Source organism: Caulobacter sp. CCH9-E1, assembly GCF_001556515.1.
Lineage (GTDB): Bacteria > Pseudomonadota > Alphaproteobacteria > Caulobacterales > Caulobacteraceae > Caulobacter.
In genome coordinates, this window is record NZ_LSJA01000073.1 from 1 (window position 1) to 85,582 (window position 85,582).

An 85,582-nucleotide genomic window follows, 5' to 3' on the forward strand; every position below is an offset into this window, starting at 1 on the left:
AGATGGAACGCAGAGCGGCTTAACCCCGTCCACTTTTTCGGGGGAAGATCAGCTCACTCCTGCCCTGAGAGGAGCGTTTCACAGGTCGCGCAAGCGCTTCGAGACGGCTCTCGGGGCGGCGGTTCCTGATGGATGGCCCGCATTTCCGGAAGGTATGGCGCCAACCTCAAGCAAGCCCCCCGAAGAAGCCGAAGCCTGGCCTTCATATCTGTTTGTGCTAACCGAACCGCGACGGCTGGTGGGCAATGGGGGGTTCGTCGCGCGCCCTGACACGAACGGCGAGGTCGAGATCGGATACGAGATCGCGCCAGCCTTCCGATGTCGCGGCTTGGCGACAGCCGCCGCCCGCGCCCTGCTCGCTCACGCGTTCGCCGACGGGGAGGTCACCGCAGTCGTCGCGCACACCCTGGCGGAGCCAGGTCCCTCCGACGCTGTGCTACGAAAGATTGGTATGAGCAAGGTTGGCGAGAGCATCGATACGGAAGTCGGGGTGATTTGGCGCTGGGCGATACCTCGCTTGGCCTGGACAGAGCGCGAAGTCCATCCCGCAGCCTAGCGCCGCGCCGAACCCGTGGACGCGTCGGTCGGCGCCGCATGGAAGAGTGATCGCCAGGAGATCCAAGTATGGCCGAATGTTCACAGCCTCCCCGGCCCCGGCGTCCTTTCCCCATCCTGCTCGGGCTTCTGGCCCTTGGCGGCTGCGCCCACCTGCCTCCGTCCTGCCCTACGCCCAGCCAAGCGGCGGTGCTCGTCCAGCTTTTCTTTGGCCTTGATATGAGGCAGCAGGGCTCTGTGTCGAACGCTGACTTCGACCGCTTTCTCGACGAGGCCGTCGCGCCACGCTTTCCCCATGGGTTCACGGTGCTCGACGCGGAGGGCCGATGGCGCCCGGCCACCGGCGCGAGCGTCAGGGAAAGGAGCAAGGTGCTAATCCTGGCGGTAAGCGACAAGGCGCAGCTAGCCGGGATCGACGCTATCCGATCGGACTATCGCGCCGCGTTCCGCCAGGAGTCGGTCATGAAGCTTACCCAGCCAACGTGCGTAACGTTCTAGCGGCGGTCCAGAATCTAGATAAGCGTCGGCGCCCCGCCGACCGTCGACCTCCAGCAGGTTGACGGCGATTAGGCCAAGTCGGGCAAGCGCAAGCGCCCCTCCTCCGCGCGCATTTGGAAGTTCAACCAGGTGATGACGAAGTCGAGGACCAGCGGGGTGTTGCCGACATGGCAGTGGGCGTGAGCGTGGTCCGCGCGCGTGAAGAGCTGCGCCGTCAAAGACTTCACGTTCCGCAGCATGCCGATCTGGTCGTACCATTGCGAGATCGGGACGATGTGATCCTCCTGGGCGCCCAGCAGCAGGACGTCCTGAGTGATCCGCTCGGAAAATGGAGCGGTGCATAGGTTCCGCAGCCACGTGAGAAATCCGTAGCCGTCTTCAGCGCCGCAGATCTCGATGCCGTGGGCGATGGCCCAGCCCGCGGTTTCAGACTGCTCCGACATGGCCTTCAGAGCAGCGTTGACGGCGTCAATCTGGCCCTGGCGGACCATGGCGTCGATCCGCGCGCCGGCTTCAGGCCCCGCCTTGGCCAAGAAGGCGGCATAGAAGTCGGCCAGGACGTCATTGACGATCACGCGTTTGATGCGCGGCTCGAAGGCGGCGGCGCGCGGCGCGAGGTAGCCGCCGAGGGAAAAGCCCATCAGCGCGCAGGACTCGATCCCCATGTGGTCAAGCACCGCAGCGACCGGCCTTTCCCACGCCGGCTCCATGGTTAGACGCCAGCGGCGGATTGCTTGGCCCTGCCCTGGCCCATCGAAGACCACCACGTCAAAGCCCTGCGCCGCGTAATCTGGGGCTGCGAGGAAATACTCCTCCTTGTAGGAGTCGAACCCGCCGTGGATGACAAGTGTTTCGCGTCGAGGCCCTTTGGCCCGCATCGCAAGCACGGGCAAAAACCCGTCTTTGTAAGGGACCTGATAGCGTTCGATCGGCCAGTCGGCGACCGCGGCGTTGAACAATCTCAGCCAGGCGGCGTTGAGTTCGCCGCGCTTTGGGTCCTGGCCGATCATGTAGAACTCCGCCGCTCGGTAATAGGCGGACGCGTGGAGCGCCCGCCCCTCGCTTTCGGCCGCTTTGCCCAGCGCGATCATCTCGCGCGTCCAATCACTTATGCTGTGAATGCGGCCGACTACCGTGCTCACTTCAGCCTCGTCCATGGAGGGCAGCCATCGGTTCAGTTCGAAGTCGAAGAAGGGCTCGCCATGGAGCTGGCGATGGCCGGCCTGAAAGTGAGCGCTGTCGTAGACTCTGAGCATCGAGCTTTCCTGGAGTAGCGGCGAGGCGCTGCAACGGCGTCTGCGCCATGAGTCCGTTGAACTTCGCCGTAAGGCGGCAGACGCCAGCGGCGAAGCGCCATCTGCGATGGAACAGACAAGCGCCGCCGGCCGACTGGTCATCGGTCCCGGAGGGCCGGCGGGCCACAGACTTCGGTGGGGAAAATCTGCAGCCGCTACTTGCTGTCCTGACTCGCCCGGCCGCCCATCCTGGTAAGTCTCACAGGTCGCGCCTGTCGCACTTCGCGCGTTTTGGGCCGCAGGCCCAACGCAAGGTTAAGCCCTCCTTAAGATACAGCAATAAAGACCCTTAAAGCTTAACGCGTATGCCGCGGGCGGCTTGCTTGGCGAAAAAAGTTCTTTCAGTTCTTTGGCTTACAGATCTTCGCCCGATTAACGTCAACCTGAGCGACCTCGTAGATCTATCAGGACGCACCCCTGGGTTGAGCTTGTTAGCGTCTTTCCTTGAAGCCGCATCATGGCGGCGCGGTGGAAAGGAATTTCGCTATGGCGACGATAATCGTTTCGCTCACGGGGACGGCCAACGGGCCCGGCTCAGTGGAGTCCCCCGTGCGGACCCTTCAGCAAGCCCTCGACCTTGCCAAGGCCGGCGACACCATCATGCTCCGGAGCGGGGAATACGCTGGCGGCGTGACCGTCCGGGAAGCCAACATCACGATTAAGAACTTCCCCGGCGAAAAGGCGATCGTCTCGACCGGATCCGGACCCGATGACCCTGAGTGGGTCATCCGCTTTGGCGAGGACGCTCACGGCGGGGCGATCGACGGCCTGGAGATCAAGGGCGGATCGTACTACGGCGTGAAGCTTGAGAGCACCTACGACTGGGGCGGCGACATCCCTGAGCACGGGGTGCGCAACATCACGATCCAAAACTCAATCCTTCACGACTCGGGCCGCGACGTCATCAAGGCCGCGCCGGGCGCCGACGGCCTGCAGATCCTGCACAACGAGATCTACAACTCGGGCATGCGCGACGGCTCCAACGCCGAAGGCATCGACATCGTCAACGCCGACGACGTCGTGATCCGCGGCAACTACATCCACGATACCGCTACAAGTGGCGCGTACATCAAGGGCGGCGCCGCCAACGGCCTGATCGAAGGTAATTTCATCCGCAACACCGGCGCCGGCGGCGCCCAGGGTGTCGATCCGCAGGACCCGCCAAACTCCGGCGCCGGCCTGATGCTGGGCTACCAAACCGATCTGGAATGGTTCGGCAAAGACAATCCAGAGCTCTACCAAACCATGAATGGGATCGTCCGCAACAACATCATCCAGGACACCGCCGACGGCGGCATCATGGTGTGGGGCAGCAAGGACCCGCAGGTCTACAACAACACCTTGGTGAACGTTTCGACGCGCCCCTGGTACTTTGGCGGCGGCGTCATGGTTTCGGGGATCACCACCTGGACCGAAAGCGGCGATGTCTACACCAAGACCGTCAATCCGCTGGTGATGAACAACATCGTCTCGGTCGCTGAAGCCTACAACGGATCGCCCGGCTACGTGACCACCGCGGCGATCGCGATTTTGCAGAACGGCGTGACCGGCCCCATCCGTAGCGACAACAACCAAGTCTTCGGCCAGGGCTCCCAGGGAGAGAAGCTCTTCGATCTCGGCGATGGCGAGATCACCCAGGCGCAATGGCTCGCAAGGATCGGCGCGGACGGCCATTCACGGGTGGCCGCCCCGCAGCTCGACGCCAATCTTCACCTCCAGGCTGGAGCGGGCGCGATCGACGGAGGCGGCGCCTTGGCGCTAGGCGCCGACTTTGACGGCCAGCCGCTGAGCGGCGGACCGCTCGATATCGGGGCCGATCAGGCCGACAACGGCGCGCCCCTCGCGCTTCCGACGCGCGGCGGGATTGGCGCGGCGCCTCCAAAGGGCGCGACGCAGCCGGGCGAAGGCGGCGACGGTCGCCCTGGCGGCGATGGCGAACCTGGGGGCGGAGCCGGCGGGGGCGCGGGCGATGGCGGCGCGCTGGACCCGACCGAGCCTGACCTGCCCTTCGTCCAGTTGGCCAAGGCGGTCGATGGCGTTGTCGGCGTCTATTCGGGTCCGGACGCGCACGCGGTGGCGCTTGACGGTCACCTGGCGATCAAGCTGGCCGCCACGGGTTTCTCCGAATACACGAGCGGCCTTCTGCAGATCGTCGAGCAAGCGACCGGCAAGGCTGTGGGCGAGATCGACTTCGTCGGCGGCGACAAGTATGACGGTCGCCAGGTCCTCGACATCGACCTCACGCCTTTCAACCTGAAGACGGGCACGACCTACAGCGTCGTGACCACTCAGGACTTCATTCGTGTGAACGCCGAGCCCTGGCAAGCCGGAGCCATCACGCGCGGTGAATGGCAGTTCACCACTGCGGGGGACGCGCCGACGCCGGGGCCGGCCGACACGCCGCCGCCAACGACGACGCCATCAGCCGCGACCAAAGGTCTGCCGACGGATGCGGTGTTCAAGCCCCTGGCCAAGGCCGTCGCCGGCGTCATCGGCGTCTATTCAGGCCCTGACGCGGCCCATGTCGACACCGACGGACATATCGGCCTGAAGCTGGTGACCGAGGCGTTCGCTGAATACACGTCTGGAAAACTCAAGATCGTGGAGATGGGCGCTGGAGTGGTGGCCGGCGTCATCGATTTCGAGAAGGGCGACGCTTATGACGGCAAGCAGGTGGTCGACATCGATCTCACGCCGTTCCACCTAAAGTTCGGCACGACCTACAGCGTGGTGACCACCAAGGACTTCCTGCGCGTCAACGCCGCGCCTTGGCAGGCCGGCCCCATCACTCTGGGCCAATGGGTGTTCACGACGGAAGATGCGCCCGGAGCGAAGACAGCCTTCGCCGCTCCGCACATCGATACGCCCACGGTTGTGACGAGCATCGCGCCCAGCTCGTCGTTGTTCGAAGGCCATTTCGGCTAAACCTTCGGGCGCGTCGTGACGAAGGCGGCGCGCCCAGACCTTCGAGCATCATTCAGCGCCCGCAACGAACATTCCCCGCTGGCGCGCGATGCCTTCGAACCCGGCCGCCTCTAGACTGCCATCGTGCGGCGCCGACGGCGGGCGCCCCTCCGGGGTTCGAGAGACATCTTCAAGCATGCGTCTGAACCAAGACCCGACTTCAACGGCTTGTAGCGCGATCCTGAGTCCGCGCCAGCGTGAGTGTCTTTACTGGGCGGCGCAGGGAAAAAGCTCCTCGGATATCGGCGCGATCCTGCGCATTTCGGCGAGGACCGTCGACTTTCATATCCTGGAATGCTGTGGCCGACTGGGCGTGAGGACGCGGGTGCAGGCGGTCGCCGAGGCCGTGCGTCGTAGCCTGCTAGACGGCCCCTCCTGACCTTGTCGCGTGTCAGACGCAAGCATCCGCCGGGGGCGGGCCCGAGCCCGCCCCCGGCGAAGCTCTCAAGGAAGACGCCAGGTGACACGCACCCCGCCCATTCGAGGCGGGCCGACGACGAAGGTCGGCAATCCCAGGATGTCCCCGGTGTTGCCCGCGTCGATGATGTAGCGTTCGTTGGTCAGGTTGGTCGCGAAGAGCTCCAAAGCCAGCGAGCGGCCAGTCGGCGTGTAGGTCAAGGTCAGGTTCAGGAGCCCATAGGCGTTCTGGAACTCGTCGACCGCAGCGTCGGCCACCAGAGCGGCAGGCGGCTGCTGGAGGTCGGGCCGATCGTTGTTGTCGTCGAAGAACATCTTCGATTGCCAGGTGAAGGTCGGGCGCAACTCCAACACGCCACCGGGCGCGGGCCATCGAACCGCGGCGCCCAGTGAGGCCGAATGGTCGGGCGACTGGCGCAGGTGGTTGCCATCGAACGCGCCGTTGGTGAACCGGGCGTGGTTGAAGCTGTAGGTGGCGAAGATGTCGACGTAGGACGTGGGTGACCACTCCCCCTCAAGTTCAACGCCGTAGGCGCGCGCGCTGCCGCGGTTCGTTGTGATCAACCGCACCCCATCGCGATCGACAGTCTCGAAGTTCTTGTAGCCGTAGCCGTAGACGGCCGCGCTGCCGCGAAGGCCCCGTTCAGGGCGGCGAAACTTGGCGCCGAGTTCGATGCTGTCGACCGTCTCGGCGGATTGCGCGCCGAATTGCGGCGGCCCGAACGGCGCGCTTGGCCCTCGGGCCGCCAGAGTTCGAGGCCGCCGCCCCCGGGCGTAGGTCGCGTAAAGGTTTGTCCGATCGTCGAGCGCATAGCGCGCGGCGAGGCGCCAGGTCAGGCCGTCATCGTCGAGGCTGTCGCTGGAGAAGGCCCCATTGCCGGCCGTCGGCTGGAAGCTGAAGCCGAACAGCGGCAGGATGCTGACCGGGACCTGCTGCGCCGCCGGACTCTGAAGCGCCGCGAGCAGGGCCTTGGCCTGGGCCACGGCCGTCGGCGAACCAGAACTGGCCAGTTGAGCCGCCCCGATCGCGCCGCCGGCGACGCTGCGCCCGCCAGTGACGAAGGCGCTGTAGCCGCTCTTTCGTTTGTCCCGCGTGTAGCGCAGTCCGGCCGAGACCTCGAACCTTGGGGTCAGCGCCAGCGTCCCATCAGCGAAGAGGTCGAAGGAAGACAGAATACTGGTGTCGACTGACGTCTCACGATGATCTGACCGGAGGTTACTGGCGATAGCCAGAGCCTGGGCGGGGGTCAGGACGATGGCTGGGTCGAACACCGCCGTCGTACGATTGTCGGACGCTCCAGCGACCAAGCCCTGCATTAGCGCGGCGACAAAACCCTTGTTCTCGAATAGGGCGGACGGGGCCGTTCGCGTCGCCGGAAGGCCCGCGCCAACGGCCGCGCCGTTGAGTTGTCGCGTCAGCGCCGCGACCGCAAGACGCTCATCGATCTGAAGCGGCGTCTGGTGATGACCCTCGTAGCCGAAGGCGCTCGCCCCGGCGAACGCACTCAAGCGTCCGCCAGGATCGAAGTTGATGCGCAGCTCCTGGCTCCATTGTTTGGCCTTACCCTCGTTCATCGCCGTCAGAAGCGGCAGGGAAAGGCCGTCGGGATCGTTCGATTCCGAGGATTGGAAATGACGGAAGGCGCTGATCGACGACAGGGTGATGCTGTTGGCGAGCGGCCAGCGGGCGAGCAGGGTCGCGCCCCAGACGGTGCGGTCGATGTTGAGATCCTGCCCGTCTTGGAAAGACTGGCCCGCCCCCTGGGCGATCCCATCTGGGTCGCGCCGGTCGGCGAGAAAAGCCCCGCTGACCGGATCGGTCTGGTCGATGACCAGAGACTTGAACGCCGTCCCAGTCGGCCTGTCTCGCTGGTAGTTGACGATCAGATCAAGCCGTCGCGGCCCTTTCCCGGCGAAGGCCAGCGCCCCGCGCAGCGCGGTGGTGTCAACCGACTGGTAGTCCTCGCGTCCCCGCAGGTTGCTGACATAGCCATCGCGCTGGCGGCGGACGGCGGCCAGGCGCACAGCCAGGGTTTCGCCGACAGGCGCGTTGATCATGGCCTCGGCCCGACGAGCGCTGTAATCGCCAGCCTCCACGACGAGCTTGGCGTCCGCCGCGCCCGGCCTAGCCTTGTTCTGGATAATGTTCAGGGCGCCGACGAGCGCGCCCCGCCCGAACAGGGTCGACTGAGGTCCCTTGGCGACCTCGACCCGTTCGACATCGAACAGTTCGACATAACTGCCTTCGCCCTTCGAGATCGAAACTCCGTCCTGAAAGATCGACACGCGCGGCTCGAACGCTGACTCCAGCGCGCTGGAGGTGACGCCGCGCATCACGAAGCCTGGATTGTTGGGTGACTGCTGCTGGACCTCGAAACCCGGCGTAAAGAGCGCAAGCTGGTCGAGGGTCTGCACGCCTCGGCGCTCAAGGCCGCGCGCATCATAAGCGGTCAGGGCGATCGGCACGTCGATGAGAGCCTGTTCGCGCTTTTGCGCGGTGACGACGACTTCGCCGATCAGCGTCTCTTGCTGGGCGTAGGCGGCGAGAGGCGCGACCAGCGCCGCCGTGGCCAGAAAGGCGTAACGGTAATGGGGCAATGGAGAGTTCCACGGATAGCGCGCAACGCCGTGCGCCCGCGCCAGGGCGGCGCGGGGACGACGCCGCGCCGCTTGGGGAAGACGGCGCGGGCGCGGGTTTTCAGAAACGCTCGTCTCAGGATTGGACAGAGCGACCGAAGGCTAGCGCGCAGCCCCCGCGCCGGCGATGCATCGAAAACGTTGAACGTTCCCCGGCGCCGATCTCCTGGACGATCGCCGCGTTTGCGCAATAGCTGCCGTTCAAGCGGGTCCAGGAACGGAGCATTCAGATTGCAGCCCTCGTCGCCGCGGCGACGGGGTTGCTCAGGCGACCACCACCTCGGCGTGGGAGAAGGCGTCCTGGAACGCCGGCGTCAAGGGCGCGTCGGTGACGAGGATGTCCACGTCCTTGAGGGCGGCGGTGTGGACCAGACCGATCCGGCCGAACTTGCCCTGGTCGACGGCCAGCAGCACGCGGCTGGCCGTGGAATAGGCGATGCGGCTCATGATCGCCTCGCTGGGCGAATGGTCCATCAGGCCATGCTCGAGGCTGACGGCGCCGACGGTCAGGATCGACAGACTGGGCCGGAAGCCGGCCAGGAAGTCCTGGGCGTGACGGTCCGAGAAGGCCTGATAGGCCGTGTTCAGCTCGCCGCCAGCCAGGAACAGGGTATGCCCTCTGTCCTTGCGAACCGCCTGGGCCACGGCCAGCGAATTGGTGATGATCTTCAGCTGGCGGTGCTCGCCCAGCGCCTTGGCCACGAAGCAGGAGGTCGAGCCGCTGTCGAGGAACAGGGTGTCGCCGTCGGCGATGAACTTGACCACCGCCTCGGCGATGCGGGTCTTGCCCGCCACGTTCTTCTGCATGCGCAGGTCGAACGGGCCCTCGATCTCCTGCGGCGGCAGTCGGACCGCGCCGTGCAGCCGCACGATCGACCCGGCCTCCTCCATCACCCGCAGCTCGCGCCGGATCGTCTCCTCCGAGACCGACAGCGCCTTGGCGATATCGGCGATGGCGCGCGTCTGGTTGGGCGCCAGGAGGTTCAGGATGTCGCGCTGACGATCGTGGCGTTTGAGCATTCTTTGTCCGTGTCCGTCGGCGGCGACTCGCCGACCAAGTTTCCGGAATACTATCGCTTGCGTTCCGGGGCATGAAGAGCGCCCCCGGCCGGCGGGGATGGGAGGACCGGCCGGGGACGAAGCGGTCGCTAGAAGGCGACGCGCAGCTGGATCCGCGCGTAGCGCGGAGTCTGGTGCTCGACGGGCTTACGGTAGTTGGTGTCCGCCACCCCGCTGCCGCCGACGTCGCCGAACTCGTGATAGGCGGTCACCGCGTGCGAATTGAACAGGTTGAAGACGTCCAGTCGCAGCGAGGCGTCGAACCGGTCGCCTGGCGTCGGGATGGTCACCACCGCCGAAGCGTTAAACTGGGTCACCCAGTCGCCCTCGAAGGCCGATCCGCGGTCGACGACCTTGCCCTGGCAGTAGAAGCCATAGCCCTGATAGCCGTAGGCGGTCGGGTCGACGTCCTTGGGCACGATGCCGATGCAGCTGTACTTGCGCGGCGACTGCACCAGGCCGTTGCCGCCCAAGGTCAGCCAGTCGTTGACCTGATAGCTGCCATAGGCCTTGAAGGTGTGGCGGCGGTGATTGGGCAGATAGCCGTCGGCGCCGTTCAGGAAACCCGGCGAGTCGAAGTCGGCCGTGGTGTTGATCGCCAGCTGACCATTCTCGGACCTCACGCCGCCCTCGTAGTTCCCCTTCAGGCTGGCCCAGGTGTACGAGCCCGACACCGACCACTTGCCGTCGAAGGCGCGGTCGAAGGTGGCCGTCAGGGCGTTGTAGTCGCGCTTGGGCTTGGGATAGGTCAGGTCCGCGGCCGACAAGGTGACGACCGGCTTGGAGCCGTCCGGCAGGCTGTTGAGGCGGATCTTCACGTCCTCGCCGGGATTGACGATCACCCACTGGCGCCCGCCGCCGAAGCTGGACTGGCACTGGGCGGCGGTGAAGCCGGCCTTCACGCAATAGGCGCGCGCCCCGGTGTCGATCGCCACGTCCTCGACGATGCTGTTCAGCTCGCGGTGGGTGAAATAGGCGCCGACCTTGATCAGGTCGCCGAAGCGCCGCTCGTAGCCTACCACGAACTCGTCGGCCGATTGCGGCTTTAGGTTATGGGCGATCGACTCGGCGGTGTCGGCCACCAGCCCGGAGGCCGACACCAGGCAGTTCGAGACCTTGGTGTCCGGACAGGTCGTGACCCCGTTGGCGGTGGTGATCGCCGCGCCAATGACCGGATCGCCGTTGGCGCCGACCCCGTCCAGGCGGTTGTAGCGGGTGTAGGTGACCAGCGAGCCGGCGAACTTCAACGACAGGTCGCTGGGCAGCGGCAGGTAATAGCGGCCGAAGAAGCCGTAGAGCTTGGACTTGCCGTCGCCGAAGGGGTCGCCCGAGACCGACAGGCGCGGCGCCCACTGATTACCCGGATCGTAGAAGGTCGAGCCGTCGGCGTTGCGGTTGTCGAAGCGGTCGTTGCGCACGCCGGCCTCGACCTGCAGACGATCGCCGAACAGCGACCACTGGTCCTGCGCGTAGAAGGCCTGGTTGACGGTGCTGAAGCTGCCGCTGTTTCGGTAAACGCGGGTGGTCACGTACTCGACGCCGGCCGGCAGGTTGCTTTGGTCCGACCCTGTCGAGCGATACAGCTTGAAGGCGCCGCGGCCGATCGTCTCGAAGAACTGGATCGCGGTGTTCTCCTCGTGATCGTACCCGATCCTCAGGTGGTGGGCGCCGAGCAGGTCGAAGTTGAAGTCGGCGTCGGCGCGGTAGAAGGTCCGCTTGTCGTCATTGAACGACTGGGCGTCGGTGACCTTGTTCAGGCCGATGTTCACGCCGGCGGTATTGCTCCGGTAGTCGACGACCTGCTCGTGGGTGGTGTCCAGCGGCAGCTGGCCGTCGCGGAACTTGTTGACGCCATAGGCGGCCGACAGGGTGAACCAGGGCGTGAAGACGCCGGTGTAGCGGCCGATATAGTTCTCGCCGCCGGAGCGCTGGTTGGTCCCGCCCGTCTCCGCCCCGACCGTCTTGGTCGCCGGATCATAGTTCAGGCTGCGGTTCCGGACGTCCTTGGTGGTGTCGAAATAGGTGAACTCCAAGTGCTGCCTGGAGGTCAGCCAGCCGTCCAGCTTGCCGCCCCAGAAGGGCGCATCGTCGGTGACGCGAGTGGCGTTGGCGCCGGTGGCTTGGGGCGTGAAGGTCTTCAGCTTGCGCTGGTTGTAGAGGCCGTAGAAGAACAGGCGATCCTTGAGGATCGGCCCGCCCAGCTCGGCCACCCACTCCTCGCGCTCGGCCGTGGCGTCCTCATAGTTGTTGCGGAACGTGTTGGGCGCGCTGTCGCGCAGGTCGCCCGGCTCCCAGGTCGCGGTGATCCCGCCGTGGAACGTGTTCGTGCCCGACTTGGTGATGGCGTTGACGAAGCCCCCGGTCGAGCGGCCGAACTCGGCCGGATAGCCGCCGGTCTTCACTTCCACCGACTTGTAGAAGTCGAACGGCACCTCCACGGGCAGCAGACCCATGCGGAAGTTGGTGATGTTCAGACCGTTCACGAAGAAGGCGTTCTCGATGAAGCTGGCGCCCGAGATCGAGATCTGGTTGGCGAACGTCCCATTGGCCGAGGACGACCCCTGCACGACGCCCGGCGACATCAGAGCGATGTCCCGAAGCGAGCGGCCGACCGGCACGCGCTCGGCCAGTTCGCCGATGTCGATGGCCGCGCCGGTGGTGGTGATCTCGAAGTCCGGCGTGCGCATGCGGCCGGCCTTGACGACCACCGCCTCGACGGAACCGACCGGGGCCAGGGTGAACAGGTTCGAGGCGCCCGAGCGGGTGATCAGCACGCCGGCCTCTGCATAGGCGTCGTAGCCGTCGGCGGTCACCGATACGGCGTAGGCGCCCGGCGCCAGTTGCGACACGACATAGGCGCCGCTGGCGTTGGTGACGGCCGAGCGCTTGACGCCCAGCGCTTCCGAGGTGAGCTGCACCACGGCCCCGGCGATCGGCTTGCCGTCGGCCGACTGCACGCGGCCCGAGGCCTGGACGTTGGTGTAGTCCTCGGCGAAGGCCGGCGCCGCCGTCAGCGCGACCGCCGGAATGCTCACGCTGACCAAGGCCAGCGCCCGCAGCGCCAGGACGCCGCCCAGGCGTCGCCCGGCTCGAGTTTGATGCCTCACGACCGACTCTCCCAAAGAGAAATTTGTGCCCGACGAGCGTCGCGAACCGTCCCTCACGGCCGCCGCCCCCTCGCCGCGGTCTTCCTTAGGCGCGTTTTGTGGATGTGATGTGACATTTGTTGATTTCATGTTCATGTCACGAGAGATTAGCTTGCACTTCGGGAGGGTTTTGACCAGAAATCCCGCGAAACCCACACAGAAGTCCAATTCACGGGCTTCATCAGGGTGTGTCAGACGTCCGCCAAAGAGGGGGCCGTCTTCAGCCGAGGGATCCGAGGTGACCAAGACTTCCCTGCTGATCGCCCTGTCGTGGGCGACAATCGTCTGCGGCGGCGCCGGCGGCGCCCTGGCCGCGCCGACCGATCCGTACTTCGCAAACATCGACGTGCGCCGGGAGGCGCGCGCGGACGAGACGTCCATCGCCGGCGTGGTGTTCGACGACGCCAACCACAACGGTCGTCTGGATTCAGGCGAGCATGGCGTGGCGGGCGTGAAGGTATCCAATAGCCGCGAGGTGGTGCTGACCGACAAGGCCGGCCGCTACATCCTCCCGGCCCGTCCGGACATGGCGGTGTTCGTGATCCAGCCCAGCGGCTGGCGCGTGCCGACCGACGACCGTTGGGTCCCGCGCTTCGCCTACCAGCACAAGCCGGCCGGCTCGCCCAAGGCGCTGCGGTACGGCGGCCTGCCGCCGACCGGTCCCCTGCCCTCGGCCATCAACTTTCCGATCATTCCCACGCGCGTTCCCACAAAAACCGGTCAGAGCTTCAACTGCGCGGTGCTGGGCGACGTGCAGCCCGGGTCGAACATCGAGGTCGGCTACGTCCGCGACTCCCTGGTGCGCGAGATGCTCAACGCGCCGCGGAAGCCGGACTGTCTGCTAGCCCTGGGCGACATCGTCAGCGACGACCTGCATTTGATCCCGCGCACGGCCGAGGTGATGGGCGCGATCGGCGTCCCGCAGTGGTGGGTGCAGGGCAATCACGACTACGACCACGACGCCGACCACGACATCGACAGTTCCGACACCTGGCGGCGGCTATACGGCCCCAATAACTACGCCTTCGAGATCGGCCAGGCGGTGTTCATCGTCCTGGACAACGTCTCGTTCCCCTGCGGCGAGGACCCGCGCGAGGCCCGCGAGCGACCGTTCTGCAAGCAGTACTGGAAAACCTACAACGGCCGCCTGCTGCCCGATCAGATGACCTTCATCGCGAACGTGCTGAAGGCGACCGATCCCAGCAAGCTGGTGGTGTTCGCCGCCCACATCCCGTTCGTGGGCTTCGACAACGCCGAGTCCCAGCCGCACCAGACCGATAATCTGGGCGAGCTCTACGCCCTGGTGAAGGGGCGCCCGGCGCTCTCGCTGACCGGCCACAGCCACACGCTGGAGAACATGGCTCCGGGCGATTCAATGGGAGGCTGGAAGGAGACGGTCGGGGTCTCGACGATTCCGTTCCGCCATCTGGTGGCCGGCGCCGTGGCCGGCGACTGGTGGGGCGGCGACTACGACATCGATGGTGCGCCGATGAGCATCCAGGGCGACGGCTCGCCGCGCGGCTATGTCGATTTCGCCGTGAAGGGGACCGACTACACGCTCGACTACCGCGCCAGCGGCCTTCCGCGCGATCGGGCCATGTGGCTATCAGTCAACACGCCGCGCTTCCGCGCCTGGGCCGAGACGATCTTCGCTTGGCGCGACACCTCGGAAGACAGGCGCGACGCCGTCCCGCCGCTCAGCGTCCAGGACCTGCCGGACGTGAAGCTGCTGACGCCTTCGGACCTTCAGGCGGGGAGCTGGCTGACCGCCGACGTTTGGATGGGCGACTCGACGACCAGGGTCATGGTCGCCATCGACGGCGGCGCGGCGGCGCCCATGACCCGCACCCAGGAGTTACGCGGCGAAGGCGTCCGGTCGGGCTCGGCCTATTCCGATCCCTTCGCCCTGCAGCGGCAACTGACCATGGCCCGCACGGCGATCCAGAGCCGCTCCGGCGATCCGGAGGCGCAAGGCTATGTCCAGGGTCGCCAGAAGCGCCTGCCGCCCATGCCGCCTCAGCCGCGCGGCTCCCGCGCCGACCACTCACCACACATCTGGCGCTACGACCTGCCCCAGGGTCTGGCTGAAGGGACGCACACGGCGGTCGTCACCGTCACCCGCGACCAGGGCGAGGCCTCGCGCGATACGCTTGTCTTCGAGGTCCGCGCAACCCGCCCGAAGCCGACCTTCGATTTCGAGTATTGGGACAGGTTCAAGAACCAGTAGGCGTGTTTGGCCGCCATTGGACTAGGGCGCGCGAGCGCCCGCGGTCGTCAGATAGATCGGGTTGCCGATCATCAACAGGCGGCCGGCCCGGTCCCGGACGTTGACCCGCACCCAGCTATCTTGCGCCCCCATCCGGACCTCGAACGCGCCCGTCGGCGAGATTCTCGGGACGATCCTGGCGCCATCCTGGATCACCTCCAGCCCAGCCGGATCGGCGCCGGCGATCACGGCGGTGAAGGCGATGGTCTCGCCGGGTCTGGCCGCCAGCGTCCCGCCCATGACCGCGCCGCGGCCGCCGACGGTGGCGGAGAGATCCAGCATCCGATCGCCTGTACCGTCGAGATCGATGAACACCCTGCCCGCCCGCAGGCCCGCGAAAAGCGCCTCGCTGGACAGTCCCTCGGCGTGGATCACCGTGGCCGGACGCCCGACGGCCGAGGGCTTGTCATGGGGGATGCCGGCGTCGTGGTTGTCGCTGCCGCCGATGGCGGTGATCCGGCGCCCCGCGTTGAGCTGGGCTTCCCAGAAGGGAACGCCCGACAGGACGCCCTCGAACCCTCCCAGCGCCTTTTCGTTTCCGCCATTGGCGACCTCGATCGCCTGTACGGCGTCGAAGTCGGTGTCCTTGGCGGTCCAGCCGCAACCCATGCACTGCTCCCCCGACGGCGCGGCCGGGTGGTTGATCGAGAAAATCCCGCCAGCGGCCGTCACGGCCCGTTGCAGGTCGCGGATGGTCGGGACGCTCTTCGAGCCCAGACGGAAGTCGATGAAGGCGGTCGGTCCGAAGACGTTGGCGTGGCCCTGGAACGTCGTGACCTCGCGCCCGGTCATCAGCAACAGGTTGGGGAACGAGGGCTGCAGCTCGGCCAGAGCCTCGGCCTGGCTCGTGGTGTTATGATCAGTCACGGCGATGAAATCGAGCCCTGCGGCCTGGGCCGCCAGCACCGTGCGATAGACCGGACAAGCGGCGCGCGGGGCGTCCCCGGTTACGCAGCTCCCATCGCTATGGGCGGTGTGCATATGCAGGTCGCCGCGATACCACCCGGGCGTCGTCGCCTTTGCGAGCGTGACGGGCGGGGACGCGGGGGCGCGCTGGAACCAGACCTTCGCCTCGTAAGTCGCCTTGGACCCCGGCCGGGCGTTGGGCACGCCCAGCAGCAGGGTCCATTCGCCGGATGGCAGCGGCCCCGGGAGGTAGCTGGCCGTCGCGGCCTCGGTCGAGACGAAGAAGGTCTTCTTGTTGCCGCCGCTCCAACCCCGGAACCGGTCGGGGTCCAGCAGGCCCAGATCGACCACCGTCCGGTTCTCGCGGCCCGTATAGTCGAAGGCGATCTCAAGGCGGGTGACCCCGGGCGGCACGTCGAAGGTCACGGGCTTATAGGTCTGGTGATCCGCGCCCGTGATCTCGCCGGTCAGGACGAGATCCGGCTCTAAGATCTGGGCGTGGGCAGGCCAGGCGATCAGCAGGGCGATGAGGGCGAGCCAGCGGCGCATGGACGGTTTCCAAAAAGAAGGGCGGCCGAGGTTGCGGCCGCCCAAGGTCAGGGGAAGAAGGTCAGGCGGCGCCTCAGAACCGGTAGAGCAGCGCCGCCTTGAAGGCGCGTCCGAACTCCGGCCGGCCAACGCCATAGAGGGCGCCGGCCTCGCCGCTGATGATCTGGCCGGCCCGCGGATTGCCCTCGGTCAGGCCCAGCTCGTTGGTCAGGTTCGTGCCGTAGGCGTAGATCGACAGCGCCTCGCTGACATTGAACCGCACCGTGGCGTTGACCAGCGTATAGGCCGGCAGGCGCGAGGTGTTGGCCGCGTCGGAGAAGCGGTCGCCATAGCGCTCGATGCTGCTCTCGATCCGCAGACGGCGATCCATCAGGTTGACGCCCGGGGTCAGGCGGAACGCGGTCTTGGGCACGCGCACCAGGCGGTTGCCGGTGAAGTCGCGCGTGCGGCTGGCGGTTCCCGCCGGCGGCTTGACCTGGCAGGTCGGGTCCGAGGCCGAGACCGTGCAACTCTCCTCGAACTTGTAGTCGCCGAACTCGGGGTTCTGGATCGTGGCGCTGAAGCCGAGGTCGAACCATGCGGTCGGACGGATCGTCCCTTCCAGCTCAAGGCCCAGCGTCTTGGTGTCGGTGACGCTGGTCTGGTTCACATAGGCCCCGGTGGTCGGATTGAAGACCAGGCTGCCGAAGGTCAGGGCGTCATAGGCGGTGTGGAACACCGTGGCGTAGAGGTCCAGCTTGCCGGTGGTCAGCTTGTAGCCGGCTTCCGTCAGGTCCATCGTCTGAACGATCGGCGCGGTGTTGGTCGCGTTGGTGATGTAGTCGCCCAGCGACGGCAGACGGAAGGCCGAGGTGTAGCGGGCGAAGAGGCCCATGTGCGGGGTGAGGCGATAGTCCGCGCCGACGGTCCAACCGGTGTGGTCGAACTTGCGGGTGAAGCGGTCATAGACGCCCGAGCCCGCCAGGACCGTGTCGTCGGCGGGAGTCGGCGACTGGCCTAGATTGATCGTCGCGGTCCGTTCACTACGGCCGGTGAACTCCACCTTCTCCCAGCGCACGCCGGCGTCGATGCGCAGCGCCGGCGTCACCTGCCACTCGTCGGTCAGATAGAGCGCCGTGGTGTTGGACTTGCCGTCGCCGTTGGCGAACTCGGCGCCATAGCGGCTGATGCCGTTCTCGGTCAGGCTGGACAGGACCTTGCCGCTCGCGTCAACGGCCACCAGGTCGAGGCGTCGGGCGTTGTCGCGCACGTCCAGCAAGGCGTTGGCCGAGTAGCGGTTGAAGGCCTCCTCGACGTGGGCGTGATAGAAGCCCGCCGCCACGTCGTGGGTCTGGCCGCCGATCTCGAACTTGTGCAGCAGGCGCGTGTCGTTGATCAGCTCATCCAGCGGCACGGAGACGTAGCGGAGCGACCCATCCAGCACCAGGCCATTGCCGTTCTGGCCCGCGCCGGTCGTGCTGAACACCTCGCTGGGACTGGTGGCGTAGCGCAGCTGCACGTCGGTCGCGCCGGGCGTCGCCGCCAGCAGGGCGGCGCGATACTGCGCGATGCGGGCCGAACCCAGCACCGGGGTATTGGGGAACAGGCCGATGCGCTTGGACTCCGAAGTCCGATAGCGCAGGGTTTCCTGCAGGCGCCAGCCGTCGGCGATCTCGTACTTCAGGACGGCGGTGGCCTGGGTCAGCTTGACCTCGGTGCCGCGGGAGAGGTCCCAGTTGAAGGGCCCCTTGGGACCGCGCAGGGTCAGCTTCTCGGTCTCCGGCCCCGCCAGGGTGCCGGTCAGCGGGTCGAAGCCCGGGGCGGCGCTGGGCTCGCCCGCCGCGTTGAACTTCAGCGGCACGCCGGCGAACAGGATGACGTTGTCGTCCAGGTGCTTGATGTTGAAGTCGAAGCTGCCGCGCTGGAAGTCGCGGCCGATCGAGGCGCGGACCTGATAGCCCTTGTTGGCGGCGAAGCCCGGATCGCGAATGCCGTCGTCGTCGCGCCAGAAGCCGCCAAGACTGGCGCGCCACTCGCCGATCGGTCCGCCGACATAGGCGTCGACGCGCTTGAGGCCGTAGTCGCTGGCCTGGACCTTGATGATCCCCTCGCGGGTCTCGCCCTTGCGAGTGATGAAGTTGACCGTGCCGCCCGGGGCGTAGGACGCGAAGATCGACGAGGGACCGCCGCGCACCACCTCGATGCGCTCGATGGTCTCGTCCAGGCGGAACGACTGGTCGGCGTTCAGATAGCCCAGGCCGCCGTCGTGCTGCACCGGCGCGCCATCCTCCTGCAGGGCGATGGCCGAAAAGCCCTCCTGCGGGATGCCGCGCGCGCGGATGTTGGCGCTGGCCTCGCCGCCGGACGCCTCGACCCAGAAGCCCGGCACCGACTTCAGCGCGTCGGCCACGCCCATGGGCGAGCGCAGGCGCAGGGTCTCTTCGTTCATCGTCGTGACGGCGTAGCTGGTCGACAGGCGTGTGCGGGCGTCCGAACCCGCGCGGGCGGTGACGATCAGCTCCTCCACCGTCGAGACCTCAGGGGCGGCCCCGCCGGCGGCCAAAGGGCCGGCGCCTCGCTGGCGCAGGGTGATGACCTCGGCCGTGGCGGAGGCGATCTCCAGATCGCTACCCTCGATCAGACGGCGCACGGCTTCCTCGCGGCCATAGGCGCCTTGCAAGCCCGCCGTGCGGTGCTTGGCCGCCACGTCGTACGGGAAGAGGATCTGCACGCCGGCCTGACGCGAGAAGGCGTTCAGCGCCTGAGCCGTATCGCCGGCCGGGACCTTGAACTCCACCCGCGCGGCCGCTTGCGCATGAGCCGCGACCGGCGCGACGGCGACCAACGCCGAGGTGGCCAGAAGCAGGCATGCGCCCACGCGCGGCGCTCCATGGCGCGTCAAAGACTTGATCATCGTAGTTCGCCCCATCTAGGTCGCCGAAAACCGGCGTCTCGCTCAGCAAGATGGAAGGGGCGCGGAAAACCTCTATCGAGATTTGAGAAGAATTCGTGACGATCCGTCGTCAATGATCCGTAGACCGAACGTTGTGCGCAAGGCCTCCAGGAAGCTTTCGGGGTTTCCGGTCATGAAACGGCCGCCCAGGCGCATGGCACCGACCTTGGGGTCTTCTATGACCATCTTGCGAACGAGGTAACGATTGTATTCCTCGACCGCGTCGGACAGGCGCTGTCCTTCGAAAACGATTTCACCACGACGCCATGCCTGGACGTTCTGGACCTCGACCTCAGGCGCTGCCGCGACGGCGACGCCCGCAGCGGTGACCGCCAGCGCCTGCCGAGGATCGGCGGCGTTGACGACTGAAGCTTCTGTCTCCCCGGCGGCGGTGCGGATCGCCGCGCGGCCGGCGAGCACGATCAGGTCCAGTCCCGAGGGCCGCAGGCGCGCATTGAACTGGCCCGGCGCGAGATTGGCCAAGCCCGACGGCGTGAAGAGCTCGAACGGCCGCATGGCGTCATGAGCGATCGTCAGCGCGATCTCCCCTCGCCTCAGCCACAGCCGCCGGCGGTCGCGGCCGAAGCGCCAGAGCACTTCGGTGTCGGTGTTCAGCTCGACCGAGCTGCCGTCGGGCAGCGACAGGCTGCGACGTTCGCCCACGCCGGTCACGGTGCGGTCGCGCAGCCATTGGTCCCGGCCAAGATAGGCGGCGCCCGAAATCCCGGCCGCCAGGGCCAGGCCGCCGCCCAGCCAGGCGCGCCGGGTCGCCGCGGGACGAGCGCGCGGCGGAGCGTCGCGCAGGGCGTCCAGCCGGCTCCAGGCGGCGGCGACCTCGGCGAAGGCGGCGGCGCGGCGGGGGTCGGCGTCACGCCAGGCTTCGAATTCCGCGGAATCCGCACGGCCGGCGTCCAGACGCGCCAGCCACTCCGAAGCCTGGGCGATCAGCGCGTCTCTGTCTTGATCGCCCGCTTGCGCCATGTACTCGCCTTAACTCCGATCCTTCGACGCTCGTCCGCCGCCAACGCCTTGGTCAGCAGGGCCAAGCCCTTGGCCAGATGTTTCTCAACCGTAGAGATGGACAAGTTCAACCGAACCGCTATCTGGCTCGGTGAAAGCCCTTCCATTTTCCGTAGCGTGACCACCCGGCGACATTGTTCCGGCAACCGATCGACCGCCTCGATCACGCGCAGCAACTCTTCCCGAGCGCTGGCGACGGCGTAGGCGTCCGGCGCCGGATCCGGCAGAGCTTCCATCTCCAGCACCCCGATCTGGCGAATGCCGACGACCTTGGCCCGCCGCACGCGTTCGAAGGCCAGGTTTCGAATGATGGTGAGGACGAAGCGCTCCGGGCGCTCCAGCCGGCGCCAGTCGGGGACGCCCAGCACCTTGGCGTAGGCCTCCTGCACGAGGTCCTCCGCCTCGGCGGCGTCGCGCGTCAGCTTGCGGGCATAGGCGCGATAGTTCGCCGCGAACGGCAGAACCGCTTCGGCGAACCATTTATCGATGTCGCGTAGCCAAGCCATCACGCGAGTCCCGCCCCGGCGAAGACAGCCGGCTCTCGAACGCTGCACTAGCGATCGAGGATGTCAGTTTGGCGACGGTGCGCAGTCATTCGGTCAGGCCGCTCGCTGGCCTGCCAGTATCTTCTGCGATGACCGTCACCGCTTGATGCTAACCTGGCGGCTGCCTAAAGCTTGACCAAAGACCGGCTGACTAGATCTCGCGCGACCGAGGAGGCTCACTTGGTGGAAGTGCACGGGCTCACGCCATATTTCGAAGTGTTCGATATGAGCGCCTCGCTCGCCTTCTACCGCGACCAACTCGGCTTTGAGGTGCTGTTCGCCAGTCCTGAGGTCCAGACCGCGGAAGGTCGCTTCTCTCACTTCGTCCGTCTGGCCCGCGGTGGGGCTGAGTTGATGCTGAACACCGCATACGATTCAAACGAACGACCTGCGCGACGAAGCGAGCCGCGTTGGGAAGGCTGTCGGCACACAGCCATCTATATCGACTGCGACGACGTGGTCGGCATACATGCCGAGATCACTGCGAGAGGCCTCAACACCCAAGCTCCCGCGACCACGGGATACGGCTTCTTGGCCTTCTCGGTCTCGGATCCGGACGGATTCGGCGTGATCTTCCAACAGCCCCCTTCAGCTCCCCCGGCGTAGATTGGCCGTCGCCTTTCCCCCTTGCAGTCGATCGCAACGTCATCTGCGGCGGCTTCGCGCCCGTTGCTGACATCGGCCCCCTTGCGAACACAAGGCGTTCACGGGCTCAACCTCCAGGCCCGCAGCGCCTAGTCGCCACCGGCCGCTTGGAACAGCGCCGGCAGCAGCGCCAGGGCGACCCCAATTCCGGCCAACGCGGCCCAGCGCCATTGACCCATGCCGCGCCAGGCGCTGGCGCAGGCGGCCGACATCCCGTCGTCGCGCGACAGCCTCAGGGCGTAGACCGCCACGCCAGACACCGCCAGGGACGTCAGGGCTAGGCCGAACACGAACCAGACCAGCTTGGTCCAAACCCCGCCGAACGTGCCGAAATGCAGCGGATCGGCCATTTCGGAGAGACGCTGGTGCGCCGTCAGATCTCGCCCGTCGGTCGTAAGCACGACCTTGCCGGTCGACGCATCGGTCCAGGCAACGTTGGCGCGCTCACGGACGAGCACCGCCCGGTGCTGGCCTTGAAATTGGAACGCGCCGATCTTGCCCGACGGAAAGACGATGCGCTGGATACGCAGATCCGGATAGGCGGCGCGAGCCGCGGCGAGGTTGCGCTCCAGTCGATCCGCCACGCCGCGAGCATCGAGTTTGACCGCGGCCACCTTGGCGCGCGGAGCCGGCGGTGCCTTGGCCACCGTGCTTTCCGCCAGATACCAAAGACCTGTTGCGCCGATCAAGGCGACGAACCAAAGGCTCCAAAGTCCCGCTAGACGGTGCAGATCGCCCATGGCCGTGCGGGCGTCGCGCCATCGCACTGGCCTCAGAAAGCCTCGCCACCACTTCTTGTAGACGACGAAGGACGTCGCCAGGCTGATCAGCAAAAGGACCGACAGGGCCGAGACGATGGGCACGCCCACCGCCGTGGGCAGGTTCAAGTGCCGGTGCATGTTGCGCAGAATGCGCTGAGCCCCGACCCATGCCCCCTCGCCCTGCACCGCGCCGGTCGTGGGGTGCAGATAGACGAAGCTGCGCCGTCCGTCCGGCGTCTGGATCGTCGCGGTCATGGCGAAGCCGCGATCGATCGGCGCGTCCAGCAGGAGGATCTTGGCCTTCGGCTGAAGGGCGGCGACTTGGCGCGCCGCCTCCGACCAGGCCAGAGGACCTTCCACCGTCGCCGGCTCGACCCGCAAGGCCGGTCGCAGCAGCCAGTCGATCTCATGACTGAACACGGCGACCGTCCCGGTCAGGAAGACGAAGCCGAGCAGGATCGACAGCTTCAGTCCAACCCACTGGTGAACACGCCACCACAGGCGCGAGCCCTTGGCCTTGGCGACGCGCCTTGGCGGAAGGGCATTTGCTCCATCCCGCTCCGCTACGGACGCGCGCTCAAGGCTCACCATTCGCGGGAAACCTCCAGGAACAGCGAGCGGGGCTCGCCGGGGAAGTGGCCGGTGCGATCAATGAAGCCGGAGGCGGCGTAGGTTTTGTCGAACAGGTTGTCGACCCGCAGGAGCGTCGACCAGGGGCCGACCTTGTAGATCACCGAGGCGTCGAACACCGTATAGGGACGCACCTTCTGGCCGCTGAGCGAGGTGCGAACGTCGACATAGTCTCCGCCCAGAGCCAGAGCCAGGCCCAGCTTGGGAAACTGATAGCGTGTCCAGAAGCCGGCCTTATGCTTGGGCGCATTGGCGAACCGATCGCCGACGCTGTTGGTGATCACCGTCTTGCTGTTGGTCTTGGTGATGCGGGTGTCGTTGTACGCGTAGGAGCCGGTCAGCACCCAGTTCTTGGTCAGGTCGGCGGCCAGGTCGAACTCGACACCCTTGCTGGTCACCTCGCCGAACGCGATCATGTCGTTGACGCCGTCGCCGCCCACGTCGCCGCGCGGGTCGCTCTGCAGGATGTTGCTGCGGACGATCTGGTAGGCGGCGAACGTGGTCTGCAGCCGGCCGCCCATCAGTTCGGTCTTTACGCCGCCCTCGACGATTTCGCCCTCTGTCGGCGCGAAGGGACCGCCCGCCAGCGGATCCTGGCTGGAAACGCTCTGCGGCTCGTAGCTCTGGGCCCACTGGCCATATACCGAGACGTCAGGACGCGCGCGCCAGACCAGGCCTGCCCGCCATGTCGCCTTTTGGTCCTTGAAGACGCTGGCGTCCGACGTGTCCTCGTAACGGTCGAAGCGTACGCCGGCGGTGGCGATGAAGGGGCCGACGGTGGCCTCCTCCAAAAGATAGGCGCCGGACCGTTCCTGCACGGCGGAGGTGCGCACCCGCGCCCTCAGCTTGTAGGTCTTGGGATCGGTTACCCCGTAGAGCGGGTGGATCAGGCTGAGCGGCCCGGGCAGGCCCGCGACGGCCGTAAAGCCTCCCAGCAGCGAGGGACGGTTGTTGTTGACCAGCTCGCTGCGGTAAGCGTCAACGCCCAACAGCACCCGATTGCGCAGCGCGCCCAGATCGCGCGACCAAACGGCGTTAGCGCCGAAGCTCAGCTGCTCGAGATCCCGCTCCTGGTCGCGGAACTCACGGCGCGACAGGTCCAGCACGCCGTCTCGATCACTGTCGGTCAGGCCACGGGGTTCGTGATACTGCTGGCGCTCCAGGCTCTTTGAATAGCGCAGGCTGGCGTCGACCTTCAGGCTGTCCGACACGGGCCATTCGAGCCGAGCCTGCAGCACATTGGCGGTCAGATCGAGGAAGTCGCTCTTCTCATTGTGGTTCCAGCGCCGGTCAGCGAGGAAATGGCCCAGATTGTCGGTCGGCACGCCGCGCAGGCGGTTGCCTTGCAGGTTCTGCTGATAGCGGGTGGCCTGCAGAGTCAGTGCGGCCGGGCCAAGGTCGCTGCGAATCCCACCGTCGAGGATCAGGACCTCGCTGCCGGAGTTGCGCCGCGGCGTATTGCGGCTTTCGTAGAAGGCGCCAAGCCGAGTGGCGGGCGCTTCGACGCCGGGCAGGAAGCCCTCGATCTCGACCGAGCCGCCACGGCGCGCCTCGGTTCCAGCGACGGCCGTGGCCCGCGCCGAGAACTCGCTCTTGGGGGTCTTGGTGATGTAGTTGAACAAACCGCCCGGCGCCCCGGGGCCATAGAGCATCCCCGCCGGCCCCTTGAGGAACTCCAGTCGCTCGACGTTGAATAGCTGCGGCACCGAGAAGGCGACGTAGGGATCGCCGCGCAGGCCGTCGAAGAAAATCTCCTCCTGACGGAAGCCGCGGGCGGTGACGCCAGCGTAGGAGAACAGGCTGACGCCGGCGATGTTACGATAGAGATCCTGAGCGTCGCGAGCCCCCTGGTCGCGGATCAGCTCCGCGTTCAGGACCTGGATATTGAGGCTGGAGGCCAGCGGCGGGGTTTCCAGCTTGCCGCTGGTGGTTTCCTGCGCGCGATAAAGCTGACGCGCCCGGGCGGTGATGATGATCGTCAGGTCGGGCTCGTCTGTGGGGGTCGTCACCCCGGCCTCGCTGGTCTCGAACGCAGCGGCGGAATGCGCGCCGACCAAGCCGGCGGCCAGGGCCAACGCCGCCACCGAAGGCCTCAAACGTCCATGAAACTTCACCACGCCCACTCCTTACCCAAAGAATGGCGCGCCAGTTAGCGCGAATAATAGTTATTCGCAACAATCAGGACGACGGAGCGCCTTGCCGCCGGATTTCGTCGGCCATGCGGTCAGCCACGTCCTGACCGATGTCGTTGACCACCACGGCGGCGCCCTGGCTGGCAAGATAGAGCGCATGGACGCGGCCCAGGCCGCCGCCCGAGCCGGTGACGATGGCGACACGACCAGTCTGGGCGTTGGCAGGTTCAGTCATCCAGCTTCCTCAGGGGCACGCGGGCGTCGGCCTGGCAAGGACTGGCGAGACCAGGCCCACGTTCCAGTTCCAGGGCTGGTCGCCCGCGGCCTTGCGGCGACAGACCGCGCGCTCGTGGAGGGCGAACATGCCTGGCATCAGGTTGGTGTCGGCCATCGGCCTGTCGCGGAAGGCCATGTAGGCGCCGGCGGGCTTATAGGCCTCCCAGGTCGCCTCGCCGCCGGCCTGCGGCCGACCAGTTCGGGCGAAACTGGTCCAGTAGCCGACCATGGCGTCCGACAACGCCCTTTCCTCCGCCGCATCCGGCGCCTTGGGCCAGCGCGGCGGAACGCGGTCCAGCGACCCGAACATGTAGGGGATTTCGCTGGCGTGGAAGGCGTGCAGCCCTGCCTGATCCATGGCCGGATAGCCGTGGTCGAACAGATAGAGGAACGAAGGCTGACCGGCCTTGGTCTGCGATCGCGCCAGACGCTCGGCGGTCCAGCCGTACATGGCGTCGCGAGTGGTCGCCAGAACGCTCTCCTCCAAGGCCGAGGCCGGATAGAGCTTTAGGAAGTCGTCCGCCAGGTCGCCGTAGCGCGCCCTGATCCCCGTCTCATATTCGGCGGCGGTCTTGGGGGCCGGCGGCGCCAGGAAGCGCAGAGAGCGGATCTCGCCGCTATTGAAGCCGACGAGGATCGGAACCCGCGCCTGCTCGCCGCGATCGAACGAGTCGATCAACTGGCGCGTGAGAACGGCGCCGTCCACCGCGCCGAACGGCAGGAAGCCGGCGCGAGCGGCCTTGTCGGTCAGGATCTGCGGGTCCATCGCCCGCATCGCCGCGAGGCTGGGAGCCGTCACCGCCCCCTGCACATAGACGCCGGCCGCCTCGCCCGACGGCGCGCCGTGACGGGCCGCTTTCAGCTCGGGGGTGGAGATCATGTAGGCGCTCTGGGCGATCGCCTTCGCGAACAGCCCTCGCGCCGGGGGCGAGACCATCAGGTACATGACGCTGAGCGCCCCGGCGGACTCTCCGGCGATCGTGACATTGTCGGGGTCGCCGCCAAATGCGGAGATGTTCGCGCGCACCCACTTCAGCGCCGCGATCTGGTCGAGCAGGCCGTAGTTGCCGGAAAGGCCGCCCGGGTTCTCGTTGCCCAGGTCTGGATGCGCCATGTAGCCCAACACGCCCAGACGGTAATTGATCGTCACCAGCACCGCGCCGGTCGCCGCATAACGCGCGCCGTTCTGCAGGGCCGAGCTTCCCGAGCCCGAGGTCAGAGAGCCGCCATGGATCCAGACGATGACCGGAGCCCTGCCCCGGGCCGACGGCGTCCAGATGTTCAGCGTCAGGCAATCCTCGCTGGTAGGACCGATCTCGCCCGAATAGACCGACGGCGCCCCAGGCGTGGGCTGGATGCACGCCGGGCCGAACTGGCTGGCGTCGCGCACGCCCGTCCAGCGCGCGGCCGGCGCGGGCGCACGCCACCGGCCTGGCCCGACCGGGGGCGCCGCATACGGCAGCCCCTTGAAGGCCAAGGTCCCAGCATCGACGACGACGCCTCGCACCGTTCCGGCCGGAGCGACGACCAAGGGTCGACTCTCGGCGGCATGGGCGCGGCCGGCGATCAGCAGCACGGCGACGAGAAGCAGGTTTGTCACGCGGTTCATTGAGCGGCCCCGATCCTGGGGCCCTTGCCGAGGGCCCTCGCCAGCAGAAGGAAGAGCGTGATGGCCACGCCGTAGAACGGGACGAGGGTGAACAGCGCCACCTGCAGCGAGTTGTGTGGATACGCCGCCCGGAAGAAGTCGCTGGCCGCGCCGACATAGGTCGGGCCCAAGCCCAGGCCGATGAAGTTCATCACCAACAGCAGCAAGGCCCCGGACATCACCCGCTGATTGGGGCGGACCGTGTTCTGAACCAGGGTCACGGCGGACGACAGATAGACGTGGTTCAGGCACATGGCCGGCAGCAGGCAGGCCAGGGCTGTCGGCCAGTGCGGCGCGGCCACGAACCCCAGGTAGCACGGCACGGCCAAGAGCAGGGCGCCGGCGGGCGCCAGGCCGTAGGCGCGCTTGGATTCGCGCGTGAAGCGGTCGATCAGCCAGCCGGAGCCGAAGATCCCCACGCTCATGCCGACGCCGACCACGATCGCGTACCAGACGGCGACTTCGCCGAGGGTCATGCCCTTCTCGCGCATCAGGAACAGCGTGGCAAAATTGCCCAGGCCGTAGGTGACGAACTGCGTTGCGCCGCTGCCCAGCGAAGCCAGCAGTAGCACCGGATGTGAAAAGAACATCTTCAGGGTTTCGCCGAAACCCGCGCGCGCCTGCGGGACGTGGGCCGTCGCGGGATCGAGACCCCCACGCCGCGGCTCTCGCACCACCAACTTCAGGACCAAGGCGGCGGCGACGCCGACCGCGCCGGTGATCATGAAGGCGTCGCGCCAGCTGAAGGCGGCGGCCACCGAGGCGCCGAACGCGATGCCGAGGGCCGCGCCCACGGGCGGGCCAAGATTGTAAAGGCCCAACGCCGTGCCTCGGCGTCCGGGTGGAAAATAGTCGGTGATGATCGCGTAGGACGGCGGCACGCCGCCCGCCTCCCCGAAGCCGACCGTCATGCGTGCGATTGCGAAGCCGCTGTAAGATCGGGCCATGCCACAGGCCATGGTCGCCGCGCTCCAGACACCGCAGGCGATGGCCAGTACGGTCACGCGGTTGGTCCGGTCCGCCAGCCAGCCGACCGGGATGGCGATAAAGCAGTAGAAGGCCGCGAAATAGAGACCGCCCAGGAGCCCCAGCTGGCTGTCGGTGATCTGCAGTGTGTCCTGAATCGGCTTGGCCAGGATCGATAGCAGTTGCCGATCCAGGAAGTTCAGGACGTAGATGAACCACAGGCACGCCAGGGCCACCCAAGCGCGCCGGTCGGGTTCCTGCACGGCGGCCGATGGCGCGGTCGTGGGCGCAATGTCTTCGAGCGGACGCGTCATCGTTCCTCCGTCCGCAAGGCGGCGTAGACGCCCCGCTGGTGCTCAGGCAAAGCCCTTCGTCCGGCCGCGCCGCGCCCGGTGGCGATGGTCGCCCCGGTCTTGGCCGACACCGGCACTTGATGCTGGGTCAGGTAGATCATGATCAGGTCGTTGACGGGATCAGCCTGCCACCACGTGCCAAAAATCCCTGGCCAGGTGATCGCGCCTGGCGCACCGCAGGCGTATGGGTTGTCGATCGCATCCTCCGCGATCGAGACGCCCAGACCGAAACCATTGCTCCGCCACAGCGGCATGCCGGCGAACGGCGTCTCGCGCTGGCGCTCCGTCAGCCGATTGGTCCGCATGAGCCGCACGGTCTCGGGCCGCAGCAGGCGGACGCCGTCCAGGGCCCCCTCGCTCAACAGCATTCGCGCGAACCGGTGATAATCGGAGGCGGACGAAATCAGCCCACCGCCCCCCGGCGTGTAGCTGGGAGGTTCGTCGTACATTTCGGGCTCGAGCTTTGCGAGGCGGTTTGTCGTTTCGTCAAATCCGTAGAGGCTCGCCAGGCGTGGGCGCTTGTCGTGCGGCAGCCAGAAATCGGTATCCGTCATGCCGAGCGGCTCGAAGATCCGCTCTTTCAGCACCTGACGCAGGGGCTTGCCGTCGACCCGACCGATCAGGAAACCCAGGACGTCGGTCGAGTGGCCGTAGTGGAAACGGTCGCCCGGCTGATAGGCCAGGGGCAAGCCGCCCAGCGCCGTCAGCCACTGCCGCGGGCTCATGCGAGTCATGGCCGGATCGCCCAGGGCCTGCTCGTAGGCTTTCTGCAGCGGCCCCTCCGAGAAGAAGCCATAGGCGAGACCCGAGCGGTGGGTCAGCAGGTCCTCGATCGTGATGGGACGCCGCACCGGGTCGGTCTCATGCAGCGGTCCGGCCGCATCGCGCAGGACTCGCGGCTGGGCCAATTCGGGGATCCAGCGTCCGATGGGATCCTCCAGCGCGAACTTGCCCTCCTCCATCAGCATCAGAGCCGCGACCGAGGTGATCGGCTTGGTCATGGAGGCGATGCGAAACAAGGTGTCGGGCCGCATCGGGTCATGGCTTTCAAGGTCGCGCCAGCCGATCGCGTCGGACTGGACGATCTGGCCGCGGCGCGAGGTCAGGGTCACCAGACCCGCAAGTTCGCCTCGGTCAACGAAACCTTGGAGCACCGCCCTGGCCTCGGCGAGCTTGGCGGGGTCGAAGCCCTGAGCGCGGCAGGCGTCGTCGTCGATCATGAAAAAGGGGCGCTCCGGCCGGGTACTGAAGGGAAGGCCGCGGGGGCTGGCGGCGACCTAGTCCCCCGCGGCGGGCGACGACCGGGGAGGCGGCCGCCGCCCAGGGTCAGAACGTCTTGCGCAGGTTCACCGCGACGAAGCGTCCGATCGGGTTGTAGGCCCCGCCGATGCCGTCCGTGGCCGGAGCAAATGGCGGCGTCTTGTCAAACAGGTCGTTGACCTGCAGCGACACTTCCGAGCCCTTGATCAGGCCTGTGTCCGGCAGGGTCGTCGAGATACGCAGGTCCACGGTCGTGTAGGCCTTGGCCTCGTAGACGCCCGTCCCCGTTGGCGTGGCGTAGTTGTTGGTGACGCCGTCGCGATAGTTGACGAAGGCCACGGCCATGACCGAGCCGGCGGTGAGCCCCGAGGTCGTACGCACGGTTGCCTTGGGCACGCCCAGCTTCAGGGCGTCCGATACCGGGGCGGTCGGCGACAGCTGGGTGTCGAACTTGAAAATGTAATTGCCGGCGACGCCGCCGAACACGCTGCCGAAGCTGGTGGCGCGCCGATAATTCACATCGAAGTCCAGGCCGCGGGTCTTGCGCACCCCGAAATTGCCTCGACGCAGGTCCAGGGCGTTGCCGATCGCCGGCAATGGCGTCGGCAAGGTGACCGGCACGCCGAGCGCCAGCAGGCTGGATAGCTGGGCGGCCGAGGGATTGCGGTAGACAACCGAGGCGAAGGTCGGGTCCGTGAAGACTAGGCTGGTCGGCGGCGTGCCAATCACATCGGTAAAGTTGATGTCGTAGATGGTCGCGCTGGTTCGGAAGCCCGGCAAGGACGCCGGCGCGAAATCGAACCCGAACGAATAGGTCCGCGCCTTTTCGGGCTGCAGGGTCTTGTTGCCGCCCAGAAGGAAGACCGTGTTGACCTGGGCCGCGCCGCGCGTCGGATCACGAGCCAGCACGCCGGCCGTCGTGGCGTCGTAATAGTATGCGCCCACGGTGGCGCCGACGTCCCGGAGGCCCGGCGCCCGGAACGAGCGGCCGTAGGTTCCACGCAGCGTCAGCCCTTCCACCGGGTCCCAGTTGACGCCGACCTTCGGATTGCTGGTCGAGCCAAAGTCACTGTACTTGTCGTAGCGACCCGACACCGAAAGCGACAGGCGGCGCATGAACCGCGTCGCATTGGCGTCGCCAAAGATCGGCACGAACAGCTCGCCATAGATGGACTTGATGTTGCGTCCCAGGTTCTCGGGTACGGGCGTGGCGCCCACGAAGCCCCGCTGCTGGAACGTCTCGCGTCTGTACTCGGCGCCCGTCGCGACCTTCAGCTCTCCGCCGGGCAGGTCGAGCAGCGCCCCATCCAGCTTGACCGCGGCGAGCTTGGTGCGCTGCTGAATCGTGACGCTGGTCGAGTAGTTGGTGATGTTGGAGACCACCGACAGGCTCGTCCCCTGGCCGAAGGGATCCAGCGCCGTCGCCGTGGTTGTTCCCGCCGCCGCCGCGGCCAGGGCCGCGGGATTGATCATCGGCTGATGGGCGACGTGCTTGGCCCAATCATAGGTGCCGTAGGCGCTGAGCTTGAAGTCCTTCGGAAGGCTGAAGTCCGCGCCCGCCGAGGAGTTGCCGGCCTTCACGCGATAGGTCTGGTCGAAATGGTCGGCGCCGACCAGGTTGTCGGGGCGGAAGAAGATCGTCGCGGCCGTCGCCGTGGTTCCGGGCGGCGCCTTGAAGAACGGGTTGGCCGCCGTCATCGTCACGGTCTGGGCCGGGATCGCAGCCTGGACCGTGTCCTTGCGGTCCGAATAAAGCAGCTCGCCCCACAGGGTGACGCGCTCGCCGATCTCCTGACGCGCGCTGGCGAAGCCGCTGTGCAGGCGTGAGGCCGGGACCAGGTCGACTGGGCCGCCGACGTCGCAATAGTTGGTCGAGTTCGGCGTCAGGCCAGGCGCGCCGTAGACGACTCCGCCGATGACCACGTTTGGCGCAGGACAGCTGGAGCCTCGCGTATCGACGCCGCCAAAGCCGCGGAAATCAACCTTGCGGTAGTCGCGGTCCGCGCCGGCGACGTTGCCATTCTCCGTATACTGGTAGGCCGCCAGGATCGAGCCACTCCCCCAGTCGCGGCCGGCCAGGCCGCTGATGCTGGCTGTATGATAGTCGTCGGCCGCGCCGTAACGCGCCGACATCTCGAGGCCCGAATAGCGCTTGCGGGTGATGAAGTTGACGACGCCGGCGATCGCGTCCGAGCCGTAGATCGACGAGGCGCCGTCCGCCACGATCTCAACGCGCTCAATCGCCAGATCCGGCAAAAACGGGAAGTCGGGATTGGTCTCGTTGGCGCCGCCCGCGACGACACGGTGGCCGTTCAGCAGCGGCAGGGTCGCCGTCGCCGGCAGACTGCGCAGGCCCGGCGCGAACGAGCCGGCGCCCCCGTTATTGGCGCGTGGCGCGGTGTTGAAGCTGTTCAGTTGCGGCACGCTGGCCAGCAGGTCCGGCGTGGTGGTCGCTCCGATGGTCTTGATGTCGTCGCGCGAGACGCCGATCAGGTTCGAGCCGACCGGCGGGACGCCCCGGATGCTGGAGCCCGTGACCACGACGGCCTCAAGCGTATTGTCGGATGCATCGTCTGTCGCCTGCGCCGAGGCGTGTCCGGCGCACAGAACGGCGACCAGAGACGCACTGGACAACGCCACGCAACGCGCGGTTTTCCAGGTCTTCATTGAACCCTCCCCTTTTGTTTTTTGCTTGCTCAAGGGGTAGCCGAGGGGCGTCGCGCCGTCAATTTCATTTATTTATCACTAAATGAAATTGTTTATGCGGTTGCTTGACCCCTTGGGGTCGCCGCCGCATCGTCCGATCCTGAATCGGTTGGAGAGCGTCTTCACCGGACGGGTCCGATCAGGAAGACTGGAGCCATGCCAGCAGCGCCGAAAGCCGAGGGTCGTCGCACGCGCGCCGAACAGCGCGCCACGACCGTCAAGACGATCCTCGATACCGCCGAGGATCTGTTCGCCCAGCTCGGCTATTTCGGGGTGACCATCAAGGACGTCGCCGATCGCATGGGCATCCACCCGGCGCTGATCCACTACTACTTCGATGGCAAGAAGGCCCTATTCGACGCGGTGTTCGAGCGCCGCGTGGAATACGCTGTCAGCTCGCGGACGGCGGGCCTGGACGCGTATGAAGCCGAGGTCGGCGATCACCCCACCGTCGAAGGCGCTCTGCGCGCCTATTACGACCAGGCGTTCGACGTCTACATCAACGGCGACGAGGGCTGGCGCAACTTTGGCCGCATCTTCGCCCAGGTGAACAACGCTCCCGGCTACGGCGCCGAGAAGATGGACACCTATTTTGATCCGATGGTGCTGCGCCTGATCGGACTCCTGCAGAAGGCCTTGCCCGACGCTGCGCCCGAAGATCTGTTCTGGAGCTTCCAGTTCACCTCAGGCGCCTATTCGCTGCTGCTGTCGCGGACGGGCCGCCTCGACCGCCTATCGGGCGGCCTCTGCAAATCCGACGACTTTCGGGCGGCGCGCGACCGGTTCGTGACCTTCATGGCCGGCGGCTTCGACGCCCTCCACGGGCGAAAGAAGCCGGCCTGACTCGCTCGCTAGGAAAGGACTTTCCCCAGCCGCGCGTCTCGTAGCGCCGCCCGCCGCACCTTGCCGGCCTCGTCACGCAGAGGCTCGGTGGTGAACTCGATACTGCGGGGCAGCTTGTAACGGGTCAGCCGCTCGGCGGCGAAGTCGAGCAGCTCGTCCGCTTCCAGCCCGCTGTCCTCGACCGCCTGGACGATGGCGTGAACGCGCGCGCCCCAATCCTCGTCTGGCAGGCCGATCACAGCGCTTCCGCGTACGGCCGGATGGGCGTCGAGCACCGCCTCGACCTCGGCCGGATAGATGTTGGCGCCGCCCGAGATGATGAGATCGTTGCGGCGGTCCGAGAGATAGAGATAGCCGTCAGCGTCAACCCAGCCGAGATCTCCGGGCGCCTCCCACTCGCCGCGCCGGCGGGCCTCGCTGCCCAGATAGTGGTAGGTCGAGCCGGCTCCGCCCTGCGGACGGAAAAACACTTCGCCCACCTCGCCGGGCGGCGACTCACGGCCCTCGGCGTCGAGAATCTTCAAGGCGTAGCCGTCGCGGACGCGGCCCACCGAGCCGCGATGGGCCAGCCAGTCCGTCCCCGAGATCATGGTCGAGCCCGTACCCTCGGTGGTCCCATAATATTCCCAGACCCGCTCGCCGCCGAGCCAGTCGATCCAGGCCTCCTTCAGCCATGGCGCGCAAGGCGCCGCCATGTGCAGCATCATGCGCAGGCTGGGCAGCGGGAAGCCGGACAGAACTTCCGGACCCAGACGCCAGATGCGATTCATCATGGTCGGGACCATCGTCACCCAGTTGACGCCGTGCGCCTCAATCAGCTGCAGCGCCCGCAGGGCGTCGAACTTGCTCATTTCGACGATCGTCGCCCCGACGAACAGGCCCATGTGGATGCAGTGGAACGGGGCGTTGTGATAGAGCGGCCCGGGATTGAGAATGACATCGCCAGGCCGCTGGCCCAGAAAGCCCTCCTGTGGATTCCAGGCGCCCGGCATGGCGTCGACGATCACCTTCGGACGCCCGGTGGAGCCGCCGCTGGTCATCGCCTTCCAGTGCGGTGAGATGACCTCGGGCGGGGCGTCGACAGAATAGGCGTCTAGCGAGGCGCGCCCTTCGGCCACGATCGGGACACCGGATCTCGGCGGGGCGCCGATGAACAGCTTGGGCCGGACGATGTCGAGGATCGCCTCCATCTCGGGCCGCGCCAGTTTGGCGGCGACGATGTTGGGAATCGCGCCGAGCTTCCAGGCCGCGAAGACGGTCTCGTAGAACTCCGGGCCGTTCGGCAAGGCGATGGTGACGAAATCGCCCCGTCCTACGCCGTGCGCCGCGAGCATCCAGGCGCGGCGGTTAGCGCGAGCCTCCAATTCGCCATAGGTGATGCCTTGTTCTTCCACGATCAGCGCGGCGCGGGATGGGGATTGGCGCGCGTGGTGGGCGAGAATTGAACCGAGCGCGACACGACCGTTCGACATGTTGGATACGCCTCCCTGACGGCGCCCCACCGCCCTCTTTGGAGCAACTACAGGTGGCCGCGCTCAGGTCAATTAATTAATTTAGTCATGAATAAATGAAAAGCTGAATCGGCGCCGTCGCGCGCTGGCGCACCCGCAGCGCTAATAGCGACGCAGCTGCGCCAATAGACGCCCTTCCAGAAACGCGACGTCAGTTGAGGCGCGACGCAGCCTCGCCCCGCCCGAAGCGGACCTGGACAACCGTATGAATCGGCGGGATGGGCTAGCACTTCCTGGGCAGCGTGATCGTGAAAGCCGAACGGCCATCGCGGCGCTCGTAGCTCACCTGCCCCCCATGAGCCTCGGCGATGCCGCGAACCACGGCAAGGCCTAGGCCTGACCCGGACTTCAGGTCGACGTCGTCTCCGCGTCGGAAGGGTTCGAAAGCTCGCGCGGTGAGGCTCTCCGGCATCCCCGGTCCCGCGTCGATGACGCTGATGGCGACGTCGGCGTCCGAGACGCGCGTGGCGATTTCAAGGACGCAGGGCTCGGCATATTTCAGCGCGTTGTCGACGAGGGCCAGCACCGCTTGCCGCAGGCGGATGGGATCGGCGATGCAGCGACCACTCGTGAGGGTCATGCGCAGGCCAAAGCCCGCCTTGTCGAGGTCGCGTTCGACGAGGCGGGCAAGTCCCTCGATCTCGGTGGCCAGATCGATTTCGACAGGCCGCAGCTGCAGGCGGCCGCTGTCGAGCAGGCTGACGACCCGCAGGTCCTCGACAAGCCGCGCCAAGGCGTCGGCCTGGTGGTGAAGCGATTGCAGGAGCACGGGGTCAGGCTGAAAGACGCCCTCGGCGAGCCCCTGAAGCCGTCCCTTGAGGATCGTGACTGGAGTCCGCAATTCGTGGGCGATCAGGCTGTTCCAGGTGACGATGTCATCGACGGCCTTCTCAAGCCGATCGGCCATGGCGTTGAAGTCGGCGATCATCTGGCTGGCCTCTGTGGGCGCCGGAGCGGTCAAGTTCGCCCGAGCCGACAGGTCTCCGCCGGCGATCTGGCGTGCGGCCTCCGCCAGCCTCTCAAGCGGCTCGACCATTCTTCGCGCGACCCGCGTCGCCACCACGCTCGCGGCGATACTGCCCAGCACGATGCAGAACGAGTACATCGCCCATTCCACGGGAGCCGGCAGAATAGCGTCCTCGGCCGCCACGAGCTTGGGGGCGAACTGGAAGAGCAACCCGTAACCGAAGGCGATAAAGATCAGACTGAGGATCAAAGTCGCCAGGGTGATGCCGACGACCGCCAGGTTGAGGCGCTGCGATAAGCTTTGCGCTTTCATCGGTCCTCCAGGAGGCGATAGCCCATGCCTCGGACGTTGGAGAGCATGCCCGGCGCGCCGGCGGCCTCGAGCTTCTTGCGCAGCTTGCTGAGGTGGCTATCGACGGTCCGCTCCAGCGCGTCGCCGCCCGACAGGCAGGCGTCCAGCAGCTCGGCGCGCGTGTAGAGGCGCATCGGGGCCTGAGCCATGTGAAGCAGCAGGCGGAACTCGGTCAGGGTCAGGGTCAGCCGGCGCGCGCCATCCGGCGTGTTCACCGTCGCGGTGTGATTGACGGGATCGACATCGAGCGGCCCGGCGCGCGCCACCGACGCCGCGTCCCGGCCCGATGCGCGGCGCAGCACGGCCTTGGCGCGGGCGGCCACTTCCAGGGGGTTGAAAGGTTTGACGACATAATCATCCGCGCCGATCCGCAGCGCCTGCAGCTTGTCCAGATCCTGGTCCAGGGCCGTCAGCATGATCACCGGGGTCGCGCCGCGCCGGCGGAGTTGCGCCAGGACCTCCCAGCCATCCAGCTTGGGCAGCCCGACGTCGAGCAGGACGATGTCGGGGCGAAGCGCCTGATGCAGCTCGACCGCCGTCTGGCCGTCTCGCGCCGTGACGGTCCTGAACCCTTCGCGCTCCAGATAGCCGACGAGGATCTCCGCGATCTCGCGCTCGTCTTCAACGATCAGAACCAGGGCGTTCACGGGGTCTCCAATGCGGCCACGACCGGATGGTCAGAGCACTAATCACCCATCCGTCGGCGACGCCAGAACCCTCCACCAAGTCGCAACATTGTCTCCACGATCACGCAACCGCGCTCGGGCATAGGCTCGCGGCGTCTCTGAAGGCGCGCCTCGGGAGCCGCCTCTTTCATGGACCGTCGTCACCTGCGTATCGCCATCGCCCTCCTGCTGGGCGCATCGACCCTGACCGCTTGCGGTGAGGCCGAGGTAGGGGCGTCGACCTCCCCCACAGAAGTCGCCGTGGCGACCGCCCAAGTCGCGACCGTCACGCCGGTGGACGATCTGCCAGGCCGGGTAGTCGCCATCCGCACCGCGGAAATCCGCCCCCAAGTGTCCGGCGTCGTGACGCGACGGTTCTTCGATCAGGGAAGCGAGGTCCGGGCCGGCCAGCCATTGTTCCAGATCGATCCGGCGCCCTACCAAGCGGAAGCCGCGGGCGCTCAAGCCGCGCTGTCGCGCGCGCTCGCGGTCGCCGACCGCGCCAGGGCCCAGGTCTCGCGCCTGGCGCCGCTCGTCGAAGCCGACGCCATCAGCCGCCAAAGCTACGATGACGCCGTAGCCGCCAAGGTCCAGGCGGAAGCGGACCTGGCCGAAGCGCGCGCGACCTTGCGCCGCCGCGGCGTCGAGCTGAGCTTCGCGACCGTGAGAGCTCCGATCTCCGGGCAGATCGGCGAGGCGCAGGTTACGGAAGGCGCCCTGGTCGCCGCCGGCGGCGCGGGCCCCATGGCTACCGTCCAACAGATTGACCAGGTCTATGTCGACGTCCGTCAGCCGTCCGCGCGCCTCGAAGCGTTGCGCGCCCTGGCGGGCGGCGGCGCAGGCCGCGAGGTCGAGATTCTGTCGTCCTCCGGCGCGCCCTATCCGCGCAAGGGAAGGGTCCTGTTCTCGGGAGTCTCGATCGACCCCACGACCGGCGACGCCATCGCGCGCGTGCAGGTCGACAACCCAGATCGCGTGCTCCTGCCGGGCATGTTCGTCCGCGCTCGCCTGCCCCGCGCCCCGATCCAAGGCGCGGTGCTGGCGCCGCAGCAAGCGGTGCTCCGCGATAGCGGCGGCAAGCCATTTGTCAGCCTGGTGAACGCCAAGGGGCTGGTCGAGACCCGCTCGGTCGAGGTCGGCGACGTGGCGGACGGTCGCTACGTGGTGACTCGCGGCTTGAAGGCGGGAGAGCGCGTGATCGTCGAGGGACAGGATCGCGTCACGGCCGGCGACCTGGTCAAGGCCGTCCCGTTCCAGATGGGGGCGCGCTAGTCCCATGCCGAAGTTCTTCATCGAACGACCGATCTTCGCCTGGGTCATCGCCATCGCGATCATCCTGGCCGGCCTGATGGCCATCCCCCGCCTGCCCGTGGCGCGCTACCCCGTCGTCGCGCCGCCCACGGTCAGCATCTACGCCAGCTATCCCGGCGCCACGCCCCAGGCCATGAACGACTCGGTCGTGGGCCTGATCGAGCGCGAGCTCTCCAGCGTCAAGAACCTCCTCTATTTCGAGTCCTCGACCGACAGCTCGGGCTCGGCGACGATCACGGCGACCTTCAAGCCCGGCACGAACCCCGAGCTGGCCCAGGTCGATGTCCAGAACCGGCTGAAGACCGTCGAGCCGCGCCTGCCCCAGACCGTGCGCCAGACCGGCGTCAGCGTCGAGAGCGCCGCGTCCAACTTCCTGATGATGGTCAGCCTCCGCAGCGTCGACGGGCGCGACGACGAGGTCGCGCTCAGCGACTACATGGTCCGCAACATCGCCGACGAGCTGAAGCGCGTGCCGGGCGTCGGGCGAGTGCAGATGTTCGGCTCCGAGCGCGCCATGCGGATCTGGGTCGACCCGAACAAGCTGGCGGGCTTCAATCTCTCACTCGGCGACGTCACGGCGGCGATCGCGGCCCAGAACCAGCAGCTCGCGCCCGGCGCGCTGGGCGGCGAGCCCACGGTCAAGGACCAGCGTGTGACGGTCCCGCTGACCGCCGAAGGCCAGCTGCGGACCGTCGAGCAGTTCAAGGCCATCGTCCTGCGCGCCAACACCTCGGGTTCGCGCGTCACCCTAGGCGACGTCGCCCGGATCGAGCTGAACTCGGCCAACTTCAACTTCACGACCCGGGAAAATGGCCAGCCAGCGACGGCGCTCGGCGTTCAGCTGTCGCCCGGCGGCAACGCGGTGCGAACCGCGGCGGCGATCCAGAGCCGGCTCGACGAGCTGCAGAAGGCCGCGCCGCCCGGCATGCAGTTGGCCATCCCCTTCAACACCGCGCCATTCGTGCGGGTCTCGATCGAGAAGGTCGTCCAGACCCTGGTCGAGGCCATGGCGCTGGTGTTCCTGGTGATGTTCCTGTTCCTGCAAAAGGTCCGCTACACTCTGATCCCCGCCATCGTCGCGCCCATCGCCCTGCTGGGGACGTTCACGGTGATGCTGTCGGCGGGCTTTTCGATCAACGTGCTGACCATGTTCGGCATGGTGCTGGCGATCGGCATCATCGTCGATGACGCGATCGTCGTGGTCGAGGCCGTCGAGCGGATCATGGCCGCCGAGGGCCTCTCGCCCAAGGACGCCACCCGCAAGGCCATGTCGGAAATGACCAGCGCGATCATCGGCATCACCGCCGTGCTGGCGGCCGTGTTCATCCCGATGGCGCTGGCGGACGGTTCGGTCGGCGCGATCTATCGTCAGTTCACCCTGTCGATGGCCGTCTCGATTCTGTTCTCGGCCTTCCTGGCCCTGTCCCTGACGCCGGCCCTCTGCGCGACCTTGCTCAAGCCGATCGACGGCCATGCGCCCAAGACGGGCTTCTTCGCCTGGTTCGACCAACGCTTTGATCGCCTTACCGACGGTTACGAGCGGCTGCTGGGCAAGGTGCTGCGCCGGGGCGGACGCGCGATGGTCGCGTTCGGCGTCGTCGTCGCCGTCACGGCGGGCGCCTTCCTGGTCCTGCCGTCGGCCTTCCTTCCCGAGGAAGACCAGGGCTACTTCATGACCTCGTTCCAACTGCCGGCCGACGCCACGGCGCAGCGCACCAGCGAAGCCGTCGCGCGCTTCGAGCACTACGCCCGCACGCGCCCCGCCATCGAGACGACCCAGGCCGTCACCGGCTTCAGCTTCTCGGGCCAAGGCCCCAACGCCGCGCTCGTCTTCACGATGCTCAAGGACTGGAAGAAGCGTGACGGCGCGACCAGCGCCGGCGAGGTCCAGGCCGCGTCCGAGGCCATGAAGGTCCAGCGCGAGGGCGAGATCATGTCGGTGATGCCGCCGTCGATCGACGAGCTGGGCAACTCGTCGGGCTTCACCCTGGCGCTGCAGGACCACGCCAATCGCGGTCCGGAGGCGCTGATCAACGCCCAGACGCGCCTGCTGGAGCTCGCCGCCCAAAGCAAACTGGTGGCCGGCGTCTATCCCGACGGCCTTCCGCCAGGTTCGACGGTGCGGCTGGATATCGACCGGCAGAAGGCTCAGGCCCTGGGCGTCTCTTTCGCGGCGATCGGCGACACCCTGTCGACCGCCCTGGGCTCCAGCTACGTCAACGACTTCATCAACGCGGGCCGCCTGCAGCAGGTGATCGTCCAGGCCGACGCGCCGTTCCGGATGCAGCTCGGCGACGTGTTGAAACTCTATGTCCGCAACGAGTCCGGCGGGATGGTTGCGCTGTCCGAGGTGGTGACGCCGGTCTGGACCAAGGCTCCGGCCCAGATGATGCGCTTCAACGGTTATCCATCGGTCCGTCTCACGGGATCGGCGGCGCCCGGCGTCTCGAGCGGCCAGGCGATGGCTGAAATGGAGCGACTGGCCGCCCAGCTTCCCGGGAGCTACGCGGTCGCGTGGACCGGTCAGTCGCTGCAGGAGAAGCTGGCGGGCGCCCAGGCCCCCGCCTTGCTCGCCCTGTCGATGCTGGTCGTTTTCCTCGTGCTGGCGGCGCTTTATGAGAGCTGGTCGATCCCGCTATCGGTGATGCTGGCCATCCCGCTGGGCCTGATCGGCGCCTTGGCCGCAGTGCTGCTGCGCGGCCTGCCCAACGACGTCTTCTTCAAGGTCGGACTGATCACCATCATCGGCCTGTCGGCCAAGAACGCCATCCTGATCGTCGAGTTCGCCCAGGCCAGCCGCGCCCAAGGGATGGGCCTCGCCGAAGCGGCCATCCACGCCGCCAAGCTGCGCTTGCGCCCGATCCTGATGACCAGCCTGGCCTTCGCCTTGGGCGTCGTCCCCCTGGTCATCGCCTCGGGCGCAGCGGCCGAAACCCAGCGCGCCATCGGCACGGGCGTGTTCGGCGGGATGATCACCGGGACCCTGCTAGCCATCGTCCTGGTTCCCGTCTTCTTCGTCGTGGTCGCCGGCGCGGCCGAGCGCCTGACCTCACGACACAAAGCCGCTTCGGCGGAGGGCTGATCCATGCGTGCTCTCATCCTCTCCAGCGCGGCGCTGCTTGGCGCCTGCTCCGTCACGCCTCGCCTGGAGCTCCCTGCGGCGCCGGTCGCCGCGGCCTATCCCGTAATCGAAGGCGGCGTGGCGACGGACATGCCTGCGGCAAGATCATTGGCCTGGAAGCAGGTCTATGGCGATCCGAGGCTTCAGGCCCTGATCAGTCAAGCCCTGGACCAGAGCCGCGATCTCCGCGCCGCTCTGCTGAACGTCGAGGCCGCCCGCGCCGAACGCGGCATCGCTCGCGGCGCCTTGGGTCCGAGCCTCGACGCCAATCTGTCCAGAACCCAAGAGCGCTCACCGTCTCAGGGCCGGTCGGACGCCTATGCGGCCAATCTTGGATTGACGGCCTTCGAGCTGGACCTGTTCGGACGCCTCCGGGCCCAATCCAGCGCCGCCGCCGAGCGCTATCTGGCCAGCGAGACCGGCGCCCGCGCCGCTCGGATCACTCTGATCTCGGCGGTCGCGACGGCCTATCTCGACGAGCGGCTGGCCGAGGAGCAGCTGGCGCTGACCGAAGCCACCCTGTCGGACTGGCGCGCGTCGCTCGACATCGCCCGGCGGCTCAAATCGGCCTCACAAGCCAGCGGCCTCGATGTCGCCCAGGCCGATGGTCTGGTGCGCCAGGCCGAGGCCGATCGCGAGGCTGGCCGACGAGCTCTCGCCCGGGCCCGCAATGCTCTTGAGCTCGTGGTCGGCGGGCCGGAACCGGCTTCGCTTCCACCGCCCATTCCCCTCGCCAACCAGCCGCTTCCGACCCAGCTGGAGCCAGGCTTGCCCGCCGAACTGCTGGTGCGGCGCCCCGACATCGCGCAGGCCGAACACATGCTACGCGCCGCCAACGCTGATGTCGGCGCCGCGCGAGCGGCCCTGCTGCCCAGGATCTCGCTGACCGGCGCGCTCGGCGGCGCGAGCTCAGATCTCGGCGCCCTGTTTGTCTCCGGAAGTCGCGCCTGGTCTTTCGCTCCGCAGATCACCCAGCCGATCTTCCGAAGCGGACAATTGCGCGGCGCCGTGGCCTTGAGCGAGGCGCGCAAGTCGCTCGCCGTGACCACCTATGAAAGGCAGATCCAGGTCGCCTTCCGTGAAGTAGCCGACGGCCTCGCGGCTCAAGCCACCTTCGCCAACCAGGTCCATCTCCAAGAGGGCGTGGCCGAGGCCGCGCGTCAACGTCTGCGGCTCTCGGACCTGCGCTATCGCGCCGGGCTGGACGGCCGTCTCGAGCTGCTCGACGCGCAGCGCGCCGACTACGCGGCGCGCCAAGCCCTGCTGTCGCTCAAGCACGATCAGCTCGCGGCCATGGTCGCGCTCTACGCCGCGCTCGGCGGTGGTTTGGGGCCGGCGTAGCGATCCCGCGAACCGCCGAACTCGAAGCCTCGTGACAGACGTTCCACACAAGCCTGGCAAGCACGCACTGGTCCTCGACTACTTCGCGCGCCGAGAGGACATGCGTCGCTTCTTCTCTATCCGCACCCGCGCGAGCGCGGATGTCGAGGACCTGATGCAGGATCTCTTCCTGAAGGTTCAGCGGGTGGATAGCGACGCCATCGAGAACCCGTCCGCCTATCTTTACCGATTGGCCTCGAACCTACTGCTGGACCGGCTCCGCGCTCGGCGACGTTCCGAGGCCCGCGACGCTGATTGGCGGAGCGTAAGCCACGCGACCGTAGATGGAGCCGACATCGCGGATGCGCCGGACGCCGAGGCCGCGGTGGACGCTCGCCTGCGGCTTGAGCGATTGACCCAGGCGCTCGCGGAGTTGCCCCCTAGAACGCAGCAAGTGTTCTGGCTGCACAAGTTCGATGGCCTGACCCACGCCCAGACGGCGGAGCGACTTGGAATTTCGCGGAGCGCGGTCGAGAAACACATGACGCGCGCGCTCCGGCGCCTGCTTGCGAAAGTCGGCGATCACATCGGCGAGGGATGAGGTCGCTCAGCGCGCTGCGTCTTGCCCCGCGGCGTCGGCAGCTCACCCTCTCCACATATCCTCCGCAAAGCCGCCGTCCGCATTCCTGGGGGCGCTTGACCGGCGCCGGCTTCATTCGCCCCTTCGCCCCTCAGGCTGCGGCCGGCCCGGAAACAAAAGCCGGAATGTCGATCCGCCCAACCGTCAACAAGGCGTCATACTTTAATCGTATAGAAAATCCGGTCTCATTTGTATTTTTGATATTCCGTTCGTAAGGGGGCTTCACGAACGGCGCATCGCGGACGGGACCCAGCCTCACACATCTCTCCCTGAACGGCCTCCTGCCAGGCCTTCAGGTCATTAGCCCGTAGGCGTTCGCCGGCGGGAGGGGACGGCGCGCGCCTGGGGCGGGCGTCGGGACACATTCAACGGAGTTACCCATGTTCAGCCCGCCATCGCGTCTTAAGCTCGCGGTCCTGACCGGAGCCAGCCTATTCGCGCTCGCCTTCGTTTCGGGCGCTCACGCTCAGTCGGCGAATAATCAGAACCAGAAGAACCAAGCCAAGCCGGCGACCGACGACGCCGTCAGCGAAGTGGTCATCACCGGTCAGCGCCTGTCGACCGCCAACTCGATCGAGGAACAGAAAAAGGCCACCGGCGTCGTCAACGTCATTTCCGCCGACGACCTGGGCAAGCTGCCCGACGCGAACGTGGCCGACGCCCTGGCCCGCATTCCCGGCGTCAATGTCGTGGTCAACCAGGAGACCGGCGAAGGCGAATACGTCTCGATCCGCGGCCTGGCCAGCACCTACAACGCCTATTCGATCAACGGCGTGCGCGTGGCGCTGACCGACTCCGGCTCGCGCAAGATGTCGATGACGGTTCTGCCGCCCAACGGCCTGAAGGCGATCGCGGTCAACAAGACCCTGACGCCCGACCTGGACGGCGACGCCATCGGCGGTTCGGTCAACTTCGTCACCCCGACCGCCTTCGACTTCCGCAAGCCCACCCTGCGCGTCTTCGCCTCGTACGGCCTTAATGACCGCGCCCAGAAGCAGGACGAACCGGCCGGCAGCGGCCAGATCCAGATCGACGGCGCCCGCAAGTTCGGCAACGGCGACTTTGGCCTGTTCGGCTCGGTCTATTACGGCAAGAGCCACTACACCAACGAGGAGTCCGAGAACGACGGCGAGTGGGAGCCCTACCGCTGGCGCAAGGACTCGATCGAGCCGATCGACAGCCGCTCGATGTATCTGCCAGGCATCGACCTGGACTTCCGTCGCGGCGAACAGGAGCGCTTTGGCGGCAACTTCTCGGTCGATTATCAGATCGACCAGCACAACTTCTATGTCCGCGGCCAGTACGCCAAGCTGAACCGCACCGGCACCAACGACTACACCGACTTTCGTAGCCGTCCGACCAAGCGCCTGACGCAGGTCAACCTGGAAGACACCACCCTGCGCCAGCCGGAGCAGATGATCACCGGCCGCGATCCGGTGAAGGGCAACATCTACGGCTACACGGCCGGCCAGATCGTCGACACGGACAAGGACGGCCTGATCACCGACGCCGACCGCAAGTCGGGCAACTCGTACTGGTCGCTGTTCGGCCGCTCGGGGGTGTGGAACCCGCAGGCGTTTCAGTTCGCCCGCACCCATGAGTCCCAGGACCAGGAGTCCTCGCTCTACACGATCAACGCCGGCGGCCAGAGCCGCTTCGATCGCCTGAGCCTCGACTACGACCTGAGCTACTCGTACGGCGAGAAGGGCACGCCGCTGTACTACGGCATCGGCTACAACTGCGATAAGTGCTCGACCGATCCGATGTTCACCTCGACGGGCATCCTGTGGTCGTCGGCCGATCCGCGCTTCCCGCTGGCGCAACTGCCGGCCTATGCGGCCAATGTCGATCACCGCGACGATCTGCTGCCGTTCGACGGCGCCTCGATGAGCAAGGACAAGCAGTCCGACGCCCGCACCGCGCTGAAGGTCGACGCCCGTTATGAGGTCGGCGGCCTGTTCGACTATGTGAAGGCCGGCTTCAAGTATCTGAAGTCGGAGCGCGACTACGACTCCACGCCGATCTGGGAAGGCGATCTGTCGGGCACGCCGCTGAACGGCAAGTCGCTCGCGGCGTCGGGCTTGGTCGAGCGTCAGGTCGATGGCTTCTTCAAGGACCGCTACTACTATGGCTCGATCCTGAGCCGTGATCGGGTAATCGCCGCGGTGAACGCCGCCCGCGCCGCCAACCCGGTGACCTACTCGGCCGCCGACCTGAGCAAGGACGACAAGAAGGGCACGGAAACCATCTACGCTGGCTACGCCCTAGCTCACCTGCGCTCGGGCGGCCTGGAGGTCGTCGGCGGCGCCCGCGTCGAGCACACCAAGGTGGAGACCACCGCCTGGATCAGCGACGCCACGTCGTCGGGCTTCGGCAAGACCAACCGCGACTACACCAACTTCCTGCCCAGCATCACCGCCGTCTATCGCCAGGGTCAGAACCTGGTCTATCGCGGCGCGATCTGGACCAGCTTCTCGCGTCCGGAATATTCGAACATCTCGCGCGGCGAAAGCGTGACCCGCGACCCGGCGACCAAGGAAATCATCGCCATCAGCCGCGGCAATCCGGACCTGAAGCCCGGCGAGTCGGTCAATTTCGACGTGTCGGCCGAATGGTATCCGGATCGCTCGAGCGTCTTGTCGATCGGCGTCTTCCACAAGAAGATCAAGAACTTCATCTTCACCAACGGTCGCTCGGTCAGCGCCCCGACCAAGGAAGGCACGATCACCATCACCCAGCCGCAGAACGGCGAGGACGCGACCTTGACGGGCGTGGAGTTGAATCTGATCAAGTCGTTCGAAGGCCTTGCGGCGCCGTTCGACGGCTTTGGCGTCGAGGCCAACGTCACCTCGCAGACATCCGAGGCCGAAACGGGCCTCGACTACCGTCGCGGTCACCCGATCACGTTCCTGCAGGCGCCGGACCTGATCTACAACACCTCGCTGACCTATCAGAAGTACGGCATCGAAGCCAAACTCAGCTATCAGTACCAAGGCGCCTACATCGAAGACACGCGCGACAACGCGGTCGACAAGTGGGTGCAGCCGAACAAGTCGCTCGACCTGCACACGCGCTATAACATTCGCCAGGGCCTGACCGTGGATTTCGACGTGCAGAACATCCTCGACGGTCACCGTTACTACACGACCAAGGGTAAGAACCCGACGTATCAGAAGGACTATATGGAGCCGGGCCGGAACTTCATCCTGCGCGTCGCCTATTCCTACTGATCTGACCTGACCTTCTCGATTGCCCTTCCGGTTCGCGCCGGAAGGGCTTTTCTTTGGCCGCAAGGCCAGTGACTGCCTGTTGGGGCGGCGTCTGTTTGAGTTTACGGTCCCGATTTGTATGGTCCGCGGTGACACCTACCGAAGAGAGAATCATGGCCGTTTCGCCCGAGGAAGGCGCCGAGCGTAGCCGGCGCCGTGAGACCGGCAGCCTGTCGATCGGGGCCCTTAAGGCCTTCGTCACGGTCGTGGATCAAGGCTCCTTCTCGCGCGCGGCCGCCGTGCTGGGTGTGTCCCAGCCCAACATCTCCAATCAGATCAACGCGCTGGAACAGATCTGCGGCGTCCGCCTGTTGAACCGCCGCACCCAGAACCAGAACCTGACCGACGCAGGACGTGAGCTCTATACGCGGGCGCGACTGGTCATCAGCCGCGTCGACGACTTCGAGATGACCGCCAACCTGTTCAGCGGATTGAAGCGGGGGCGCATGTCGATCGGCTTTTCGACGCCGCCGATCGCCATGCAGCTGATCAGTCAGTTTCGGCGCACCTATCCAGATATCGAAATCTCCACGCGCCTGGGCAATACGCGCTCGCTGACGCACGACGTGATGGAGTGCCGGGCCGATGTGGCGATCATCTCGCTGCTGGAGCCCGATCCGGTTCTAGCTTGCCATCTGGTCTTCGAGCAGTCGCTTAACCTGATGGTCCCCATCGACCATCCCTTCGCCCAGCGCCCTCACATAGAAGCCCGCGAGCTGGGCGGCCTGCCGCTGGTTCTTCGGGAGGAGGGGTCGGTGACGCGCGCCTTGACGGAAATCGCGCTCGGTCGAAGCGCCAACAGCGTGGAAAGAGGCTTCATCGTCGAGAGCCGCGAAGCGGTCAAGGAAGCCACCGCACACGGCATCGGGTTCGGCTGCATTCTGGATGGCGAGATCGGACACGACGCCCGGCTCAAGGCCCTGCCTGTCCACGGCCTGCCCCGCAGCGGCGGCGTCTACATCGTCACCTTGCGGGAAAACATGGAGATTCCGGCTGTGTCCGCCTTTATTCGCCTTGCCGGACTACGACACAGCGATCTATAAGTATGTCAAATACTGCTTACCAGCGGATTTGATATTTTTATGACAACGCTCGACACCGTCGAAACCTTGGCGAATGAAATCCGGGACATCTACCTGGGCAACGCCCAGCGTCCCTATGGCCTTTACGGCATCAATCAGCTGCAGCACGCGCTGCAGTCGGCCGCCCACGCCGAGGCCCAGGCCTTGCCGTCATCCCTGGTGATGGCCTGCCTGCTGCACGACGTCGGCCACATGATCCACGACCTGGGCGAAGCGCCTGCGGAAGAGGGCGTGGACGACCTGCACGAGGCCCTCGGCGCCGACTGGACGGCGGCGCGTTTTCCGCGCACCGTCAGCGAGCCCATCCGCCTGCACGTCGCCGCCAAGCGCTATCTTTGCAGCGTCGAACCTGGCTACCAGGATGGCCTTTCGAAAGATTCCCGCATCTCCCTGGCGCTGCAGGGCGGCGCGATGGACAGCGCCGAACAACAGGCCTTCCTGCAAGAACCCTTCTTCGACCAGGCCGTCGCGCTTAGGCGCATTGACGAGTTGGCCAAGGACAAGGACGCCGTCACCGACAGCCTCGACGATTTCCTGCAACGCCACCTCGCTGCGGCGCTACAGCCTTAGGCGCCACCGCCTGATCGTCACATGATTATAGAAATAGTGGATTAGAACTACGAAGCCATAATTGCAGATTATTCAGATGGAGGACGGCAGTCCCCATCGACCGCCGAACGAGGGCGCCATGACCGCTGACCGCCGCCACTTCCTCAAGGCGCTGGGCGCCGCCGGCCTCAGCGCCGCCACGCTAGCGACTCTGGAAAAGGCCATGGCCACCCCGGCCAATAACCGCACCGGGACGATCATGGACGTCGAGCACGTGGTGATCCTGATGCAGGAGAACCGCGCCTTCGACCACTATTTCGGCAGCTTCCCCGGCGTGCGCGGCCTGGGCGATCCGCGGCCTCTGCGGCTTCGCAACGGCCATACCGTCTGGCGTCAGCCCAGCGACCAGCACCCGGACGGCTACGTCCAGCCCTACTGGGCCGATTCAAAGACCGCCAACGCCTATGTGGTCGACGGCGCCGATCAGGGTCACAGCGCCGCGACGATCATCGTCAATGGCGGGCGCTTCGATCAGTGGGGCGTTTCCCGGCAGCTGCAGCACCGGATGACCTACTACAAGGCCTCGGACCTGCCCTACTACCACGCCCTGGCCTCGACCTTCACGATCCTCGACGCCTACCACTGCTCGACCCTGACCCAGACCTATCCCAACCGCCTGCATCTTTGGACCGGCTGCAACGGCGGCGGGCGCGTGGCCGGCGATCCGGTGATGAGCAACTACGGCGAGGACGAGACCCCTTCGGCCGACATGGCCACCGATCAGCCGATCAAGGCCTATGAGTGGACGACCTACGCCGAGCGTCTGGAAGCGGCGGGCGTAAGCTGGAAGGTCTATCAAGAGTACGACAATTTCGGCGACAACATCCTGTCGGTGTTCAAGCCCTTCCGTCCCTGCGACAAGGATTCCAACCTCTATAAGCGCGGCCGTTCATGGGTGTCAGAGCACAAGGAAGGCCCTGACCGAACCCGCTCCGACGGCAAGCAGCTCGTCGAAGCCTTCCGCGCCGATATCGCCGCCGGACGCCTGCCGCAGGTGTCGTGGATCGTCACGGCGGCGGCGCTTTCCGAACACCCCCGCTGGACGCCGGCGGACGGCGAGAACCTGACCGCCAAGCTGATCGAGGCCCTCGTCGATCATCCCGAAGTCTTCTCCAAGACCGTCTTCATTCTCAACTATGACGAGGCCGGCGGCCTGTTCGATCATATGCTGCCGCCCATGCCCGCAGCGGACGAGACGCGCGGCTACAGCGGCGTCAGCGTGGCGGGCGAATTCAAGGACTACGACAAGCACCCTCACCCCGGCGTCCGCGGCCTGCAACCGCTGGGCCTGGGCATCCGCGTGCCGGCCATCGTCGTGTCTCCCTGGAGCCGTGGCGGCTATGTCTGCTCGCAGGTGTTCGACCACACCTCGACCCTGAAGTTCCTGGAAAAGCGCTTCGGCGTGCAGGAGCCGAACATTTCAGACTGGCGGCGCGCGGTGTCGGGCGATCTGACCTCGTGTTTCGATTTCAAGACGCCAAACGCGCGGGGCGTCGACCTGCCGTCCACCGACGACTACACGCAGCGCCTGGCTCACGCCGCCCGCCAGCCCGCCCTGAAAATCCCCGCGGTTCAGACGCCCGCCGAGCAGCCTCGCGTACAAAGGCCGTCGCGACCTCTGCCCTATCGTCTGGGGGCGGACCTGCGCCCCGACGGAGAAGACCTGCTGATCGAGCTTGCCAACACCGGCGGTCAGGCGGCGGTCTTCACCATCCACGACTACGCGCCCTACGGCCTGAGCTCGCCCTGGCACTACACCCTGGTCGCGGGCGAACGCCACACGGCGGCGCATTGGAATAACAAGGACAAGGAAGCCTATGATCTGGCCGTCCACGGCCCCAACGGCTTCCACCGCCATTTCCGCGGCCGCCCGTCCAAGAACGGCTATGTCCGGGTCGCTCTGCGCGAAGACCCGGCCGCCGGAAAGGTCGTTCTGAGCCTGCGCAACGACACCTCGGTCGAGGCGACGCTCACCCTTGGCGTCGATCCGCGTTATCCCGTCGCTCCGGGCGTCCCGCGTCAGCAGACGATCGCCTTGAAGCCAAGCGAGCAGCGTGAGATCGGCCTCGATCTGGCCGCCAGCGACCTGTGGTACGATTTCACTCTGACCGACACTGCGAACGCCGACAGCCTGTGGCGCTATGCCGGGCGTGTCGAAACCGGCAGACCGGGCCGCACCGATCCGGGCATAGGACCGATGGTGCTGACTCTGTAGTCGGGAGAAACATGGCGGAACGGCCAGAGCGCCCGCATCCCGCTCTCGGAAGATGCAAGGCCGGCCATTCTGCAATCGAGTCTTGGAGTTCACGATATTCTTGTGGGCGTACAAATCCGTGCACGCCGACTTGCGTTCCTCCGCTCGGATAGCGGCGTCGCCCCTAGAGAGAAGCGCCGCAACGGCGTCCATTTCCGAGCTCGGGAAGCCGTGGTTGTCCGGGCGCCTCTCCGGCGGCCTTGCCCTTGCGGAGACGCCAACGGAGAACGCCCACGATGAGCAGGTGGCTCGGCGCGAGGCCGGCCAGCAGGGCCAGCAAGCGCCCTGGCAAGCCGCCCGCGGAGCCGTCATGCAGCGGATGGAGCCAGTTCAGCAGTTGGTCATGCGGATTGGCCTCGCGCGCGTTGGTGATCGCGAGCACGCGACCGCTGTCGGCGGCCACCCAGACGAAGCTGTGGGGGAAACGGGCGCTGGGGTCTCCGTTCGCCCGCATCCGCAAACGATAGGCGCCGTGATCGACGGCGGGCGTCTCGATCCAGACAAGCCTCGCGCCCGGCAGGGCTTGGCGCGCAGCCGCGGCGGCGCGATCAACGCTGATCCGGGTTTCCGGTCTGAAGGGTGTGGAAGCGCTGATCGCGGGCGAGGCCGAGGCGGCGCCAAGAGCGGGCGTCAGGACCGCGGCGGATTCCTTGGGCATCGCCAGCAAGATCCCCGTCGCCGTCAGCAGAACCAACAGGCCCAGCGAGGCCAGGCCGACGACCTTGTGAGCATCGTACAGCTTCCGGATCGGGGACGCGTTGCGTTTGACGCGAAGCGCCTTGCCCAGGGCGCCGGGGCGCGGCCACCAGGCCACGAGGCCGCTGATCAGCAACAGCAGCATCGCGATCCCGGACCAGCCGAGGATTTTCGCCCCGGTCGACTGCAAAAGCAGCCGGTGGTGCAGGTCGTAGATCCAGGTGACGGCGTAGTCGCCCCAGTAGTCTCTGCGCAGCACCCGCGCGCCATCCGCGGAAAACCACACCATCATCGGCGCGAAGTCCCGCCCGGCGCGTTCGCGCGGCGCGTAATAGCGCGCGGGAATGTCCCCGCCCCGGTCCGTCACCTCGAAGCGCCAGGGTCCCGTCTTGTCAGGATAGGTCGCCCGCGCCGTCTCTAGAACGTGCTCCCAGCAGGGGGGCGCGGCGCGTCCCGACAGCTTGATCTCCGGGTGAAGGGCGTCGTCGAGGTCGACATAGAACACCAGGATCGAACCGGTGACGCCGATCAGAGCAAACAGCGCGCCGAGCGACAGACCCAGCCAAAGGTGGATCTGCCGCGCGAGCGCGCGCACCGAGATTGTCGCGCGCGCCGCCATGCTCAGTATCGGACGCGGGCCGAGACGTAGGCCGCGCGACCCTCTCCGGGGCTATGCAGGGTCTGGGCGCCGTCCCACCAGACGTATTCGCGATCGGCGCCGGTCAGGTTCTTGAGCTGGAGCCGCAATTCCAGGCGCGGACTGACGCGATAGGCCGCGTCGAGATCGACCGAGACATAGTCGCCAAAGCGGCCATGGTCGTTGCTGGTCGTCAGCTCGTAGGCGCTTTGACCCGAGACCGACGCCGACAGGGTCAGGCTCTGGCTCGCCTTCAGGTCGACGCCGCCGGAGAACATCCGCTCCGGAACGTGGTCGATCCTGTTGCCAACGAGATTGGGCGTGGCGGGATCCGGGGTCTTGATCCGCGCGCGCTGCCAGGCTGCGGCGCCCCAGATCGCCAGACGCGAGCCCAGCTTGGCGTCCACCTGCAGGTCCACGCCCTCGCGCTTGGTGGCGCCCAGGTTGTCGAAGTCGCCGCCGGGGTCGTTCAACTTGCGCTTCAACTCACCAGTCGCCGTCTGCCCCCAGACCGCCAGGCGAGCGGTGAAGGCGTCGGTCGGCGCGTAGCGGACGCCGGCTTCCCACCCCTCGTTGATCGACGGCTTCAGATCGGTCGTCCGAGGGGGGATCAGATAGGCGCCCGAGCCCACGCCGATCTGGAAGCTCTTGCCCCAGTTGCCGTAGACCGTGACCCCCTCGGCGGGGCGCACGGCCAGGCTGAACTTCGGCTGCTGGATGGCGCCGTAGTCGTTCACCGGCGAGGCCTTGCCGTTCATTCGATTGAGGAAGCGGCCATCGACCCAGTCGATCCGCCAGGCCGGAGTCAGGGTCAGCCAGGGGGTGGGCTCGATGACGCTTTGCACGTAGATCCCGCCGACCGTGAGGTCGAACTTCTGGTCGCGGGTCTGAGTGGTGACGACCCGCTCGACGGTGTTGTAGCGCAGCGAGATGTTGTCCTGCCGCTGGACGTCGCCGCCGACTTCGAACACCAGGCGCGACAGGGCCGCCACTTGGGGCTCGTAGCGAAGCGCGGTCATCGCGCCCCAGTGATCCTCGTCAGCGTAGCGGCGCTGCTGGCTGGCGCCGACCGAATACTTCACATAGCGGTCGTCGCGCAGCGTGTTCAGATACAGCGAGTTCGACCACGACAGGGCGGCCGTCGGCGTCCAGTCGAGGTGCAGGCTGTACTGCCCCATGGTCCGCTTGTCGCCGTCGGTGCGGTTGTAGGCGTTGGTCGAGCGCGGCGCGGCGGTCGCCTGGGCTTGGGTCAGATAGCCGGGCTCGTCGGCGTTGCCCTTGTAGTAGCGGGCGATCAGCCCCGCGCGCAGGGCGTCGCTGGGTTGATAGAACCACTTGCCCGCCAGGCTCAGGCGATCCAGCGCGCCGTGGTCGCGATAGCCGTCGGCCTGGCGATAGGCGACGAGATAGTTCTGGCTGACGTCGCCGCGCTCGTAGCCGGCCGAGACCTGGCCGTCATAGGTGGCGTAGGCGCCGGCCAGGACCTTGGCGTCAAGATAGGTCCCGCCGACGCGGGTCAGGATGTTGGCCGAGCCGGCGATGGCGTGCAGGCCATAGCGGGGATCGCTGGCCCCGCGCACCACCTCGACCCCGGCGATGTCCAGCGGGAAGACCATGTCGAGATACGGCATGTTGCCGTCATTGCCATTGGACGGCGCGCCGTCGATCAGCAGCTTGACCGCGTTGATCTCGCCTTCGCCGTTGAAGCCGCGGAACGAGAACTTGCCGCTGGTGGTCCCCTGGTTGAAGTCGGTGACCAGGACGCCGGGCATCTTGCCGATCAGCTCCCAGGCGTAGTCGACATTGGCGGCCTGAGCGACGTCGCCGCCGAGGCGGTCGACCGAGGTCAGCAGCGTCTTGGCCGAGCCGGCCGCGCCGGCGGCGGTGATCAGCACTTCGCCGACGGTGAAGGACACGCCGTCACGCGTGTTGGCGGCGTCCTCGGCGACTGGGGAAGCAGGCGGGGATGGCGCGGAGGCCGTAGTTTCGGCCAGGGCGGGCGTGGCCAACAGCAGGGCGGCGGCGCTGAGAAGCGTAAGGCGGAGAGACATGGAAGCGAGCCTTGTCGTATTGATCTGCGTCTAGTCTGGACAGGCGCGCGCGCTCGTCTTTGCCCGTGGACAAGTAGACGGCGCGGGCGCGCGAATGGCCTCGGAGGAGGTCGGTCAGATCAGAAAGACAGGCGGCCCCGTGGGGGGCGGAGGCGGCGCGGCGAGGCCGCGTCCAGGCGCGGTCGCCGGAGACGCTGGGATAGGAAGGACGACATAGCGAACCGCGCCGGCCCCCGCGACGACGAACAGGCTGGGCGGCGGAGCTCCGGCGGCTTGGACGGCGAAGGGGCAGGGAGCGTCATGGACGGACTTGCCGCCGTGGTCCTCGCCCCGCCCATGGCCCAGCGCTTCTCCCGGCTGGACGACCTTGGCGCCGTCGCCGGTGCAGAGCACCAAGGCGAAGGGAAGGCCATTGCGCGGCTGGGCGTCCGGCATGAAGCCGGCGGGGACCATGATCTTGAGCGTGACCGCCAGCATCGCGAGCGCCAGAAGGGCGTCGCGCTTCAGCTGTTTGGCGATGGGGCTCCAGAGGGTCACGGCGGCGCTTTAGGGCAAATGCGGCGGCGTGTCTTCTACGGGGGTGGTCCTTAAGGGCTCGGGCCCTCAGGCGTGGCCGGGACGCGGTCCGACGAGCATGGGGCCATAGGCGACCGCGAAACCGCCATAGGCCAGGGTCCAGCACAAGGCGGCCAGCGTCAGAAGGCCGGCCTGATACTCGGGGATGAAAGCGGCGGTCACACGCAGCAGGGCGGCCAGATTGATCGCGATGAAGATCGCCACGGTGGCCTGGTCGGCGCTCAGCGGCCGGCCGGTGTGGCCTCGGCTGGCGCGGCACATGACCGCCAGGCAGGTGACGCCGATGGCGCCGGCCGACAGGGCGTGGACGCCGGCCGGACGCGGGACCAGCGGCGACAGGACGCTGGCGCCCAGCAGCAGCAGACCAAGGCCCAACCACCCATAGCTGAGGTGCAGGATCGACAGCAGCGGCTCGGCCATCGTCCTGTTTCCGCGCCAGCGGGTCAGGCGCGCCAGGTTCACGCCCCCGGCGGCGATCAGCAGCACGCCGGCCACCGCTTGTCCGGGCGCGACCGCCCAGCTCAGGGCCGCGACAGCCGCGCTGATCACGGCGATCTTATCGAAGGCTCCGAACGGCGGCGGCAGCTTGGCCTCGCCGCGCTGGCGCAGCCAGTTCTGGGTGAAGCTGGGCGTGATGCGACCGCCGATCAGGGCCAGCATGGCGGCGGCCGCGGCGAGCGCGATCCGCGTCCCCAGGCCTTGCAGACCAAAGGCGGCGTCCAGGTGGAAGGCGATGTTTGCGGCGGCCATCAGGGCCGTCAGCAGGCAGATCGGCAGGTTGCGCCAGTTCCTGCCCGACAGCACCTCGCGCCAGACGACGGCGGCGAAGACGACAAGGAAGGCGGAGTCGATCCAGGCCGCGATCGGGCCGACGAACACCTGGACCAGCATGGCGAGACGCCCCGCCAGCCACAGCGACCAGAGCGCCGCCAGCTTCGCGCCGATCACCGGCATGCGCCCGGTCCAGTTGGGAATGGCGGTGGTCAGAAAGCCCGTCAGGATCGCGCCGAGCACGCCGAACAGCATCTCGTGGACGTGCCAGTCGAGATGTCCGGCCACCGTCTGGCCGCCGAACAGAGACCCGATCCACAACGGCACGGACAGGGCCGACCAGATCGCGCCGGACAAGAAGAACGGCCTGAACCCGTAACTGAACAGGGCGGGGCCGGCATAGGCGCGGCGTTGTTGGGCGGTGCTCATGGCGAGACTCTGGTTAGCGGTCGAGGCTGGGTCGTTGCGCGTCGACAACTCCGCGCAGAGCCGCCTCGAGCGCCTGCAGCAGGGCGTCGCCCATCAGCGGCTTTTCGATCAGCGTCACCCCTCCCAACCGGACGGCGCGGCGCAAATCCGCGGTGGGGTGGGTCGCGGTCATCAGGATCGCGAGGCCGTCCTTGGCCTGCCGAGCGGCTCTAGCCAGCGCGAGTCCGGCGATCGCTGGAGGCGCGTGGCCGATGATCACGGCGTCTGCGCCGCCGGCGTGCAGCCGGTTGACGAAGCTTTCGGCGTCGCCGAACGGCTCGACGCCGTACCCCTCCAGGCCCAGCGAGAAGCAGAGCGCCTGGCGAACCGCCGTGTCCTGGTCGAGGACCAGGACACGGGGCGCGCGGACGGGAGGGGCTTGGGACACGATCCTGGTCCTTCTTGACCGCGGGTCTAGGCGGCCGCCTTCCAGTTCGGCTCCAGCACGACGTGCGGCGGGCATGGCGCGACATCGCCGACGGGCAGGCCGCACAATTCGTTGGCGAAGCCGTGGTTCACATCGCGGTGGTGGGCCTCGTCGGCGCGGACCACCTCGACCACGTCGCGCAGCGTGGCGCCGGCCGGCAGGTTCCAGTAGTCGAGGGCGATCTGGGGCGCGGCGACATTGGCGCTGCGGCCTTCGTCGATCTCGGCGAGGTAGTGGGTGTAGCTGATCACCGCCTCTTCCTCGAAGTAGCCGACCACCCGGTGAGCGGTCTTCGAGGAGATCAGGTAAAGACCGAAGAAGAACAGGTAGAACACCCACTGCGCCGCGACGACGACGACGCGCTCGAACAGGGTCGGCTTGGCCACCTCGATGAAGGTCATCAGGTGCATGCGCTCGTTCTCGGCCTCGTCCATCAGGGTCTTGATCCAGCCCTTGTCGCCTTCCATCCGGCGCAGGCACTTCAGGTGGTTCAGCGTGGCGCCGACCATGCCCGGCACGGCGGCGACGGTCTCCAGGACCACCGCGCGGTGGCCGTAGCGCTTGGCGAAGAAGGTGTCGGCGCAGAAGCGCAGGGCCTTCACGAAGCCGAAGGCGACAACGTCCGAAACGCCCTTCGGCTGGTGGTGAACGTCGAGATCAATGTGCGGAGCGGTCATGGCTTTTCGCCTTTTCATCCTCTGGCGACCCCCTGGCCGCCGATGAGGCGCTTGATACCGCCGCCCGCCTGACCCAGACATTCTGGTCTGATCCTAAGGAGAATCCCTGAGTGGCCGGCGGCGCCCAAGGGAACTAGCGCGGAGCGATGACCATCGACGAGTTCCTGAAGGGCCGTCCGGACCCCATGCGGGAATGGGGCATGGCCATTGGCATCGCGGTCGGGCTGGTGGTCATCGGCACGGCCACCCGCCTGCTGTTTGAGCCGTTGCTCGGCGATCGCGGCCTCTATCTCTTCTTTTTCCCCGCCGTCGTCGCCGCGGCCGCGTTTCGCGGCCTGTACGGCGGGCTCGTCGCCTGCGCGCTGGGTCTTGTCAGCCTGCTGGCGCTGAGCACTCGCGGCGATGGGCTGGACCTCGGCGACTGGGCCGGCGCGGTCCTTTACGTCGCCGTTTGCGTCGCGATCAGCTTCGGCGGCGAGCGCTTTCGGATCGCGCGTCGGCGCACCGAGGCGGTGACCGAGGACCTCCTGGTCCGCGAAGCGCGTCTGGCGTCGATCCTCGACACCGTGCCGGACGCGATGGTGCTGATCGACGACGCCGGCCGCGTCGTCTCGTTCAGTTCCACAGCCGAGCGCTTGTTCGGCTGGACCGCGGCGGAGATCACCGGCCAGAACGTCAGCCGTCTGATGCCCGAGCCCTACCGATCGGCGCACGACGGCTATCTGAGCCGGTACTACGAGACCGGGGAACGCCGGATCATCGGTCTGGGCCGCGTGGTGATCGGCGAGCGCAAGGACGGCTCGACCTTTCCGATGGAGCTGTCGGTCGGGGAAATCCGGGCCCGGCATGGCCGGTTTTTCACGGGCTTCGTGCGCGACCTGACGGAGGCGCAGCGCAGTCAGGCGCGGCTTCAGGAACTGCAGAACGAGCTGGTCCACATCGCGCGCCTGACCTCGATGGGCGAGATGGCCTCGGCCCTGGCCCACGAGATCAACCAGCCGCTGTCGGCGCTGACCAACTATCTGAAAGGCGGTCGCCGCCTGCTGGAAGCGCCGGAAATCGATCGCGACCTGCTGGGCGCGGCCCTGGAGCGGGCGGGCGAGCAGGCCTTGCGCGCGGGCTCGATCATCCGCCGGCTCCGCGACTTCGTCGCGCGGGGCGAGACCGAAAAGCAGGTCGAGGACCTCAACCGCATGGTCGAGGAAGCGGTGGCCCTGGCCCTGATCGGGGTGCGCGAGGTGGGCGTCGATGTGCGCCTCGACCATGGCGCGGGCGGTGAACAGGTGCTGGCCGACCGCGTTCAGGTGCAGCAGGTCATCGTCAACCTGGTCCGCAACGCCGTCGACGCCATGGAAGCCAGTCCGCGCCGCGAATTGACCATCAGCGTCGGCCGCCTGGACGACCAGGCGCTAATGACCGTCGCCGACACCGGGCCGGGCATCGCGCCCGAGATCGCCGACAATCTCTTCGCGCCTTTCATGACCACCAAGCGGGACGGCATGGGCGTTGGCCTGTCGATCTCGCGCACCATCATCGAGGCCCACGGCGGCCGGCTGTGGGTCGAGCCCACGTCGGGCGGGGGCGCGACGTTCAAGTTCACCCTGAAGCTCGTCGAAGGAGAGATCGACCTTGAGTGAGGCTGTCGTTCACATCATCGACGACGATGCGGCCATGCGCGATTCCCTGGCCTTCCTGCTGCAGGTGAACCGGATCCCGTATCGCATCTTCGAGTCGGCGGTCGCCTTCCTGGAGGACCTGCCCGAGGACGGCGGCTGCGTGCTCTCTGACGTGCGCATGCCGCAGATGAACGGCATCCAGATGGTCCGCAAGCTCAAGGAGCTGGACTATCGCGCGCCGATCATCGTCATGACCGGCCACGCCGACGTACCGCTGGCCATCGAGGCGATGAAGGCCGGCGTGTTCGACTTCATCGAAAAACCGTTCGACGAGGACCTGCTGCTGCAGGCTCTGCGCGCGGCGCTCGAGAAGGGCAAGGCGCAGAGCGAACAGGACGAGGCTTTGGCCACGACGCGCCAGCGCATCGCCGCGCTGTCCCCTCGCGAGCGCGACGTTCTCGAGGGCTTGGTCGACGGCAAGGCCAACAAGATCATCGCCTTCGACCTGGGCATCAGTCCGCGCACGGTCGAGATCTACCGCGCCAACCTGATGACCAAGATGCAGGCCCGCAGCCTGTCCGAACTGGTGCGCATGGCGCTCTCGGTCAGAGGCTAGCCAAAACGCCGGAAGAGCACGTTGTTCTCCAGGTGCATGTGATCGCGCAGATCGGCGTCGATCTCCTGGCAGAGGGCGTAGAGCGCGCGCCAGGTTCCGCAGGCGTTTTCGGGCGACGCGAAGTCGTTGGTCAGGCGAGCCAGGCCGGTCAGTTGTTCGATGACGTCCTCGTGCTCGGCCTCCATGCGGGAGATCGGAGCGCCCAGGCGGAGCTCGCCGCGCCGCATCATTGGAAACAGGATCATCTCCTCCTTCTGGTGATGCGCCTCCAGGTCGTCGAACATGAAGGCCAGGTGCTGGGCGATCCCCGTCGGACAGTCGGGTCGATCGCCGTGCACGCTCTCCACCCGCGCCGCCAGGAAGATGGCCTCCGGAAACTGCCGGCGGTGGACCTGGTGGTATCGCTCCAGCAGGTGGTCGATCAGGGCTCCGGTCTCGGCGGGCGCCGCCGCCTCGGTCCGGTCCAGGGCGTCCAATTGCGCGATGAGACCCGCAAGATCGACCCGGCGCCCCTCGGCGGCCTCCGCGAGCGATGCGTCGCCTCCACAGCAGTAGTCGATCTTGTGGCGGCGGAAGATCGCGGTCGCCCCTGGGCGGCCGATGGCGATATCGCGAACGGTCTGGTCGCGAAGGGAACGGGCGGTGGTGATGTCCATGACAGGCTCTCCTCTGCCGCCTGACTAGATCGGCCCAGGGCGGAGAACGTTGCGCCGCGCCAAGTTCGCGCGAACGTCGAACGTCGCGAGACCGGCGTTCCGCGCCTACTTAAGGAAGCGTCGCCATGGCGGCTCGACGCGGACTTCCAATGCACGGGAAAGGCCGCGCTGCTTGGGTTTTGCGTCGATTTCGGCGGATCCGTCGGATGATCCGCCACGCCCGGCGCAGGTTGTCCATGCACAAAGATCGGGATGCTCGGAGGTCTACCTGTCCCGTCCATCGGCGCCGTTCGGGCGTCGGAGGATAGGAATATGAAAGCCCTCGCTCTTTTCGCCACCGCCGCGGCCCTAGCCCTGACCGGGACCGCCGCCATTGGCGCCACGCCGGATGCTCCGGCTCCCGCCGTCGCCGACACCGTCCGTCTGGCCACCGACCTGCCGCCGCCGATCGCCCGTCGCGCCCCCGCCACGGTGAAGGTCGACCTGGTCACTCAGGAAGTGGTCGGCAAGCTGGCCGACGGCGCCAGCTTCAAGTTCTGGACCTTCAACGGCAAGGTGCCGGGGCCGATGGTCCGCGTCCGGGTCGGCGACACCGTCGAGGTCTCGCTGAAGAACGCCGCCGACAGCGAGCACATGCACAATGTCGACTTCCACGCCGTCACCGGTCCCGGCGGCGGCGGCGTCGCCACCATGGCCGCGCCGGGGGAAACGCAGACCTTCACCTTCAAGGCGATTGCGCCGGGTCTCTATGTCTATCACTGCGCCACCCCGATGGTGGCCGAGCACATCGCCAACGGCATGTATGGCGCGATCCTGGTCGAGCCCGAGGAAGGCCTGCCCAAGGTCGACCACGAGTTCTACGTCATGCAGGGCGAGGTCTATACCGACGAGGCCATGGGCTCGAAGGGCCTGCTGAACGAAAGCATCGAGAAGCTCCTGAACGAGCAGCCGGAATTCTACATCTTCAACGGCGGCTTCAAGGCGCTGACCGGCGACAAGGCCCTGCACGCCAAGGTCGGCGAGACGGTCCGGATCTTCTTCGGCGTCGGCGGCCCCAACAAGACCTCCAGCTTCCACGTGATCGGCGAGATCTTCGACCACGTCTATCCGTACGGCTCGCTGACTAGCACCCCGATCAAGGACGTCCAGACGGTCACCGTCGCGCCCGGCGGCGCCACCGTCGTCGACTTCAAGCTGGAAGTGCCCGGCAACTACATCCTGGTCGACCACGCCCTGAGCCGCCTGGAGCGCGGCGGCGCCGGCATCCTGACCGTCGAGGGCCCCGCCAATCCCGAGGTCTTCAACGCCCCGCCGAACCCGCACAAGGGCGGCGGCCACTAAGGCGATGTCCCCAGGGGCGGCGAGCGTTCGCCGCCCCTTTTTCTTCTCTGACAGACAATAGATTGATCCATGAGACAGCATGTCCTGCTGGCGCTCGCGGGCGTGAGCGCGCTCGCCTTCGCCGCGTCCGCCCGCGCCGCCGAAGCGCCCACGCGCACCGGCCAGCTCCTGCTCGAGGCGCGCACCCGCTATGAGCTCTATGATCCCGATGGCCCGGACGCCGAGGCTGTCACGATGCGCCTGCGTCTCGGCTGGCGCCAGCCGCTGGCCAAGAGCCTGACCGCTCTGATCGAGATGGAAGCCGTCGGCGCCCTGGTCGACGACTATGCCGACGGGGTCCACGCCAAGCCCGGAAAAGCGACCATAACCGACCCCGAGACCGTCGAGTTGAACCGGGCTGCTCTGGAGTGGCGGCCGACCGCCGCCCTGGGCGTCGATGTCGGCCGGCAACGCATCATCCTCGGCAACGCCCGCTTCGTCGGCAACAGCGGCTGGCGGCAGAACGAGCAGACCTTCGACGCCGTCAAGCTGACCGCTAAACCGGCCAAGAGCGTGACCCTGACCTACGCCTATGCCGACCGCGTGCGCCGGCCGCTGGGGCGCAAGTCGTCGCAAGGCGTCTGGCGCGGCGACGTTCACATGCTGCAGGCGGAAGCCGACCTCGGCGCGCTCGGCAAGGGAACCGCCTACGCGCTCCTGCTGGATCTCGACAACGCCCCGACCCAGTCCTCGAAAACCTTCGGCGCCCGGCTGGCCGGCGCCCACGCCCTACGGCCGGGCCTCAGCGGGACCTGGGAGCTGGAGCACGCCCATCAGGTCGACTGGAAGAGCAACCCGCGGAATTTCTCGCTGAACTATGACGCCGCGTCCCTGGGCCTGAAGACCGCCAGGTCGGCGATCTCGGCGAACCTGGAACGACTGCAGGGCGATGGCGTCAACGCCTTCCAGACGCCGCTGGCTTCGCTGCATGGCTTCCAGGGCCTGTCGGACGTGATCGGCGCGACGCCGGCCAAGGGCGTGCGCGACGCCTTCCTGCGCGGAACGACGACCATCGGCGTCAAGCAACCGCTGAAGCTGACCGGCGAAGCCCACGACTTCGACACCACCGTCGGGTCCCAGAACCTAGGGCGCGAGGTCGACGTCGTCGTCTCCACGCCCATTGCCAAGGGGTGGACGTTCGAGCTGGGCGTGGCCCGGTTCGAGACGCAAAGCCCGGCCTATCCCGACGCGACGCGGGCGTGAGCCAGCCTCGACTTCAAGCTCTGAGTTCACGAAAGCTGGGAAGGAGGAAGGGCCCGCGCAAGCGGGCCCTTTTCGTGGGCTCTAGCCGCACTTGGAGTAGCCGCAGTCGGTGCAAGTGTCGCAGCCTTCCTTGCGGATCAAAGCGGGGCTGGCGCAGCGCGGACAGACGGCGGGACGCGGCGCGTCGGCCTGGGGTTCGACGGGCTCGGCGATCCTCGGCGCGGGCGCCGCGAGGTCCTGGCGCAGATGCCGCTCGACAACGCCGCCGATCGCCGCCAGCAGCGAGGGCACGTAACGTCCCGACAGCCAGGCGCCGCCTTGCGGGTCGAACACCGCCTTCAGTTCCTCGGCCACGAAGCCGACGTCGCCGCCGCGCCGGAACACCGCAGAGATCATCCGGGTCAGGGCCAGGGTCCAGGCATAGTGCTCCATGTTCTTGGAGTTGACGAAGATCTCGAACGGCCGCCGCTGGCCGTCGACGACCGCGTCGTTGACCGTCACGTAGACGGCGTGAGCGCTGTGCGGCCATTTGATCTTGTAGGTCATGCCGCTGAGGGCCTCCTCGCGGGCGATCAGCGGCGTGTCGTCGCGGGAAGCTTCCGGTGTCGGCGGCTGTTCGGCTGGCGGCGCATCCACCGACAGGACGGAGCCGGTGACGGCGTTGGGCCGATAGGTCGTCAGGCCCTTGCACCCCATCCGCCAGCCTTCGAGATAGACGTCGCAAAAGGCGTCGAAGGCGATGTCGGCCGGGCAGTTGACGGTCTTGGAGATCGAGCTGTCGATCATGGACTGGGCCGCCGCCTGCATGACCAGGTGCTCGCGCGGCGTCAGGGTCTGGGCCGAGACGAAGACGTCCGCCGGCGGCCCGGCGTCGCCGTGCAGCCGCTTCCAGACCGTCAGGGCGTAGTCCTCGACCGCCTCCTGCCTGGTCGAGCCGTCGGGCTGGCGGACCTTGCGGTTATAGGCGTAGGCGAAGACCGGCTCGACGCCGGACGAGACGTTGCCAGCCACCAGCGAGGTGGTGCCCGTCGGCGCGATGGAGGTCAGGCAGCCGTTGCGCAGGCCGTGCTTGGCGATCAGCGCGCGGGTTTCCTCATCGAGCTCGAGCAGGTTCGGCCGATCCAGCACACAAGGGTCCCAGAGCGGATAGGGCCCCTTCTCGGCGGCCAGGGCGGCGGAGGCGCGGTAGGCCTCGCGCTTGATGATCCCCAGCCAGCGCCTGGTCGTCTCCGCCGCTTCTTCCGAGCCATAGCGCTGGCCGCAGAAGATCAGGGCGTCGGCGAGACCCGTGACGCCCAAACCGAGGCGCCGCTTGGCGCGCGCCTCTTCCGCCTGGGCCTCCAACGGGAAGCGCGAGACGTCGATCACGTCGTCCAGGAATCGGATCGCGACGTGGGTCAGTTCCGCGAGCTTCTCCTCGTCGAGCGCCGCGCCATCGGAGAAGGGCGCAGCCACCAGTCGAGCCAGGTTGATCGAGCCGAGCAGGCAGGCGCCGTAGGGCGGCAGCATCTGTTCGCCGCAGGGGTTGGAGGCGCTGATCGTCTCGCAATCGGCCAGATTGTTCCGGGCGTTGACCCGGTCGACGAAGATCACGCCCGGCTCGGCATAGGCGTAGGTCGCCGTCATCAGCCGCCGCCACAAGTCGCTGGCCCGAACCGTCCTGAACACCTCGCCGCCGAACACCAGCGGCCAGTCGGCGTCGGCCGCCAGGGCCTCCAGGAAGGCGTCGGTGACCAAGACCGAGAGGTTGAAGTTGCGCAGGCGCGTCGGCTCGCGCTTGGCGTCGATGAAGGCCTCGATGTCGGGGTGGTCGATGCGCAGGCAGCCCATCATCGCCCCGCGCCGCTGGCCGGCCGACAGGATCGTTCGGCACATCGAGTCCCAGACGTCCATGAAGCTCAGAGGGCCCGAGGCGTCGGCCCCGACGCCGCGCACCGGCGCGCCGGACGGACGGATGGTCGAGAAGTCCATGCCGACGCCGCCGCCCTGCTGCAGGGTCACCGCCGCCTCGCGCAAATGCTCGAAGATGCCGGGCAGGTCGTCGGGCAAGGTTCCCATGACGAAGCAGTTGAACAGGGTGACCGCCCTCCCCGTCCCGGCCCCGGCGAAGATGCGGCCGGCCGGCATGAACTGGAAGTCGCCCAGAGCGTCGAGGAACTTCCCCCGCCAAGCCTCGCGAGCCTCGATGGGTTCGGCCTCCGCGATCGCTTCCGCCACGCGGCGCCAGCTGTCCTCGACCGAGGCGTCGCCGCCGCCGGCGTCCGGCGCGAAGCGATATTTCGCGGCCCATAGCTCCGCGGCCAGGGGAATGTCGAAGGCCATCATCCGGCTCCTGTTCCAAAGACCAGGAGGCTGGCGGATTCGCGCCGACACGGAATTGTCGATCGACAAGGTAAGGATCACGATGGTCCGTGCGGAATTCGCATTCGCTTGCTCTGGAGCAAGGTCTCCGAGTCTCACCCGGTCTATCGGTGGCGACGAGCGGGCGGTTCGCCCGTCCCCAGACAAAGGTGAGTGAAGATGTTGAAGTCCGTTCTCGTCGCCGGGGCCATGATCGGCGCGGTGGCGATCGCCGGGACCGCAGGCGCGGCCGAACTGCAGGTCAAGATGCTGAACCAAGGCTCGCAGGGCGCAATGGTGTTCGAGCCGGCGAACGCCAAGCTGAAGGTGGGCGACACCATCCGCTTCATCCCGACCGACCCTGGCCATAACGTCGAGACGATCCCCGGCATGTGGCCTGCCGGTGTCGCGCCGGTGAAGGGCTTGATCGGCAAGGAAGTCGTGGTGAAGGTCGCCAAGTCGGGCGTCTATGGCTTCAAGTGCATGCCGCACTGGGCGATGGGCATGACCTTCGTAGCCAAGGTCGGCGACGGCAAGCCGAACGCCGCCCAGGCCGAAGCCGCCATCGCCACCGCGCCGACCATGGCCAAGAAGCGCCTGACCGCCGAATTCGCCGCGATCAAGTGAGCACGCCAAAGCGCCGTCGCTCTCGGAGCGGCGGCGCTTTGTCTTTGCGTCGATTGAAAGGGTCAGCCCGCCTCGGCGAGGTTCGTCAGCATGTCCAGCCGGCGCACGATGATGCGGCGGCGCGCGCTGGCGGTGACGCCGCGCTCGTCCCAGGCCGCCAGCGTCCGGCTGACCGTGTGCAGGGTCGAGCCAGCCATCTCGGCCAGCTCCTGGCGAGTGATCGGGAAGTCGATCTCGATCCCTCCGTCGGTCTTGCGGCCGGCCTGCTGCACCAGGCGCAACAGCGTGCGGGCGATGCGCTGCTCGACCTTCTCGCCAGCCATTTCGCCGACCCGATCCTGCAGTTCGAACAGGCGATGCCCGGCCGAGGCGGCCGAGCCCATGGCGATCTCGGGATAGCGCGCCATCAGCTGACGCATGGCCGCGACGGTCCAGTAGATCTCGAGGCTATCGACCACCGCCACGGCGTCAGCCGGGAACGGCTTGCCCATCAGGGCCGCGACGGTGCCGTACATCTCGCCCGGCCCGATGAAGCGGATCACCGACTGGCTGCCCTCGGGACGCGCCTGGACGATCTTGATCCGGCCTTCCAGCAGCGTGTGGCAGGTCGAGCCGGGATCGCCCTGGCTGAAGACGACGCGCCCGGCGACCAGCGGCCGAACGGTTCCGGCCCCGAGAACGTCGGCGGCCGCGATCTCGTCCAGATGGCCGAACATGTCGGCGCCGCGAAGACGAAGACTATAGGGAGGGATGGTGGCGACCATGAGAGACGTGTGGCTTGGGTGAAATGCTGACGTCACCCCTAAGCTCGGCCGGGCCCCAGCTTAATCCCGGAATTCTACCTAGGGCGATTTCCCGAATAACGGCGGGACCGGGCTGGTTGCTAAGGCTCAAGGCGATACAAGCCTCAGCCGTCGGGCCGCCCATGACCCTCGCCTTCGCCAAGTTCGATCCGCAGCCCGCCCAGACGCTGGTCCCCGCCGGGGTCAGCGTTCGCCGGGCGCCGGGCGAGGAGATCTTCGCCCAGGGCGAGACGGTCGACACCGTCTACCAGCTGCTGTCGGGCGCGGTGCGGACCTATCGCCTGCTGGGCGACGGCCGCCGTCACGTCTGCGACTTCCACGTTCCCGGCGACGTCCTGGGGCTGGAGGCGGGCGGCGAACATGCCTGCTCCGCCGAGGGCATGACCGACGTGATCCTGCTGGCCATTCCGGTCGCCACGCTGCGCCGCCTGTCGGCCCACGATCCCTTGCTGGGCCAGCGCCTGCTGTCGATCGCGTCTAGCGGACTGCAACGCAGCCAGAACCACGCAGCCATGCTGGCGCGGTTGGGCGCCGTCGAACGCGTCGCCGCCTTCCTGATCGACTTCGCCCAGCGCTTCGACGCGGACGACGAGTTCGATCTGCCGATGACCCGCCAGGACATCGCCGACTATCTGGGCCTGACCATCCACACCGTCTCCCGCACGCTGTCGCAGCTTCAGGACCAGGGGCTGATCGATGCGCGCGCCTCGCGCCGCGTGCGTCTGCGTCGGCAGGACGAGCTTCTAGGACTATGCGCATGACCCCTTCGGTCCTGACCCCGGCCCAGCGCCAGCACGCCGAACGGAACCTCCCCCGCTATACCAGCTATCCGACCTCGCTGGCCTTTGACGCCGAGCAGGCGCTCCACGCCCAGGACTGGTTCGCCCGCACCCGCGCCGAGGACCGGCTGTCGGTCTATGTCCACGTGCCATTCTGTCGGCGCCTGTGCTGGTACTGCGGCTGCCATACCTCCATCGCTCACACCTACGAGCGCGTCGGAACCTTCTTCGAGACCTTGATGCGCGAGGTCGACCTGGTCGCCGCGCGCCTTGGCGAGCACGATGGTCTGGCGCACCTGCACTTCGGCGGCGGCAGCCCGAACGCGCTCAGCCCCGAGGACTTCGCCGCCCTGGTCACGCGGCTGAAGACCGTCTTCCGCCCGCGCCTGGGCGCCGAGATCGCCGCAGAGCTGGACCCGGGCATGCTGTCCGAGGCCTTTGTCGACGCGGCCGGCGCCGTGGGCGTCAATCGCGTCAGTCTAGGCGTCCAGACCTTCGATCCGACCGTGCAGGCTCTGGTCAATCGCATCCAGCCCTACGACCATGTCGCCCGTGCGACCGAGCGGCTGCGCGCCGTCGGCGTCAAAGGGCTGAACTTCGACCTGATGTACGGCCTGCCCGGCCAGACCCCGGCGAACGTCCATGAGTCGGCTCGCCTTGCGGTCCAGCTTCGGCCCGATCGGGTAGCCGTGTTCGGCTACGCCCACGTGCCGTGGATGAAGAAGCACCAGACCATGATCCGCGAGGCCGATCTCGCCGACCTGGATGGTCGCTGGGCCCAGGCAGAGGCCGCGGACGCGGCGCTGACAGAGGCGGGCTATGTCCGCATCGGCCTCGACCACTACGCCTTGCCGGACGACACGCTGGCCCGCGCGGCGGCGGAAGGACGCCTCCGGCGGAATTTCCAGGGCTATACGGACGATCCCGCACCAGTGCTTATTCCGATTGGGCCGTCGTCGATCGGCCAGTTCCGAGAAGGATTCGTCGGCAACCACGTGCCGACCGACCAGTGGTCCGGCGCCATCGCGCGCGGCGAGCTGCCGCTGAACCGAGCCCTGGCCGTCGACGCCGAGGACCGCCTTCGGGCGGCGGTGATCGAGCGACTGATGTGCGACATGCGCGTGGATGTCGCCGCCATCTGTCGCGAGCATGACGTGGCCGAGGATCATCTGGACGCCGAGTTGACCGAGACCGACGCCCTGCAACGGGCCGGCCTCTGCGTCCGCGACGGCGCGGTGATCTCGATCCCCGAGCCCGCCCGCCGCCTGATGCGTGTGGTCGCCGCCGCCTTCGACGCGCGGCTGCCGGCGGTCGCCACGCGCCACGCCAAGGCGGTCTGATCGGGCGAGGTTGCTCCCGAGCAACGTCCGCGGACCTTCCGGTCGTCATCGTGATCCCAAACGCCGAATGGGACGGTCCCGACCGGCGAGGGGAAGCGAGATGACCACCCGAAGACTATGGTTCGTCCTCGCCCTGGTGATGGCGGTGTCCTTCACCGTCTTGGGGCTGATGGGACGCGAAATCCACCGACAGGCGCCGCCGATACCGACCCGCGTGATCGATGCGTCGGGGCAGGTTCTGCTCACCAAGGCCGACATCGAGACGGGTCAGTTGGCCTGGCAGTCGATGGGCGGCCAGCAGGTCGGCTCCATCTGGGGGCACGGCGGCTATGTCGCGCCGGACTGGTCGGCCGACCAGGTCCACCGCGAGGCCACGGCCCTGCTCGACATCTGGGCCCAGCGCGACTTCAAGGCGCCCTACGACGCCGTGTCGCCCGAGCGCCAAGCGGCCCTGCGCGAGCGCCTGAAGCGCGAGATGCGGACCAATAGCTATGACGCCAAGACCGGCGTCATCACGGTCAGCGCCGATCGCGCCCAGGCCATGCGCCAGGTGCGCAGCCACTACGAGACGCTGCTGGGATCGGATCCGGCTCTGGAAAAGCTGCGCGAGCAGTACGCCATCGCCAATGGCGCGGTGAAGGATCCGGCCCGCCGGACCGCCATCGCCGCCTTCTATTGGTGGACCGGTTGGGCGGCCAGCACGAACCGCCCCGGCGACGTGATCACCTACACCGCCAACTGGCCGCATGAGGCCCTGATCGGCAACACGCCGACCGCCCCGACCATCGTCTGGTCGGTGGCCAGCGTCATCCTGCTGATCTTCGCCGTCGGCGCCTTGGCCTTCTGGCACGCCCGCACCAAGACCGAGGACCATCTGGTCGCGCCGGACAAGGACCCGCTGGCCGCGATGAAGCCGACACCCTCGATGAAGGCGACCGGCAAGTACTTCCTGACCGTGATCGGCCTCTTCCTGCTGCAGGTGGGCCTGGGCGCGGTCACCGCCCACTATTCGGTGGAGGGCCACGCCTTCTTCGGCGTGCCGATCTCCGACGTCATTCCCTATGCGGTCACCCGCACCTGGCACACCCAGCTGGCCGTGTTCTGGATCGCCACCGCCTGGCTGGCCACCGGCCTCTACGTCGCGCCGATGATCTCGGGCCACGAGCCCAAGGGCCAGAAGCTGGGCGTCGACCTGCTGTGGGTCGCCCTGGTCGTCGTCGTGCTGGGTTCGATGGCCGGCGAGTGGCTGGGCGTGCAGCAGGTCTTCGACCTGAACGCCAACTGGTGGTTCGGCCACCAGGGCTGGGAGTATGTCGACCTGGGCCGCTTCTGGCAGATCCTGCTGTTCGTGGGCCTGATGAAGTGGCTGGTCCTGGTCGGCCGCGCCCTCTGGCCCGCCCTGAAGGCGCCGTCGGAAAGCAAGCCCGTCCTCTGGATCCTGTTCCTGTCGACCGTCGCCATCGGCCTGTTCTACGGCGCGGGCTTCATGTGGGGTAAGCACAGCCACATCAGCATGGTCGAGTACTGGCGCTGGTGGGTGGTCCACCTGTGGGTCGAGGGCTTCTTCGAGGTGTTCGCCACGGCGGTCATCAGCCTGCTGATGGTCAAGCTGGGCCTGGTGCGCGCCAAGTCGGCCAACGGCGCGGTGCTGTTCGGAACCATCGTGTTCCTGTTCGGCGGCGTGCTGGGCACGGCCCATCACTGGTACTTCGCCGGCACGCCCGTCTCGGTGATCGCCATCGGCTCGGTGTTCTCGGCCCTCGAGGTCGTTCCGCTGGCCCTGATCGGCGCCGAGGCCTTCGAGACCTTCAGCCACACCAAGGCCGCGCCCTGGGTCGCGACCTATCGCTGGCCGATCTTCTTCTTCGTCGCGGTTTCCTTCTGGAACCTGCTGGGCGCGGGGGTCTTCGGCTTCATGATCAACCCGCCGATCAGCCTCTATTTCATCCAGGGCCTGAACACGACGGCCACCCACGGCCACGCCGCCCTGTTCGGAGTGTACGGCATGCTCGGCATCGGCCTGCTGCTGTTCTGCTTCCGCGGCCTGGCGCGACGTGAAGCCTGGGACGATCGGCTGCTGGCCGCGACCTTCTGGATGCTGAACGGAGGCCTGGCGATGATGCTGTTCCTGTCGCTGCTGCCGGTGGGCGTGATCCAGGCGATCGCCAGCATCGAGCACGGCCTGTGGTTCGCCCGCTCTCCGGCGGTGATCCATTCGCCTCTGGTCCAGACCCTGGTCTGGATGCGGGTGCCGGGCGACATCGTCTTCGCCGGCGGCGCCTTCACCCTGGCGTTCTTCGCCGCCAAGCTGCTGCTGGGCGCCCGCCGCCCCGCCATCGGCAAGGCCGCGAGCCCGGTCGCCGCGGAGTAGTCCGCCAGACCCGGAGCCGGCGCGTGGCGACACGCGCCGGCTTTCCTTTCAAGATCCCCCTTCGACACGGCGGCGGCTTGCGTCGGGTGTTCAAAGCACCCGGCTTGGACTAGCCCGTACGCGCCTTCACGGCCTTAGCGACCACCGGCGCGAGGGCTTCGGCGATGCGCTTGGCGCCGCCCGCGTTGGGATGGACGCCGTCCCTCTGCAGGAGAGAGGCGTCGCCGCTGACGCCCGCCAGGATGTTGGCGTAGAGCGGCACGCTGAATTCACGCGCCAGGTTCGGATAGATGGCGTTGAACTCGCGAGCATAGGCCGCGCCGATCGCGGGGGGCGCGGCGACGCCCACCAGCACCACGCCGACGCCCCGCGCCTTCAGCTTCTGCAGGATGCCGCGCAGATTGGCCTTGGTCTGAGCGGGATCGACCCCTTGCAGCAGATCATTGCCGCCGAGCGCCACCACGCAGACCTGGGTGTCGCCCGCGACGCTGAAGCCCACGCGCGCCAGACCGCCGCCGCTGGTGTCGCCGGAGACGCCGGCCGCTCGGACGACGACCGACACGCCCCGTTTCGCCAGCGCCGCCTGGAGCTGCGCCGGCAAGGCGTCCTTCGCTGCAAGGCCAAGACCCGCCGTGATGGAGTCGCCCAGGACAGTGACGATCGGCGCCTTGGGCGCCGCGGCGACCTGGGTCAGGACGCCAAGGCCCAGCAAAAACCGGCGACGATTGGAAAAACGCTGTGCGATCGGGCTCATGCCTTCCTATGTAGTTCGCTTGCCGGCCGCACAAGGACCGGCCTCGCAGGAAACCCATGACCGACGCCACGCCCGCCGCGCCCCTGGTCCTCGACGCCGTCGCCCTGACCCTTCCCTCCACCGCCGGACCGGTCGATATCCTTCGCGGCGTGAGCCTGACCGTCGGTCTCGGCGAGCGCGTGGCGATCGTGGGTCCGTCCGGCTCGGGAAAGTCGTCGTTGATCGCGGTCGGCGCCGGCCTCGAAGAGCCCACCGGAGGAGCCGTGCGCCTGTTCGGCGAGGACCTGGCCAGGCTGGACGAGGATGGTCGCGCCCGCCTGAGGCGCGGACGGGCGGCGCTGGTGTTCCAGGCCTTCCACCTCCTGCCCAACATGACCGCGGAGGAAAATGTCGCCACGCCGTTGGAGATCGCCGGGGCGCGCGACGCCATCGCGACCGCGCGGGACTGGCTGGGCCGCGTGGGCCTGACCGGGCGCCTCACCCACTATCCGCACCAGCTGTCCGGGGGTGAGCAGCAGCGCGTCGCCCTGGCGCGCGCCTTGGCGGCGCGTCCGGCCCTGCTGTTCGCGGACGAGCCGACCGGCAACCTCGACGGCGCCACCGCCGCCTCGGTGGCCGACCTGATGTTCAACCTCGTCGCCGAGGTCGGCGCTGCGCTGGTGATGGTGACCCATGACCCGGGCCTCGCCACCCGCGCCGACCGGATCGTGCGCATGGCCGACGGCAAGATCCAGGCCTGATCGTGCCGCGCTTTCCTCTCCCGCTCGCCATCCGTCTGGCCGCTCGCGAACTGCGCTCGGGCGTGCGCGGCTTTCGCATCTTCCTCGCCTGCCTGGCGCTGGGCGTCGCCGCGATCGCCGCCGCCGGCTCCACCGCCGAGGCCTTCCGGCAGGGACTGGCCAGCCAGGCCCGCGAGATCCTGGGCGGCGACCTCTCCTTCTCGATCGAGAACCGCGACTTCACGCGCGACGAGCGGGCCGCGATCGACCGCCTAGGCCGAACCACCTATTCGGCAGGCGCACGCGCCATGGCGCAGGCGTCCAACGGCGAGCGGCGCCTCGTCAGCCTGCGTGGCGTGGACGAACGCTTTCCCCTCGCCGGCGCGGTGAAGCTCGAAGGCGCGCCCAGCCTCGCCGCGGCCCTCGCCGACCGGGATGGCCTGCCCGGCGCGGCGGTAGAGCCGGCGCTCATGGACCGCCTGAACCTGAAGATCGGCGACCGGTTCGAGGCCGGGACCCTGACCCTGGTCGTGCGCGCCCGCCTGCTCAGCGAGCCGGATGGCCTCTCGCGCGGCTTCGCCCTGGCGCCGCGCGTGCTGATCCGGTCCAATGTGCTGGACCGCTCGGGGCTGCTGGCGCCCGGCGGGCTTTCCAGCCGCACCGTGCGGATCGCCCTGCCGCCCGGCCAGGACCCCCGCGCGGCCGGACAGGCGATCCAGAAGGCGTTCCCGGACGCGCATTTCAGGGTTCGCGACCGGCTCGACGCGGCACCCGGCGCGCGCCGCCTGATCGACCAGTTGGAGTACTTCCTCGGCTTCATCGGCCTGGCCTCGCTGGTCGCCGGAGGGCTCGGCGTCGCCGGCGCGGTGTCGGCCTATCTGTCGACGCGCGAGCCGGCGATCGCCGTCCTCAAGGCGCTGGGCGCGCGAAGCAGCCTGATCCGCGACCTCCACCTGATCCAGATCGGCGTCCTCGCGCTGCTGGGCGTGACGATCGGCCTGGCGGTTGGCGCCGCCGCGCCCCTGCTCCTGGGTCAGATGGCCGGCTCCAACCTGCCCATTCCAGCGCTGTTCAAGGTCTATCCCTGGCCGCTGGCCAAGGCCGGACTATTCGGACTCCTGGCCGCGGCGGCCTTCTCCCTGGTTCCGCTGGCGAGAGCGCGGGCGACGCCGCCCTCGGCCCTGTTCCGCCGCGCGCCCAAGGCCCGGTTGCCGTTGGGCCTGGAGACGGCCGGCGCGGTCGGCGCGGGCCTAGGCCTCGCCGCGCTAGCCGTCGCCACCGCCCCTACCCCGATGGCCGCGGCGATCATGATCGCGGGGGTGGCCGCGGCCTTTGGCCTCCTCGCAGCGCTGGGCCGCGGCGCCGCGTTTCTGGCGGGGCGGGTTCGCGGCGTCGCGCGCGGCCCTATCAAGCTGGGGCTCGCCAATCTGGCCGGTCCACGCTCAGCCGCGCATACCGCGAGCCCGGCCATCGGCCTTGGCGTGGCTCTGCTCGCCTGCGTCGTGCTGATCCAGTCGGCGCTGCTGGCCCAGGTCAGCGATGTCGCCCCGCGCACCGCCCCGGCCATGGTGTTCACCGAGATTCCCGCTGACGGCGCCGAAGCGTTCGACGCCGTCGTCGCCGGCGTCCTGGGATCGCCGAGCGCCGAGACCTATCTGCGCATGCCGTTCGCCACGGGGCGCATCGTCGCCGTGAAGGGCGAGCCGGTCGACCCGCAGGCCGTAAAGCCCTCCCAGCGCTGGGCCTTCGACAACGACATCACCCTCTCGCTGCTCGCCCAGGAGCCGAAGAACGCCGGCGTGGTCGCCGGTCAGTGGTGGCGCGCCGACTATGCCGGCCCGCCCCAGGTCGCGATGAATGTCGAGGTGGCGCAAGCCGCCGGCCTGAAGGTCGGCGACGCGATCACGGTCCTGATCCTGGGCCGCGAGATCGAGGCGCGCATCGCCGTGCTGCGCAAGGTCGATTTCGGCGGCTTTGGGCCGAACTTCTCGCTGATCTTCGATCCCGCGACGCTGGAAGGCGCGGACCTGCGCAGCGTCGCGATCGCGCGCCTCGACCGAGAGCAGGAGGCCGTCCTGACCCGCCGCCTGGGCGAGCAGTTTCCGGGCGTCAATGTGATCAGCGTCCGCGAGCAGCTCGAGGCCGCCGCCTCCCTGTTCGACCGGCTGGCGCTCGCGGTGCGCGGCGCGGCGGCGGTCGCCGGCCTGGCGGGCCTGCTGGTCCTGGCGGGAGCGATCGCCGCCGGGGCGCGTGCGCGGGCGCGCGAAGCCGCCACGCTGAAGGTCCTGGGCGCGACGCGGTCGCAGATCCTGATCGCCTATGTCGTCGAATACGGCGCGGTCGGCCTGATCGCCGGATCGGCCGGCGTCCTGCTCGGCTTCGCCGCCGCCTGGCCGGTCGTGGTCAAGGTGTTCGAGGCCCGTTGGAGCGTGGACTGGAGCGGCGTCCTGCTGCTGCTCGCCGGAGCCACCTCGCTGACCACGCTCGGCGGGCTGATCGCCGCAAGCCTGGCGCTGTCGCAGCGGCCCGCGCCCGTCCTGCGGGGCGACTAGGACCGGGCTTATAGACCCACGGCCTTGAGGTTGGCGTGAAGCCGCAAGCGCCGTCGCAGCGCGAGGGCGCCTGGGACGGGAATATCAAAGGACATCGTCGGCGGCTGCTGGCCAGCGCCGCGGGTTGACTTAGGGACGGCGACAAGGCGGAGGCTTGACTATGTCCCTGATAGACAAGGTTATCGGAGCCATTACCCCGCCCGAGACCGACGAGGTGCGGGCCGAGGCTACCGAGAAGGCGCGGGCCGCCAGCAACTCGGGCGACTGGCTGGACTTGGCGCTGAATCACCACGAACAGATCCGCTCGGCGTTCGAAAGGGCGCGCGCCGCGAGCACGTCCGAAGACCGCGTGGCCGCCCTGCGCGCGCTCGCCACCGTGCTGAACGGCCACGCCCAAGCCGAAGAGGTCGTCCTCTATCCCGCGCTCGCCAAGGCTGGTGAAAAGGTCCACGCCGGCCTCGCCTATACCGAACAGAGCACGGCCAAGATGCAGATGGCCGAACTGGAGCGCATAGAGCCCGCCGACGAAGCCTGGCTCGACAAGCTGGAGCATATCCGCGGCGCGGTGCTGCACCACATGTTCGAGGAGGAGGGGACGTGGTTCCTGGAGCTGAAGGCCAAGGCTCCGGAACAGGATTTCCTCACGCGCCGCTTCTCCGAGGAGTACGACCGCTATGTCCTGGGAGTGGCGACGCGCCCGGCCGAAACCCGGTCGTTCGCCTCGCCGGCCGACGATGACCTTGAGGTGATCGGCCGCAACGACGCGGGCCCTCTTCAGACCGGCGGCGGCGAGACGGAAGAACAGGCCGGGCTGGCCCCAAAACCGTGATGGGCCGATAGCCGCGGCGCTACCCTATTTTCTTACGGAGCATTTCCGCCACGGCTTCGGCGTTTGATCCGACGACGACGTGCAGGATGTTGTTGCTCAGCTGGACGCACCCGCGTGTTCCGGCCTTGGCGAGGGCGGCTTGGTCGATGCGTTGGGGATCGGTGAGGACGAGGCGCAGGCGGCTGGCGTTGGCGGTGACCTGGCGCAGATTGGCGGGGCCGCCGAGGGCGGCGAGGAGCGCCTGGGCCTGATCTTGAGGAGCCGGAGCGGCCTTGGCGGCCGACGTCTCGGCTTGCGCCTGGGTCTTCGGGGTCCGATTTCCGAGCGCCGCGCGGATCTCGCCGGCGACGGTGTCGGCGATGGGGCCGAGGACGACCTGCAGGGCCTTGTCGGAGGGACGGACGATCCCGCGCGCGCCGAGGGCCTTCAAGGCTGGTTCGCTGACCTGGGCCTGGTCGGCGACGATCAGCCGCAGGCGGGTGGTGCAGGCGTCAACGCTTTGCAGATTGCCCGCCCCACCCAGGGCCTGGACGAAGTCGGCCCCGCGCCCGCCGCCGGTCGTGACGGCTCGCGGGGCCTCGGCCTCGTCATCCTCGCGGCCGGGGGTCTTGAGGTCGAAGCGGACGATGGCCAGGCGGAAGAGGCCGTAATAGAGGCCAGCATAGGCAAGACCGATCGGGATCAGCCACAGCGGCCGGCTGGCCTTGCCGAAGTTCAGCACATAGTCGAACAGGCCCGCCGAGAAGGTGAAACCCAGCTTCACATGCAGCACGTCCAGCAGCGCCATGGACACGCCCGTCAGCACGGCGTGGATCGCATAGAGCGCCGGGGCCAGGAACATGAACGAGAACTCGATCGGCTCTGTCACCCCGGTCAGGAACGAGGTCAGGGCCAGCGAGGCCAGCATGCCGCCGACGGCCTTGCGCTTCTCGGGCTTGGCGGCGTGATACATGGCCAGGCACGCGGCCGGCAGGCCAAACATCATCACCGGGAAGAACCCGCTCATGAACGCCCCGGCGGCGGGGTCGCCGGCGAAGAAGCGACGCAGGTCCCCCGTGGCGCCGTGATAGTCGCCGACCACGAACCAGGCGATGTTGTTGAGGATGTGGTGTAGGCCGGTGACGATCAGGATCCGGTTCAGGAACCCGAACACCAGCAGGCCAAGCTCACCCGAGCCGACCACGGCCCGGCTGGCCGCGTCGACCCCGCCGTTGATCGCGTCATAGCCCAGGCCCAGCAGCAGAGCGATGAGCAGGCCCGCGAGCCCTGAGACGATCGGCACGAACCGCCGGCCGCTGAAGAAGGCCAGGTACTCGGGCAGCTTGAAGCCGGAGAAGCGGTTATAGAAGAGCCCGCCGGTGATCCCGGAGACGATGCCGATCGGCACGCTGAGCTTGGCCAGCGCCTTGGCCTTGTAGGCCGCCGAGGCCAGATCGGCGTGGGCCGGGACAAGGCCCGCCGTCGCCTCGGCCGGGACGTGCAGCAGGGCCTTGGCGCCCTCGACGGCGATCAGGAAGCAGACCACGCCCGCCAGCCCCGCCGCGCCGTTGTTCTCGCGCGCCAAGCCCACGGCCACGCCGATGGCGAAGAGGAGGCCGAGGTTGGAGAAGATCGCGTCCCCGGCGGCGGCCACGAAGCCGATGTTCAGGAGGTCCGGCTGGCCCAGGCGCAACAGCAGCCCCGCCACCGGCAGCACCGCGATCGGCAGCATCAGGGCCCGGCCCAGCGGCTGGAGGATCTCGAGCGGAGACTTCATCGGAGACTTCATCGTGATCAGGCTCCGAGGCTGGCTTGGACGAGCGCCCGGACCGCCTCGGGCGAGGTCTGGGCCAGGGCCCGGGCGGCGAGCGCCTGGCAGGCGGGAAGGTCCAGAGCGCGGACGCGGGCCTTGACCTCCGGGACGATGGCGGCGGTGGCCGAGAGCTCGGTGACCCCCAGGCCCAAGAGGATCGGCGTGGCGGTAAGATCCGAGGTCAGGCCGCCGCAGACCCCGACCCAGCGGCCGTGCTTGGCCGCGCCCTGGCAGGTCTGGGCGATCATCCGCAGCACCGCCGGGTGCAGGGCGTCGATCCGCGCGGCCAGCTCCGGATTGCCCCGGTCCATGGCCAGCACGTATTGGGTCAGGTCGTTGGTGCCGATCGAGAGGAAGTCGGCCTCGGCGGCGATCAGGTCGGCGGTCACGGCCGCGGCCGGGGTCTCGATCATTACGCCCAGCTCGACGTGATCCGTGACGCCGAGCTCGCGCTTGGCCTCTTCGAGCACCGCGCGCACGGCCCGCAGCTCATCGAGGCTGGCGACCATCGGGACCATGATCTTGCACTGGCCTTGCGGGACCACCCGCAGGATGGCGCGCAGCTGGGTCTTGAGCAGGTACGGCCGCCATAGGCTGACGCGCACGCCGCGCAGGCCAAGCGCCGGGTTCTCCTCGGCCGGGATCGGCAGGTAGGGCGCGGCCTTGTCGCCGCCGACATCGAGGGTGCGCACGATCAGCGGTTTGCCTTGAAGGGCGTCGGCGATGGCCTGGTGCTGGCGGGCCTGCTCGTCCTCGTCGGGCGGGGTCTGGCGGTCCAGGAACAGGAACTCGGTGCGCAGGAGGCCCGAGCCTTCCGCGCCGTTCTCGATCGCCGCCAGAGCGTCCTTGACCGAGCCGGTGTTGGCGAAGACCTCGATGCGGGTCCCGTCCTTGGTCACGGCCGGCGCATGAGCGGCGGCCTTGGCGGCGGCCTTGGCCGCCTGGCGCTGGGCCAGGGCTGTCTGGGCCGCCTCCAGGGCCGGGGCGTCGGGAGCGACGCGCAAACCGCCGCCGTCGGCGTCGAGGATCAGGGCGGTTCCGTCGGCGATGCTCAGCGCCGCGCCGCCCAGCGCCACCAGGGCCGGGACGCCCATGGCCGCGGCCAGGATCGCCACGTGCGAGGTCGGACCGCCGCGGGCGGTGGCGAAGCCGGCGATCACGCCGGGGTCCGCGCCCATCAGCTGCGAGGGCAGAAGCTCGTCGGCCAGCAGGATCGCGCCGGGCGGCAGGATGGTCGCCTCGTCGTCCTCGCCGGCCAGCGCCTTGAGCACCTGGCGCTCCAGGTCGATCAGATCATCGACGCGCTCGGCCATGCGGCGATCGCCCAAGGCTCGCAGCGCCTCGACATAGCCGCGCACCGCCGACCGCCAGCCAAAGCCGGCGCTCTTGCCGGCCGCGATCAGACTCCTGGCCTGGGCGAGCAGTTCCGGATCGTCGAGGAAGGCCAGGTGCGCGGCCAAAATCGCCTTGCGGGCCTTGTCGCCCTTGGACGCATTGGCCTCGATGCGGGCGCGGACCTTGTCCAGCGCGGCCGCCAACGCGGCCTCTTCCGAAGCCGCGCCCTCCCCTGCCTCGCGCACGGCGATGTCGGACGAGGCCAGGCGCACGGCCTTGCCGATCGCAAGCCCCGGCGCGGCCAGCACGCCCTTCAGCACGCCGTCGGCCGGCAGGGCGGCGGGCGTCAGGGGCTCGGGCGTCGCGATCGGCGTCGGCGCGACCGCCGTCTTCGCCGGGACCAGCGCCCCCTCGCCCATGCCGCTCTCGATCAGCGCGGCGATGGCGGCGGCGGCGCTCTCGGCGTCCGAACCAGAGGCCAGCACCTGGATCGCGTCGCCATGGCGCACGGCCAGGGCCATCAACCCCACCGGGCTGCGGGCGCTCGAGCGCCGCTCGCCCACGACCACCGCCGTCTCGGCCGCGAAGCTCTTGGCGAGCTCGGCGATCCGCGCCGCCGGCCGCGCGTGGATCCCGTGCATCAGCGGCACGGTCACCGGGCGGGTGATCTCATTGGTGGATTGGGAGGACGCCGCCATCGCCGCGCCGGCCCCTTTCAGGCTCGCTAGGGGCCGCAGCGCCATCAGGAACCCGCCGGCCTCCACGGCCATGTCCTGGTCGCGGCGGACGATCTCGAAGGCTTCGGGATTGGTGACGATCACCGGGGTGATCAGGCTCTTGGCCTTCTGGGCCAGCAGGTCGAGATCAAGGCGGATCAGCACGTCGCCCGCCTTCACCGCCTGGCCTTCGCGCACGCAGGCCTCGAAGCCCTCGCCGCCCAGCGCCACCGTTTCCAGCCCCACATGCATCAGGATCTCGGCGCCGCAGCCGGCCCGCAGCGTCACCGCGTGACCCGCCCGGTGCGCCGACACCACCACCCCGTCGCACGGCGCGACCAGCTCCGCCCCCAGCGGGTCGATCGCCACCCCGTCCCCCAGCATCCGACGCGCAAACACCGCGTCCGGAACCTCCGACAACGACGCGATCCAGCCCTTGAGGGGAGAGGCGAGAACAAGGTTGGACACGGGCTTTGCTCTTATTGGAACGCGTTCGCGGGCGTCAGGGTCACGCGCTCGATCGTCCAGAAGGGATCGACGCTCTTGGCCGTGAAGCTCAGGCAAAGATCGACCTTACCCGCTCGCGGCGGCAGGCGGCCGGTGATCGTGGACAGGCCCGGATTTTTCGACGCCTCGCCCAGCGGAATGGCGGCCAGGCGTTCGCCCGCGCAGCCGGCGCGCACCTCCAGCTCGCCGCCCGGCGTCGCGGGCGCGCGGAGGGGGATACGGTCACGGTCGGCGCCGACCTGGAAGTTGAAGGGGATCTGGCTGACGCGCACGCGGATGACCGCGCCCTGGGTCAGGTCGGCGCCCTCCCAGATCCAGCAAGGGTTGAGGATGTCGACGACCATCATCGCCCTTTGCTCGAAGGCGCGCGGGGCGTCGTCGATCATGGTCAGCGGAACCTTCTCGGTGCAGAGCTTGAGCTGGGCGCTCAGACGCGTGCGAAGGAGGGACGGCGCGATGATCCAGGACCGTTCGCGCCCCAACGCCTGGCCGTCGAGGAAGGCGCGGGCCTTCACCGCCGCGCCAGCCGGCAGCTCAAGCGCGTCGGCATAGGGCGTCGAGGCCGCGGTCGGCGCCTTGCCGTCGAGGGTGTAGCGGATCTCGCCGATCCCGAGCCCCGTCGACAGCGCCAGCCGCGTCTTGCCGCCCTCGCCTTGCGTGAACGCCGCCTGCGGCTCGAACGGGACCGTGTTGGCGGTCACGCCCAGCACCTTCAGTCGCGCCATCTCGGCGGGCAGGCGACGCGCGAAATCAGCCCAATCGGCGCCGGCGGCGGGCGACCAGCCACGCTCGGCCAGGGCCACAGCGCGGGGGAAGGCCATCGCCTGCATGCGCGCGTCGGTCTGCATGTGCTCGGTCCAGACATTGGCCTGGACGCCGAGAATGTGCCGGCGCTGGTCTTCGGTGAGCTGGGCTGGCGCGGGATCGAAGGCGTGGACGTCCTTCAGGCTGACCACCTTGCCCCGACCGGTCGGCTCCTCGGGCGAGGCGCTCTGGCGGTTGTCGAGATAGAGCGTCGGATGCGGCGAGAGCACCGTGTCGTGGCCAGCCTTGGCCGCGGCGATCGCGCCGTCGACGCCGCGCCAGGACATCACCGTGGCGTTGGGCGCGAGGCCGCCTTCGAGAATCTCGTCCCAGCCGATCAACCGGCGGCCGCGCTTCTCCAAAGTCTTGCCGACGCGCTGAATGAACCAGCTCTGCAGCTCGTGCTCGTCCTTGAGGCCCAGCGCCTTGATCTTGGCCTGGATCTTGGGGCTGGCCTTCCACTGGTCCTTGATCGCCTCGTCGCCGCCCACGTGGATGAAGGTCGACGGGAAGAGGTCCATCACCTCGTTCAGCACGTCGTCGAGGAAGGCGAAGGTCGCGTCGTCGGTGTTGTAGAGCCAGGGGAAGACGCCCCAGTCCCCCATCTTGCTGGCGTCCGGCGGGGCCGAGCCGAGCTCCGGATAAGCCACGATCGGCGCCAGGGCGTGGCCGGGCGTCTCGATCTCCGGGACGATGGTGATGTTGCGGGCGGCGGCGTAGGCGACGAGGTCGCGGACCTGGTCCTGGGTGTAGAAGCCGCCGTACTTTGGATAGACCCGCGCCGCGCCGGGGTCCGTCCGCCACGCGCCGACCTGCGTCAGCTTCGGATACTTCTTGATCTCCAGCCGCCAGCCCTGGTCGTCGACCAGGTGCCAGTGGAAGGTGTTGAGCTTGTGCGCCGCCATGGCGTCGAGCGTCGCCTTCAGCGTGGCGATCGACTGGTAATGGCGAGCGCTGTCGACCATCAGGCCGCGCCAGGCGAAGCGCGGGGCGTCCTCGATCGTGGCGGCGGGAATCGCGACGGGGCCCTTGGCCTCATTCGGCGTCGCGAGCTGCCAGAGGGACATGGCGCCGTAGAACAGGCCTGCGCGCTGGGCGGCGGCGATGGTCACGCCCTTCGGCGAGACGTCGAGCTTGTAGGCCTCGCCAGCAGGGCCCTCGCGGGTGAGGACGATCGCCGCCTCGCCGTTGGCGGGCGCGCCTTCGACGACGGCGGGTCGGAAGCCGCGCGAGCGGCGAACGAGGTCGGCGAACTGGTTGGCGACGCCTCGGGCCTCGATATCGCCCTTGGCGACGTGGATGCGCGTGGCGGCGGAAAGCTTGAACGTCCCCTCCGCGCGGACCGCCTTGGCGGGCGCGGGGGTGAGGTTCAGGTCGGCGGCGCTCGCCGGCATGGCGAGGGCGGCGGCCAGGGCGAGGGCCGAGACGGCGGCGATGCGGAGCGGGGTCAGGGTCACGCGGCCTCGCGAGGAAACCTAAGGCGGCAAAAAGCGGGCGGAACAGCAGGACTGTCCCGCCCAATCTCCATGCTTGCAGTCAGGAGGGGATCGGATCAATGCGCGGGGACGGAAGCTCGGACGCCCGAGCCTCCGCCGCTCACGCGTTAGAAGCTCACGTTCAACGTGGCCTGCAGCTTGCGGCCCGTGCGGTAGACGCCGCGCGGCAGGGCCGTGGTGTTGGCGTAGGCGTAGTACTCGCTGTCCAGCAGGTTCTGCGCCGACACCGAGGCGGTGATGTTCTTGGTCACCGCATAGCCCGCCGTCACGTCCAGCGTCTTGGAGGCGCGGACGAACATGTTGTCGCCGCGGTCGACGCCGGTGAAGTACTTCGAGCGCCAGGTGAAGGTCGCCCGGGCCGAGAACGGACCATTCTCGTAGAAGGGGCTGACATTGACCTGGTTCTTGGAGCTGTAGGGCAGCGGCGCGCCGTCCTGGCCCGAGGCGTCGGCGTAGGTATAGTTGGCCAGCAGGCCAAAGCCGTAGGCGAAGTTCTGCTGGTAGGCGACCGCCAGACCCTTGACCTCGGCCGAGCCCGCGTTGAACGGACGGCTGATCTGGTAGGTCGTGACCTTGCCCTGCGACTGGTTGAAGTACGACTCGGGCTGGGTGCGCTGCAGGATGTAGTTGGAGATGTCCTTGTAGAAAACCTCCGCCGACAGGATGGCCTGGGGCTGGAAGTACCACTCGGCCGAGGCGTTGACGTTGCTCGACTTGTAGGGCTCCAGCGCCGGGTTGCCGCCGCCGCCGGTCAGGATGCCGTCCGACAGCCAGAAGTAGTTGGTCATGTCGGCGTAGTTCGGGCGCGCGATGACCTGGGCCGCGGCGAAGCGGAACACGAGGTCCTCGCGCGCGTCGACGATGATGTTCACGCTGGGCAGGACGTTGTCGTAGCTCTTCTTGGTAACCTGCCAGGCCCAGTCGGCGGCCGCGTTGCAGGCCGCGCCGGGCTTGCAGACATAGCCGGCGCTATTCACCGAGGTCTTCACATAGCGGACGCCGAAGTTGCCGCGGATGTTGTCAGCCTTGAAATTGGCCTGGGCGTAGGCGGCGTCGATGTCTTCCTGGATGTTCCAGTTGCCGGCCGTGAACTCGGCGGCGGCGAAGATCGAGGGCTTGGGCAGGGACGCGCCGGCCGCCAGCCACTTTCCGCTCTGAACATAGTCCACCATCGACGGACCGCTGATGCGGAAGCGGTTCTTCATCTGGTCGCCGACGCCGTCGAAGCCCTTCAGATAGTTGCTGGGGACTTCGCTGGGGCTGAACAGAGACGCGGGCGCGGCGACGCCGGTGATGGCGATGCCGGCGTATTGCTGACCGGTCTCGTGCTCGCGACGCTTGTAGCCGACCTGGACGCGCTGGATGACGCCGTCGAAGTCCTTGCCGAGGTCGAGCTGGGCGTACTTCTCTTCGTCGCTGGTCGGCTTGGAGACGAGGTTGCCGCTCCAGCCCGGATCGGTCGCGAAGGCGGCCGGATTGCCCATCACATTGGTCGTGTAGGTCAGGCTGCCGGCGCTCTTGGGCGCGCCGCTGATGTCGACGGTGTAGTTGGCCCAGTTCAGGAACTCGAGGAACACCTGGCGCTTGGTGCCGCCGTCGGCGGTGGACTTGCCGATCTCGCCGTTCAGGTCCCAGCCGTCGCCCTTGTAACCACCCTTCAGGTGGTAGGTGTCCGAGTTGAGCTCGGCTTCGCGGTACTGGACGTCCAGCACCGACAGGGCGTTGTTGAACGAGGCCTTGGTGACGACGCCGTTGTTGACGGTGAGGTCGGTCAGAGCGCCCAGGCTGTTCCAGGTATTGCCCTGGAAGGCGTACATCGACTGGTTGGTGTTGTCGTAGTCGGCCTTGATCTTCAGCCAGTTGAACTCGAACGACAGGGCGTCGGTCGGCTTCCACTGCAAGGCCGTGGTGTAGGTGGTGCGGGTGCGGCCTTGCTCGAAATAGGAGGCGCCGAAGGCGTTCGGGCTGCGGGCCGTCAGGTTCGAGGTCAGGGTGCTGGCGCAGGTTCCGGTGCAACCGCGGGTGCGGGAGTCGACCGGATTGTCGGGATTGCCGCCGGCCCACTGGTTGGCGGCGATGGTGCCGTAGCTCTCGACCCCGTCACGGCGCAACTGGTCCTCGGCGCGCTGGACCGAGAAGCTGGCGCCGAAGGTCTGGTCGGCGTTCTTCCAGCTGACCAGCAGCGAGCCTTGGGCGTCGCCCTTCTTGGAGCGGTCGTTGTAAAGATAGCTCACCGCGCCAGCGATCAGGCCAGACTTCAGATCCAGAGGCTTGCGGGTATTGACGATGACGGTCCCGCCGATGCTGCCTTCGTCGATCCGCGCTTCCGGCGACTTGTAGACGTCGACCTTGCCGACGATCTGCGGGGCCAGGAGGGCGTAGTTGAAGGTGCGGCCGGGGGAGTCGAGAATGAACCAGTCAGCGGAGGCGACGGTCTGGCCGTTCAGCAGAGTGCGGTTCAGCGCCGGGTCGGTGCCCAGGATGCTGACCTTCTCGCCTTGACCAAAGGCGCGGTCTACGGTGACGCCCGGCACGATCGTCAGGGCTTCGGCGACATTGGAGCTCGGAAACTTGCCCACGTCCTCGGCGGTGACGACGTCGATGATGGCGCCGGCGCGGCGCTTGGATTCGATGGATTGCAGCAGCGAGGCGCGGATGCCGGTGACGACCACCTGCTCGACGGCGTTGCTGTCTTGCGCCAGGGCCGGAGCGGCGGCCGCAACGGCCATGGCGCTGACGGACGCGGCGAGGACGGACTTGTGGAAACTTTTCATACTCGGCTTCTCCCCATTATGCCGGGCCTTGGACCCGGAGCCGAACCCCAAGCCCAATCTGGTACCAATTTTCTGGGAGGATCCGCAGAAATGGATACTTCTCAGGCCTCGGAAGAGAACTGTGACGGAAATTTTTCGGATGACAAGGCCAAAAAGAAACCAATTACGGACCAGGTTGTGATTGGTATGAAAATGGTCATAAGCTATCAATGCAGGCGGCGGGCGCCGACGATTTGCGCTGGGAGGGCTGGGCGATGACATTCGCGGAACGGATCGGCGGGCTCGGCGCCGCCGACGATCACGCCCCGCTCTACAAGCAGCTCCAGCGCGCGCTGCGCGACGCGATCCACAAGAAGGTGCTGGGCCCCGACGACGCCCTGCCCGCCGAGCGGGACCTCGCCGACGAGTTCAAGATCTCGCGGATCACAGTGCGCAAAGCGCTGGATGGCCTCGTCAGCGAGGGTCTGCTGACCCGCCGCCAGGGCGCGGGCACCTTCGTCGCCGCGCGGGTCGAGAAGAGCTTCTCCAAGCTGTCGTCCTTCACCGAGGACATGATCTCGCGGGGCCGGGTCCCGCGCAGCGAATGGATCAGCCGCAACGAAGGTCAGGTCACGCCCGAGGAGTCGCTGACCCTGGGCCTGTCGCCGGGGACGCCGGTCTATCGCTTCGCCCGGATCCGCTATGCCGACGGATCGCCCATGGCGGTGGAGTATACGACGATCGCCGCCTTCGCCTTGCCCTCGGTCGATGCGGTCGGGGTCTCGCTCTACGAGGCGCTGGAGGCGACGGGGCATAGGCCGGTGCGCGCCCTGCAGCGCCTGCGGGCGGTGCTGTTCGCCGCCGAACAGGCCGATCTGCTGGGCGTGCCGGCCAAGGACGCGGGGTTGCTGATCGAACGGCGCGGCTTCCTGAAGGACGGCCGGGCGGTGGAGGTCACCCAGTCCTACTATCGCGGCGACGCCTATGACTTCGTGGCCGAGTTGAACGCCCTGAGCTAATGCTGGTCGCTCTCGTAAATGGCCGGGTGCTGACCCCGGCCGGCGTCGTCGTTGATCACGCCGTCCTCGTCGAGGGCGGCAAGATCGCCGCCGTGGTCCCGATGGCCGAGGTCCCCGCCGGGGCCGAGCGCCAGGATCTGGCCGGCGGCCTGCTGGTCCCCGG

Annotated in this window: 58 protein-coding genes and 1 pseudogene; 27 read left to right on the plus strand and 32 right to left on the minus strand. The window is 67.6% G+C overall.

Annotated features, from left to right (window positions below; all coding sequences use genetic code 11):
* Both AX690_RS03600 and AX690_RS03605 read left to right on the plus strand, forming a co-directional pair.
* On the plus strand, positions 1–556 hold a 556-nt coding region (locus tag AX690_RS03600), incomplete at its 5' end, for a GNAT family N-acetyltransferase (RefSeq protein WP_231732105.1).
* A 188-nt stretch (positions 557–744) separates the two neighbouring features.
* Complete coding sequence (locus tag AX690_RS03605) at positions 745–1,053, plus strand: DUF3574 domain-containing protein (protein WP_066682431.1); 309 nt, start codon at positions 745–747, stop codon at positions 1,051–1,053.
* A gap of 68 nt (positions 1,054–1,121) precedes the next feature.
* Here AX690_RS03605 and AX690_RS03610 read toward each other — a convergent pair whose 3' ends face one another.
* Positions 1,122–2,309: an alpha/beta fold hydrolase gene (locus tag AX690_RS03610; RefSeq protein ID WP_066682437.1), complete on the minus strand. Its 1,188-nt coding sequence runs from the start codon at positions 2,307–2,309 to the stop codon at positions 1,122–1,124.
* A gap of 588 nt (positions 2,310–2,897) precedes the next feature.
* Between AX690_RS03610 and AX690_RS03615 the strand changes: the two genes are divergently transcribed.
* Positions 2,898–5,273, plus strand: a complete 2,376-nt coding sequence (locus AX690_RS03615) for a nitrous oxide reductase family maturation protein NosD (protein ID WP_066682438.1) — start codon at positions 2,898–2,900, stop codon at positions 5,271–5,273.
* A 175-nt stretch (positions 5,274–5,448) separates the two neighbouring features.
* Positions 5,449–5,691 (plus strand): helix-turn-helix domain-containing protein, encoded by a 243-nt coding sequence (locus tag AX690_RS22010; protein ID WP_197426775.1) that lies wholly within the window; start codon positions 5,449–5,451, stop codon positions 5,689–5,691.
* A 65-nt stretch (positions 5,692–5,756) separates the two neighbouring features.
* Here AX690_RS22010 and AX690_RS03620 read toward each other — a convergent pair whose 3' ends face one another.
* The 3 genes from AX690_RS03620 to AX690_RS03630 all read right to left on the minus strand — a co-directional run bounded on the left by AX690_RS03620 (position 5,757) and on the right by AX690_RS03630 (position 12,532).
* Positions 5,757–8,327: a TonB-dependent receptor gene (locus AX690_RS03620; protein WP_066682440.1), complete on the minus strand. Its 2,571-nt coding sequence runs from the start codon at positions 8,325–8,327 to the stop codon at positions 5,757–5,759.
* A 303-nt stretch (positions 8,328–8,630) separates the two neighbouring features.
* A complete protein-coding gene (locus AX690_RS03625; RefSeq protein WP_066682442.1) occupies positions 8,631–9,386 on the minus strand; it encodes a DeoR/GlpR family DNA-binding transcription regulator in 756 nt (251 codons plus the stop codon).
* A 128-nt stretch (positions 9,387–9,514) separates the two neighbouring features.
* Positions 9,515–12,532 carry a TonB-dependent receptor gene (locus AX690_RS03630; protein ID WP_231732106.1) on the minus strand — a complete coding sequence of 1,006 codons (3,018 nt, stop codon included), beginning with the start codon at positions 12,530–12,532 and terminating at the stop codon, positions 9,515–9,517.
* A 277-nt stretch (positions 12,533–12,809) separates the two neighbouring features.
* On the opposite strand from AX690_RS03630, the gene AX690_RS03635 reads away from it, so the two are divergent.
* On the plus strand, positions 12,810–14,798 hold the full coding sequence (locus tag AX690_RS03635) for a calcineurin-like phosphoesterase C-terminal domain-containing protein (protein ID WP_066682443.1): 1,989 nt from the start codon (positions 12,810–12,812) through the stop codon (positions 14,796–14,798).
* Positions 14,799–14,819: 21 nt separating this feature from the next.
* On the opposite strand, the gene AX690_RS03640 is transcribed toward AX690_RS03635, so the two are convergent.
* The 4 genes from AX690_RS03640 to AX690_RS03655 all read right to left on the minus strand — a co-directional run bounded on the left by AX690_RS03640 (position 14,820) and on the right by AX690_RS03655 (position 20,750).
* Entirely contained in the window at positions 14,820–16,292 is a 1,473-nt protein-coding gene (locus tag AX690_RS03640; RefSeq protein WP_066682444.1) for a CehA/McbA family metallohydrolase, read from the minus strand.
* Between the two features lie 73 nt (positions 16,293–16,365).
* Positions 16,366–19,185, minus strand: a complete 2,820-nt coding sequence (locus AX690_RS03645; protein ID WP_066682450.1) for a TonB-dependent receptor — start codon at positions 19,183–19,185, stop codon at positions 16,366–16,368.
* A gap of 72 nt (positions 19,186–19,257) precedes the next feature.
* Entirely contained in the window at positions 19,258–20,205 is a 948-nt protein-coding gene (locus AX690_RS03650) for a FecR domain-containing protein (RefSeq protein WP_066682452.1), read from the minus strand.
* Entirely contained in the window at positions 20,169–20,750 is a 582-nt protein-coding gene (locus AX690_RS03655) for an RNA polymerase sigma factor (protein ID WP_066682454.1), read from the minus strand. Before AX690_RS03655 ends, AX690_RS03650 begins: the two co-directional genes overlap by 37 nt.
* A gap of 222 nt (positions 20,751–20,972) precedes the next feature.
* Between AX690_RS03655 and AX690_RS03660 the strand changes: the two genes are divergently transcribed.
* Complete coding sequence (locus AX690_RS03660) at positions 20,973–21,395, plus strand: VOC family protein (protein WP_231732110.1); 423 nt, start codon at positions 20,973–20,975, stop codon at positions 21,393–21,395.
* Between the two features lie 128 nt (positions 21,396–21,523).
* Here the strand turns inward: AX690_RS03660 and AX690_RS03665 are convergent, their stop codons facing one another.
* The 7 genes and pseudogenes from AX690_RS03665 to AX690_RS03695 all read right to left on the minus strand — a co-directional run bounded on the left by AX690_RS03665 (position 21,524) and on the right by AX690_RS03695 (position 32,127).
* On the minus strand, positions 21,524–22,786 hold the full coding sequence (locus AX690_RS03665) for a PepSY domain-containing protein (RefSeq protein ID WP_066682458.1): 1,263 nt from the start codon (positions 22,784–22,786) through the stop codon (positions 21,524–21,526).
* On the minus strand, positions 22,780–24,942 hold the full coding sequence (locus tag AX690_RS03670; RefSeq protein WP_231732107.1) for a TonB-dependent siderophore receptor: 2,163 nt from the start codon (positions 24,940–24,942) through the stop codon (positions 22,780–22,782). Before AX690_RS03670 ends, AX690_RS03665 begins: the two co-directional genes overlap by 7 nt.
* Before the next feature lie 76 nt (positions 24,943–25,018).
* Positions 25,019–25,192 (minus strand): annotated as a pseudogene (locus AX690_RS03675) (SDR family NAD(P)-dependent oxidoreductase); the annotation flags it as partial.
* Between the two features lie 9 nt (positions 25,193–25,201).
* Complete coding sequence (locus AX690_RS03680; RefSeq protein ID WP_066682461.1) at positions 25,202–26,842, minus strand: carboxylesterase/lipase family protein; 1,641 nt, start codon at positions 26,840–26,842, stop codon at positions 25,202–25,204.
* On the minus strand, positions 26,839–28,161 hold the full coding sequence (locus AX690_RS03685; RefSeq protein WP_066682463.1) for an MFS transporter: 1,323 nt from the start codon (positions 28,159–28,161) through the stop codon (positions 26,839–26,841). The genes AX690_RS03680 and AX690_RS03685 overlap by 4 nt, the downstream gene beginning before the upstream one ends.
* Entirely contained in the window at positions 28,158–29,420 is a 1,263-nt protein-coding gene (locus tag AX690_RS03690) for a serine hydrolase (protein ID WP_066682467.1), read from the minus strand. The genes AX690_RS03685 and AX690_RS03690 overlap by 4 nt, the downstream gene beginning before the upstream one ends.
* A 106-nt stretch (positions 29,421–29,526) precedes the next feature.
* Complete coding sequence (locus AX690_RS03695; RefSeq protein WP_066682469.1) at positions 29,527–32,127, minus strand: TonB-dependent siderophore receptor; 2,601 nt, start codon at positions 32,125–32,127, stop codon at positions 29,527–29,529.
* A gap of 195 nt (positions 32,128–32,322) precedes the next feature.
* On the opposite strand from AX690_RS03695, the gene AX690_RS03700 reads away from it, so the two are divergent.
* Positions 32,323–33,009, plus strand: a complete 687-nt coding sequence (locus tag AX690_RS03700) for a TetR/AcrR family transcriptional regulator (RefSeq protein WP_066682471.1) — start codon at positions 32,323–32,325, stop codon at positions 33,007–33,009.
* A gap of 8 nt (positions 33,010–33,017) precedes the next feature.
* On the opposite strand, the gene AX690_RS03705 is transcribed toward AX690_RS03700, so the two are convergent.
* The 3 genes from AX690_RS03705 to AX690_RS03715 form a co-directional block, all read right to left on the minus strand.
* The gene (locus AX690_RS03705; protein WP_066682473.1) at positions 33,018–34,481 is read right to left on the minus strand and encodes an AMP-binding protein; all 1,464 of its coding nucleotides are present in this window, start codon (positions 34,479–34,481) and stop codon (positions 33,018–33,020) included.
* 262 nt (positions 34,482–34,743) lie between these two features.
* On the minus strand, positions 34,744–35,799 hold the full coding sequence (locus tag AX690_RS03710; protein WP_066682475.1) for a HAMP domain-containing sensor histidine kinase: 1,056 nt from the start codon (positions 35,797–35,799) through the stop codon (positions 34,744–34,746).
* Complete coding sequence (locus tag AX690_RS03715; protein WP_066682477.1) at positions 35,796–36,485, minus strand: response regulator; 690 nt, start codon at positions 36,483–36,485, stop codon at positions 35,796–35,798. Before AX690_RS03715 ends, AX690_RS03710 begins: the two co-directional genes overlap by 4 nt.
* Positions 36,486–36,653: 168 nt before the next feature.
* Here AX690_RS03715 and AX690_RS03720 point away from each other — a divergent pair, with 168 nt between their 5' ends.
* The 8 genes from AX690_RS03720 to AX690_RS03755 all read left to right on the plus strand — a co-directional run bounded on the left by AX690_RS03720 (position 36,654) and on the right by AX690_RS03755 (position 50,070).
* Complete coding sequence (locus AX690_RS03720; RefSeq protein ID WP_066682479.1) at positions 36,654–37,775, plus strand: efflux RND transporter periplasmic adaptor subunit; 1,122 nt, start codon at positions 36,654–36,656, stop codon at positions 37,773–37,775.
* A 4-nt stretch (positions 37,776–37,779) separates the two neighbouring features.
* Positions 37,780–40,896 carry a multidrug efflux RND transporter permease subunit gene (locus AX690_RS03725; RefSeq protein WP_066682480.1) on the plus strand — a complete coding sequence of 1,039 codons (3,117 nt, stop codon included), beginning with the start codon at positions 37,780–37,782 and terminating at the stop codon, positions 40,894–40,896.
* A 3-nt stretch (positions 40,897–40,899) separates the two neighbouring features.
* Positions 40,900–42,276: an efflux transporter outer membrane subunit gene (locus AX690_RS03730; RefSeq protein WP_066682481.1), complete on the plus strand. Its 1,377-nt coding sequence runs from the start codon at positions 40,900–40,902 to the stop codon at positions 42,274–42,276.
* 100 nt (positions 42,277–42,376) lie between these two features.
* A complete protein-coding gene (locus AX690_RS03735) occupies positions 42,377–42,856 on the plus strand; it encodes an RNA polymerase sigma factor (protein WP_231732108.1) in 480 nt (159 codons plus the stop codon).
* 419 nt (positions 42,857–43,275) lie between these two features.
* The gene (locus tag AX690_RS03740) at positions 43,276–46,125 is read left to right on the plus strand and encodes a TonB-dependent receptor (RefSeq protein ID WP_066682482.1); all 2,850 of its coding nucleotides are present in this window, start codon (positions 43,276–43,278) and stop codon (positions 46,123–46,125) included.
* A 152-nt stretch (positions 46,126–46,277) separates the two neighbouring features.
* Positions 46,278–47,207 (plus strand): LysR substrate-binding domain-containing protein, encoded by a 930-nt coding sequence (locus tag AX690_RS03745; protein WP_066682483.1) that lies wholly within the window; start codon positions 46,278–46,280, stop codon positions 47,205–47,207.
* A gap of 39 nt (positions 47,208–47,246) precedes the next feature.
* The gene (locus tag AX690_RS03750; RefSeq protein ID WP_066682484.1) at positions 47,247–47,816 is read left to right on the plus strand and encodes an HD domain-containing protein; all 570 of its coding nucleotides are present in this window, start codon (positions 47,247–47,249) and stop codon (positions 47,814–47,816) included.
* Positions 47,817–47,934: 118 nt separating this feature from the next.
* Entirely contained in the window at positions 47,935–50,070 is a 2,136-nt protein-coding gene (locus AX690_RS03755; RefSeq protein ID WP_066682518.1) for a phosphocholine-specific phospholipase C, read from the plus strand.
* A 163-nt stretch (positions 50,071–50,233) separates the two neighbouring features.
* On the opposite strand, the gene AX690_RS03760 is transcribed toward AX690_RS03755, so the two are convergent.
* The 6 genes from AX690_RS03760 to AX690_RS03785 form a co-directional block, all read right to left on the minus strand.
* Complete coding sequence (locus AX690_RS03760) at positions 50,234–51,424, minus strand: PepSY domain-containing protein (RefSeq protein WP_082769488.1); 1,191 nt, start codon at positions 51,422–51,424, stop codon at positions 50,234–50,236.
* Between the two features lie 2 nt (positions 51,425–51,426).
* Complete coding sequence (locus AX690_RS03765; RefSeq protein ID WP_066682485.1) at positions 51,427–53,493, minus strand: TonB-dependent receptor; 2,067 nt, start codon at positions 53,491–53,493, stop codon at positions 51,427–51,429.
* A gap of 114 nt (positions 53,494–53,607) precedes the next feature.
* On the minus strand, positions 53,608–54,030 hold the full coding sequence (locus AX690_RS03770; protein WP_066682487.1) for a DUF2946 family protein: 423 nt from the start codon (positions 54,028–54,030) through the stop codon (positions 53,608–53,610).
* Between the two features lie 66 nt (positions 54,031–54,096).
* Positions 54,097–55,269, minus strand: a complete 1,173-nt coding sequence (locus tag AX690_RS03775; RefSeq protein WP_066682489.1) for an NnrS family protein — start codon at positions 55,267–55,269, stop codon at positions 54,097–54,099.
* A 13-nt stretch (positions 55,270–55,282) separates the two neighbouring features.
* Positions 55,283–55,696 (minus strand): response regulator, encoded by a 414-nt coding sequence (locus AX690_RS03780; RefSeq protein ID WP_066682491.1) that lies wholly within the window; start codon positions 55,694–55,696, stop codon positions 55,283–55,285.
* A gap of 26 nt (positions 55,697–55,722) precedes the next feature.
* Entirely contained in the window at positions 55,723–56,412 is a 690-nt protein-coding gene (locus AX690_RS03785) for an alternative oxidase (protein ID WP_066682493.1), read from the minus strand.
* 146 nt (positions 56,413–56,558) lie between these two features.
* Between AX690_RS03785 and AX690_RS03790 the strand changes: the two genes are divergently transcribed.
* Both AX690_RS03790 and fixJ read left to right on the plus strand, forming a co-directional pair.
* On the plus strand, positions 56,559–58,049 hold the full coding sequence (locus tag AX690_RS03790) for a PAS domain-containing sensor histidine kinase (protein WP_231732109.1): 1,491 nt from the start codon (positions 56,559–56,561) through the stop codon (positions 58,047–58,049).
* Positions 58,042–58,644, plus strand: coding sequence for a response regulator FixJ (fixJ, locus tag AX690_RS03795; protein ID WP_082769490.1), 603 nt, complete (start codon positions 58,042–58,044; stop codon positions 58,642–58,644). The genes AX690_RS03790 and fixJ overlap by 8 nt, the downstream gene beginning before the upstream one ends.
* Here the strand turns inward: fixJ and ric are convergent.
* On the minus strand, positions 58,641–59,300 hold the full coding sequence (gene ric / locus AX690_RS03800; RefSeq protein ID WP_066682495.1) for an iron-sulfur cluster repair di-iron protein: 660 nt from the start codon (positions 59,298–59,300) through the stop codon (positions 58,641–58,643). The genes fixJ and ric overlap by 4 nt on opposite strands.
* Before the next feature lie 312 nt (positions 59,301–59,612).
* On the opposite strand from ric, the gene nirK reads away from it, so the two are divergent.
* The gene (gene nirK / locus AX690_RS03805; protein WP_066682497.1) at positions 59,613–60,641 is read left to right on the plus strand and encodes a copper-containing nitrite reductase; all 1,029 of its coding nucleotides are present in this window, start codon (positions 59,613–59,615) and stop codon (positions 60,639–60,641) included.
* A 69-nt stretch (positions 60,642–60,710) separates the two neighbouring features.
* Positions 60,711–61,883, plus strand: coding sequence for a hypothetical protein (locus AX690_RS03810; protein WP_066682499.1), 1,173 nt, complete (start codon positions 60,711–60,713; stop codon positions 61,881–61,883).
* An 81-nt stretch (positions 61,884–61,964) separates the two neighbouring features.
* Here the strand turns inward: AX690_RS03810 and AX690_RS03815 are convergent, their stop codons facing one another.
* Positions 61,965–64,205: an adenosylcobalamin-dependent ribonucleoside-diphosphate reductase gene (locus AX690_RS03815; RefSeq protein WP_066682524.1), complete on the minus strand. Its 2,241-nt coding sequence runs from the start codon at positions 64,203–64,205 to the stop codon at positions 61,965–61,967.
* Between the two features lie 198 nt (positions 64,206–64,403).
* On the opposite strand from AX690_RS03815, the gene AX690_RS03820 reads away from it, so the two are divergent.
* A complete protein-coding gene (locus AX690_RS03820; RefSeq protein ID WP_066682526.1) occupies positions 64,404–64,850 on the plus strand; it encodes a pseudoazurin in 447 nt (148 codons plus the stop codon).
* Between the two features lie 62 nt (positions 64,851–64,912).
* Here AX690_RS03820 and AX690_RS03825 read toward each other — a convergent pair whose 3' ends face one another.
* Positions 64,913–65,614 (minus strand): Crp/Fnr family transcriptional regulator, encoded by a 702-nt coding sequence (locus AX690_RS03825; RefSeq protein ID WP_066682501.1) that lies wholly within the window; start codon positions 65,612–65,614, stop codon positions 64,913–64,915.
* Between the two features lie 161 nt (positions 65,615–65,775).
* On the opposite strand from AX690_RS03825, the gene AX690_RS03830 reads away from it, so the two are divergent.
* The 3 genes from AX690_RS03830 (at position 65,776) to AX690_RS03840 (ending at position 70,143) form a co-directional block, all read left to right on the plus strand.
* On the plus strand, positions 65,776–66,414 hold the full coding sequence (locus AX690_RS03830; RefSeq protein WP_066682504.1) for a helix-turn-helix domain-containing protein: 639 nt from the start codon (positions 65,776–65,778) through the stop codon (positions 66,412–66,414).
* A complete protein-coding gene (hemN, locus tag AX690_RS03835) occupies positions 66,411–67,772 on the plus strand; it encodes an oxygen-independent coproporphyrinogen III oxidase (RefSeq protein WP_066682528.1) in 1,362 nt (453 codons plus the stop codon). The genes AX690_RS03830 and hemN overlap by 4 nt, the downstream gene beginning before the upstream one ends.
* Before the next feature lie 100 nt (positions 67,773–67,872).
* Positions 67,873–70,143 carry a nitric-oxide reductase large subunit gene (locus AX690_RS03840; RefSeq protein WP_066682506.1) on the plus strand — a complete coding sequence of 757 codons (2,271 nt, stop codon included), beginning with the start codon at positions 67,873–67,875 and terminating at the stop codon, positions 70,141–70,143.
* Positions 70,144–70,252: 109 nt separating this feature from the next.
* On the opposite strand, the gene AX690_RS03845 is transcribed toward AX690_RS03840, so the two are convergent.
* Positions 70,253–70,897, minus strand: coding sequence for an arylesterase (locus AX690_RS03845; RefSeq protein ID WP_066682508.1), 645 nt, complete (start codon positions 70,895–70,897; stop codon positions 70,253–70,255).
* A 56-nt stretch (positions 70,898–70,953) separates the two neighbouring features.
* Here AX690_RS03845 and AX690_RS03850 point away from each other — a divergent pair, with 56 nt between their 5' ends.
* The 3 genes from AX690_RS03850 (at position 70,954) to AX690_RS03860 (ending at position 74,997) form a co-directional block, all read left to right on the plus strand.
* Entirely contained in the window at positions 70,954–71,637 is a 684-nt protein-coding gene (locus AX690_RS03850) for an ABC transporter ATP-binding protein (protein WP_066682510.1), read from the plus strand.
* A gap of 2 nt (positions 71,638–71,639) precedes the next feature.
* Positions 71,640–74,168, plus strand: a complete 2,529-nt coding sequence (locus AX690_RS03855; protein ID WP_066682511.1) for an ABC transporter permease — start codon at positions 71,640–71,642, stop codon at positions 74,166–74,168.
* A 160-nt stretch (positions 74,169–74,328) separates the two neighbouring features.
* Complete coding sequence (locus tag AX690_RS03860; protein ID WP_066682512.1) at positions 74,329–74,997, plus strand: hemerythrin domain-containing protein; 669 nt, start codon at positions 74,329–74,331, stop codon at positions 74,995–74,997.
* 19 nt (positions 74,998–75,016) lie between these two features.
* Here AX690_RS03860 and nagE read toward each other — a convergent pair whose 3' ends face one another.
* The 4 genes from nagE to AX690_RS03880 all read right to left on the minus strand — a co-directional run bounded on the left by nagE (position 75,017) and on the right by AX690_RS03880 (position 84,421).
* Positions 75,017–76,753 (minus strand): N-acetylglucosamine-specific PTS transporter subunit IIBC, encoded by a 1,737-nt coding sequence (gene nagE, locus AX690_RS03865; protein WP_066682533.1) that lies wholly within the window; start codon positions 76,751–76,753, stop codon positions 75,017–75,019.
* A 17-nt stretch (positions 76,754–76,770) separates the two neighbouring features.
* On the minus strand, positions 76,771–79,323 hold the full coding sequence (gene ptsP / locus AX690_RS03870; protein WP_369798168.1) for a phosphoenolpyruvate--protein phosphotransferase: 2,553 nt from the start codon (positions 79,321–79,323) through the stop codon (positions 76,771–76,773).
* Complete coding sequence (locus AX690_RS03875) at positions 79,320–81,608, minus strand: family 20 glycosylhydrolase (protein ID WP_066682514.1); 2,289 nt, start codon at positions 81,606–81,608, stop codon at positions 79,320–79,322. The genes ptsP and AX690_RS03875 overlap by 4 nt, the downstream gene beginning before the upstream one ends.
* 146 nt (positions 81,609–81,754) lie before the next feature.
* A complete protein-coding gene (locus AX690_RS03880; RefSeq protein ID WP_066682515.1) occupies positions 81,755–84,421 on the minus strand; it encodes a TonB-dependent receptor in 2,667 nt (888 codons plus the stop codon).
* Positions 84,422–84,675: 254 nt separating this feature from the next.
* On the opposite strand from AX690_RS03880, the gene AX690_RS03885 reads away from it, so the two are divergent.
* Positions 84,676–85,419 carry a GntR family transcriptional regulator gene (locus AX690_RS03885; protein WP_066682535.1) on the plus strand — a complete coding sequence of 248 codons (744 nt, stop codon included), beginning with the start codon at positions 84,676–84,678 and terminating at the stop codon, positions 85,417–85,419.
* The last annotated feature ends 163 nt before the right edge of the window (positions 85,420–85,582 follow it).

Excerpts from the sequence above, each read along its gene's own strand:
- AX690_RS03610 (WP_066682437.1), bottom strand. The coding sequence starts at position 2,309 with ATGCTCAGAGTCTACGACAGCGCTCACTTTCAGGCCGGCCATCGCCAG.
- AX690_RS22010 (WP_197426775.1), top strand. The coding sequence starts at position 5,449 with ATGCGTCTGAACCAAGACCCGACTTCAACGGCTTGTAGCGCGATCCTG.
- AX690_RS03625 (WP_066682442.1), bottom strand. The coding sequence starts at position 9,386 with ATGCTCAAACGCCACGATCGTCAGCGCGACATCCTGAACCTCCTGGCG.
- AX690_RS03640 (WP_066682444.1), bottom strand. The coding sequence starts at position 16,292 with ATGCGCCGCTGGCTCGCCCTCATCGCCCTGCTGATCGCCTGGCCTGCC.
- AX690_RS03645 (WP_066682450.1), bottom strand. The coding sequence starts at position 19,185 with ATGATCAAGTCTTTGACGCGCCATGGAGCGCCGCGCGTGGGCGCATGC.
- AX690_RS03650 (WP_066682452.1), bottom strand. The coding sequence starts at position 20,205 with ATGGCGCAAGCGGGCGATCAAGACAGAGACGCGCTGATCGCCCAGGCT.
- AX690_RS03655 (WP_066682454.1), bottom strand. The coding sequence starts at position 20,750 with ATGGCTTGGCTACGCGACATCGATAAATGGTTCGCCGAAGCGGTTCTG.
- AX690_RS03665 (WP_066682458.1), bottom strand. The coding sequence starts at position 22,786 with ATGGTGAGCCTTGAGCGCGCGTCCGTAGCGGAGCGGGATGGAGCAAAT.
- AX690_RS03680 (WP_066682461.1), bottom strand. The coding sequence starts at position 26,842 with ATGAACCGCGTGACAAACCTGCTTCTCGTCGCCGTGCTGCTGATCGCC.
- AX690_RS03685 (WP_066682463.1), bottom strand. The coding sequence starts at position 28,161 with ATGACGCGTCCGCTCGAAGACATTGCGCCCACGACCGCGCCATCGGCC.
- AX690_RS03690 (WP_066682467.1), bottom strand. The coding sequence starts at position 29,420 with ATGATCGACGACGACGCCTGCCGCGCTCAGGGCTTCGACCCCGCCAAG.
- AX690_RS03695 (WP_066682469.1), bottom strand. The coding sequence starts at position 32,127 with ATGAAGACCTGGAAAACCGCGCGTTGCGTGGCGTTGTCCAGTGCGTCT.
- AX690_RS03700 (WP_066682471.1), top strand. The coding sequence starts at position 32,323 with ATGCCAGCAGCGCCGAAAGCCGAGGGTCGTCGCACGCGCGCCGAACAG.
- AX690_RS03705 (WP_066682473.1), bottom strand. The coding sequence starts at position 34,481 with ATGTCGAACGGTCGTGTCGCGCTCGGTTCAATTCTCGCCCACCACGCG.
- AX690_RS03710 (WP_066682475.1), bottom strand. The coding sequence starts at position 35,799 with ATGAAAGCGCAAAGCTTATCGCAGCGCCTCAACCTGGCGGTCGTCGGC.
- AX690_RS03720 (WP_066682479.1), top strand. The coding sequence starts at position 36,654 with ATGGACCGTCGTCACCTGCGTATCGCCATCGCCCTCCTGCTGGGCGCA.
- AX690_RS03725 (WP_066682480.1), top strand. The coding sequence starts at position 37,780 with ATGCCGAAGTTCTTCATCGAACGACCGATCTTCGCCTGGGTCATCGCC.
- AX690_RS03730 (WP_066682481.1), top strand. The coding sequence starts at position 40,900 with ATGCGTGCTCTCATCCTCTCCAGCGCGGCGCTGCTTGGCGCCTGCTCC.
- AX690_RS03735 (WP_231732108.1), top strand. The coding sequence starts at position 42,377 with ATGCGTCGCTTCTTCTCTATCCGCACCCGCGCGAGCGCGGATGTCGAG.
- AX690_RS03740 (WP_066682482.1), top strand. The coding sequence starts at position 43,276 with ATGTTCAGCCCGCCATCGCGTCTTAAGCTCGCGGTCCTGACCGGAGCC.
- AX690_RS03745 (WP_066682483.1), top strand. The coding sequence starts at position 46,278 with ATGGCCGTTTCGCCCGAGGAAGGCGCCGAGCGTAGCCGGCGCCGTGAG.
- AX690_RS03750 (WP_066682484.1), top strand. The coding sequence starts at position 47,247 with ATGACAACGCTCGACACCGTCGAAACCTTGGCGAATGAAATCCGGGAC.
- AX690_RS03755 (WP_066682518.1), top strand. The coding sequence starts at position 47,935 with ATGACCGCTGACCGCCGCCACTTCCTCAAGGCGCTGGGCGCCGCCGGC.
- AX690_RS03760 (WP_082769488.1), bottom strand. The coding sequence starts at position 51,424 with ATGGCGGCGCGCGCGACAATCTCGGTGCGCGCGCTCGCGCGGCAGATC.
- AX690_RS03765 (WP_066682485.1), bottom strand. The coding sequence starts at position 53,493 with ATGTCTCTCCGCCTTACGCTTCTCAGCGCCGCCGCCCTGCTGTTGGCC.
- AX690_RS03775 (WP_066682489.1), bottom strand. The coding sequence starts at position 55,269 with ATGAGCACCGCCCAACAACGCCGCGCCTATGCCGGCCCCGCCCTGTTC.
- AX690_RS03785 (WP_066682493.1), bottom strand. The coding sequence starts at position 56,412 with ATGACCGCTCCGCACATTGATCTCGACGTTCACCACCAGCCGAAGGGC.
- AX690_RS03790 (WP_231732109.1), top strand. The coding sequence starts at position 56,559 with ATGACCATCGACGAGTTCCTGAAGGGCCGTCCGGACCCCATGCGGGAA.
- ric (WP_066682495.1), bottom strand. The coding sequence starts at position 59,300 with ATGGACATCACCACCGCCCGTTCCCTTCGCGACCAGACCGTTCGCGAT.
- nirK (WP_066682497.1), top strand. The coding sequence starts at position 59,613 with ATGAAAGCCCTCGCTCTTTTCGCCACCGCCGCGGCCCTAGCCCTGACC.
- AX690_RS03810 (WP_066682499.1), top strand. The coding sequence starts at position 60,711 with ATGAGACAGCATGTCCTGCTGGCGCTCGCGGGCGTGAGCGCGCTCGCC.
- AX690_RS03815 (WP_066682524.1), bottom strand. The coding sequence starts at position 64,205 with ATGGCCTTCGACATTCCCCTGGCCGCGGAGCTATGGGCCGCGAAATAT.
- AX690_RS03820 (WP_066682526.1), top strand. The coding sequence starts at position 64,404 with ATGTTGAAGTCCGTTCTCGTCGCCGGGGCCATGATCGGCGCGGTGGCG.
- AX690_RS03825 (WP_066682501.1), bottom strand. The coding sequence starts at position 65,614 with ATGGTCGCCACCATCCCTCCCTATAGTCTTCGTCTTCGCGGCGCCGAC.
- AX690_RS03830 (WP_066682504.1), top strand. The coding sequence starts at position 65,776 with ATGACCCTCGCCTTCGCCAAGTTCGATCCGCAGCCCGCCCAGACGCTG.
- hemN (WP_066682528.1), top strand. The coding sequence starts at position 66,411 with ATGACCCCTTCGGTCCTGACCCCGGCCCAGCGCCAGCACGCCGAACGG.
- AX690_RS03840 (WP_066682506.1), top strand. The coding sequence starts at position 67,873 with ATGACCACCCGAAGACTATGGTTCGTCCTCGCCCTGGTGATGGCGGTG.
- AX690_RS03845 (WP_066682508.1), bottom strand. The coding sequence starts at position 70,897 with ATGAGCCCGATCGCACAGCGTTTTTCCAATCGTCGCCGGTTTTTGCTG.
- AX690_RS03850 (WP_066682510.1), top strand. The coding sequence starts at position 70,954 with ATGACCGACGCCACGCCCGCCGCGCCCCTGGTCCTCGACGCCGTCGCC.
- AX690_RS03860 (WP_066682512.1), top strand. The coding sequence starts at position 74,329 with ATGTCCCTGATAGACAAGGTTATCGGAGCCATTACCCCGCCCGAGACC.
- nagE (WP_066682533.1), bottom strand. The coding sequence starts at position 76,753 with ATGAAGTCTCCGCTCGAGATCCTCCAGCCGCTGGGCCGGGCCCTGATG.
- AX690_RS03880 (WP_066682515.1), bottom strand. The coding sequence starts at position 84,421 with ATGAAAAGTTTCCACAAGTCCGTCCTCGCCGCGTCCGTCAGCGCCATG.
- AX690_RS03885 (WP_066682535.1), top strand. The coding sequence starts at position 84,676 with ATGACATTCGCGGAACGGATCGGCGGGCTCGGCGCCGCCGACGATCAC.